The 114294-nt window shown below is 71.4% G+C and carries 98 protein-coding genes and 2 pseudogenes (1 of these 100 only partly in view); 53 read left to right on the top strand and 47 right to left on the bottom strand.

Annotated features, from left to right (window positions below):
* The 3 genes and pseudogenes from BLR04_RS16975 to BLR04_RS16985 form a co-directional block, all read left to right on the top strand.
* Nucleotides 1–301, top strand: a pseudogene (locus BLR04_RS16975) (IS110 family transposase); the annotation flags it as partial.
* 369 nt (nt 302–670) lie between these two features.
* Complete coding sequence (locus BLR04_RS16980) at nt 671–1714, top strand: LacI family DNA-binding transcriptional regulator (RefSeq protein ID WP_245740299.1); 1044 nt, start codon at nt 671–673, stop codon at nt 1712–1714.
* A gap of 81 nt (nt 1715–1795) precedes the next feature.
* Nucleotides 1796–3142 (top strand): PP2C family protein-serine/threonine phosphatase, encoded by a 1347-nt coding sequence (locus BLR04_RS16985; protein WP_090765607.1) that lies wholly within the window; start codon nt 1796–1798, stop codon nt 3140–3142.
* 53 nt (nt 3143–3195) lie between these two features.
* Here the strand turns inward: BLR04_RS16985 and BLR04_RS16990 are convergent, their stop codons facing one another.
* Both BLR04_RS16990 and BLR04_RS16995 read right to left on the bottom strand, forming a co-directional pair.
* Nucleotides 3196–3843: a response regulator gene (locus BLR04_RS16990; protein ID WP_218129016.1), complete on the bottom strand. Its 648-nt coding sequence runs from the start codon at nt 3841–3843 to the stop codon at nt 3196–3198.
* A 33-nt stretch (nt 3844–3876) separates the two neighbouring features.
* Complete coding sequence (locus BLR04_RS16995; RefSeq protein ID WP_090765610.1) at nt 3877–5091, bottom strand: sensor histidine kinase; 1215 nt, start codon at nt 5089–5091, stop codon at nt 3877–3879.
* A 205-nt stretch (nt 5092–5296) separates the two neighbouring features.
* Between BLR04_RS16995 and BLR04_RS17000 the strand changes: the two genes are divergently transcribed.
* Nucleotides 5297–6010 (top strand): ABC transporter ATP-binding protein, encoded by a 714-nt coding sequence (locus BLR04_RS17000; RefSeq protein WP_090765612.1) that lies wholly within the window; start codon nt 5297–5299, stop codon nt 6008–6010.
* A gap of 74 nt (nt 6011–6084) precedes the next feature.
* The gene (locus BLR04_RS17005) at nt 6085–6813 is read left to right on the top strand and encodes an ABC transporter permease subunit (RefSeq protein ID WP_090765614.1); all 729 of its coding nucleotides are present in this window, start codon (nt 6085–6087) and stop codon (nt 6811–6813) included.
* Nucleotides 6814–6836: 23 nt separating this feature from the next.
* Here the strand turns inward: BLR04_RS17005 and BLR04_RS17010 are convergent, their stop codons facing one another.
* From BLR04_RS17010 to BLR04_RS17035, 6 genes are all read right to left on the bottom strand, one after another.
* Nucleotides 6837–8855, bottom strand: coding sequence for a SpoIIE family protein phosphatase (locus BLR04_RS17010; protein WP_090765617.1), 2019 nt, complete (start codon nt 8853–8855; stop codon nt 6837–6839).
* A gap of 157 nt (nt 8856–9012) precedes the next feature.
* Nucleotides 9013–10707 carry a DUF2339 domain-containing protein gene (locus tag BLR04_RS17015; RefSeq protein ID WP_143022070.1) on the bottom strand — a complete coding sequence of 565 codons (1695 nt, stop codon included), beginning with the start codon at nt 10705–10707 and terminating at the stop codon, nt 9013–9015.
* A gap of 342 nt (nt 10708–11049) precedes the next feature.
* Entirely contained in the window at nt 11050–12522 is a 1473-nt protein-coding gene (locus tag BLR04_RS17020; RefSeq protein WP_090765623.1) for a cryptochrome/photolyase family protein, read from the bottom strand.
* Nucleotides 12523–12600: 78 nt separating this feature from the next.
* Complete coding sequence (locus BLR04_RS17025) at nt 12601–13485, bottom strand: RNA polymerase sigma-70 factor (protein WP_090765626.1); 885 nt, start codon at nt 13483–13485, stop codon at nt 12601–12603.
* Complete coding sequence (locus tag BLR04_RS17030; RefSeq protein ID WP_245740300.1) at nt 13482–14600, bottom strand: NAD(P)/FAD-dependent oxidoreductase; 1119 nt, start codon at nt 14598–14600, stop codon at nt 13482–13484. Before BLR04_RS17030 ends, BLR04_RS17025 begins: the two co-directional genes overlap by 4 nt.
* A 192-nt stretch (nt 14601–14792) precedes the next feature.
* Nucleotides 14793–15239, bottom strand: coding sequence for a MarR family winged helix-turn-helix transcriptional regulator (locus BLR04_RS17035; RefSeq protein WP_245740301.1), 447 nt, complete (start codon nt 15237–15239; stop codon nt 14793–14795).
* Nucleotides 15240–15367: 128 nt separating this feature from the next.
* On the opposite strand from BLR04_RS17035, the gene BLR04_RS17040 reads away from it, so the two are divergent.
* A complete protein-coding gene (locus BLR04_RS17040) occupies nt 15368–16783 on the top strand; it encodes a S28 family serine protease (protein ID WP_245740302.1) in 1416 nt (471 codons plus the stop codon).
* A 39-nt stretch (nt 16784–16822) separates the two neighbouring features.
* Here the strand turns inward: BLR04_RS17040 and BLR04_RS17045 are convergent, their stop codons facing one another.
* Nucleotides 16823–17575 carry an SDR family oxidoreductase gene (locus BLR04_RS17045; RefSeq protein ID WP_090765631.1) on the bottom strand — a complete coding sequence of 251 codons (753 nt, stop codon included), beginning with the start codon at nt 17573–17575 and terminating at the stop codon, nt 16823–16825.
* Between the two features lie 103 nt (nt 17576–17678).
* Between BLR04_RS17045 and BLR04_RS17050 the strand changes: the two genes are divergently transcribed.
* The 4 genes from BLR04_RS17050 (at nt 17679) to BLR04_RS17065 (ending at nt 22025) form a co-directional block, all read left to right on the top strand.
* Nucleotides 17679–18797 (top strand): methyltransferase, encoded by a 1119-nt coding sequence (locus BLR04_RS17050; RefSeq protein WP_218129017.1) that lies wholly within the window; start codon nt 17679–17681, stop codon nt 18795–18797.
* 240 nt (nt 18798–19037) lie between these two features.
* Nucleotides 19038–19616: a hypothetical protein gene (locus BLR04_RS42580; RefSeq protein ID WP_090765634.1), complete on the top strand. Its 579-nt coding sequence runs from the start codon at nt 19038–19040 to the stop codon at nt 19614–19616.
* 601 nt (nt 19617–20217) lie between these two features.
* Nucleotides 20218–21363, top strand: coding sequence for a sensor histidine kinase (locus BLR04_RS17060; protein ID WP_090765637.1), 1146 nt, complete (start codon nt 20218–20220; stop codon nt 21361–21363).
* Nucleotides 21360–22025 (top strand): response regulator transcription factor, encoded by a 666-nt coding sequence (locus BLR04_RS17065; protein ID WP_090765641.1) that lies wholly within the window; start codon nt 21360–21362, stop codon nt 22023–22025. The genes BLR04_RS17060 and BLR04_RS17065 overlap by 4 nt, the downstream gene beginning before the upstream one ends.
* Nucleotides 22026–22062: 37 nt before the next feature.
* Here the strand turns inward: BLR04_RS17065 and BLR04_RS17070 are convergent, their stop codons facing one another.
* From BLR04_RS17070 to BLR04_RS39720, 3 genes are all read right to left on the bottom strand, one after another.
* Nucleotides 22063–24378 carry a rhamnogalacturonan lyase gene (locus BLR04_RS17070; protein WP_090765644.1) on the bottom strand — a complete coding sequence of 772 codons (2316 nt, stop codon included), beginning with the start codon at nt 24376–24378 and terminating at the stop codon, nt 22063–22065.
* A gap of 1137 nt (nt 24379–25515) precedes the next feature.
* Nucleotides 25516–26472, bottom strand: coding sequence for an alpha/beta hydrolase (locus tag BLR04_RS17075; RefSeq protein WP_090765647.1), 957 nt, complete (start codon nt 26470–26472; stop codon nt 25516–25518).
* Nucleotides 26473–26658: 186 nt separating this feature from the next.
* Nucleotides 26659–27105 carry an MFS transporter gene (locus tag BLR04_RS39720; RefSeq protein ID WP_143022071.1) on the bottom strand — a complete coding sequence of 149 codons (447 nt, stop codon included), beginning with the start codon at nt 27103–27105 and terminating at the stop codon, nt 26659–26661.
* A gap of 6 nt (nt 27106–27111) precedes the next feature.
* Here BLR04_RS39720 and BLR04_RS17085 point away from each other — a divergent pair, with 6 nt between their 5' ends.
* Nucleotides 27112–28107, top strand: a complete 996-nt coding sequence (locus tag BLR04_RS17085; RefSeq protein ID WP_090765653.1) for a helix-turn-helix domain-containing protein — start codon at nt 27112–27114, stop codon at nt 28105–28107.
* 19 nt (nt 28108–28126) lie between these two features.
* On the opposite strand, the gene BLR04_RS17090 is transcribed toward BLR04_RS17085, so the two are convergent.
* The 5 genes from BLR04_RS17090 to BLR04_RS17110 all read right to left on the bottom strand — a co-directional run bounded on the left by BLR04_RS17090 (nt 28127) and on the right by BLR04_RS17110 (nt 32508).
* The gene (locus tag BLR04_RS17090; protein WP_090766103.1) at nt 28127–29215 is read right to left on the bottom strand and encodes a quinone oxidoreductase family protein; all 1089 of its coding nucleotides are present in this window, start codon (nt 29213–29215) and stop codon (nt 28127–28129) included.
* A gap of 32 nt (nt 29216–29247) precedes the next feature.
* The gene (locus tag BLR04_RS17095) at nt 29248–29607 is read right to left on the bottom strand and encodes a hypothetical protein (protein ID WP_090765656.1); all 360 of its coding nucleotides are present in this window, start codon (nt 29605–29607) and stop codon (nt 29248–29250) included.
* Nucleotides 29608–29674: 67 nt separating this feature from the next.
* Nucleotides 29675–30538 carry a DODA-type extradiol aromatic ring-opening family dioxygenase gene (locus BLR04_RS17100; RefSeq protein ID WP_090765658.1) on the bottom strand — a complete coding sequence of 288 codons (864 nt, stop codon included), beginning with the start codon at nt 30536–30538 and terminating at the stop codon, nt 29675–29677.
* Complete coding sequence (locus BLR04_RS17105) at nt 30531–31349, bottom strand: citryl-CoA lyase (protein ID WP_090765661.1); 819 nt, start codon at nt 31347–31349, stop codon at nt 30531–30533. The genes BLR04_RS17100 and BLR04_RS17105 overlap by 8 nt, the downstream gene beginning before the upstream one ends.
* Nucleotides 31342–32508, bottom strand: a complete 1167-nt coding sequence (locus tag BLR04_RS17110; protein WP_090765664.1) for a CaiB/BaiF CoA transferase family protein — start codon at nt 32506–32508, stop codon at nt 31342–31344. The genes BLR04_RS17105 and BLR04_RS17110 overlap by 8 nt, the downstream gene beginning before the upstream one ends.
* 158 nt (nt 32509–32666) lie before the next feature.
* Here BLR04_RS17110 and BLR04_RS17115 point away from each other — a divergent pair, with 158 nt between their 5' ends.
* From BLR04_RS17115 to BLR04_RS17135, 5 genes are all read left to right on the top strand, one after another.
* Nucleotides 32667–34115, top strand: coding sequence for an amidohydrolase family protein (locus tag BLR04_RS17115; RefSeq protein WP_090765667.1), 1449 nt, complete (start codon nt 32667–32669; stop codon nt 34113–34115).
* Between the two features lie 72 nt (nt 34116–34187).
* Nucleotides 34188–34988 carry an IclR family transcriptional regulator domain-containing protein gene (locus BLR04_RS17120; RefSeq protein ID WP_090766106.1) on the top strand — a complete coding sequence of 267 codons (801 nt, stop codon included), beginning with the start codon at nt 34188–34190 and terminating at the stop codon, nt 34986–34988.
* Between the two features lie 109 nt (nt 34989–35097).
* Nucleotides 35098–37140 (top strand): M14 family zinc carboxypeptidase, encoded by a 2043-nt coding sequence (locus BLR04_RS17125; RefSeq protein WP_090765670.1) that lies wholly within the window; start codon nt 35098–35100, stop codon nt 37138–37140.
* Nucleotides 37141–37170: 30 nt separating this feature from the next.
* The gene (locus BLR04_RS17130; RefSeq protein ID WP_090765672.1) at nt 37171–39759 is read left to right on the top strand and encodes a M14 family zinc carboxypeptidase; all 2589 of its coding nucleotides are present in this window, start codon (nt 37171–37173) and stop codon (nt 39757–39759) included.
* 110 nt (nt 39760–39869) lie between these two features.
* Nucleotides 39870–40370 carry a GNAT family N-acetyltransferase gene (locus BLR04_RS17135; RefSeq protein WP_090765676.1) on the top strand — a complete coding sequence of 167 codons (501 nt, stop codon included), beginning with the start codon at nt 39870–39872 and terminating at the stop codon, nt 40368–40370.
* Nucleotides 40371–40440: 70 nt separating this feature from the next.
* Here the strand turns inward: BLR04_RS17135 and fusA are convergent, their stop codons facing one another.
* Complete coding sequence (gene fusA, locus BLR04_RS17140) at nt 40441–42459, bottom strand: elongation factor G (protein WP_090765679.1); 2019 nt, start codon at nt 42457–42459, stop codon at nt 40441–40443.
* A gap of 529 nt (nt 42460–42988) precedes the next feature.
* On the opposite strand from fusA, the gene BLR04_RS17145 reads away from it, so the two are divergent.
* A complete protein-coding gene (locus tag BLR04_RS17145; protein WP_090765682.1) occupies nt 42989–43252 on the top strand; it encodes a WGxxGxxG family protein in 264 nt (87 codons plus the stop codon).
* Nucleotides 43253–43505: 253 nt separating this feature from the next.
* On the opposite strand, the gene BLR04_RS17150 is transcribed toward BLR04_RS17145, so the two are convergent.
* A complete protein-coding gene (locus BLR04_RS17150; RefSeq protein ID WP_090765685.1) occupies nt 43506–43988 on the bottom strand; it encodes a metallophosphoesterase family protein in 483 nt (160 codons plus the stop codon).
* Nucleotides 43989–44032: 44 nt separating this feature from the next.
* Here BLR04_RS17150 and BLR04_RS17155 point away from each other — a divergent pair, with 44 nt between their 5' ends.
* Nucleotides 44033–44590 carry a DUF6461 domain-containing protein gene (locus tag BLR04_RS17155; RefSeq protein WP_090765688.1) on the top strand — a complete coding sequence of 186 codons (558 nt, stop codon included), beginning with the start codon at nt 44033–44035 and terminating at the stop codon, nt 44588–44590.
* Here BLR04_RS17155 and BLR04_RS17160 read toward each other — a convergent pair.
* Nucleotides 44587–45102 carry a hypothetical protein gene (locus BLR04_RS17160; RefSeq protein ID WP_176903134.1) on the bottom strand — a complete coding sequence of 172 codons (516 nt, stop codon included), beginning with the start codon at nt 45100–45102 and terminating at the stop codon, nt 44587–44589. The two genes, BLR04_RS17155 and BLR04_RS17160, sit on opposite strands and share 4 nt — an antisense overlap.
* On the opposite strand from BLR04_RS17160, the gene BLR04_RS17165 reads away from it, so the two are divergent.
* A complete protein-coding gene (locus BLR04_RS17165) occupies nt 45089–45739 on the top strand; it encodes an MOSC domain-containing protein (RefSeq protein WP_090765696.1) in 651 nt (216 codons plus the stop codon). The genes BLR04_RS17160 and BLR04_RS17165 overlap by 14 nt on opposite strands.
* Nucleotides 45740–45805: 66 nt before the next feature.
* Here the strand turns inward: BLR04_RS17165 and BLR04_RS17170 are convergent, their stop codons facing one another.
* Nucleotides 45806–47041 (bottom strand): RNA polymerase sigma factor, encoded by a 1236-nt coding sequence (locus BLR04_RS17170; RefSeq protein ID WP_090765699.1) that lies wholly within the window; start codon nt 47039–47041, stop codon nt 45806–45808.
* Nucleotides 47038–47988 (bottom strand): DUF2332 domain-containing protein, encoded by a 951-nt coding sequence (locus tag BLR04_RS17175; RefSeq protein ID WP_090765702.1) that lies wholly within the window; start codon nt 47986–47988, stop codon nt 47038–47040. The genes BLR04_RS17170 and BLR04_RS17175 overlap by 4 nt, the downstream gene beginning before the upstream one ends.
* Before the next feature lie 156 nt (nt 47989–48144).
* On the opposite strand from BLR04_RS17175, the gene BLR04_RS17180 reads away from it, so the two are divergent.
* Complete coding sequence (locus BLR04_RS17180) at nt 48145–51480, top strand: S8 family serine peptidase (RefSeq protein WP_090765705.1); 3336 nt, start codon at nt 48145–48147, stop codon at nt 51478–51480.
* A gap of 60 nt (nt 51481–51540) precedes the next feature.
* Here the strand turns inward: BLR04_RS17180 and BLR04_RS17185 are convergent, their stop codons facing one another.
* A complete protein-coding gene (locus BLR04_RS17185) occupies nt 51541–52125 on the bottom strand; it encodes a nucleosidase (protein WP_176903135.1) in 585 nt (194 codons plus the stop codon).
* Between the two features lie 165 nt (nt 52126–52290).
* Between BLR04_RS17185 and fdhA the strand changes: the two genes are divergently transcribed.
* Nucleotides 52291–53514: a formaldehyde dehydrogenase, glutathione-independent gene (fdhA, locus tag BLR04_RS17190; RefSeq protein WP_090765711.1), complete on the top strand. Its 1224-nt coding sequence runs from the start codon at nt 52291–52293 to the stop codon at nt 53512–53514.
* A gap of 36 nt (nt 53515–53550) precedes the next feature.
* Here fdhA and BLR04_RS17195 read toward each other — a convergent pair whose 3' ends face one another.
* A complete protein-coding gene (locus BLR04_RS17195) occupies nt 53551–54324 on the bottom strand; it encodes a SigB/SigF/SigG family RNA polymerase sigma factor (RefSeq protein WP_090765713.1) in 774 nt (257 codons plus the stop codon).
* A 158-nt stretch (nt 54325–54482) separates the two neighbouring features.
* Nucleotides 54483–55892, bottom strand: a complete 1410-nt coding sequence (locus BLR04_RS17200; protein ID WP_090765716.1) for a sensor histidine kinase — start codon at nt 55890–55892, stop codon at nt 54483–54485.
* 254 nt (nt 55893–56146) lie between these two features.
* On the opposite strand from BLR04_RS17200, the gene BLR04_RS17205 reads away from it, so the two are divergent.
* The 3 genes from BLR04_RS17205 to BLR04_RS17215 are packed head-to-tail and all read left to right on the top strand — an operon-like array spanning nt 56147 to nt 58098.
* Complete coding sequence (locus BLR04_RS17205) at nt 56147–57292, top strand: winged helix DNA-binding domain-containing protein (protein ID WP_245740303.1); 1146 nt, start codon at nt 56147–56149, stop codon at nt 57290–57292.
* A gap of 48 nt (nt 57293–57340) precedes the next feature.
* Complete coding sequence (locus BLR04_RS17210) at nt 57341–57742, top strand: helix-turn-helix domain-containing protein (protein WP_090765720.1); 402 nt, start codon at nt 57341–57343, stop codon at nt 57740–57742.
* 2 nt (nt 57743–57744) lie between these two features.
* Nucleotides 57745–58098, top strand: coding sequence for a DUF4180 domain-containing protein (locus BLR04_RS17215; protein WP_090765722.1), 354 nt, complete (start codon nt 57745–57747; stop codon nt 58096–58098).
* Here the strand turns inward: BLR04_RS17215 and BLR04_RS17220 are convergent.
* Together BLR04_RS17220 and BLR04_RS17225 are read right to left on the bottom strand one after the other, a co-directional pair.
* A complete protein-coding gene (locus BLR04_RS17220) occupies nt 58085–58723 on the bottom strand; it encodes a GNAT family N-acetyltransferase (RefSeq protein ID WP_090765725.1) in 639 nt (212 codons plus the stop codon). The genes BLR04_RS17215 and BLR04_RS17220 overlap by 14 nt on opposite strands.
* Before the next feature lie 11 nt (nt 58724–58734).
* A complete protein-coding gene (locus tag BLR04_RS17225) occupies nt 58735–59502 on the bottom strand; it encodes a helix-turn-helix domain-containing protein (protein ID WP_090765728.1) in 768 nt (255 codons plus the stop codon).
* An 87-nt stretch (nt 59503–59589) separates the two neighbouring features.
* Between BLR04_RS17225 and BLR04_RS17230 the strand changes: the two genes are divergently transcribed.
* On the top strand, nt 59590–59976 hold the full coding sequence (locus BLR04_RS17230) for a nuclear transport factor 2 family protein (RefSeq protein ID WP_090765731.1): 387 nt from the start codon (nt 59590–59592) through the stop codon (nt 59974–59976).
* On the opposite strand, the gene BLR04_RS17235 is transcribed toward BLR04_RS17230, so the two are convergent.
* Entirely contained in the window at nt 59970–60821 is an 852-nt protein-coding gene (locus BLR04_RS17235; RefSeq protein WP_090765734.1) for a helix-turn-helix transcriptional regulator, read from the bottom strand. The two genes, BLR04_RS17230 and BLR04_RS17235, sit on opposite strands and share 7 nt — an antisense overlap.
* Nucleotides 60822–61122: 301 nt before the next feature.
* Between BLR04_RS17235 and BLR04_RS17240 the strand changes: the two genes are divergently transcribed.
* Nucleotides 61123–61908 (top strand): SDR family NAD(P)-dependent oxidoreductase, encoded by a 786-nt coding sequence (locus BLR04_RS17240; protein ID WP_090765737.1) that lies wholly within the window; start codon nt 61123–61125, stop codon nt 61906–61908.
* Between the two features lie 73 nt (nt 61909–61981).
* On the opposite strand, the gene BLR04_RS17245 is transcribed toward BLR04_RS17240, so the two are convergent.
* Entirely contained in the window at nt 61982–63013 is a 1032-nt protein-coding gene (locus BLR04_RS17245) for a LacI family DNA-binding transcriptional regulator (RefSeq protein ID WP_090765740.1), read from the bottom strand.
* Between the two features lie 115 nt (nt 63014–63128).
* Here BLR04_RS17245 and BLR04_RS17250 point away from each other — a divergent pair, with 115 nt between their 5' ends.
* Genes BLR04_RS17250 through BLR04_RS17265 form a run of 4 tightly spaced genes read left to right on the top strand, consistent with a single transcriptional unit; the run spans nt 63129 to nt 68142 of the window.
* Nucleotides 63129–64982: a glycoside hydrolase family 127 protein gene (locus BLR04_RS17250; protein ID WP_090765743.1), complete on the top strand. Its 1854-nt coding sequence runs from the start codon at nt 63129–63131 to the stop codon at nt 64980–64982.
* 12 nt (nt 64983–64994) lie between these two features.
* On the top strand, nt 64995–66362 hold the full coding sequence (locus BLR04_RS17255; RefSeq protein WP_218129018.1) for an extracellular solute-binding protein: 1368 nt from the start codon (nt 64995–64997) through the stop codon (nt 66360–66362).
* Complete coding sequence (locus BLR04_RS17260; protein WP_090765747.1) at nt 66362–67243, top strand: carbohydrate ABC transporter permease; 882 nt, start codon at nt 66362–66364, stop codon at nt 67241–67243. The genes BLR04_RS17255 and BLR04_RS17260 overlap by 1 nt, the downstream gene beginning before the upstream one ends.
* Nucleotides 67240–68142 carry a carbohydrate ABC transporter permease gene (locus BLR04_RS17265; protein WP_090765750.1) on the top strand — a complete coding sequence of 301 codons (903 nt, stop codon included), beginning with the start codon at nt 67240–67242 and terminating at the stop codon, nt 68140–68142. Before BLR04_RS17260 ends, BLR04_RS17265 begins: the two co-directional genes overlap by 4 nt.
* Nucleotides 68143–68190: 48 nt before the next feature.
* Here BLR04_RS17265 and BLR04_RS17270 read toward each other — a convergent pair whose 3' ends face one another.
* From BLR04_RS17270 to BLR04_RS17280, 3 genes are all read right to left on the bottom strand, one after another.
* The gene (locus BLR04_RS17270) at nt 68191–68877 is read right to left on the bottom strand and encodes an alpha/beta fold hydrolase (protein WP_090765753.1); all 687 of its coding nucleotides are present in this window, start codon (nt 68875–68877) and stop codon (nt 68191–68193) included.
* A 466-nt stretch (nt 68878–69343) separates the two neighbouring features.
* Nucleotides 69344–70096: an SDR family oxidoreductase gene (locus BLR04_RS17275; RefSeq protein WP_090765756.1), complete on the bottom strand. Its 753-nt coding sequence runs from the start codon at nt 70094–70096 to the stop codon at nt 69344–69346.
* Between the two features lie 15 nt (nt 70097–70111).
* On the bottom strand, nt 70112–70609 hold the full coding sequence (locus BLR04_RS17280) for a carboxymuconolactone decarboxylase family protein (protein WP_218129019.1): 498 nt from the start codon (nt 70607–70609) through the stop codon (nt 70112–70114).
* 190 nt (nt 70610–70799) lie between these two features.
* On the opposite strand from BLR04_RS17280, the gene BLR04_RS17285 reads away from it, so the two are divergent.
* The gene (locus BLR04_RS17285; RefSeq protein WP_090765759.1) at nt 70800–71729 is read left to right on the top strand and encodes an RNA polymerase sigma-70 factor; all 930 of its coding nucleotides are present in this window, start codon (nt 70800–70802) and stop codon (nt 71727–71729) included.
* 13 nt (nt 71730–71742) lie between these two features.
* Here BLR04_RS17285 and BLR04_RS17290 read toward each other — a convergent pair whose 3' ends face one another.
* Entirely contained in the window at nt 71743–72732 is a 990-nt protein-coding gene (locus BLR04_RS17290; protein WP_090765762.1) for a DsbA family protein, read from the bottom strand.
* Between the two features lie 75 nt (nt 72733–72807).
* Between BLR04_RS17290 and BLR04_RS17295 the strand changes: the two genes are divergently transcribed.
* The 5 genes from BLR04_RS17295 to BLR04_RS17315 all read left to right on the top strand — a co-directional run bounded on the left by BLR04_RS17295 (nt 72808) and on the right by BLR04_RS17315 (nt 77066).
* A complete protein-coding gene (locus BLR04_RS17295) occupies nt 72808–73389 on the top strand; it encodes a TetR/AcrR family transcriptional regulator (RefSeq protein ID WP_090765765.1) in 582 nt (193 codons plus the stop codon).
* A gap of 121 nt (nt 73390–73510) precedes the next feature.
* Nucleotides 73511–74491: a small ribosomal subunit Rsm22 family protein gene (locus BLR04_RS17300; protein WP_090765768.1), complete on the top strand. Its 981-nt coding sequence runs from the start codon at nt 73511–73513 to the stop codon at nt 74489–74491.
* Between the two features lie 96 nt (nt 74492–74587).
* Nucleotides 74588–75364: a polyprenyl diphosphate synthase gene (gene uppS / locus BLR04_RS17305; protein WP_090765770.1), complete on the top strand. Its 777-nt coding sequence runs from the start codon at nt 74588–74590 to the stop codon at nt 75362–75364.
* Between the two features lie 39 nt (nt 75365–75403).
* Entirely contained in the window at nt 75404–76174 is a 771-nt protein-coding gene (locus BLR04_RS17310; protein WP_090765775.1) for a GNAT family N-acetyltransferase, read from the top strand.
* Nucleotides 76175–76205: 31 nt separating this feature from the next.
* Complete coding sequence (locus tag BLR04_RS17315) at nt 76206–77066, top strand: pentapeptide repeat-containing protein (RefSeq protein ID WP_245740304.1); 861 nt, start codon at nt 76206–76208, stop codon at nt 77064–77066.
* A gap of 11 nt (nt 77067–77077) precedes the next feature.
* On the opposite strand, the gene BLR04_RS17320 is transcribed toward BLR04_RS17315, so the two are convergent.
* The 3 genes from BLR04_RS17320 to BLR04_RS17330 all read right to left on the bottom strand — a co-directional run bounded on the left by BLR04_RS17320 (nt 77078) and on the right by BLR04_RS17330 (nt 80501).
* Nucleotides 77078–77860, bottom strand: coding sequence for a hypothetical protein (locus BLR04_RS17320; RefSeq protein ID WP_143022072.1), 783 nt, complete (start codon nt 77858–77860; stop codon nt 77078–77080).
* Nucleotides 77861–77935: 75 nt separating this feature from the next.
* A complete protein-coding gene (locus tag BLR04_RS17325) occupies nt 77936–79153 on the bottom strand; it encodes a cytochrome d ubiquinol oxidase subunit II (RefSeq protein ID WP_090765781.1) in 1218 nt (405 codons plus the stop codon).
* On the bottom strand, nt 79146–80501 hold the full coding sequence (locus BLR04_RS17330; protein ID WP_218129020.1) for a cytochrome ubiquinol oxidase subunit I: 1356 nt from the start codon (nt 80499–80501) through the stop codon (nt 79146–79148). Before BLR04_RS17330 ends, BLR04_RS17325 begins: the two co-directional genes overlap by 8 nt.
* A 332-nt stretch (nt 80502–80833) precedes the next feature.
* Between BLR04_RS17330 and BLR04_RS17335 the strand changes: the two genes are divergently transcribed.
* Both BLR04_RS17335 and BLR04_RS17340 read left to right on the top strand, forming a co-directional pair.
* The gene (locus BLR04_RS17335; RefSeq protein WP_245740305.1) at nt 80834–82672 is read left to right on the top strand and encodes a DUF2075 domain-containing protein; all 1839 of its coding nucleotides are present in this window, start codon (nt 80834–80836) and stop codon (nt 82670–82672) included.
* Nucleotides 82673–82730: 58 nt separating this feature from the next.
* Entirely contained in the window at nt 82731–83165 is a 435-nt protein-coding gene (locus BLR04_RS17340; protein WP_090765788.1) for a hypothetical protein, read from the top strand.
* 147 nt (nt 83166–83312) lie between these two features.
* On the opposite strand, the gene BLR04_RS17345 is transcribed toward BLR04_RS17340, so the two are convergent.
* The 3 genes from BLR04_RS17345 to BLR04_RS17355 all read right to left on the bottom strand — a co-directional run bounded on the left by BLR04_RS17345 (nt 83313) and on the right by BLR04_RS17355 (nt 86411).
* Nucleotides 83313–84515: an FAD-dependent monooxygenase gene (locus BLR04_RS17345; protein ID WP_176903136.1), complete on the bottom strand. Its 1203-nt coding sequence runs from the start codon at nt 84513–84515 to the stop codon at nt 83313–83315.
* 119 nt (nt 84516–84634) lie between these two features.
* Entirely contained in the window at nt 84635–85282 is a 648-nt protein-coding gene (locus BLR04_RS17350; RefSeq protein WP_090765791.1) for a class I SAM-dependent methyltransferase, read from the bottom strand.
* A gap of 67 nt (nt 85283–85349) precedes the next feature.
* Nucleotides 85350–86411, bottom strand: coding sequence for a Glu/Leu/Phe/Val dehydrogenase dimerization domain-containing protein (locus tag BLR04_RS17355; RefSeq protein ID WP_176903137.1), 1062 nt, complete (start codon nt 86409–86411; stop codon nt 85350–85352).
* 242 nt (nt 86412–86653) lie between these two features.
* On the opposite strand from BLR04_RS17355, the gene BLR04_RS17360 reads away from it, so the two are divergent.
* Nucleotides 86654–87172, top strand: a complete 519-nt coding sequence (locus BLR04_RS17360; protein ID WP_090765796.1) for an FBP domain-containing protein — start codon at nt 86654–86656, stop codon at nt 87170–87172.
* A gap of 54 nt (nt 87173–87226) precedes the next feature.
* Here BLR04_RS17360 and BLR04_RS17365 read toward each other — a convergent pair whose 3' ends face one another.
* Complete coding sequence (locus tag BLR04_RS17365; RefSeq protein ID WP_090765801.1) at nt 87227–88327, bottom strand: TetR/AcrR family transcriptional regulator; 1101 nt, start codon at nt 88325–88327, stop codon at nt 87227–87229.
* Nucleotides 88328–88378: 51 nt separating this feature from the next.
* On the opposite strand from BLR04_RS17365, the gene BLR04_RS17370 reads away from it, so the two are divergent.
* Both BLR04_RS17370 and clpX read left to right on the top strand, forming a co-directional pair.
* Nucleotides 88379–89587, top strand: coding sequence for a cytochrome P450 family protein (locus BLR04_RS17370; protein ID WP_245740306.1), 1209 nt, complete (start codon nt 88379–88381; stop codon nt 89585–89587).
* Entirely contained in the window at nt 89584–90834 is a 1251-nt protein-coding gene (clpX, locus tag BLR04_RS17375) for an ATP-dependent Clp protease ATP-binding subunit ClpX (protein WP_090765806.1), read from the top strand. The genes BLR04_RS17370 and clpX overlap by 4 nt, the downstream gene beginning before the upstream one ends.
* 80 nt (nt 90835–90914) lie before the next feature.
* Here the strand turns inward: clpX and BLR04_RS17380 are convergent.
* A pseudogene (locus BLR04_RS17380) lies at nt 90915–91113 on the bottom strand (IS5/IS1182 family transposase); the annotation flags it as partial.
* Between the two features lie 772 nt (nt 91114–91885).
* On the opposite strand from BLR04_RS17380, the gene BLR04_RS39730 reads away from it, so the two are divergent.
* Nucleotides 91886–93421 carry a hypothetical protein gene (locus BLR04_RS39730; RefSeq protein ID WP_143022074.1) on the top strand — a complete coding sequence of 512 codons (1536 nt, stop codon included), beginning with the start codon at nt 91886–91888 and terminating at the stop codon, nt 93419–93421.
* A gap of 608 nt (nt 93422–94029) precedes the next feature.
* Entirely contained in the window at nt 94030–94689 is a 660-nt protein-coding gene (locus BLR04_RS17385) for a DUF6461 domain-containing protein (protein ID WP_090765808.1), read from the top strand.
* A 148-nt stretch (nt 94690–94837) separates the two neighbouring features.
* Here the strand turns inward: BLR04_RS17385 and BLR04_RS17390 are convergent, their stop codons facing one another.
* Both BLR04_RS17390 and BLR04_RS17395 read right to left on the bottom strand, forming a co-directional pair.
* Nucleotides 94838–95716: a PaaX family transcriptional regulator gene (locus BLR04_RS17390; RefSeq protein WP_245740307.1), complete on the bottom strand. Its 879-nt coding sequence runs from the start codon at nt 95714–95716 to the stop codon at nt 94838–94840.
* A gap of 65 nt (nt 95717–95781) precedes the next feature.
* Nucleotides 95782–96588 (bottom strand): fumarylacetoacetate hydrolase family protein, encoded by an 807-nt coding sequence (locus BLR04_RS17395; protein ID WP_090765811.1) that lies wholly within the window; start codon nt 96586–96588, stop codon nt 95782–95784.
* An 88-nt stretch (nt 96589–96676) separates the two neighbouring features.
* Between BLR04_RS17395 and BLR04_RS17400 the strand changes: the two genes are divergently transcribed.
* On the top strand, nt 96677–97087 hold the full coding sequence (locus tag BLR04_RS17400; RefSeq protein ID WP_090765814.1) for a RidA family protein: 411 nt from the start codon (nt 96677–96679) through the stop codon (nt 97085–97087).
* A gap of 38 nt (nt 97088–97125) precedes the next feature.
* On the opposite strand, the gene BLR04_RS17405 is transcribed toward BLR04_RS17400, so the two are convergent.
* Complete coding sequence (locus tag BLR04_RS17405) at nt 97126–99480, bottom strand: bifunctional salicylyl-CoA 5-hydroxylase/oxidoreductase (protein WP_090765817.1); 2355 nt, start codon at nt 99478–99480, stop codon at nt 97126–97128.
* 176 nt (nt 99481–99656) lie between these two features.
* Here BLR04_RS17405 and BLR04_RS17410 point away from each other — a divergent pair, with 176 nt between their 5' ends.
* The 6 genes from BLR04_RS17410 to BLR04_RS17435 all read left to right on the top strand — a co-directional run bounded on the left by BLR04_RS17410 (nt 99657) and on the right by BLR04_RS17435 (nt 104924).
* Nucleotides 99657–100139, top strand: coding sequence for a cupin domain-containing protein (locus tag BLR04_RS17410; protein WP_090765820.1), 483 nt, complete (start codon nt 99657–99659; stop codon nt 100137–100139).
* On the top strand, nt 100136–101035 hold the full coding sequence (locus BLR04_RS17415) for an acyl-CoA thioesterase (protein WP_090765823.1): 900 nt from the start codon (nt 100136–100138) through the stop codon (nt 101033–101035). Before BLR04_RS17410 ends, BLR04_RS17415 begins: the two co-directional genes overlap by 4 nt.
* A gap of 41 nt (nt 101036–101076) precedes the next feature.
* Nucleotides 101077–102711, top strand: a complete 1635-nt coding sequence (locus BLR04_RS17420; protein WP_090765826.1) for an AMP-binding protein — start codon at nt 101077–101079, stop codon at nt 102709–102711.
* A gap of 153 nt (nt 102712–102864) precedes the next feature.
* Nucleotides 102865–104019 (top strand): glycerophosphodiester phosphodiesterase, encoded by a 1155-nt coding sequence (locus BLR04_RS17425; protein WP_090765829.1) that lies wholly within the window; start codon nt 102865–102867, stop codon nt 104017–104019.
* 132 nt (nt 104020–104151) lie between these two features.
* On the top strand, nt 104152–104532 hold the full coding sequence (locus tag BLR04_RS17430; protein ID WP_342672283.1) for a MerR family transcriptional regulator: 381 nt from the start codon (nt 104152–104154) through the stop codon (nt 104530–104532).
* Nucleotides 104529–104924, top strand: a complete 396-nt coding sequence (locus BLR04_RS17435; RefSeq protein ID WP_090765836.1) for a carboxymuconolactone decarboxylase family protein — start codon at nt 104529–104531, stop codon at nt 104922–104924. Before BLR04_RS17430 ends, BLR04_RS17435 begins: the two co-directional genes overlap by 4 nt.
* On the opposite strand, the gene BLR04_RS17440 is transcribed toward BLR04_RS17435, so the two are convergent.
* Nucleotides 104914–106161: an MFS transporter gene (locus BLR04_RS17440; protein WP_090765839.1), complete on the bottom strand. Its 1248-nt coding sequence runs from the start codon at nt 106159–106161 to the stop codon at nt 104914–104916. The two genes, BLR04_RS17435 and BLR04_RS17440, sit on opposite strands and share 11 nt — an antisense overlap.
* Before the next feature lie 397 nt (nt 106162–106558).
* Nucleotides 106559–107038, bottom strand: coding sequence for an XdhC family protein (locus BLR04_RS17445; RefSeq protein ID WP_245740308.1), 480 nt, complete (start codon nt 107036–107038; stop codon nt 106559–106561).
* Between the two features lie 188 nt (nt 107039–107226).
* Between BLR04_RS17445 and BLR04_RS17450 the strand changes: the two genes are divergently transcribed.
* From BLR04_RS17450 to BLR04_RS17460, 3 genes are all read left to right on the top strand, one after another.
* A complete protein-coding gene (locus tag BLR04_RS17450; RefSeq protein WP_090765844.1) occupies nt 107227–109899 on the top strand; it encodes a hypothetical protein in 2673 nt (890 codons plus the stop codon).
* Between the two features lie 177 nt (nt 109900–110076).
* A complete protein-coding gene (locus BLR04_RS17455; protein WP_090765847.1) occupies nt 110077–110928 on the top strand; it encodes a putative protein N(5)-glutamine methyltransferase in 852 nt (283 codons plus the stop codon).
* 128 nt (nt 110929–111056) lie between these two features.
* Entirely contained in the window at nt 111057–112202 is a 1146-nt protein-coding gene (locus BLR04_RS17460) for an esterase-like activity of phytase family protein (protein WP_090765851.1), read from the top strand.
* A gap of 38 nt (nt 112203–112240) precedes the next feature.
* Here BLR04_RS17460 and BLR04_RS17465 read toward each other — a convergent pair whose 3' ends face one another.
* Nucleotides 112241–114294, bottom strand: the 3' portion of a protein-coding gene (locus BLR04_RS17465; protein WP_090765853.1) for a pyridoxamine 5'-phosphate oxidase family protein. It continues 850 nt past the right edge of the window; 2054 of the gene's 2904 nt are visible here — the last part of the coding sequence; its start codon lies off the right edge, out of view; it ends in the stop codon at nt 112241–112243.

Consider the following 114294-nt stretch of genomic DNA (forward strand, 5'->3'; position numbering starts at 1 on the left):
CTACGCCGGGACCTCCCCGATCACTCGCGCGTCGGGCAAGAAGAAGGTCGCCCTGGCCCGGTTCATCCACAACGACCGGCTCATCGACGCCCTGCTTACCCAGGCCTTCAGCGCACTGAGGCTCTCGCCCGGCGCGCGGGCCTACTACGACCGGCAACGAGCCCGCGGCTCCAGTCACAACGCCGCCCTGCGTCAGGTCGCCAACCGGCTCGTCGGCATCCTGCACGGATGCCTCAAAACCGACACCCTCTACGACGAGACGACCGCCTGGTCGCATCACGCAGAGTTCGTTGCGGCTTGACATCTACGCTCCTGGGATGTCTTTCACGTCCGCGCAATCCGGACCACCGCCGCGCCGAGCGGTCCGAGCGCCACCTCGCCCGCGCGCCCACCCGATGGCGTAATGCGGCCATACGTGCGATATCAACTTCTCCTGCCGCAAGAGGTCAGGGGCGCCGTGGAAATGGCGGAAAGTTTCCGGATAGGTTTCCGGATAAATCACGCTGACATTGCCGATCGCTTACGCTAGGCTCGCGCTCGCGGCCCTGTCGCCAATCTGGGCCTGCATGCCGGAAAGCGCAGAAAAGTTCCAGGTCTCATGTTCAGGTGATTTTCCGAAAAGTCGGCGTGCCGTCGCGACGGCGGACGCCACGGCGAACGGGAGGTCCTGGTGGGCCGAGCCACGCTGGCAGACGTCGCGGCGGCCGCCGGAGTGTCGGTGCCGACCGTCTCCAAGGTCCTGAGCGGGAAGAAGCACGTGTCGCCCACGACGCGCGACAAGGTCCTCGCGGCGGTCAGGGCCTCCGGCTACGAAGCCCCGCGCCCGCCGAGCACCCCCCGCGTCGGCCTGGTCGACCTGCTCATCGACGGCCTCGGCTCGCCGTGGGCCGAGGACCTCGTGAAAGGAGCGGAGAAGGCCGCGGCACGCTGGGGGTTCTCGCTCGTGGTCACCTCCTCCGCGCGCCCCGACTTCGACCTGTCCCGCTGGATCGGCATGGTGCGCCGGCGCACCACCGACGGCATCGTGCTCGTCCTGTCGCGGGCCGACCAGTGCGAGATCGAGGCCATCGAAGAGCTGCTGCACGTCCCGCTCGTGCTGCTCGACCCGGTGGGGCAGCGCGACCCGCGGCTGTCCACGGTCGGGGCCACCAACTGGCTGGGCGGCGTCATGGCCACCACCCACCTGCTCGAACTCGGCCACACCCGGATCGGCTTCATCGGCGGCCCGCTCGACACCCAGTGCACCCTCGACCGCTACGAGGGCTACCTCGCCGCCCACCGCACGTTCGGCGTCGACTCCGACCCCGCCCTCACCCGCTACGGCGACTTCCTCGTCGGCGGCGGCAAGCGGCTCGGCGCGGAGCTGCTCGACCGCGACGACCCGCCCACCGCGGTCTTCGCGGGCAACGACCTGCAGGCCGCGGGCATCTACCAGGCGGCCGCCGAACGGGGCGTGCGCGTGCCCGACGACCTGTCCGTCGTGGGGTTCGACGACTCGTCGCTGTGCGAGATGCTCTCGCCGCCGCTCACCACCGTCCGCCAGCCGCTCGACGACATGGCCAACGAGGCCGTACGGCTCCTGTCCGAGGCGTTGACCCACCCGGGGGGCTCGATCGGAACGCGCATCGAGCTCGCCACGACCCTCGTCGTCCGGGGCAGCGCCGCGCCACTCCGCGCCCGCGATGAAGGAAAAAAGCGAATAGCGGGGAAATAGCGTGCGTCCTTAGGAAATGGCGGTTCGCGGGGCCTATTCTGTGGCACGCGGTGATCCCGTCATGCCGGAGGACAAACATCGGTGGATCTCGGTTTCCTTATCAAGGACCCGCGCGGCCGGACCGAATTACGGCTCGGCGGCGCCACGACCCTGGAACAGCGCCTGGCGTTCCTCAACGACGCGAGCACGCGCATAGGCAGCACCCTCGACCTCGCCCAGACCTGCCGGGAGGTGCTCGACGTCGCCGTGCCGCGGTGCGCCGACGCCGGCGGCATCATGGTGCAGGAACGGCTCATCACCGAAGGCGAGTTCCCCGTCCGTCCCACCGACGGCACCGCGCTGGTCCGGCGGGTGGCCACCGCGGTCGCGGTCGAGAACCCCTTCGACTGGGACCGCGCGTTCCCCGTCGGCGAGGTCGCCGTCTACCCGCCGTACCTGCCGCAGGGCCAGGCCATGGCCACCGCCAGGACCGTTCTGGTCCAGCGGCTCGACCAGAACGTCGGCGACGAGAACGCCAGGGCGTTCGGCCGCGACGTCATCGCGAAGATCCTCACCGGCTGCTCCCTCCTCGTCGCGCCGCTGCTGGCACGCGGCAACGTGCTCGGCTTCTTCGTGCTCGTCCGCGAACCGTGCAGCGAGCCGTTCCGGAGCGCCGACGTGGCCCTGGTCGAGGAGCTCGCCGCCCGCACCGCGATCTGCATCGACAACGCCCGCCTGTACGCGCGCGAGCGGCGCACCGCCCTCGCCCTGCAGAGCAGCCTGCTGCCCGCCGCCCTCACGGCGCCGCCCGGGCTGGAGGTCGCCCACCGCTACCTCCCGGCCAGCGACCTGGCCGGGGTGGGCGGCGACTGGTTCGACGTGATCCCGCAGGCCCGGGAACGTACCACGCTCGTGGTCGGCGACGTCATGGGACACGGCGTGCGCGCCGCCGCCGCCATGGGCCAGCTGCGCACCGCCACCCAGACGCTGGCCAGCCTCGACCTCGACCCCGCCGAGCTGCTCTACCGGCTCGACCGGGTGGCCGAGCAGCTCCACCTGGAACAGATCGCGACCTGCCTGTGCGCCCGCTACGACCGGGCCGCCGGGACGGTGCAGATCGCCTGCGCCGGGCACCTGCCGCCCATGCTCGTCCACCCGCACGGGACCGTCGAGACGCTGCCCGTGGTGCCCGGCCCGCCGCTCGGCATCTCCTCGGAACGTTACGAGCTGTGCGAGTTCGCGCTGCCCGCGGGCGGGCTGCTGGTCCTCTACACCGACGGGCTGGTGGAGGGCCGGGAGTGGGACATCGACGAGGGGCTCGCCAAGCTGCGTGGCCTGCTCACCGGTCCACCGCTCGGGATCGAGCGCATCTGCGACGTGGTGATCCGCGCCCAGGCCACCCAGACCGAACGCGACGACATAGCCCTCCTCCTGGTCAAGGCCCTGTGACCGAGGCGGGCGCGCCCCCTGCCCGGCTCGTCCCGGACGGGAGCGCCGTCACGTCAGACGAGGCCGGCGTCGCGGACCTTCATGGCCACGTGGACCCGGTTGTCGGTGCCGAGCTTGGCGAAGATGCGGGAGATGTTGGCCTTGACGGTGGCCACGCTGACCGAAAGGGTGCGCGCGATCTCCGCGTTCGAGGCGCCTGTCGCCACCTCGACCGCGACCTCCCGCTCCCGCTCGGTGAGTGCGGAGAGCTCCCGCACGGCCTCGTCGCGGCGCGGGACGTGCCGGTCGGTCGCCGCGGCGATCACCTGACGGGCGACGGACGGCGACAGCACCGGCTCGCCCCGCACGACCGTCCGTACCGCCTCGATCATCTTGGCCGGCGGGGTGTCCTTCACCAGGAACCCGTGGGCGCCCGCCCGTAGCGCGCGCAACACCATGTCGTCGGCGTCGAACGTGGTCAGCACCAGGACGCGCGGCGCCGAAGGGCGGCCCAGCAGCAGCTCGGTGGTGACGAGGCCGTCCTGCTCGGGCATCCGCAGGTCCATCAGCACCACGTCGGGACGCAGCTCGCCGATCACCGCCATGGCCTCGCGTCCGTCGCCCGCCTCTCCTGCCAGGTCGAAGTCGGGCTCGCCGCCGAGGATGAGCCGCAGCCCCGTACGCACCATCGGATCGTCGTCCACGATCACGATCCTGATCACCGGCTCACCTCTCCCCACCCTCTGCTCGGCGCGTCAAGCTTCCCACGGCAGGCACGCCTCCAGGACGAACAGCCCGTCGTGTACGGCGTGCGCGAGGGTGCCGCCGACCAGCCGCGTCCGCTCGGCGAGCCCGACGAGCCCCTGCCGGCCGCCAGGGCCGGCGGCGCCCGGCAGCGCCGCGTTGCTGACCCGGATGCGCAGCCCGTCGCCCGGCCGCCCGGCCAGCTCCGCCCGCACCGGGACGCCGGGCGCGTGCTTGCGCGCGTTGGTGAGCGCCTCCTGCACGATCCGGTACGCGTGCCGTCCGGTCTGCGTCGGCAGCAGCTCTCTCGACCCGACGGTGTCGATCACGACGACGTGCTGCCCGGCCGTGCGGACCTCGTCGAACAGCGCGTCCAGCTGGGCCAGCGTCGGCTGCGGCGGCTTCAGGTCGTCGTCCTCGTGCCGCAGCGTGCCGAGGACCGCGCGCAGCTCCTCCAGGGACTGGTGGGCGTTCTGCTGGATCGCCAGCGCGACCTCGCGGGTCTCCCGCGGGCCGAGATCCTTCCGGTGCGCGAGCCCGCCCGCGAACATCGCCAGCAGCGACATCCGGTGCGCCAGGACGTCGTGCATCTCCTGCGCGATCTTCAGCCGTTCCTCCAGTTTGGCCTGCTCCACCCGCTGCACCTGGGCCGCCGCCTCGGCTTCCCGCCTCGCGTCCGCCAGCTCCCGTCGTCCGCCCAGATAGAGCCCGAACACGATCCCCGCGCCCAGCACCGCGGCCACCACCACTCCGTAGAACACGGCGGCCATGGCGGAAACCAGCAGCCAGGCCGACACGGTCGGCGCCAGCCAGGCCACCACGGCGATCGGCGCCACCTGCTGCCACCTGCGGTGCGTGGCGAGCGAGGTGAACGCCACGAGAGCCGGGCCCACGACGGTGAACGAGATCGCCGTCGGCAGCGCCGTGGCCAGCGCCACCTGCCACGGCCACCGGTGTCGCCACCGCAGCAGCACGAGCCCGGCGACGCCCAACGCCATGTCGGCGATCACCGACGGCAGCAGTCCGTTGATGACGGGCATGCTCTTGGGGGCGGAGATGACCAGGATCAGCCCCCCGACCAGAGCGAAGCAGAACAGCGGCAGAGCAGCCAACAGGTGACCGAGCACGCTCCCCAGCCGATCGCCCGCACCGTCGCGGGAGGCCTCGGCCGGCTCGCCGGCCGCGAGCGGGGGAGGAGGGCTCGCCGGGGGATGGACTTCACGCACGCGTCTCAGCCTAGGCACCGCGCGGCGTGACCGTCAGCGCCCCAGGGCGAGGGCGGCGCATCCTTCGGTCGAGGTCCGTTGTGGACCGGAGGCTACCCCGGGGCGACCGGGGTCAGCGGGAGAGCGCCGAGGTCTCGCCCTGCGGCGGGGATCGCTCGACCCCGGTCCGATGAGCCGAGGCCGCGTCCCGCGATGAACTTGCACCGTGATCGCATTCCACAACGTCAGCAAGACCTACCGAGGCGTGCGGGCCCTGGACGACGTGTCCTTCACGGTCCGGCCGGGGACCGTCACCGGTTTCCTCGGCCCCAACGGCGCCGGGAAGTCGACGGCGCTGCGCATCCTGGCCGGGCTCACCCGTCCCACCTCGGGCGCCGCCACGGTGCTCGGGCGTCCCTACGCGGAGCTTGAGCGCCCGGGTCACGACGTCGGCGTGATGATCGACGCGGGCGCGTTGCACCCCGGCCGCAGCGGGCGCGAGGTGCTCGTCCTGGGAGCCATGCTGCTCGGTCTGCCGCGCTCGCGCGCCGACGAGGTGCTGCACCTCGTCGGCCTCACCGGCAAGGAGGCGCGGCGAAGGGTCGGCACCTACTCGCTGGGCATGCGCCAGCGCCTGGGCATCGGGCACGCGCTGCTCGGCAGCCCGCGAGCGCTGGTGCTCGACGAACCGGCCAACGGCCTCGACCCGCACGGCATCCACTGGATGCGCGGGCTGCTGCGCGACCTGGCCGCCTCGGGCTGCGCGGTGCTGCTCAGCTCGCACCTGCTGCACGAGGTGGAGCAGGTCGCCGACCACCTGGTGCTGATCGGCCGGGGACGGGTGCTCGCCCAGGGCACCGCCGCGCAGCTCGCGCGGGGCCGCGGTCTCGAACAGACCTATCTCGACCTCACCGCCGACACGGAACGGAGCCACCTGTGACCGCCACCTCTTCTTCGGTCCCACCAGGCGCAGGGCCAGACGCAGGGCCAGGCGCGGAGCCGGGCTCGGGTGCGGTGGGGGCTCGGGGCGTCCCGTTCGCCAGGCTGCTGCGGGTCGAGTCGCGCAAGCTGTTCGACACGCGTGCCGGCCTCGTGCTGACCGCGGTTCTCGTCGTCCTGTCGCCCGCGCTCGTCGTCGCACGGTCCGTGGCGACCGGCGTGACCGGCTTCCTCACCCTGGCGGGGACCGCCGGGATCGCGCTCGGGATCCTGCTGCCCGTGCTCGGCGTCCTCACGATCACGGGGGAGTGGACCCACCGTACGGCGCTGACCACGTTCACGCTGGAGCCGCGACGGGGACGGGTGCTGGCGGCGAAGTGTCTGTCCACGCTGGCCGCGGCCGTGGTGGCCGGCGCGCTGTGCCTGGTGATCGCGGCGGTGGCGACAGCCGTCCACGGGGAGCAGGCCGACTGGGGGGTGACGCCTATGGCCCTGCTGGGCCGGCTCACGACGATGCTCATCCTCACGGCGCAGGGGCTGGCGATGGGTCTGTTGCTGCTGAACGCGCCGGCCGCGATCGTGATCTGCCTGGTGAGCCCCATGGTGTGGAGTCTCGTCGCGAACGTGAGCACGGTGGGGGAGACCTTGGCGGCCTGGCTCGACCTCGGCGTCACCACCGGCGCGCCGGCGAGCGGGGGCATGACGGGTGGCGAGGCCGCCCGCCTGGCCACGTCGGTGCTGGCGTGGATCGTGGTGCCCCTGGTCGTGGGCGCGGTCCGCGTCATCCGCGCCGACGTGCGCTGACGCTCACGTGACGGCGTGCCGTGTCAGCGGGTGCGGGCCATGAGGAGCGCGATGTCGTCCTCGGGGGGCAGCGTCCCGACCGCGGCGTCGATCACGCCGGTGCACAGGCGTCCCAGCGGAAGATCGGCTCCATCGCTCAGGATCGTGCGCAGGCGTTCCATGCCGACGTCGAGGTCCTCCCCGCGGCGCTGGATGAGCCCGTTGGTGTAGAGGGCGATCAGCGAGCCCGCCGGGAGGTCGAAGGTGGCGGTCTCGTACGAACCCATGCCGATGCCGACCGGTGGGCCGGTGGTCAGCTCGGGGAACGTGACGGCGCCGTCCGGGGTGGCGATCAAGGGGGGCGGATGGCCTGCCGTCGTCATGGCGCAGCTTCGGGTGGCGGGGTCGTACACCGCGTACAGGCAGGTCGCGCCCAGCGGGTGGAAGGGGATGTCGTTCTCGTCGAGATCCCGTCGGTCCAGGTCGTCGAACAGGTCGTCCAGGTGCGTGAGCAGCTCGTCGGGCTGCAGGTCCATGACGACGAGGGTGTTGATGGCGGTGCGCAGCTGTCCCATGATCGCCGCGGCGGGCACGCCGTGCCCCACCACGTCGCCCACGACCAGCGCGGTCCGGCCGCCGCTCAGCGGGATCGTGTCGTACCAGTCGCCGCCGACGCCTTCGCGGGCGCCGGCGGGACGGTACTGGTAGGCCAGGTCGAGTGAGTCGCCGCCGTGGAGCCTGCGCGGCAGCAGGTCGCGGTTCAGCGCGAACGCGGCGATGCGCTCGCGGGTGAAGCGGCGGGCGGTGTCGAGGCTGAGCGCCGCCTGGGCGACGAGGTCTTCGGCCAGCAGGAGGTCGTCCTCGTTGAACGGCGTCGGGTTCACCGTACGGGCGAAGACGGCGACGCCGAGGATCACGCCGCGCGCCCGGATCGGGATGAGCATCAGGCTGTGCATGCCGGTCTTGCGTACGACGAGCGCCCGGTCCGGGTCATGGTCGAGCCAGTTGCCCGGGGAGGTGTCCAGCTCGGGTTCGAAGTGCGGCCGTCCCGAGTACAGCACCTTGGTGTGGGGGGTCGACAGCGAGACGAAGAGCGGCTTGCCCGGCTGCCAGAGGCTCTCCGGCAGCTCGTCGTGGACGGAGGCCATGCCCACCCGCCGGAACGTGGCGGCGCGCGTCGCGGCCGGGCGCTGCAGCGGAAGAAGGTCGGACAGCACCGTCTCGTCGAGGTCGACCGTGACGAAGTCGGCCAGCGCCGGCATGGCGAACTCCGCGAGTTCCTGCGCGGTGTGCCGGATGTCGAGCGTGGTGCCGATCCGGGCGCTCGCGTCGCTGAGGAGGGCCACGCGCCGGCGCGCCTGGCTCTGCGTGATGTCGATGGCCATCGAGCACACGCCCACCGGATCACCGTCCGTGCCCTCGAGACGGAAGATCGAGACCGACAGGGTGCGATTTCCCAGCCCGTCCGCGGCGGGCCAGACCACCTCCGTGTCGGTCACCGGGACGCCGTGCGTGAGCACGGCCTGCAGCGCCCGCCTGGTCTGCTCGTCGCCGCGCGCGGGGGCGTTCTCCTGCGGCATGCCGGGACCGTACCGGAAGAGCGCCTGCACCTGCCGGGCCCTGTCGTTGCGCCACACGCAGCGCAGCTCGCGGTCCCAGATCCACGTCGCGATGGGGGACTGCCGGATGAGCACCTCCGCCACGGAGTCGGCCGCGCGTTCCGTGGACGTCGGCCGCACCATGAAGATCCAGGCGGGCTTGCCCTCCGCCGTGGTGAGCCGGCGGCCGTCGAGGTGCAGCACGATCGTGTGACCGTCACGGTGGCGGAACTCGGCCAGGCCCGACCACGCGTCGAGCCGGCCGTGGGTCCGCGCCCACGTCGCGAAACGCTGTGCTCCGTCGCCGGGCGACAGGAACGCGCTCGACCGGCCCACGACCTCGTCCGCGTGATACCCCAGGAGCTCTGTCGCACCTTGGGTCCAGCCGGTCACGGTCCCCTCGGCGTCGAGGACCGCGACCGCGGGGGCCGTCAGGAGTCGTGCGCTGCGCTCACCAGGAGCCATATCCCTTACATCCTCGGGTTGACTCCAATGAGTCAGAGTAGTACCAGAATACGGTAGGAATCGGACACAGATGAGCCGTCGGCCCCCGCTCGGTGCCGCGCATGGTCATAGTGGCGCGCGTCTGTCGCGGGGGCCTCTTCGCCTCCCGTCCGGAGGCTCACGGTTTCAGCTGGAGCCTCTTCCTCGACGCGCCCGGGAACACGACGACCAGGTGCTGCTCACCGGAGTCGTCGGCCCGCACGTAGACGCGGAGCCGGTAGCGGCCCTTCCCCCTGATCGCCAGGTTCGGCATCGGGGCGCCGGCGCCCACGTCTCCTCCGTCCATCTCCGGCACGGTCAGTTGTCCGCTGCGGCTCACGATGGGCACCTCGTTGACGTAGTCCCACCCGGCCACCCGCCGTGGCGGCGCGGCGCGGAACGCCTTCACCGTGAGGCACAGGTCACTGACGTCCTCGACGTGCCCGACGAGCACCGCGCTGCCGCCCACCCCGATCAGGGTGTCGTCGTCGTAGACCCGGTCCATCGCCAGCCCCGCTGCCTGCTCGGCTGCCTTGTCCCCGGGGTCCTGGACCAGGTAGCCGGGGTCGCCGTCCACGAACAGGAAGTAGTTGGCCGTGGCCTGGGCGACGCCCTTCGTCCGCGGCCACGGGTCGCGGCACCTCGCATTGGCCTCGGCGATGTAGGCGTCGTTCGCCGCCTTCTGCTCCTCGGCCGACCGCAGCAGCTCGGGACGGGTCGCCCCGACGACCTCAGGGCACACGTAGACGAGGTCCCACGGGTCCATGCCCGAGTCTGGCCGCTCGCTCCCGGCGCGGGTCAGGATCTCCCTCTCCTCCTCGCGATCCTTCGCCCGGCACAGCGCCCGCCCGTACGCGAGGACCGCCTGGTCGGGCAAGGTGTCCGGGAAGATGGGCGGGACGCCGGAGTATCTGATCCGCGCCTGGCACAGGAACGCGGCGTCGCGCTCGGAAGGTTTGAGGTCGCCGAAGTGGGGCTGGTCGTAGCAGGGCGGCGACGCGCCGGTGAAGCTGTGGTGCGCGCTCTGCTCCGGGTGGACCAGCGCGACGATCGGCAGCAGGGCGACGGCCGCCATCGCGACGCGGAGTTCGCGCCGCCGCGCGGGCGGCCGGTCCGCCGGGCCGATGTCGGTGGGCAGCTCGCGGGCGGTCGCCGCGAGCCACACCGCGGGGACGAGCCCCAACGCGTCCAGGGCGATCCCTTCCACGAGGCCGCCGCTGAAGAGCATGTCGGCGAGCGCGACGACCGAGATCATCAGCGCGAAAGAGCCCACGAACGCCCACCCGGCGACCAGCGTGCCTCGGCTCCACCGGCCGTCGCGCCGCTGCCCGACGACCGTGAGGACGATGGCCGCCGCCCCGCCCAGCGCCAGGACGAATCCCACGGCGTCGTTCGACCCGAGCTCCGGGAGGTCGAGTTCGTCGAGCAGCGCGTCGGCCATCCCGGCCAGTTCGAGCGCGAACATCGTCCCGGCCGTGGCGCGCAGCGCACGGGAGCGCCAGCGGATGACGAGCAGGAAGAGAACGTTGAGCGAGGTCCACAGCGCGAGATCGAATGCGGCGACCACCGTGTCGAGGAGCAGCGCCAATGGGTACCACAGGACGAGGTCGTACGCCACCGTCAGGTACAGCAGCCGGCGCAGCGCCTTCGTGCGGCGGTCCATGGGACCGGGCGCAGGGGCACGCAGGATCAACCACAGGAACGCGGCCTTGACCACGGCGGCCACGACCAACGCGACCGTCGTCGGGGTGTCGAACTCCTGATCCGTGAAGGGGAGCCCATAGGAAGGCGGCGACCACTCGACGGCCACCCAGAGCCAGGCGTCACCGATCACCAAACCGGCGATCGCCGCCGCAAGAATCAGACCTACTACTCCGATTCTGATATTTCGCCATAATCGACCTGAAGGCATGAGACGCGATCTTAGCGCGATGTCACTGTACGGTCGGACCTGGCGGAACGGGCGTGCCATAAAGCCCAGCCGGGCTTTTGTCGGACCCTCACCTGGGCGCTGGGCCCGATGCTGGTTCGCGCCGGCCGGCGGCTTTCGGAAGAGCGCACTCCAGGGCAGAACGGGCGGGCTCTTTGAAAGGATTCTCCGTGGGCACTGAACGATGATTTCCCGGGAAATGTCGGGACACGTGAAGGTCTGCAGTTCTGCAATAGTCGGATGCGCTCAGGGCGGGGTGCTTCCGCGGTCGCGCTCGCGGGCGCAGACCTCGTCGATGTCCGGCAGCCGGTGCAGGCTCTTGAGCTGCATGGCCATGCGCGGGTTGCCCTTGAGGCGGTCCTCGTTACGGGCGACGAACCACCAGTACCCCGCGGTGAACGGGCACGCCTCCGCACCCGTGCGCTCGGCCGGGCGGTAGGAACACCCGCCGCAGAAGTCGCTCATCCGGTTGATGTACGCGCCGCCCGCCGCGTACGGCTTCGTCGCGAGGGTGCCGCCGTCGGCGTGCTGGGACATGCCGACGACGTTGGGGATCATGACCCAGTCGTACCCGTCGACGAAGCAGCGGTGGAACCAGTCAGCCATGTCGCGGGGAAGGAAGCCGCGCTGGAGGGCGTAGTTGCCGAGCACCATCAGCCGCACGATGTGGTGGGTGAAACCGTGGTCGCGGACCTGTTCCAGCGCCCACGACAGGCACCGGGCCCGCACCGCCCCGGCGTCCAGCTCCCCGAACCACTCCGGCGGAGGGACGTCCGCGGCCAGGTGGTTGCTGTCACGGTAGGAGGGGCCGAGGTGCCAGTACAGGTGCCACATGTAGTCGCGCCAGCCGATGACCTGACGTACGTACCCCTCCACGCTCGCCAGCGGCGCCTTGCCCGCGTGATGGGCCGCCTCGGCCGCGCGTACGCACTCCATGGGGTCGAGCAGCCCGAGGTTGAGCGCGGCGGACAGCAGGCTGTGCGCCATCACCGGGTCGTCGGCGAGCATGGCGTCCTGGTGCGGGCCGAAGCACGGCAGCCGATGGGTGACGAAGTCGTCGAGGGCGGCGAGGGCCTCGGCCCTGGTCGCGGGGAAGGCGCGGGGCCCGTCACGGCCGACGAAGGCCACGTCCCCGTCGCGTTCCCACCGGGAGAGGTCGTCGCGGACCTCTTCGTCGATCTCGTCCTCCACCGGCCGCCAGGGGCGGGGTGCGTCCAGCCCGCCCGGGGGAGGAGGCTGCCGGTTCTCGGGGTCGAAGTTCCAGCGTCCGCCGACGGGATCGTCCCCGTCCATGAGGACGTCCAGCCGTCGCCTGGCGTCCCGGTAGAAGTCCTCCATCAGCAGGCGGCGGCGCCCGCGCCCGCTCGCCCACGCGGCGAAGTCCTCCTGGGTGGTGGTGAAGCCGCGCGGCTCCAGCACGGTGACGTCCGGCAGCCGGGCGACGAAGTCGGCGGCCGCGTAGGAGGTGGGACGGCACACCGTGAGCGGCTCGCGCACGCGGGCCAGCGCCTCGCCGTAGGTGTCGGCGCGGAGGAAGACGGCTTGCCCGCCGAGCTCGGCGGCGCGGTGCCGCAGCGCCGAGAGCACCAGGTGGGCCTTCTGGCGATGGAACCGTCTGCGGCGCAGGACGGCCCGCGACTCGATGAGCAGCACCGGCTGGTCGGCCGCGTCGAGGAAGTGCTCCCCGAGCTGGTCGGCGAAGGTCCAACGCCTGGCCATCGATCACTTCCCCGGTACGAGAGGTCCCGGACCACTACGTACCGTCCGGGAGGGTTCGGTATGCCTCCCATGACATGATCAGTGCGAGGTGACGGGGGTCTCGGCCGCGATGCGGGTGAGCTTGTCGGGGTTGCGGACGTAGTACAGGCCGGTGACGCGGGCGTCCTCCACGCGGAACGCCAGCACGCCGTCGATCTCGTCGTCCAGGCGCAGGATGAGCCCGGGGTTGCCGTTGAGCGTCGTCGGCTCACCGGTGACGACGCCGCCGGCCTTGACGACGATGCCGGCCATGTAGCGGAGCACCTTGTCGGCGCCGTCGATCGGCCGCAGCGCCGCGAGCTTGACGCCGCCGCCGTCGCTGACGAACACGACGTCCGGGGCCAGCACGTCGAGCAGCGCCCGCAGGTCCCCGGTCAGGAGCGCGCTCTGGAACGAACGCAGTACCGCCCGCGCCTCCTCGGGGGAGGCCGGTGTACGCGGCCGGCGGGCGTCGACGTGCCGGCGGGCGCGGTGGGCGATCTGGCGTGCGGCGGCAGCGCTCTTGCCGATCGCGGCCGCGATGTCGTCGTAGCCGATGTCGAAGACCTCGCGCAGCACGAAGACGGCGCGTTCTGTCGGTGAGAGCGTCTCGAGGATGAGCATGAGCGCCAGCGACAGGTTCTCGGCCAGCTCGACGTCCTCGGCCACGTCCGGCGTGGTGAGCAGGGGCTCGGGCAGCCAGGGGCCGACGTACGACTCCTTGCGCCGGTTGAGGGTGCGGAGCCGGTTGAGCGCCTGCCGGGTGGTGATCCGTACGAGGTAGGCGCGGTGGTCATGCACCTGGGCGAGATCGACCCTGACCCACCGCAGCCAGGTCTCCTGGAGGACGTCCTCGGCGTCCGCCGCCGACCCGAGCATCTCGTAGGCGACGGTGAACAGCAGGTTGCGGTGGGCGACGAAGGACTCGGTGGCGTGGTCGTTCATCGGGACGTGGCCTTGCGCGCCCCGGACGCCAGCTGGTCGATGGGGAGCCGGCAGGCGAGCTCCTTGACCTTGGCGCCCGCCCGGCCGCTGACGCGGAGCGCGTTCGGCCGGTCGTTCAGGTAGGCGATCTGCGCGACCGCCTCGTCCCGGCCGAGGCTGACGCACTGACCCGCGAACAGCAGCCGGACGGGGGAGGGCGTCCTTCCCGCGACGCGGCGCAGGATCGTGTTCGCGGCACCCGAACCCAGCTGCACGGCGGCCTGGCAGCTCATCCTGAAGGGCCGGTCGCTCATCGCCGCCGCGTCCCCGGCGGCCACGATGCGGACGTCGTCCAGGCTGGTCAGCGTCGCGTCGGTGAGCAGGCGGCCCTCGGCGTCGGTCCGCAGCCCGCTGCGGGCGGCCAGGTCAGGGACGCGGAACCCGGCGGTCCAGATCGTCAGCGCGCTGGGCAGCTCGCGGCCGTCGTCGAGCCGTACGGCGTCGGGGGTCACCTCCGCCACCCGCGCGCGGCGACCTTCGACGACGGTCACGCCGAGCGCGGCGAGCCTGCGGGCGACCGCGCGGCGGCCCCGGGCGTGCAGGTAGGGGCCGAGCTCGGCGCCGCAGACCAGGGTGACCGCGCGGCCCTGCTCCGCGAGCTCGGCGGCGGTCTCGATCCCGGTCGGGCCGCCCCCGACCACCGTCACCGGCGCCGTCGCGGGCGTCGCGGCCAGCGCCGGCCGGAGTCGCTCCGCGCCCTCCAGGTCCGACACGGAGTGAGCGAACTCCGCCGCTCCCGGCACGCCGGGATCTGCGGCGCCGCTGCCCACCGCGTAGACGAGGTAGTCGTACGCGAGCGTGCCGCCGCCCGCCAGCGTCACCGTGCGCTCGGCGGCGTCGATCCGGGTCACGGCGTCCACCACCAGCCGGACGGCACCGCCCAGGACCGCGCCGAAGCCCTCGACCGCGTCGTCGGAGCCGGTCACGAGCTGGTGCAGGCGGATCCGCTCGACGAAGTCGGGACGTCGGTTGACCAGGGTCACCGACACGCCGTCGTGCCGGGCCAGGCGGTTGGCCGCCATCACGCCTCCGTATCCGCCGCCGACCACGACCACCTCGACGTTGCCGCTCATCATGTCTCCCTCCGCGATGGACTCGGCATGGAGACACCGGCTGCTCGTCGGCTGTGACAGGCGGCGGGATGAGACGTAGCACACACCGGTTCCCGGCGCGTTGCTGATCTACAACGTAAAGGCGGTGGCCAGGTGTCGCTCACGGGGAGCGGTGGAGTCGGCGGCGGCCGGGTGTTGCCCTGGGGAGACGTGGCGTCAGCGGGGGCCGGCCGCGGCCGGTTCCGGGGTGGTCGCGGTGCGGAGCGCGGCCACGAGTGCCGCCAGGTCGTCGGTGGCTGCCTGGTCGAGGGCCGTGGTCAGGGTGTGTTCGTAGACGGGGGCGGCGCTCGCCTTGCGCTCCCTGCCCTCGTCCGTGATGACCGTGTAGACGCCGCGCCGGTCGTCGGCGCACATGTCGCGGCGGGTGAGGCCTGCGGCCTCCAGGCGTCCGACGAGGCGGGTGACCGAGCTCTGGTTGAGGCCCAGCAGGTCGGCCAGCTCCTGCATGCGCAGCTCGCCGCCCGCGGCCGAGGACAGGTGGCACAACGCGCGGTACTCCGACAGGCCGAGCCCGTGGTGCTGCAGCGCGGCCGCGAGCTCGTGCTCGACCCGGGCGTGCAGGCGTACGACGCCGTTCCAGAGTTCGTCGTCGATCATGGCCATCGCGCGGCATCCCCTTCCCGGTGTTGATCCAATCGTACATGCGTACGCAGAATCTGCTTGAACATGCAACCAACCATGATCGGTATACCGTCGAGCGGTACAGCACCCCCCTCCAAGGAGCAGCAACCGTGCGATCCCGGTTACTGGCCTGCCTGGCCGCCTCCATGACGGTCACGACGGCCCTCACTCTCCAAGCGCTTCCCGCCCACGCGAGCCCGGCCACCAGCCCGGCCGCGGTCGCGGTGCAGGACGACCTGCTCGACCGGCTCGCCGCCGTCCCCGGGCTCACCGTGGTGTCGGAGACCCAGCAGTCCGGCTACCGCTTCTTCGTTCTGTCCTACACCCAGCCGATCGACCACAAGAACCCCGGCAAGGGGACGTTCCAGCAGCGGTTCACCCTGCTGCACCGGTCGACCGAGGCGCCCGTCGTCCTCTACACCGGCGGGTACGGCCTCGCGGCGAACCCGGCGCCCTCGCGTACCGAGCCGACGCAGCTGGTCGACGGCAACCAGGTGTCCGTGGAGCACCGGTTCTTCCGGTCCTCGCGCCCCGAGCCCGCAGACTGGGACGACCTGACCATCTGGCAGGAGGCGTCCGACGAGCACCGCATCGTCCAGGCGCTCAAGACGATCTACTCGGGCAAGTGGATCCAGACGGGAGCCAGCAAGGGCGGCATGACGTCGGTCTACCACCGGCGCTTCTACCCCGACGACGTGGACGGCGTGGTGGCCTACGTCGCCCCGAACGACCGGGTGAACCCCCAGGACCACGCCTACGACCAGTTCTTCGCCCAGGTCGGCCCGAAGGACTGCCGTACCGCGGTGGAGGACGTGCAGCGTGAGGCGCTCAAGCGGCGCACGGCGATGGTGGCGCTGCTGGAGCAGGACGCCGCGCGCAACGGCTACACCTTCACGAGGACGCTCGGCAGCGCCGACCGGTCGTTCGAGATGACGGTCCTCGACACGGCGTGGGCGTACTGGCAGTACATGTCGGTGGCCGACTGCGCGTCCGTGCCGCAGAAGACCGCCACGGACGCCGAACTGTATGCCTGGATCGACGCCGTCACCTTCTTCGGCTTCTACACCGACCAGGGGCTCGACTACTACACGCCGTACTACTACCAGGCGGCCACCCAGCTCGGCTGGCCCGACCTGAGGTTCCCGCACCTGCGCGGGCTCACCCGCTACCCGGGCCTCTACCAGCCCAATTCCTCCATCCCGGCCGAGCTGCGCTCGCGGCACGACGCGCGGGCGATGCTGGACGTGGATCAGTGGGTGCGTACCCGGTCCGAGCGGATGATGTTCGTCTACGGCGAGAACGACCCGTGGAGCGCTGAGCGGTTCGCCCCGAGCCGACGTGACTCCTACCTGTACGTGGCGCCCGGAGCCAACCACGGGGCCAACATCGCGCGCCTGCCCGAGACGGAGCGCGCCGCGGCGACGGAGACGCTGCGGCGCTGGGCGGGGGTGTCGCCCGCACTGCGGACCGCGCAGGCGGCGGACCTCCCGCTCGACGACATGCTTCCCGACCGCCGGACGCGCTGAGGCGCTTCAGTGCCGGGCCGCGTGGTTGGCGCGGCCCGGTCAGCCCCGTCCGATGAACGGCATCGTGGTCGCCATGACGGTCATGAACTGGACGTTCGCGTCGAGCGGAAGCCCCGCCATGAACACGATGGCCTCCGCGGCCCGCCGTACGTCCATGGTCGGCTCGGGCGCGATCGAGCCGTCGGCCTGCGGGACGCCCCGGCTCATCGCCTCGGTCATGTCCGTCGCGGCGTTGCCGATGTCGATCTGCCCGCACGCGATGCCGTACGCGCGGCCTTCGAGCGAGATGGCCTTGGTCAGGCCGGTGATCGCGTGCTTGGTGGCCGTGTAGGCGGTGGCGTACGGGCGGGGCACGTGCGCCGACAGTGAGCCGTTGTTGATGATCCGTCCGCCGCGCGCCTTCATGTGGCGGAACGCCTCCTGGGCGCACAGGAACGCCCCGGTCAGGTTCGTCCGTACGACGTCGGACCACGCGTCGGGGGAGATCTCGTCGAACGGCACGGCAGGACCGAAGACGCCCGCGTTGTTGACGAGCACGTCCACCCCGCCGAAGCGCTCGGCGCACCGGGCGAACAGCTCGTGCACGGACGTGGGCTCGGTGACGTCGCACGGCGCGACGAGCACGCTGTCGTCCGTGCCGCCGGTGGCCCGCGCGGTCTCCTGGAGCGGCGCCGCCCGCCGCCCGGCCAGCACCACCCGGTAGCCCTCGCCGTGGAGGGCGAGCGCGGCGTGCCTGCCGATCCCCGACCCGGCTCCGGTGATCACCACGACCCGGCCGCTCTGTTCCTTCACCGCGTTGCCCTTCCCTCTCCGACACCGTCTGGGACGAGTAAACCAAGATCGGCGGTGTTGCCGCGTGGTACGTTCCGGGCAGGCAGGCTTCTTGGGAGGAGTCGTGACCGGAGACGCGCCGTCGGAGTGGGCGGCGGCATGGCAGGTGCTGGCCCCGGTGGCCGACCTGGTCACACCGATGGCGGTACGGGTCGCGGCGACGCTGGGGCTGGCCGATCTGATGGCCGGTGACGCCGTGCCCGTCGAGGAGCTGGCGAGCCGGTGCGGCGCCGACGCCGACGCGCTGGGCCGGATGCTGCGTCACCTGGTCTGCCACGGCGTGTTCGCGGAACCCGAGCCGGGCAGGTTCGCCGTCAACGGGCCGGCCGCGCTGCTGGCGTCCGGCCATCCCGCCGGGATGCGGGCGCGGCTCGACCTGGACGGCTTCGGCGGGCAGATGGACCTCGCCTTCGCCGGCCTGCTGCACACGGTGCGCACCGGGCGGCCGGCGTGGGATGAGGTCTTCGGCGCTCCGTTCTGGCGGCACCTCGCGGCGAACCAGGAGCTGAGCAGGTCCTTCGACGAGATCATGGCCGGTGGAGACGCCTACGTCGCCGACGCGGCCGAGGAGTACGACTGGTCAGGAGTGGGGCGGGTCGTCGACGTCGGCGGCGGGACCGGCGCCCTGCTCGCCGCGGTGCTCGGCGCCCACCCGTCCCTCAGGGCCACGCTCGTTGACCTGCCGGACACGGTGGAGCGGGGCCGGCGCCACCTCGCCGAACGTGGGCTGGACGCGCGGTGCGCGTTCTCCGGGCAGAGTTTCTTCGATCCGCTGCCCTCCGGGGGCGAGGTGTACGTGCTCGGGCGCGTGCTGCATGACTGGAGCGACGAGGACGCGGTGCGGATCCTGCGCCGGTGCGCCGAGGCGGCCGGGGGAGCGGGACGGGTGATCGTGATCGAGTCCCACGGCGGCAGCGACGACGACCCGGTCGCTTTCGCCGAGATGAGCCTGCGCATGCTGGTGCTCAGCGGCGGTCGCGAGCGGACCGTCGTCGACTACGCCGCCCTCGCGGCCGAGGCCGGGCTGGAGGTCGCCGGTGTCCGCGGTACGCCGCGCGGACACGTCCTGCTGGAGTGTGTCGCCCGGAGTCAGCTCGCCATCGGCCCGATGTGTCCTGGCTCACTTGATCACCCGGACGGCGGGATCGGCCTGTTCGGGGGGCGATGCGACCGGACGCTTTAAGGTGAATGCCCTGTTTATGGGGATACATTTGCCTTTGTCCGGTTTAGGGGCTACCGTAGTACCAGTTGCCCCGCAGGTGACCCGCTCCTTACCAAGGAAAGCGGCCCTCGGGGAGGGGGAACACGCCTCGTCGGTTCCTCCCGCGCTCCAACGTAGCGTCCGAACGGCAATGAGCCCGGCTACCGCGTCCCTGACGCGAGCGCGAAGTTCTTGGCCCCTAACAAAGGACTCGAATTCTTCATGTTTGCTCGCCTGCGTACCTTCACCATGCTCGCCGCCACCGCTGCGACGACCCTGACCATGGGGGCGACCGCGGCTCACGCTGCGGCCGGACAGGAGCAACAGGAGCAGAGGGTCATGCTCATGGGCTCGACCACCGCGTCCTACTTCTGGGACGACGCCTCGGGCCGCGCCGGCGACACGGGCTTGCCCGCCTGCGGCAAGCCCATGCAGAAGGGCTTGGCCGCCAGCCCCAGCTGGCCGCTCATGACCGAGGGCTACGTGATGTACAACGGCAAGAGGATGCCGTTCTTCGTCGGCGACCGTGGCCCCGGCGACCCGTCCAGCAGCGGCGTCATGCTCGACCTCGACGCCAAGACCTTCGCCGAGCTGACCGGCGGCCGGTTCAACGAGCAGACGCTCGGCGTGGACGGCGTCCAAGGCGAGGGCCACATCAAGATCCAGTACGTCATCACCAAGTGGGGTGACGGAAAGGGCAAGAAGAGCTACCCGGTGGCGTTCTCCACGGGTGCCTGGGCCCAGCGGGACAGCAGCCCCGTCCAGCCCGTCATGGTGAAGCTCCCGCTCCCCACCCGCTGACCCCTCCCTCCCCGCCCGGGAGTGCGCGCTGCGAGATCCCACTCACTCCCGCAGTCCCGGGAACCCCACCTCGCCAAGGGGGCCCCGGGGGAGACCTCGACCCTCACCTCCGCCTCTGAGGAGCTCCCACCTCACGAGGGGAGACCCCGAGGGGAGGCCCACTCCCCACCTTTGAGGAACCCCCGGATCTGGGAGTTCCCACCCTCGCAGGGGAGACTCCCGAGCCCCCACCTCGGCGGGCCGCACCTCGCGAGGAGGTCCCCGACCCCCGCCCCCGAGGGGCCCAGCCCCGTCTTCCCCTCACCCCCGAACCCCCGAGAGGGCGCCCCGGACACCGGGGCGCCCTCTTTGCTTTGCACGGCCCTGGCCTCGCCCGGAGGTGAGGCCTGACGTCTACTTCCTTCGGTGCAAGGCGTACACCGAACGGTGCAGGGTCAGGTGACGGTCAACGGACGACGCGCTCGCGCGCTGGCCCGGCCTAGCGTTTCTCGTCGAGCCAGTCGGATGCTTCCGCAGTCCCCGCCGTTTCGGGCGGAAGCCGAACACCGCGACGGCGACCACCCGAGTGACGCACCCGTCCCCTTCGAGAAAGGGCTTCCGCATGGCCGAGCTGCCCCCACGACGCGAACCCGCGACTGTCCGGCACTTCGCCCGGATCACCGATGTCGCGCTGGCCGCCCTCACCCTGGTCTTCTTCGTCGCAGCGGCCCTGGCCACCGGGGTGCACAACCCCTGGCAGGGCTCGATCCAGCTCGGGCTGGTGCTCGGAGCGCTGCTGGTGGTCAGGCGTCGCCGGCCGATGACCGTGCTGCTGCTGTCGATCGTCGGGATCTTCGTCTACCACCTCAGCGGACAGTGGTCTCCCGCCGGTTGGATCTGGCCGGCCGCGGTCGCCTACTTCACCGCCGCCACCACACCACGGGTGCGCTGGGTGGCCGCGATCGGCCTGGCCCAACTGGTCTACTCCGCGGTCGACGCCCGCTGGATCCTGGACACGAACCCGACCCGCTACCTGATCCACGTCCTGGGGGAGGGGCTGCTCCTGGCGGTCCTCGTCGCCGCGGGCCTCACGTACGCCGCCGCGACGCGCTGGCGTGAGCGGCTGCGCGAAGCCGACAGGCGTGCGCACGTGGCCGAGGAACGGCTGCGTGTCTCGCACGAGGTTCACGACGTCATCGCGCACACGCTGGCCGTTGTCGGGGTGCAGCTCAACGTCGCCGCCGACGCCCTCGAGGACGACCCGGCAGCGGCCGCCGCCGCGCTGCGCCTGGCGAAGGACATCAGGAACCGGGCGATGGCCGACCTCCGCTCCCTCATCACGGTCCTGCGCGACAGCCCTGCGGACACCGCACCCCAGGCGGACCTGGCCTCCCTGGACACACTCATCGCCGACACCCGCGCCGCCGGGCTCGAGGTCACCCTCGACGAGCGCGGCGACCGGGCGGCCGTCCCCGCCATGACCGCCATCGCCGTTCACCGCGTCGTCCAGGAGTCCTTCGCCAACACGCTCAAGCACGCAGGGGCGAGCAGAGCCGAGGTGACGATCGGCTACGGGCTCCGCTCGATCACCGTCGACATCACCGACAACGGCCGCGGCGTCCCAGGGGGCGATGTCACTGAAGGCCATGGACTGGCCGGCATGCGCGAGCGGGTGAACGCGCTCGGGGGCGCGCTCACCGCAGGGCCCGCCCCCGGCGGCGGCTTCGCGGTGCGGGCCGACATTCCTGTGGCAGGCTCGACGGCATGACGATCAAGGTGCTCCTCGCCGACGACCAGGCACTCGTACGGGCCGGCTTCCGCAGTTTGCTGGCCCGCTCCCGGGATATCACGGTCGTCGGCGAAGCCCAGGACGGCGAAGAAGCCGTACGGCTGGCCGCGAGCACCAATCCCGATGTGGTCCTCATGGACATCCGCATGCCGGGCACCGACGGGATCACCGCCACCCGCCGCATCCTCACCGACCCGAGCGCCCCGGGCTGTCGGGTCATCATCCTCACCACGTTCGACACCGACGAGCACGTCTTCGCCGCGCTACGCGCCGGCGCCAGTGGCTTCCTCACCAAAGAGGTCGAACCCGCCGAACTCCGCCGGGCGGTCGCCGTCGTCGCCGGAGGGGACGCGCTCCTGTCGCCCGGCGTGACGCGGCGCGTGATCGAGCAGTTCGCCCACCGGCAGGGCCTCATGCCCGGCGCCGGGCAGCGGCTCGCCGTCCTCACCTCCAGGGAACTGGAGACGGTCAGGCTCGTGGCGCTCGGACTTTCGAACAGCGAGATCGCCGAGCGCCTCGTCATCAGTCCGCTCACCGCCAAGACCCACATCACCAGGGCCATCGCCAAGCTGAACGTGCGCGACAGGGTTCAGCTGGTGATCCTGGCCTACGAGAGCGGCCTGATACGGCCCGGCGTGTGAAGGGGAGGGCCGCACCGAGCGGCCCTCCCCCGGGGTGTCACTTCAGGCGCGGGACGGGGACCTTCGACCAGTCGATGTCGGAGCCGAAGGAGAAGCTCGGGTACGCCGGCTGGTTGTAGGCGGTCTGCTGCCGGGCGATCTCGACGCGGTACTGCGGGTCGTGCATCAGCGTGTACAGCTTCCTGTCCGTCACCTCGGTGCTGAGGAAGACGCGGACCGCGGTGCTGTCGGCGGTGCGGACGAGCAGTTCCTCGCGCCAGTCGCCGAACACGTCGGCCACCAGGCCCGGGTTGCCCTTGGTGCCGTTGTTGGTCAGCGTCCCTTCGGCCGTGAGGAGCCGGCCGCGCTTCCAGTCGTCGACGGTCGGCGTCTGCGTGCCGGAGCCGTTCACGATCTGCGTGGTCATGTCGGCGCCCCAGCGGATGCTCATGTTCGTGCCGGGGGCGTCGCGTCCCAGGTACTCGCCGCGGGCCGACCACAGGCCCGCCTGCACCTGCTGGTCGGGCGGCATGGACGACCACGTCTCGACGCCACGGATGTCCGGGTCGATGTCGCCGACCATGCCGCGCCCGGTGTCGACGCCGCTGTAGCCGCCGTGGATCACCTCGCCGGTGGCCGCGTCGCGCAGCGCCCATCCGTACGGGGCCGACGCGGCGCCCTCGTGCACCGTCCAGATCTCCAGGCCGGGACGGTCAGGGTCGAAGTCGCCCACGTGCATGGCGTCGCCGTGGCCGAGGCGGACGTTCTGTCCCGGTACGCCGCTCTGCGGCGGGGCCTCGGCGAACGAGGAGTACAGCAGGTCGCCGTCGTCGTCGATGGTGGCGGCGCCGTAGACGATCTCCTGGCGGCCGTCGCCGTCCACGTCGGCCACGCTCATCGAGTGGAAGCCCTGCGTGGTGAGGTCGGCGTACTCGGGGTTCGAGCCGGCGCCGCCGTGCGGTGCGGCGTTGAACGGGTTCGCCATCGGGACGTGGCCGCTGTCGACGTACCAGACCTGCTTGAGCCGCCGGCCGTCCCAGTCGTAGGCGGCGAGCGTGGTGCGGGTGTAGTAGCCGCGGGCGAAGATCGCCGACGGGCGTCTGCCGTCGAGATAGGCGACCGAGGACAGGAAGCGGTCGACGCGGTTGGCCGGCTCGATCCTGGCCATCGCGTAGTCGCCCCACAGCAGGCCGTCGTCGCCGCGTCCCGGCTTGTAGTGGACGGTCTGCAGCTCCTTGCCGGTGGCGCCCTCGAACACCGACAGGTACTCGGGGCCGTCCACGACGAATCCGGCGAACTCCCGCAGCCGGTTGTTGGCGCTGCGGGACGGCGCGTACGTGTCGACGAAGTAGGTGGCGAGCGCGACGGCGTCGTTGTGGGAGAGCGGGTAGGAGTATCGCGGCTCGATGCCGAAGGCCTGCTCGAGCGTCGCCGGCCAGTGTCCGGCCCTGACCTCCGGGTGCTCGTGCCACCCCTCGAACATCTCGACGACGTGGTCGAAGTAGTCGTCGGCGCTCATCCGATAGTCGTCGCGGTGCGAGTAGCCGGCCTTGACGTCGTCGCGGGGCATCGTGATGTGACGCTCGGAGACGACCCGGCCGTCAGGGCCGTACTTGATGATCCTCGTTCCGGGCGCGGTCTTGAGCATCATCTCCGAACGGCCGTCGCCGTCGAAGTCGTAGACGAGGAACTGTGTGTAGTGGGCGCCGGAGCGGATGTTCACGCCCAGGTCGAGCCGCCAGCGCAGGGTGCCGTCCAGCTCGTACGTGTCGACGTAGGTGTTGCCGGTGTAGCCGCGCTGCGAGACGTCCTTGGAGTTGGACGGATCCCACTTGACGACGTACTCGTACTGGCCGTCGCCGTCCACGTCGCCCACGCTCAGGTCGTTGGCGGCGTACGTGTAGGACTCGCCCGCCGGGGTGACGCCGTCGGCGGGTTTGTGCAGCGGAAGATCATAAAACGATTTAATCCAAGGCGTGGTCGCGTCGCTGCGGCGGCCCTCCCGGCCCTTGACGACGGGGGCGACGCGGTACTCGGACGCCGGCGTCCCAGCGGGGTCGTGGACGTTGGTGCTGTCGGTGACCGTGGCGACGGGGCGGCCGTCGCGGTAGACGCGGAAGTCGGCGCCCGTCATGCCCGAGGCGCTGTGTCCGGACACCTCGTCGCCGAGGAGCCGCCAGCTCAGGAACACGCCGTCGCTGGTCGGGACGGCGACGAGGCCGCGGTCTAGGTGTTCGAGCCGGATGCCGGGCCCGGGGTGGCGGCCGGCTGCGCCCTTGCCGGCCGCGGCGGCGGGTAACGCGGCGAGCGGCAGGCACAGTAACGCGGTCAGGCCTGTGGCGATCGCGCGGCGGATGCTGTCTGGAGGTCTCATGCACGCTCCGCTGATTGAATCGATTCAATCTCATGCGGAGAATAAATGCGAATTGTGAGGTCTGTCAAGACCATCCGTCACGACCACGCCACCGCACGGGCCGGGGCGTGTCCGGGTGGCTGCGCCGCTCGCAACGGCGGCAAGGGGCGGGCGCTGCTCGGCGTGGCGGGCGACGCAAGGTGGGGCGTGCCTGTTCTGTCCGCGCCCACGGGTGCGGCCCGCACGCTCCTGGCCCGCCCTCACGAGACGTCACGCACGTCGCATCATCGGCCCGTTCCGGGGTGGGACGACCGGAGCGGTACGTCGCCGGCCTGAGGGATCCACCGTCATCGGAGCCGGCAGAGAGATGTGATCCCTTCTACGTTGTGGGCGTGACCGGGTTATGGGACAACGCCAGAAGACTCCGCAGAGCAGGAAGGGCGCTGCTTGCCGTCGCGGTCGCCCTCGCTGGCAGCGGGCTCGTGGCTGATCACTGCGGAGCAGTTCCCTGAACCACTCGTCATTGGCCCTGTATCGGCGGTGGCGGCAGTGTCGCCGGCGGTAGCTGCTGCCGCCGCCGCAGGAAAACGCACCTCCCGCGTCCGGCGGCGCGGACGTCAGGCACCCGCGAAGGCTTACGAAGAGGGCACTGCGCTGACCCGACGCGCGGTCAAGCCGGTCACCATCGCGCTGATCGCCACCTCGGGTGCGGCGGCCATCGCAGCAACCCTCTTTCCAGGAATTCATGCCTCAGATGGGGACCAGGCCGCACCGACGGTGGAGCCGACCAGGACGAGCACAGAGGACAGTGACCCCAGCACCACACGCTTGGACGGCAAGGCGCCTACGCCGGTGACCGTCACTGAGACCGTCACGGTCACGGCCACAGCGGACGCCGCACTCAAGGCGTTGCCTCCGACGACGACAACTGACGCGAGGGAGACGTCGAAGCCGCACGAGTGGGTCAGCTCCGTTGCCGGCCCCCTGGCAGTTGTCGTCGGGGCCGCGGGTGTCGTCGTCACAGGTCGCGCGTCCCGTCTCCGTCCAGCGTCTCCGCCCCGGCGGGCGCCCAGGGTCCGGCCGACGGGACGAAGGCGGCCTCGGCTCCAGGATCACAACGCTTCCGGCACACGAAGGTGAGCCCGCCTCACCAGGTGGCTACCGCGCGTCGGTGTTCAGGGCGGTGCCGAGGACGTGGATTGCCTGGGCGATGGCCGCCTCGGCGGCGGCGGTCGAGCGGACGGGGTTGAGCATCATGAAGTCGTGCAGGGTGCCGTTGTAGCGGACGCTGGTGGTCCGGACGCCGGCCGCGGTGAGCAGCCGGGCGTAGGCTTCGCCCTCGTCCCGCAGGACGTCGTTCTCGTCCACGATCACGAACGCGGGCGGCAGGCCCGCGAGGTCGTCCGGGGTGGCGCGCAGCGGCGAGGCGGTGATCTCGGCGCGCTGGGCCGGGTCGGTCGTGTAGGCGTCCCAGAACCAGGCCATGGCCCTGGCGGTCAGGTGCGGGCCGTCGGCGAACTCGCGGTAGCTGTCGGTGTCCTGGGCGGCGTCGGTGACGGGGTAGTACAGCGACTGGTGCACGAAGGTCACGTCAGCGCGCCGCTTGGCGAGGATGGCGAGCGCGGCCGTCATGTTGCCGCCCACCGAGTCGCCGGCGACCGCCATCCGTGAGGCGTCGAGGTGCTCCTCGGCGCCGTTGCTGGTGATCCATCGGGCGGTGGCGTAGGCCTGTTCGATCGCGACCGGGTAGCGGGCCTCGGGCGAGCGGTCGTACTCGACGAAGGCCACCGCGGCGCGCGCCCCCACGGCCAGTTCCCGGACCAGCCGGTCATGGGTGCCGGCGTTGCCGAGCACCCAGCCGCCGCCGTGGACGTACAGGACGACCGGTAGCGTGCCGGACGCGCCCGCGGGCTTGACGATCCGTACCCGGACGTCGCCGACCTCGGCGGGGACGGTGATCCACCTCTCGTCCACGTCGGGCATGGCGACGGGGGCGGCCTGCAGGTCGTCCAGCACCTTGCGGGCGCCCTCGGGCCCGAGCTCGTACAGGAAGGGTGGCTGGGCGGCCGCGGCGGCGAACTCCTGCGCCGCGGGCTCCAGGACGTGCTTGGTCATGCCGGGTTCTCCCGTTCCGATGTCGTCTCCGCGTCCGGACGGACTGCGACTGCGGCGTCATGCCGTCCGGGCTCGGTCGCCGACCGCTTTGTGCGGACGGGCCGCGGGTCGTGCCGGGCTGGTCCACGGGGTCGGCCCCTGAGGGTGGCTCTACCCCCCTGCCAGGAGTGATGCGTCGCGATGGGCTCAGGTCACTCCATCCTGCGAGCGTCCGGTGGGTCTGGTGAGTCGGTGGGTGTGCCGCATGGAGCGGGCCAGGAGCGGGATCATGCACAGGGCGGCGGTGTCGGCGGCGCGCAGACCGAACGCGGTGCCGACGACTCCGGCAACGGTCGAGCCGATCGGCAGCATGCCCCACGTCACCGTTCTGTGCACCGCGGTGGCGAGAGTGGTCATCTCGGGCGGGGCCGCGACGGATTCCGCACGGTGGCGGATCGCGAGGATGGTCAGCACACTGGCCACGTAGCTCGTGGCGTCCAGGAGCAGGGCTCTTGCCGCGCCGACCGTACCGATGATCAGGCCGGCCAGGCCCGGCCGACGCGGGCGATGGGGGTAGCGCGAACGACATGGAAGGATCCTCGGCCCGGCCCTGGGGACGCGGCCAGTGGCGCAAGTGACCACAGGCGCTAACATTCCGCCATGCTGCGACCCACACGGCGGGGGCCGACCGTTTCCGTGCTCGCCTACGACGGGATGTCGGTCTTCGAGATGGGCATCGTCACCGAGGTGTTCGGCCTGCCCAGGCCGGAGTTCGAGGTGCCCTGGTACGAGCTGACCGTGTGCGCCGAAGCGCCCGGCCCTGTGCGCATCGTCGGAGGGGCCAGCCTGCACACGCCCTACGGCCTCGACATCTTCGCCGCCGCCGAGACGGTCATCGTGCCCGGCGTGCCCGACGTCACCGCCGACCCCTCACCCGAGCTGGTCGCCGCACTGAACCGGGCCCACGAGCGGGGCGCGCGGATCATGTCCATCTGCTCGGGAGCGTTCGCGCTGGCCGGCGCGGGACTGCTGGACGGCCGCCCCGCCACCACCCATTGGCGTTACGCCGACCGTTTCCGTCAGCGTCACCCCGAGGTCGACCTCGACCCCGACGTCCTCTACATCGACGACGGGCCCCTGCTCACCAGCGCAGGCAGCGCGGCCGGGCTCGACCTGTGCCTGCACGTCGTCCGAAGCGACTACGGCCCCGCGATCGCCAACGCGGTCGCCCGGCGGCTGGTGATCCAGCCGCACCGCGACGGTGGTCAGGCGCAGTTCATCGAGGCTCCGCTGACCGCCGATCCGGCCGACGACCGCATCGCCCGCAGCATCGCGTGGGCCTTGGCCCACCTCACCGAGGTGATCACGGTCGAGACGCTGGCCGGCCAGGCGCACATGTCCACCCGTACCTATTTGCGGCACTTCACCCGCGCCACCGGCACGACCCCGATCCGGTGGCTGATCCATCAGCGGATACAGGCAAGCCTCGCGCTCCTCGAAACGACGGACACGCCGATCGAGAAGATCGCGAAGGCCGTGGGGTTCGACACGTCCGTCACCTACCGCCACCACTTCAACGCCATCATGCGAACGTCGCCGTCCGCGTACCGGAGCGCCTTTCACACGGGCGAAGCGGTTCCCGCGGGTCGGCCGTAGGACGGGACGCCGGGCGGGATCAGGTGGTCCGGAGGACGATGCGGCCGTTGGCGGTGCCGTTCGCCTGGCGGTTCCATGCCTCGGCGACCTCGGCCAGCGGCATCACCTCGTGGGTGACCGCGAGCCGGCCGGCGGACGACTGCTCCGCGATGTAGGTGATGGCCGCGGCCCGCTGTTCCCTGGTCACCGAGTTGTTGGTGTAGCCGAGGATCCGCAGGGAGCGGCTGCGGATCGTCGAGGAGTCGAGCGGGCTCGTCTCCGAGGCCGAGCTGCCCAGGTTGACCAGGCGGCCGCCGTCGCGCAGCGTCCTGGCCGCCGCCGCGGCCGGGACCCCGAAGAGCGGGTCGAGCACCAGGTCGGCGGGGCCGTCGCAGGCGTCCAGCAGCCGAGCCGCCAACTCGGCGACCTCGGCCGCGGTGTCCGCGGGCGTGCGGGCGAGCGACGCCCCCTCGGTGTCCGCGGGCGTGCGGGCGAGCGACGCCCCCTCGGCGTCCGCGGGCGTGCCGGGAAGTGACGCGCCTGCGGTCTCGTCCGGGGTGTCGTGGTGGTGGATGGGGACGACCGCGTCCGCGCCGGCGTGGTGGGCGCGTTTCCTGGCCGCCGCCGAGCGGGCCACCGCGATCACGCGGCGGGCGCCCGCCAGGCGGGCCAGCTGGATCGCGGCCTGACCGACCACGCCGCCCGCGCCGAGGACGATCACCTGTTCACCGGCGCGCAGCTCACCACGCCAGGTCAGCGCCAGGTACGCCGCCACCGCCGACAGACCGAGCGCGGCCACCGCGTACGGGTCCGCCCCGGCGGGCAGTTCCACCAGGTCGTCGGTACGGGCCAGGGCAGCCTCCGCCATGCTGCCGTCACCCGGGGCCATCCCGGCGGAGGTCGGGAACCACACCGGCCTGCCCGCGACGGTGCCGACGCCCTGGACGCCGGGCACGTACGGCAGGGCCGGCACCCCGAAGTACGAGGCGCCGCCCGCGCACAGCAGGTCCAGGGGGGTGACGGGCGCGGCGGTCACCCGTACGACCTCCCGTCCTGGCCCGGGTTCGGGCGCGGGACGGTCGGCGACGACGGGCGGCCGGGCGCAGGTCTCGATGAGTGCCGCCCGCATCACGTCACCTGACGGGCGCAGGAGCCCGGCCATCAGGTGGTGATGTCCGGGTACGGGAGGGCCATGTGCGACAGGCGCCGGGCGTACTCCAGCTGGAAGCCGAGCGGCGGGTGGTCGCGTTCGAACATGGCGATGAACAGCGTCAGCGTCAGGAACGGGTGCGCGCCCAGCTCGAACAGCTTCTGGTAGTCGTGGGAAGCCAGGGCCTCCCGCTCGACGTCCTCGAAGCGCAGCCACGTGGACGACTCGCCGCTGTGGCAGCCGAGGATGCGGTTGGCGTACTCCGACTCCCACCACTCCACGGTGGCGCGCGGCTCCTCGCGGTAGCGTTCGACCAGCTCGGGGTCGCGATCGACGGTGAACAGGAACTTGTTCAGCAGATACTTGCTCACGACTCCTCCTTCGTCGGATTCGCGAGCGACATGCTGCTGTGTTCGCTGGCTCGCTCGCGTCGCTCGCTCACGACCGGCCTCCCTCGGGGTACCAGGTGAAGTACGCCTCCATGGTGTGGAACAGGTCGTAGGTGTCGACGTAGTCGGCCTTGCGGCCCTCGCCGGCGACGCCCATCATCAGCATGAAGTCCATGAACCCGTGGGTGGCGTTGCCCGGCAGGTGCAGGCTGTCGAGGGTGACCTCCGACAGGCACCCTTCGATGTCGCCGGTCGAGATCCACTCCACGGCCTTGCGGTCGAACTCGGGGTCGGGCCCGTGCGGCCCGAACTGCCGGGGCCCGCCGAGTTCCAGCGACAGGTGGCCGGTGCCGATGATCGCGACCCGCCTGTCCGCCGGCCACGACTCGACGAGCTGCCGGATCGTACGGCCGAGCTGCACGAACCGTGAGGGCCGGGGCAGGGGAGGGGCGAAGATGTTGGTGTAGATCGGCACGATCGGCAGGTCGTTCTGCGGGCGCAGCGTGATGATCGGGCACGTGATCGAGTGGTCGATCCGCAGCTCGTTGGAGAATGCCAGGTCGAACCCGGCGTCGATGCCTTCGCGCAGGATGTACGCCGACAGGTCCTCCTGTCCGGTGAAGAACATCCGGGGCAGGCCGAACTCGCGTTCCTCGTTGGAGAAGTTCGCGTCGTAGAAGGGCGCCTTGCCGACCAGGAACTGCGGCATGTTGTCCAGCCACAGCTGGTGGAAGTGGTCGGAGCCGACCATGACGAGCACGTCGGGCCGGGCCCTGGCCAGCGTCTCGCGGAACGCCTCCACCTTGCGCACCCACTCGTCGGCGAACGGTGGGCGGTCCTCGCCGGTGGCGGTGCTGGCCCGGTAGTAGAAGGGATGGTGCGTGGATGCGATGACCGCCACCACTTCAGCCATGCGTGCCTCCGTCAGTGCCTGCGTCGGTGAACGGGACAGGCGGGATGGAACGGTTGTTGAGGTCGACCGACAGGAAGATCTCGTTGGCCACGGGACGGCGCAGCTCCTCGGCGAGCTGCCCGATCAGGCCCGCGGTCCTGGCGAGCAGCGCGAACCCGCGCAGCAGCTCCAGCGGCAGCCCCAGGTCGGCGAGCGCCGCCCCGCAGACGCCGGCTCCGTTCAGCGGCAGCGTACGTCCGAGGACGGCCGGGTGCACGCGGCCGATGGCGGCGAACAGCGACAGGTGCGGCCCGACCAGGCCCTCCTCGGCGGCGATCTCGAACAGCCGCGGCGTGCGCGGGTCGCCGTCCTTGTGCACGTGGTGGCCGAGCCCGGGGATGAGCTGCTTGGCCGCGCGCCGGGCGCGTACGGTCTCCAGGGCGAGCTCGTCCCAGTCGGCGTCGTCGCACGGCAGGGGGTCGCGTCCGGCCACCACGTCGTGCAGGAAGCGGCCGCAGTCCTCGGTGACGCCGAGGAAGCGGGAGCCGCCGCCGAGCAGCCCGGCGGCCAGCGCCCCCTGGACGGAGTCGGGCGCCGACAGGTACGTCAGCCGGGTGACGATCGCGGTCGGCGTGAACCCGTGGTCGGCCAGCGCGGCCAGCACGGCCTCGAACACGCGCACCTCGCCGGGAGCGGGGCGGCGCTGGGTCGCCAGCCAGAACGCCAGCTCACCGAAGCCGACCTCGCCCATCACGTCGGCGGCCAGGTCGCGGCCGAGCAGCGTGATCGTGTCGGGCGTGGACGCGCCCAGCGCGGTGGGGTAGTCAGGCATCGTCGCCTCCGTCGGTCAGCCAGGCGCGGAGTTCGGCGCCGTGCTCGTCGAGTCCAGGGGGCGGCAGGTGGTAGCCGGCGGGCGTCCCGGAGAAGCGGATGGGGTGCCGCGTGGTCGGTGTCGCCTTCTCGCCCTCGCCGACGACCACGATCGGGTCGAGCCCGAACCGCTCGGCCATGGCGAAGCCGCCGTCGATGGTGTTGATCGGCCCGCTCGGGATGCCGGCGTCGACGAGCAGCTCGAACCACTCCTGCGCGGGACGGGTGACGAGCCGCTCGACGAGGACGGGCCGCAGCTCCTCGCGGTTGGCGGTGCGGTCGGCGTTGCGGGCGAAGCGCGGGTCGTCGGCGACCTCGGGGATGCCGAGCACCTCGCACAGCTTGCGGAACTGCCCGTCGTTGGCGGCGGCCACGATCAGCTGGTGGTCGGCGGTCGGCAGCGGCTCGTACGGGAACACGCTCGGGTGCGCGTTGCCCATCCGGTACGGCACCACACCCCCCGCCACGTACGCCGAACTCTGGTTGACCAGGCCGGTCAGCGCCGACGACAGCAGATTGACCTCGACGTGCTGGCCCTGCCCTGTGGCGTCGCGGTGGCGCAGCGCGGCCAGGATGCCGATCACCGCGTGGTTGCCCGCCATCACGTCGAACACCGAGATGCCCGCCCGGTACGGCGGCCCGTCCGGCTCACCGGTCAGGCTCATGAGCCCCGACATGGCCTGCACCATGAGGTCGTAGCCGGGCACGCGGGCCCCGGCGCCGGAGCCGAACCCGCTGATGGAGGCGTACACGACGCCCGGGTTGAGCCCGCTGACGGCGTCGTAGTCGAGCCCGAACTTGGCCAGGCCGCCGGGGCGGAAGTTCTCCACCATCACGTCGGCGCGCCGCGCCAGCTCCCTGGCCACCTCCACGTCGCCGGGGTCGCGCAGGTCGAGCGCGATCGACCGCTTGCCGCGGTTGACCCCCAGGTAGTACGTGGACACCTCGCCCCGGGAGGGCGGCGTCCACGAGCGGGTGTCGTCGCCGTTACGGCCTTCCACCTTGACGACGTCGGCGCCGAGGTCGGCCAGCAACATCGTGGCGTACGGCCCGGCCAGAACCCGCGAGAAGTCTGCCACCAGCACGCCGGACAGCGGCCCTTCCGCCGCGGAGTCAGTCATCCAGCTCCATCCTCACGTCCGTCTAACGGACGTTCGTCCGCAAGTGTGATCCCAGCACGTTTCGCCACTTTCGTCAACCATCTTGACAGCGACTCACCTGCTCATCAGAGTGACTGTGACCGTACAGCGGACAACTGTTCGCAGCGAGGAGCGTGGCCATGAACGAGTTCGAGGCCGGCAGGCCCGTGGTGCTGCGCGGCGGCACCGTGCTGCCCATGGACGGGCCGCCCGGCGGTGCGCGCAGGGTGCTGGAACGCACCGACGTCCTCGTCGTCGGCGACCGGATCGCCGCCGTCGGCCCCGAGCTCGACGTGCCCGAGGGCACCGCCGAGATCGACGCGTCCGGCGGCATCGTGATGCCCGGCATGATCGACACCCACCGGCACATGTGGCAGACGGCGCTGCGCGGCTACGGCGCCGACTGGACGCTCACCCAGTACTTCGTCTGGTTCTACCTCGAGCACGGCAGGCTGTTCCGGCCCGAGGACGTGCACGCCGGCAACCTGCTGGGCGCGGTCGAGGCGCTGGAGGCCGGCGTCACCACCGTCGTCGACTGGTCGCACGGTCTGCAGACGGTCGAGCACGCCGACGCCGCGGCCGACGCGCTGCAGGCGGCCCCGGGCCGGTACGTCCTCGCGTACGGCAACATCCAGCAGCCGCCCGCCGAGTGGACGACCGCGCCCGAGTTCCGCGACTTCGTCCGCCGCCGCGTCACCGGCGACGACATGCTGGGCTTCCAGATCGCCTTCGACGTGCTCGGCGACCCGTCCTTCCCGGAACGGCCCGCGTTCGAGGTGGCCCGCGAGCTCGGCGTGCCGGTCACCACGCACGCCGGCGTGTGGGGCGCCACCGGCGACGACGGCATCCGGCTGATGCACGACCACGGCTTCATGGAGCCCGGCACGATCTACGTGCACGCCGCCTCACTGTCGGCCGACTCCTACCACCGCATCGCGGCCACCGGCGGCTTCGTCTCGGTGTCGACGGAGAGCGAGCAGAGCGCCGGCCAGGGCTACCCGCCCACGTGGGCGATCCGCGCGCACGGCATCCCGGTCTCGCTGTCGATGGACACCACCGTCTGGTGGAGCGGCGACCTGTTCTCCGCCATGCGCTCCACCCTGGGCGCCGACCGCTCGCGCGAGCACCTCGAGGCGCACGCCAAGGGCGAGACGGTCACCCACGGGGCGCTGCGCGCCGACCAGGTCGTGGAGTGGGCGACCAGGGGCGGCGCCCGCGCGCTCGGCCGCGACGATCTCGGCGTCGTCGAGGCCGGCAAGAAGGCCGACCTCGTGCTCATCAAGAACGACCGCTCGCCGGTGTCGTTCCCGCTGCTCAACCCGTACGGGCACGTGGCCTTCCAGGCGCAGCGCGGCGACGTGCACACCGTGCTGGTCGACGGACGGGTGGTCAAGCACGAGCACCGGCTGCTCGGCGTCGACCTCGCCGCGATCCGGGCCCAGGTCGACCGCACGGTCGAGCACCTGCGCGGCGCGATGGGGGAGGAGGCGTGGGCGAAGGGCATGAACCCCGACATCCCCACCACCGAGATCCTCGACAACCCCTACACCTACACCGACTACCGCAGCGACTCCACCCACCGCGCCTGACCGCCCCGGCCGCTGTGCGGACGGGCGACCGTCTAGAGTCGGACGGACGGATCCGAACGAGTGAGGGTGTTCATGGCACGTGGTGAGACCGGTCCCGACTTCATCGAGGCGCTGGCCCGTGGTCTCGACGTCATCAGGGCCTTCCGGCCGGCCCGCCCGGTCATGTCGCTGACCGAGGTGGCCGCCGCGACCGGCCTGGCCCGCCCGACGGCCCGCCGCATCCTGCTCACCCTCCAGGAGCTCGGTTACGCCCGCCCCGAGCAGGGCGGCTTCGCGCTCACGCCGCGCGTCCTCGAACTGGGCGTGTCGTACGTGCGCTCGATGGGCCTGTGGGACGTCGCCCGTCCCCATCTGGAACGGCTCGTCGCCCAGACCAACGAGTCGTCGTCGATCGCGCAGCTCGACGGCTCCGACATCGTCTACGTCGCGCGGGTCGCCGTACCCAAGATCGTGGCGCTGTCGGTGCAGGTCGGCACCCGCTTCCCGGCGTTGCAGACGTCGCTCGGCAAGGTGCTGCTGGCGGCGCTGCCGCCGGGTGAGGCCGAACGGGTGCTGGCAGAGCCGAGCCGTTCCGGCATCGAGCCGCGCTGGCGTCCCGACGTCAAGGAGCGCGAGGCCGAGCTGCGCTCGGTGCGGGCCAGGGGGTGGGCGATCACCGACGAGCAGCTCGCCCTCGGCATAAGGTCGGTGGCCGCGCCGCTGCGCGACGGGCTCGGCAACGTCGTCGCGGCCGTGAACGTCAACGCCCACGCGGCGGAGACGTCCCTCGACAAGCTGCTCGAGGAGCACCTGCCGCTGCTGCTGCAGACGGCGAGCGCGATCAGCGCCGACTTCGCCCTGTACGAGGCGGTCCCCCAGGTCACCGCCTCCTGACTCCCGCCAACAGCCCTCCGCGCCGCCGGCGGCGCGGAGGCTTGGGTCTTGCCCGTGAAAGCTTTGTCTGCTTTCAATGATCTTCTGACGAAGATCCGGGAGGGTCCGAATGCGTGGTTTACGGGCGTCCGCTGTCGCCCTGATGCTCCTTGTCACGACGTTCGTGGGCGCGCAGCCGTCCACATCGGCCGTCGCCGGTCCGACCGACCCCGAGCCGGCCTCGCTGGTCACGCTCTCGGTTCCGGACATCGCCGCGATGGACCGGCTGGTGGCTGCCGGCGCCGACCTCACCGAGCGCGTCCGTCCCCAGGCCGACGGCAGCATCCAGGTGGACGCGGTCGTCACCCCGAGCCAGCTCGAGGCCCTGCGCCCGCTCGGCGCGACGCTCGCCTCCGAGGCCCCCGCCCCGGCCGCCACGCGGGCCAAGGGCAAGGGCGGCGGCGCCAAGGACCAGGTCGTCATCGAGCGGGCCGTCTGGTTCAAGTCCCGCGACGGCTACTTCCTGTCGGTCGAGGCGTCCAGCAGCGCCGCGCAGGCGGCCACGCTCACCGTCACCTGGCGCGGCAAGAAGCACAGCACCGGCCAGGCCGAGATGGTCGCGTACGTGGACGCCGGCGCCTACCTCGGGCACCAGCTGAGCACCCCCGTGCCGGCGGACCAGCAGCCGCAGTCCGTCACCGTCACCTCCGCCGACGGCGGCAAGGCCGACGCCAAGGTCAAGCCGTGGCCCGACGGCGACCGGCCCGACAAGCGAGACCGCGGCTACCAGACGGACTTCATCACCCAGTACATGACGCCGGCCCAGCTCAACGAGCGGATCAAGGCGCTGCACCGGCAGTTCCCCAAGCTCACCGACCTCATCACGCTGCCGTACAAGACGAACGGCTACCGCCGGCACGCCCAGGCCGTGCTCGGCGCCCCGCCCGCCGCGGCCGTGGTCGTCACCTCGAACGCCTACGGCTCCGAGGGCGGCAACGACCTGAGCGTCGAGCTCGTCGACCCCGGCACGGCAGCCGGCCCGCTGCGGGTCTCCCTCGACGGCAAGCTGATCACCGTGAGTCTCGCCACGGACGACTCCGGCGCCGTCGTCAGCACCGCCGCGCAGGTCGCCGCCGCCGTCAACGCGACCCCCGGCCTACCCGTCAAGGCGAGCGTCTACCGGACCGACCCGGGCGCGGGCGTCATGGCCCCGGTGCCCGCCACGCAGCTCGACGACTTCCTGAGCGCCCCCGCCGACGTCTCCCGCGAGCCCGCCGAGGTGCTCGCGCTGCGGGTCGGCGTGCACCGCGACGGCTCGCGCACCGGCGTGCTCGCCTACGCGCAGGAGCACGCCCGCGAGTGGGTGACGCCGTTGGTGTCCATCGAGGCCGCCGAGCGGCTGCTGCGCAACTACGCCACCGACAAGGCCACCCGCCGCCTGCTGGAGCGCAGCGACGTCTTCATCGTCCCCGTCGTCAACCCCGACGGCGCCAACTACAGCTTCTACGACTACAACTCCCAGCGGAAGAACATGACGAACCACTGCCCGCCCGCGCAGTCCGACCCGGCGCTGCGCAACCAGTGGGGCGTGGACGTCAACCGCAACTACGCCGCCGGTTCCGTCCACGACGGCTACGTCGGCGGTTCGACCAACTGTCAGAGCGGCACGTACGGCGGCCCCGCCGAGCACTCAGAGCCGGAGAGCCGCAACGTCATGTGGCTGGCCGAGCGCTACAGCAACATCAAGTTCGCCATGAACATCCACAGCTACGGCGGCTACTTCATGTGGCCCCCCGGCGCCTATCAGGCCGACGGCCGCGTCTCGCTGCCCCGGCCCACGGCCAAGGAGGAGAAGTTCTTCCTCGACTCGGCCCGCACGATCGAGGAGGCGATCGTCGCCGAGCGCGGCACGGTCATCTGGCCGCAGCAGACCGGCCCGGTGACGGACGTGCTGTACTCCGCGGCCGGCAACTCCGCCGACGAGCTCTGGTACGACCACGGCATCTACGGGTGGGACTTCGAGGTCGGCGCCGACCTGTGGAACCCCGAGACCCGCAGGTGGGAGGGCGTGGGCTTCCAGCCGCCGTTCGAGGAGGGACACCAGGAGGCGATGGAGTTCGCCGCCGGTCTCATCTCGCTCATCGGCATCGCCGCCGACCACCGCGATCGCTGATCTCCCGTGACATCCAGCTGGAGGACTTCCTTGCGCTTACGCACCGCGCTCCTCGGCGTGGCCGTCTCGGCCGCGCTGCTGGTCGCCCCGCAGACCGCGGTGGCCGACCCCGCCGACCCGCAGCCCCCGGCCGTACGCGAGTTCGGCAACGGCCCGGAGCGGAACGAGGTCGCGGCCGGTGTGCCCGAGCAGGCCGGCACGCTGCGCGCCGCTCCCGAGACGGAGCGGCGGCCCGAGCAGCCGCCGCACGCCGGGCCGTCGCGCGAGCAGGGCTACCCGCGCCAGACGCGGCTCCCCGAGCCCGCGGAGAACCCGGCCGACGCGTCGATCAAACTCGGGCTGATGCCGTACCACGGCATCGCGCCCAAGCTGAACGAGCTGCAGAAGCGCAGCAACCGCGTCAGCGTCGAGATCTTCGGGCGCACGCACCAGGGCCGCGACATGTACCTCGTCACCGTCACCGCCCCCGAGAGCCCGGGGCAGGCGCGTGAGCAGGCCCGCATGCGCGACCGCATCGAGCACGACCCCGCCGGCGCCGCCCGCGACCGGGGCCTCGCCAAGCGGTACAAGGCGCCCCTGTACGTCAACGCCAACATCCACGGCAACGAGTGGGAGGGCACCGACGCCGTCCTGCGCACCGTCGAGGAGCTCTCCACCAGCAAGGACCCGGCTGTGACCGCCCTGCTGGCGAAGACGCGGCTTTACTTCAACGTCACCGCCAACCCCGACGGCCGCGTGCTCGGCCAGCGCCCGAACGGCGCCGGGTTCGACCTGAACCGCGACTTCATCACCGCCTCGCAGCCCGAGACGCAGGCCATGCGGCAGCTGATGATCGACGCGCAGCCGGTCACCATGATCGACCTGCACGGTTACGTCAACGGCACGCTCATCGAGCCGACCACGCCGCCGCACGGCGCCAACTACGAGTACGACCTGTTCATCAAGAACACCTACGCCAACGGCCTCGGGATGGAGGCCGCCGTCAACGGCCTCGGCTACACGTTCGACAAGGACGGTGTGCGCCCGGCGCAGATCCCGTTCCGGGACGACCCCGAGGGCTGGGACGACTGGCCGCCGATCTTCACCCCGCAGTACGCGCCCTTCCACGGCGCCGTGGCCTCCCACACCGTGGAGATCCCGCTGCGGGTCAACAACGCCGACTACAACAACCTGCCGGTCGAGGAGTTGCGCCGCCGCTCGGCGATCAACACCGACGTGGCCGCCGCCGCGATCCGGGCGACGTACGCGTTCGTGCAGTCGCGGCACGACCAGCTCATCGCCGACCAGATCGAGGTGTTCCGGCGCGGGTCCAAGGGCGAACCGGCCAAGGAGGTGCCGGTCGGCATCGTCCCCGGCTTCGGCCCCGAGGACGTCTACACGACGACCTACCCCCGCGCGTACGTCATCCCGGCGGGCGCCGGGCAGCGTTCGGCCACCGCCGCCGCGCGCCTGGTCGACCACCTGATCGCCAATGACGTCGAGGTCGGACGGGCCGAGCGCGCGTTCCGCGTCGGCCGCACGACCTACCCCCAGGGCTCGTACGTCGTCGACATGCGCCAGCCCAAGCGCGGCCTGGCCAACGTCATGCTGGAGCAGGGCGCGGACATCTCGCCCCGCGTCGACGCCATGTACGACATCTCCGGCTGGAGCCACGCCCTGCTGTGGGGCGCGACCGTGCAGCCCGTCGACTCGGCGCCCGCGCACGCCAAGCCGGTCAAGGCCGCGGCCCCGACCGGGGCCGTGCCGCACGGGTGGAGCGCGCTCGCGCTGCAGGTGGGTGACGCCAAGGAGGTCATGGCGCTCAACGACCTGCTCGCCGACGGCGTCGCGGTCAAGTGGGGCGAGAACGGCACCGCGATCGTGCCCGCCTCTGAGCGCGACGCCGCCCGCCGGGTCGCCGACCGCTACGGCGTCGCCTTCACCCAGGCAGGCAAGAGCGGCGGCACCGCGCTCACCCAGGTGCGCATCGCCGCCGCTGCGTCCGCCGACGAGCTGTTCACACTGCGCGAGATGGGCTTCTCCGTGACGCCCGTCTCGACCCAGGTGCTCAACGACGGATTCGACTGGGACGGCACCGACGTCCTGTACGTCTCCAGCGGCCTCAGCCACGCCGGGCTCACCCCGGAGGCCAGGACGGCGCTCGACGCCTTCCTGACCACGGGCGGCGTGGTCACCCGGGGCAGCACCGGCGTCACGTTCAACGCCGCCGCCGGCCTGCTCACCGTGACCGGGGTGGCCGGTCGCAGCGACGCCAACGGCGTCGTCCGGACCGTCTCCTCCGACGGGCCGGTCGGCGCCGGATCGCCCGAGCACTCGTTCGTGTACTCGCCGCGCTGGTTCACCGGCCTCGGCCCCGAGGTCAGGGTCGAGCAGGCGTACGCCACCGACGGGCCGCTCGTCGCGGGTCACTGGCGCGCGGACGCGAACGGCGTGGGCGGCCCCGAGTCGGCGCGCGGCCAGGCGGCCGTCGTCAGCGGCCGTGACGAGCGCGGCGCGGCCGTGGTGATGTTCGGCACCGAACCGATGTTCCGCAACCACCCGAAGGGACTCTTCTCCCAGGTGGCCAGGGCGCTGTACTGGACGTCCTCCGTCACGGGGGCGGCCGTCACGACGCCGTAGCCACAGGGCGGCCGGCGGGCTGTGTGGGCCCGCCGGCCCGCCCTGGTAGAATGATCATGATTTGTGAGCCTTCCGGCCGGGACACCGCGTCCCCCCGGAAGGCTTTTTTTATGTTTTCTATCGACATATCCGTACGTCCTGCCCTGGCCGCCGACCGAGCCGCCGTCGAGCGGCTGTGGCTGATGTTCCGTCACGACATGTCGGAGTTCCAGGGCCAGTTGCCGGGCCCCGACGCCACCTTCAGAAGCGAACGCCTGGAGTCGGCGTTCGCCGACCCCGGCTGGGCGGCGTACCTCGTGACGAGCGCCGACCGGCCCGCCGGGTTCGCGTTCGTACGCGGCCTCGACGGCCCGCTCCGCGTCCTCAACAGCTTCTTCGTGGTACGCGGGGCCCGCCGCGCGGGTGTCGGCCTGCGCGCCGCCCGCGATGTCGTCGCCCGCCACCCCGGCCCCTGGGAGATCGCCTTCCAGGACGCCAACCCGGGAGCGGTCGCCTTCTGGCGCCGAGTGGCCACGGAGCTCGCCGGCACCACCTGGACCGAGGAACGCCGACCCGTACCCCACCTCCCCGAGGCACCCCCCGACGTCTGGATCTCCTTCACCACGGGCTGACCTCAAGCCGACCACGCCGGGCCGGGGCAGCCCCATGGTGGGGCCGCCCCGGCGACTTGGCCGTCCCTGGTCAGCGGGCGGGGGCGTAGCCGGCCGGGCGGGTGGTGAACGTGCCGCGGCCCTGCGTACGGCTGCGCAGCCGGGTCGCGTACCCGAACACCTCGGCCAGCGGCACCACCGCGGTGATCACGACCGCGCCGGCCCGGCCCTGCGAACCGGAGACGCGCCCGCGCCGGGCGGTCAGGTCGCCCAGCACCCCGCCGGCCATGTCGTCCGGCACGGTGACCGTGACCTCCACGACCGGCTCCAGCAGCCGCATCTCACAGGCCCGCAGCGCCTCGCGCAGCGCCAGCCGCCCCGCCGTGCGGAACGCCAGGTCCGACGAGTCCTTGCTGTGCGTGGCCCCGTCGGTCAGCGTGACCCGCACACCCGTCACCGGATGCCCGCCGAGCGGCCCCGCGGCGAGCGCGTCACGGCAGCCGGCCTCGACCGCCCGCACGTACTCGCGCGGCACCCGCCCGCCGGTCACCGTCGAGGCGAACGCGAACGCGCCCTCCTCGAACGGCTCGACGTCGATCACCACGTGGGCGAACTGGCCGGCGCCGCCGTCCTGCTTGACGTGCCGGTACAGCAGCCCGCGCACCCCGCGCACCACCGTCTCCCGGTAGGCCACCTGCGGCCGGCCGACGTTCACCTCGAGCCGGTGGTCGCGGCGGAGCTTCTCCGCGGCCACCTCCAGGTGCAGCTCGCCCATGCCCGACAGCACCGTCTGCCCGGTCTCGGCGTCGGAGCGCACGGCCAGCGACGGGTCCTCCTCGGCCAGCCGCGCCAGCGCCGCCGCCAGCCGGTCGGCGTCGATGCTCCGCCGCGGCTCGACGGCCACCGACACCACCGGCTCGGTCGCCCCCGGCGGTTCCAGCAGCACCGGCGCGCCGGGCGCGCACAGCGTCGTGCCCGTACGCGCCGCCTTCGGCCCGACGAGCGCGACGATGTCGCCGGCGAACGCCCGCTCCACCTCGGTGTGCCGGTCGGCCTGCACGCGCAGGATCCGGCCGATCCGCTCGGTGCGGCCCGTGCCCGCGTCCAGCATCGTGTCGCCCTTCCGTAACGTCCCCGAGTAGACCCGCACGTACGTCAGCCGTCCCGTCGCCGTGGCGCTCACCTTGAACGCCAGCGCCGCCGCCGGCGCGTCAGGGTCGGCGGGGCGCACCTCGCCGCCCTGCCCCCGCACCGCCGGGACGTCCAGCGGCGAGGGCAGGTACCGGACGACGGCGTCCAGCAGCGGTTCGACACCGCGGTCGCGGTACGCCGAGCCGCACAGCACCACCACGGCCTCGCCCGTACGGGTGAGGTCGCGCAGCGCCGCCAGCAGCGTCGCCTCGGAGACCGACGGCTCGGCGCAGAACTCCTCCAGCGCGCCCGCGTGCAGCTCGGACACGGACTCCTCCAGCCGCCGGCGTCGCCGCCGGGCCTCGTCCAGCAGATCGTCCGGCACCGGGACGGAGGCGTAGCCGCCCGTGCCGTCCCACACCAGCGCGCGCATCGCGAGGAGGTCGACCACGCCGGTGAAGCCGTCCTCACGGCCGATCGGCAGCTGCACGACCAGCGGTGCCGGGTGCAGCCGCCGCCGGATCGACTCCACCGCCGCGTCGAGGTCGGCGCCCGCGCGGTCGAGCTTGTTGACGAACGCCACGCGCGGCACGCCGTACCGGTCGGCCCGCCGCCACACCGCCTCGCTCTGCGGCTCGACCCCGGCGACGCCGTCGAACACCGCGATCGCGCCGTCGAGCACCCGCAGCGAGCGTTCGACCTCGTCGGAGAAGTCGACGTGGCCGGGGGTGTCGATGAGGTTGACGCGGTGTCCGTCCCAGTCGCAGCTCACCGCGGCCGCGAAGATGGTGATGCCACGTTCGCGCTCCTGCTGGTCGAAGTCGGTGACGGTGGTGCCGTCGTGCACCTCGCCGCGCTTGTGGGTGGCTCCGGCGAGGTAGAGCATCCGCTCGGTGACGGTCGTCTTGCCGGCGTCGACGTGAGCGAGGATGCCGATGTTGCGGACGGTGGCCAGGGGGTTGGAGATACGGGCACGCACGGTCGTGAACCCTTCCGGGGTGGTTTTCTCACGGGGACGGCGCGATCAAGCCCCAGGCGAGGGCGAGAAGAAGCAGAAAGGGGCGTCCTCGTCAGGGCGTCACCCAGTGACGGCCGCGCAGCCGGCACCGGGGCGTCCGAGACACCAGGATCACCTCGAAACGCGAGGGGAGGACGACGGCAAGGCTGCTGTGACGCACGGCCGGCTCCTCTCTCTACTCGCGGACGGCAGCGAGTGTAGTGACAGCCGTGCCGCGAGGGGAAGCGATTTTCCGCGCGGCACCGTCTGAACGTCACCACGCATGTCCGCCCCCGGCACGCGATACGGCGCCCGAGCGGGGCTCGTCGAGGCGCGGGTAGGCACGGGCCTGGGCGTGCGGTGGCCGGGAGAAGGCGTTTGATCCCTCGCGACGAAGGTAGGTGGCAACCTAGCAGGGGAAATGGAGATCGCCCCGCTATCGGGAGCCTTCACCAGGAAGGCGTGTGAAAGGCGGTCTCCGCGGTGGAGACCGCCGGATCGGGGGAACCCAATGCGCAAGACCCTGACAGGACTGGGCCTCGCGTTCTTTCTGACGCTAGGGCCGGCAGCAGCCGCGACGGCCGAGACACCGGCCGATCCCGTCGCGCAGAGCCAGGTAACACCCGCACCGCAGCAGAAGGAAGAAGGCGGCGGCAACGCCGGCCTCTGGGGCCTGCTGGGCCTGCTCGGCCTGCTGGGCCTGGCCGGGATGCGCAAGCAGCGTAGCCAGGTCGGAACCGCCGAACACGTCTCACCCCGAGGCCCGCGCCCGTAGCGGGGCCGCCCCCGGCCCGTGCGGGCCGGGGTGACACCCGAAGTGGTGCGGCTGTCCGAAGGCCGGCCGTGCCACCCAGCCGGTACGCCGTCGCATCGTAGCGACGGCGTACGCGGCTCTCGACCTCCACACACCTCCAGCCGGTGGGTCCACGCCCGCTGACGGGCCGGGACGCACCATGAGGCGCCCGACGGCAGCTGGCCGCCGGGTCTTACGCATGGGAAGGCCCGGGAACGACGCGCGGCCCGCGTACTCAGGTGACGGGAACGATGTCGGCCCGGGTCAGGACGCCGTCGTCGATGGTGAGCACGCCCACCGTGCCGTGCGGCTGGCGGCGGCGGTCGGTGGGGGAGCCCGGGTTGAAGATCCGCAGGCACTCGCCCGACTCGTCGAGCGGGATGTGCGAGTGACCGAAGACCACCAGGTCGGCGTCCGGGAAGCGGCGCCGCATGCGAGCAAGCCGCCCCTTCGCCGGGCCGCTGTCGTGGATCATGCCGATCCGCAGGCCGTCGAGGGTCAGCTCCAGGGTCTCCGGCGCGACGACGTCGGGGCCGTCGTTGTTCCCCTTGACCACGTGCAAAGGCGCGTACGCGGCCAGTTCCTCCAGCACGGACGGCACGCAGACGTCACCCGCGTGCAGCACGACATCGGCGCCCCGCAACTGCTCGGCGACCCGCGGCGGACACGACCGCCACCGCCGGGGCGCATGCGTGTCCGACAGAACGACAACCCTCACCCCGTCCCCCTGCCCACCCACCGCGGGGGATGTACCGTGCTGGGATGTCACCTCCCGACATCGCCCACCACCGCGGGCTCGTCGCCCGATGGATGCGCGATCCGGCCTGCGTCACCTGGTGTTCCGCCCTCGACGTCGCGCAGGCCGCCCGCTGCTTCGGAGCGGACCCGGGCGCTGGGGTCCCGATGACGTTCACGGACGCGGAGTTCGAGCACTACGACGAAGGCCGGGAGTGCGTCGTGATCGGCTCACTCGACGGCTGGACCCTCGCCATCGAACCCAACGGAGGCGAAGCCCGTTCCTCCGGCGTCCTGGCGGCTCTCTCCAGGGGCGGCCGCGCGCTCAGCCTCTATTGGAACGGCCCGGTACACGTCGAGTTGAACTACGCCGTGCAAGGGCGGTTCGTCGCCGAAGTGCCCAGGTCGCCCGTCGCCGACTGGCCTGCCGCCATCCGTGACGTGGTCGCTCCGCACCTCTCCGGCATGACGTTCCCGCCTGACGACCGGTGGAGAACCGACGCCTTCACTCTCGCCGCCCGCCTCAGCGGAACCCAGCTGACCGACCGGTGGCTGGAGACCGAACACCTGCGCTTCGTCATCTAGCGCTGGAGTGCCAGGTAGGTCCACGAGATGTCCTGGCGCCCGTGTGGATCGACGCGTTCGGCCAGATGGATCAGGTCCAGGCCATGCGTGCGAGCCAGGGCGATCGTCTCCGCCGCGGAGACAGGGAACATGCGGCGGCCGATCGGGACAGGACCGTGACGAAGGGAGAGGATCACTCGCCCACCGGTGTCGAGCAGGCTGACCATGGCGGGCATCGCCGCCGCCCGCTGCTGCTCGTCCAGGTGCATCCAGACCGCGGTCAACGGGATGAGATCGAAGCGTCGCCCCTCTTCGCGCAGTCCCGCCAGGTCCGGCAACGTGTCATCGACCCACTCCAGATCCTGGTCGGCATGGAGCCGCTGACTGGTGTGGTCGTTGTGCCAGATGGCGGCGGTGAGTGCGTGAACGCGCTGCAGGATGCGGACGGCCACGCCGCAGACACGGCAATGGCGGAAAAACGTGTCGCCCGAACGGGCAACGATCCGTACCGTCGCGATTATGAAGCTGCTCACGGTCAATATCGGTCGCCCCCGCCCCGATCCGGGGAAGGGGCTGAGTTTGACGGGCATCGACAAGCGGCCCGTTGACGGTCCGGTCGCCGTCGCCGCCCCCGGCCCCAAGGGCACCGGCGCGGTCGGCCTCGCCGGTGATCGGGTCTATGACGTGAAGCACCACGGTGGCTTTGACCAGGCCGTCTACGCGTATGCCCGCGAGGATCTCGACGGGTGGGAGGCCGAACTGGGCAGGACGCTCGCGAACGGGGTCTTCGGCGAGAACCTCACGACCCTGGGCCTGGACGTCAACGGCGCCCTGATCGGTGAGCGCTGGCGGATCGGGCCTGATGTCGTCCTGGAGGTGTCGTGCGCGCGTATCCCGTGTGCCACCTTTCAGGGCTGGCTGGAGCGTGAGGGCTGGATCAAGCAGTTCACGCAGGCCGCACGGCCGGGCGCGTATCTGCGCGTGATCGAGCCTGGCGAGATTCGCGCCGCTGACCCGGTCGCGGTCGTGCACCGTCCCGACCATGAGGTGACCGTCGCGCTCGTCTTCCGGGCGATGACCTTGGAACCGCAGCTGCTGCCGCGGCTGCTGATCGCCGACGCGCTGCCAGAAGCGGAAAAGGAACGAGCCCGCCGGCGCACCACCGCATAGCCAGTCATCCGCGCACCGACCGCCTACGACCACTGGATCCCTGGGAATCGATCATCCAGGCGAGTGTCAGGACAGGCGGGCGGCGCGGTCCTCCAGGTGGCGGCGTTCCGGGAGGCTGGTGGTCTGACGGGCGGCCTGCTGGTAGGCGGCGAGAGCGGCCGGGGCGTCGCCTGCCATCTCCAGGAGGTGGGCGCGGACGGAGAGGAGCCGGTGGTGGCCGGTCAGGCGGGCGTCGGCGGTGAGGGTGTCGAGGAGGTCGATGCCCGCTCGCGGGCCGTGCACCATGGCCACCGCCACCGCCTGGTTGAGGCGGACGACCGGGTTGTCCTCGATCGCCGCCAGCACGTCGTACAGGGCCAGGATCTGGGGCCAGTCGGTCTCGGCCGCGGTCGGCGCCTCGTCGTGCACGGCCGCGATGGCGGCCTGGAGCTGGTAGGGGCCGGCCGCCGAGGTGGCCAGGGCCTCGCTGACCAGCGCGACGCCCTCGGCGACGAGGTCGCGGTCCCAGAGCGTGCGGTCCTGCTCGGCGAGCGGGATCAACCGCCCGTCGGCGTCGGCACGGGCGGCCCGGCGCGCCTCGGTGAGCAGCATGAGGGCCAGCAGGCCCGCGGCCTCGCCGTCGCCGGGCAGCAGCCGGCGCACGGCGCGGGCCAGCCTGATCGCCTCGCGGGTCAGCTCGGGCCGGTGCAGCTCGGGCCCGGACGTGGCGGTGTAGCCCTCGTTGAAGATCAGGTACAGGACGTGCAGCACCACCCGCAGCCGTTCGGCCCGCTCGCCCTCCGGCGGCGGCGCGAACCGCGCGCCGGTCGCCTTGACGCGCTGCTTGGCCCGGCTGATCCGCTGCGCCATCGTCGCCTCGGGCACCAGGAACGCCCGGGCGATCTGCGCCGTCGTCAGCCCGCCGACGGCCCGCAGCGTGAGTGCGAGCTGCGACGGCTGCGACAGCGCAGGATGGCAGCACAGGAACAGCAGGGTCAGCGTGTCGTCGTGGTCGTCGGTCGAGACGTCGCCGGGCGCCGGCGCGACGTGGGCGTCGGCGGGCTCGCGGACCGCTACGGTCTCCTCCCGACGGCGGCGCGCGTGCTCGCTGCGCACCTGGTCGACGAGCCTGCGGGAGGCGACGGTGACCAGCCAGGCGCGCGGGTTGCCGGGCAGGCCGTCGCGCGGCCACTGCACGGCCGCGTCGAGCAGCGCCTCCTGGACGGCGTCCTCGCACGTGTCGAACTGGTCGTAGCGGCGCACGAGCGTGCCGAGGACCTGTGGCGCGAGTTCGCGCAGCAGGCCGTCGAAGTCCGTGGTCACCGGCTCATACTAGGGCCGAACCAGAGGAGTTCCTGGCCGTGCTGCCTGGTCCAGGCGAGCGGCCTGCCGTCGAGGGCGAGCACCTGGTGGAGCACCTCGCCCGGCGGCTCCGGCGTCCCGGCGTGGGGCAGCACGGCGGGGGCCTCGTTCGCGACCCAGTGGCCGGGCAGGTCGCGTACGAGCTGGACGAACGCCGTCCGGCGGGGCGGCGGCACGTGGTACAGCACCGAGCTGTGGAACACCACGAGCGTCGCGCCGGGCGGGGCCTGCGCGGCCAGCGCGGGCAGGTCGTCCACGAGGTCGCCGCGCACCAGCAGCGGCGGGTCGGCCGCCGCGACGGCGGCCGCCGCCCGCAGCCGGGCGCGGCGGTGGGCGTGCTCGGGCCAGATGAGCGCGTCCAGCCAGGCGAGGTCGGCCGGGTTCCGTACGTCGAGCGGGTTGAGGTCGAGCCCGGCCCGCCAGGCCACGCGCGGCACGGTCGCCGGCGGTTCCAGGCCGGTGAGTGCGCAGTCGAGGACGGGCTCGCCGCTGCCCACCACGTGGCCGTCGTAGCGGTAGGCGTACCGGTCGGGGTAGAGGCACAGGCCCGCGGAGGCGCCCACCTCCAGCAGCGCGAGGGGCTGCGGCAGCGCGGTGAGCACGGGCAGCAGGACGGCGCAGCGCCCGGCCTCGTTCGTCTGCGTGACCCGGACCCGCATCTCCGCCTCGATCGCGGGCCAGTTCGCGAGGACGTACGCGTGGAAGGCGGCCGGGTCGTCCACCGGACCGCCGAGCAGCCGGACGACGCCGAACAGCAGGTTCGGCTGCCGTTTGGCCGGGGGCAGCCGCTCCAGCAGGGCCGGCAGCTCGGCGTCCTCGGAGACCGCGAACGCCAGCCGCTCGTAGGCCGGTGACACGCCGTGCGCCTCCCGCGCGGCGAACTCGGCGTACGTCGAAGCCGTCGTCATACCAGGACCCGTACCCGGACGGGCGAGTTGTCCGCAATGCGATGGTGATCAACTCATGAGCCGTTTGAGACGCAACTAGCCCTGATGTTTAAGACGTCCGAAATAGGGTGCTCCTCTGCCGCGCACCCGCGGCGTACCGACAACGCAGGGAGCCAGATGCTCAACAAGACGCGGCGGGGGCTGACCGCCCTCACCGTCACCGCCACGGTGCTGACCGCCTTACCGGCGAACCCCGCGACTGCCGCACCGGGCGCCGCGGCCGGAGGCACGCACACCGTCACGCTGCTGACGGGTGACGTGGTGACCGTCAGGGCGACCGGTGCCACGTGTCCCACCGTCTCCGTCGAACCGGCCGAGCCGAACGCGGTGATCCGCCAGAGCTGCGGCCCCGACGGGCACGTGCGGGTCATCCCCGCTCGCGTGGCCTCGCAGGTGGGCACCATGTTCGACCCCGCCCTGTTCGACGTCACCACGCTGATCGCCGAAGGCTACGACGACGCGAGCGCGACCGAGCTGCCCGTCATCGTGAAGCCCGCCGCCGACCGGCGGGTGGCGGCGCTCGGCGGCGACGTCCGGCAGCTGCCGAGCATCGGCTCGGTCGCCGGCAGCGTCCCCAAGAAGAACGCGGACGTCGCCCGCCAGGCCACGCAGTCGCTGCTCGCGAACGCCGAGAAGGTCTGGCTCGACCGCAAGGCCCACGCGACCGCGCTCACGGTTCAGCAGCAGCCGCCCACCCGTTCCGACCTCGACCGGAACCTGGAGCAGATCGCCGCCCCGCAGGCGTGGAAGGCCGGCTACACCGGCAAGGGCGCGCGGGTGGCGGTGCTCGACAGCGGCGCCGACTTCTCGCACCCCGACCTGGCCGGGAAGGTGGTGGACCACGCCGACTTCATCACCGAGGGCGGCGACGCCGTCGACCAGCACGGCCACGGCACCCACGTGGCCACCACCATCGCCGGCACCGGAGCGGCCGCGCGCGGCGAGCGCCGCGGCGTCGCCCCGGACGCGGACCTGCTCGTCGGCAGGGTCCTCGACGAGAACGGCAGCGGCCTGGACTCGCAGATCATCGCGGGCATGGAGTGGGCCGCCGCGCGGGCCGACGTCGTCAACATGAGCCTCGGCGGCTCGGAGGCCAGCGACGGCACCGACCCGCTGTCGCTCGCCGTGGACGCGCTGACCGAGCAGACCGGCGCGCTGTTCGTCATCGCCGCGGGCAACTCCGGCGGCGCCATCTCGTGGCCCGCCGCCGCCTCCCGTGCCCTGACGGTGGGCGCCGTCGACGGCTCCGACAAGCTAGCCGACTTCTCCAGCCGCGGCCCGATCACCGGCACCCGGGCCGCCAAGCCCGAGCTGGTCGCGCCCGGCGTCGACATCGTCGCAGGCCGGGCGGCAGGGACCACCCTGGGCGACCCGATCGACGACCGCTACACCGTGTCGTCCGGCACCTCGATGGCCGCCCCGCACGTGGCCGGCGCCGCCGCGCTGCTCGTCCAGCGGCACCCCGACTGGACCGGCGACCGGCTCAAGGCAGCGCTGGTCGGCGCCGCCGACCCGCTGCCCGGCACGGACCCGTACGCCACGGGCGCCGGCCGGCTCGACGCGGTCCGCGCCCTGTCGGGGCCGGTCAGCGACCAGCCGGTGGTCGCGCTCGGCACGTTCGGACACCCGCAGAGCGGGACCAGCGAGGCGAAGCTGAGCTGGACCGGCGAGCAGACCCCGGCGACCGTCAACCTCGACCTCGACGTCACCATCGCCGACCACAACGGCACGCCGGCGCCGCGCCGCGCCGCCTCGCTGTCGGCGACCCGGGTGCGGCTGAAGCGCGGCGTCCCCGCGGGTGCCACCCTGCGTCTCGACCGCGCGGCCTTCGCCGAGCGGCCCGGCCTGTACGCCGCCACCGTCACCGCCAGGACCCCCAGCGGCAAGCTCGTCGCCACCACCCCGGTGACGTTCTGGGTCGAGCCACGCAGTCACGACCTGACGGTGCACACCGTCGAGCAGCCGCTGATCTCGCCCGCGGCCGACGCCTGGGTCAGCGTGCTGGTGACCAACCTCGACGACCCGATGACGGCCGCGACGGGCGCATTCAGCGTTCCCGGCGAGACCGTCGAGCTGCGCGTTCCTGACGGCCGGTACGCGGTGACCGCCGCGTACTCGTCCTACGACCCCGAGACTGCCCGCCAGACCGGCGCGCTCGTCGGCGACACCGACGTCAGCATCACCGCCGACCAGGAGATCACGCTGGACACCGCGCAGGCCAAGCCGGTGACCGCGACGGTCGACGGGGTGGACACGAGGACGACCACGGTCGATCTCACCGTGCTGCAGACCTCCGGCAACGGGCTGACCTGGTTCGAGAAGGTCTCCGGGTGGGGTGAGGAGGCCACCGTGTCGGTGAGCCGGCTGGAGCGCCCGGGCATCGGCGAGGTCAAGGCGTTCGCGTCGTTCGCGCTGGAGTCGCCGCAGGGCAAGGCCGAGCCGTACCTGTACAACCTGGCGCACGAGTACCGCGACGGCGTCCCGGCCGACCCCACGTACCGGGTGAGCAGGCGTGAGCAGGGCGAGCTCGCCAGGATCGACGAGCGGTTCCACCAGATGGACCTGGACACCATGGTCACGTCGCTGCGACGCTACGGCTACACCCGCGACGGCTGGTACCTGACCCAGCACCGCACCTACGAGCTGACGGGCAACCGCACCGACTACCTGTCGCCCGGGTTCCTCTGGCAGGACGAGGGCATCTACGGCGGCCTGCTCGCGCAGGAGGGCGCCCGCGAGTACGCGCCCGGCAGCCGTCAGGTCAAGACGTGGGCGCGGCAGCCGCTGCACTCCGACTGGTACGACGACCCGGTGGGAGCCGAGTACGTCTGCGCCGCCCCGCCGTCGCGTACCCGCGGCAACCTGCACGTCGACCTCGTCATGCTCACTGACCGCCACCAGCGGAACGACTGCCTGGCGGCCGGCACGATCGGCGTCAAGCGCAAGCTGGCGCTCTACCGTGACGGGCAGCTGCTGGAGGAGCGGGACGCCTCGCGGGCCGACTTCAGCGTTCCTGAGCGGGCCGCCGACTACCGGCTGACCTTCGACGTCGACACGAGCCTGCTGCTGCCCGTCTCGACCCAGGTCTCCACCTCGTGGACCTTCCGGTCCGCCGGGCCGTCCGGCACGAAGCGCGTCCCGCTGCCGCTGCTGTCGGTCGACTACGCGCTGCCCCTGGACGCCGCCAACCACCCGACCGGCGGGTCGGCGGAGTTCGACGTCCGGCAGGCGAACGGCGTGCCCGCCCAGCGCGTCACCTCGTTCGAGGTGTGGACGTCGACCGACGACGGCGCGAACTGGCGTGCGGCCAAGGTCGTGCGGAGCGGTGACGGCTACCGGGCCGACCTGCCCGCGACCGCGGCCGGTCAGGCCGTCTCGCTGCGGGTGAAGGCCGCCGCCGACGGCGGCAGCGGCATCGAGCAGACGGTCATCCGCGCCTACCGCGCGGGCTGACCTCCCGCCTGACGAGGCCCCGGCCGGTTCTCCGGCCGGGGCCTTCGTCGTCGCCCGTGGTCAGGCGTAGCCGTGGACGTTGCCCGCGGCCCACGCCGCGAGGACGCGCGAGCACGCGGCGACGGACTCCCGCCACGACCTGGCGGCCCCCTCGCCGGCGTCGTCGCTGACGTGCTTGACGATGCGCAACGGCACGCCGGCCCGCTGCGCCACCGACGCGAGTGCGTACCCCTCCATGTCGACCAGGTCGGCCCGCTCGGCCAGCCGGGCGCGGGAGAGCTCGTCGGAGACGAAGGAGTCGCCGGTGGCCAGGGTCGCGCCGCCGTCGTCGGCGAGCGTCAGGGGGGCGCCGACGAACTCGCCGGTCAGGCTTTGCAGGACGGAGCCGTCCAGGTCGTGTTGGAGGACCGTGCCGACGACGTGGGTGCCGGTCCAGCCGGGACGCAGCGCCCCCGCCGTGCCGAGGTTGACGACGCCCGACGGGAGCGGGCCGCGGGCGAGCGCGGTGGCCAGCGCGGAGGCGGCGTTGACCTTGCCCATGCCGGTCAGCAGCACGGGCAGGGACGTGTCGAGGTGCTGGGCTTCCTCCTTGACCGCCAGGACGAGCAGGGGACGGTCACTGGTGATGCGTCCGGTGAGTTGCATGAGGAGCACAGTACGCACAACCCAGCAAATACCGATATTTGACGGTATTGATGCCCAGTAGTGGCAAATAGTGCACCAAGGTCAAAAACCTCTACAGGGGTACAATCAGTACAGGAGCATGAGCAGTCCATCGGTGCGGACGAACGTACGAGGGAAGGGTGTGTCATGCCGGAAAACAGGGGTGTCGTCTACGAGGGCGCGGGCAAGGTGGAGGTCCGCGAGGTCGGGTACCCCGACTTCGAGCTCAAGGACGGACCGGGCGTCAACCCGGCCAACGTGGGACGCAAACTTCCCCACGCCGCGATCATCAAGACGGTCGCCACCAACATCTGCGGAAGCGACCAGCACATGGTCCGCGGACGCACCACAGCCCCGCACGGGCTCGTCCTCGGTCACGAGATCACCGGCGAGGTCATCGAGACCGGCTCCGACGTGGAGTTCGTCAAGACCGGCGACCTGGTGTCCGTGCCGTTCAACATCGCCTGCGGACGCTGCCGTAACTGCAAGGAGCGCAAGACCGGGATCTGCGAGAACGTCAACCCCGACCGGCCCGGCTCGGCGTACGGGTACGTCGACATGGGAGGCTGGGTCGGCGGGCAGGCCGACTTCGCGCTGGTGCCCTACGCCGACTGGAACCTGCTGAAGTTCCCCGACAAGGACCAGGCCATGGAGAAGATCCTCGACCTGGCCATGCTCGCGGACATCTTCCCGACCGGCTACCACGGCTGCGTGACGGCGGGAGTGCAGCCCGGCTCCACCGTGTACATCGCCGGCGCGGGCCCGGTCGGGCTGGCCGCGGCCGCCTCGGCCCTGCTGCTCGGCGCCGCCGTGGTCATCGTGGGCGACCTCAACAAGGACCGCCTCCAGCAGGCCCGCAGCTTCGGCTGCGAGACGGTCGACGTGTCTCAGGGCGACCCCGCCGACCAGATCGAGCAGATCCTCGGCGTGCCCGAGGTCGACTGCGCCGTGGACGCCGTCGGGTTCGAGGCGCGCGGCCACGGGCGCGAGGCGGCCGAGGAGCACCCGGCGACCGTGCTCAACTCGCTCATGGGCCTGACCAGGGCGGGCGGCGCGCTCGGCATCCCCGGCCTGTACGTGACCGGCGACCCGGGGGCGAGCGACGAGGCCGCCCAGCGCGGCTCGCTGTCGCTGCAACTCGGGCTCGGCTGGGCCAAGTCGCTGTCGTTCACCACCGGCCAGTGCCCGGTCATGAAGTACAACCGCCAGCTGATGATGGCGATCCTGTACGACCGGGTGCAGATAGCCAAGGCCGTCAACGCCACGCCGATCCCGCTCGAGATGGCCCCGCAGGGCTACCACGAGTTCGACGAGGGGGCCGCGCGCAAGTACGTGCTCGACCCCCACGGCATGCTCACCAAGTCGGCCTGACGTGTGGCCGAGCTGTCCGGGTGGCCGGCGATCCGGTCACTCGGACAGGGCCGTCCGCAGCTTGGTCAGCACGGCCCGCAGGATCCGGGACACGTGCATCTGCGAGATGCCGAACTCCTTGGCGATCTCCGACTGCGTCATGTTGCCGTAGAAGCGCATCAGCAGGATGTTGCGCTCCCTGGCCGGCAGGGCGTCGATCAACGGCTTGACCGCGTGCCGGTCGAGCATGGTGTTCAGCGTCTCGTCCTGCGCGGGCAGGAAGTCGCTCAGCTCGGCCGCGTCGTCGTCGCCGGTGCTGACGGGCGCGTCCAGCGACAGCGCGGAGTAGGCCGTGGACGCCTCCAGGGCGAGCAGCACCTCCTCCTCGGAGATGTTCAGCCTGGTGGCCAGCTCGGCGACCGTGGGGGAGTGGCCGAGGGTCTGGGTGAGCTCGGCGGTGGCCTTGTTGAGCTCGATGCGGCGCTCCTGGTACACCCTGGGCACCCGCACGGCCCACGTACGGTCGCGGAAGTGCCGCTTGACCTCGCCCATCATGGTGATCATGGCGTAGCCCCTGAACTCGTGGCCGAGACTGGGGTCGTAGCCGTTGACGGCCTTCATCAGCCCCACGTAGGCCGCCTGGCGCAGATCCTCCATCGGCTCGCCGCGGTAGCGGTAGCGGCGGGTCACCTCGGCCACCAGCCCGTCGTGCATCTCCACCAGCCGTTCGCGGATGCGCTCCGCCTGGAGGTCGGAGATCCCGGGGTCGGACAGGTCGGCGAGGAGTTCCTCGGCGGTGAGCTGCTCGAGTTCGACGGTAAGGACGGACATTGCTGCTCCCCTTAAGGTGCCAGCGGCCTCCGCCCAAAAAGAAAAAGCCCAGGCAGAGGCACACGTGTGATGCGCGTGTTCAGAAGCCCTCTGCTGGACTTCAAAACCAAGCTTACCCCCGCTTCCGGGAAACCCACCCGAAAAAAGTCACAAAAAGGTTACGGCGCCCTGGACACCCCGGCCCCGGGCTCCGGCCGGGCGCCGACCCGGTCGGCCTTGCGCGAGGCCAGCGGGACCCGCAGGACGAACCGGGCGCCCCGGGGCGAGTCCTCGATCGTCAGCGAGCCGTCGTGCGACTGCGCGATGGCGCGCGAAATCGCCAGACCGAGGCCGCTGCCCTGCGGGTCGCGCCGGCGCGCCTCGTCCAGGCGGACGAACGGCTGGAACACCTGCTCGCGGTCCTGCTCGGGGATGCCGCTGCCGTCGTCGTTGACGGCGACGACCGCCTGCCCGCCCGAGCGCGCCACGCTCACCTCGACCAGCGACTCGGCGTGCCGCTCCGCGTTGGCCAGCAGGTTCGTCAGCACCTCGCGCAGCTGCACGGCGTTGCCCATCACCAGCACGTCCTCCTCGGCGGACAACCGGACCGGGAGCTGCCAGCCCCGCGTGCGCACCTCCTCGCGCACCAGGTCGGTCAGGCTCACCCGCTGCCGGTGGCTCGGCGACGACCGGACGCGGGCCAGGACCAGCATCTCCTCGATGATCGCGTGGCAGCGTTCGGCCGCGGTGAGAGCGCCGGTGATGGCCTCGTGCGGGTCCATGTCGCGGTACATCAGCGCCTCTTCCAGCTGGGCGCGCATCCCGGTCAGCGGCGTCCGCAGCTCGTGCGACACCATCGAACTGAACCGGCGCTGCTGCTCCACCGCGGCCTGCAGCCGCCCGAGCGTCTCGTTGACGGTACGCGCCAGCCTGGCCACCGGGTCCTGGCCAGGGGGCTCCGGCACGCGCAGGCTGAGGTCGCTCACCGTGACCTCGGCCATCCTGCGCCGCATGGCCTCCACGGGCCGCAGCGCCATCCTGACCAGCACCCACGCCGCCCCGAACATGAGCACGCCCGCCGCGAGGACGCCCACGGTCAGGTACAGCTCCAGCTGGTGGGTCCGCAGGACCTCCGGCTGCTCCTGGCCCGCGTACACGACGTGCGGCGCGCCGTTCCACAGCAGCCGCTCCTCGTGCGGGGACGGCCGGAGCGCCGTGAGCATGAGGCACCGGGAGTCGGAGCAGCGCGTGAGCTGCTGGATCCGGTTGTCGGGCGGCGGCCAGTAGGTGCTCATGGCCGGGAGATGCGCGGCGGTCCTGCTGGCGGCGACGACCTGGCCGGAGGAGTCGACCAGCTGCAGCAGCACGCCCTTCGAGGCGATGACCGCGGGCGGGGTCCGGCTCTCGGTCATCGTGCCCACCCATTCGGTGGCGGCGCGCTGGGTCTCCTCGTACGTGCTCCGCTCGACGGCCATCCGGATCAGCAGATCCGCGGCGACGGCGACCATGCCGAGGACGAGCATCGCGAAGGCGCCGGCGGCCAGTGAGAGCGTCGCCTGCACGGAGAGCCGGTTGGTGAGGAATGACACGCGTTCAGCTCCCCCGCATCCCGCTGGGCGGGGCCTTCGAGGAACGACCGCGGCCGGCCCGTGTCATCGCTGCCACCTCCCGCCGCTGACGTGACCCCGGCCCGACGGAGAGGCCACGACGGAGAACCAACCCTTCGTGTTCCTCGCCGTTCATGTGCAATAACCCGTCACCGGGTCAAAGCCATTTGACCCGGTGACAAAGGGGCGTCAGCCGCACTTTGCGGAAGCCGGCCGTCCGCGATCTCTCCTAGCGTGTGCCCGAGAGCAAGGAGGAGGACGCGGTGATCGAACTGTCGTGGTCGCAGGTCAGCGCCAGGCGGCTGGAACGCGCGAGGCTGCTGGTTCCCTGGCAGGACGTGGACGGGCTCGGGGGAGTCGTGGCGGCCATGTGCGGGGCGCACGCCCAGATCATGTCGGCCGCCGAGGCGTCCGTCGGGCTGCGGGCGCGCGTCACCCGCTCGCACGTCCGCGACGCCCTGTGGACCTCCCGCAGCCTGGTCAAGACGTACGGCCCGCGCGGCACCGTGCACCTGCTGCCCACCGCCGACCTGCCCCGGTGGGCCGGCGCCCTGGCGTCGATCCCGCACACCGGATCCGGCTCCGTACGGCTGACGCCCGAGCAGACCGCGCGGATCGTGGCGGCCGTCCGCGACGCGGTCCAGGAGCGCCCGCTGACGATCGACGAGCTGGACGCGGCCGTCGTGGCCGCCATCGGCCCGTGGGCCGGCGACCTGGTCATGCCCGCGTTCGGTGGCTGGTGGCCGCGCTGGCGCCAGGCGATGGGGGCCGCCGCGCACCGCGGCGCGTTTGTTTTCGGGCCGCCGCGCGGCCGCAAGGTCACCTACGCCGCCGCCCCGATGGCGGGCCCGGCAGCGGACGGCCTCGCCTGGCTCGTCCGGAGCTACCTCACCGCGTACGGGCCCGCGACGCCCGCGCAGTTCGCCCAGTGGGCGGGCGGCCGGCCGCGCTGGGCCGCCGAGGCGTTCTCCCAGGTGGAGCTGGAGGAGGTGCGGCTCGAGGGGCAGTCGGCGTGGGTGCTCGCGGGCGACACAGGGACGCCAGATGAGCGGCCGCGGGGCGTGCTGCTGCTGCCGTACTTCGACGCGTACGTGGTGGCCGGGCGACCGCGTGAGCTGCTGTACCCGGGGGCGGCGGCGCGGCGGGCGTTGAGCGGCGGGCAGGCGGGCAACTTCCCGGTCGTCCTGGTGGACGGCGAGGTGGCGGGCGTGTGGCACGCGCGCAGGGCCGGCTCCCGGATCGACCTGACCGTCGAGCTGCTGCGCGACCTCACTCCCGCCCAGTCGCGCGGGCTCGAGGAGCAGGCGGAGAGATTCGGGACGGTGACGGAGGCCAAGCCGCGCCTGACTCTCGGGCCGGTCACCGTGGGCCCGCACGCCTGACCCTTCATGGTGTATCACTCCCTTTCATGCTCCATAATGGGGAGCGATATGGAGCAATACACCGTTGAGCAGGCTGCGGCCGTGCTGGGTCTGCACGTGAAGACCGTGCGCAACTACGTACGCGACGGCCGGCTGCCCGCCGTACGGGTCGGCAAGCGCTACCGCATCGCGAAAGACGACCTCGCGGCCCTCGCCGGGATGCCGCCGGACGAGGCGATCGCGCCGCGCAGGGCCGAGGTGTCGTGCATCGTGCAGGTCGACGGCCTGTCCAGGCCGGAGCTCGACCGCGTCAGCACGATGGTTCTGGGCGCGCTGTCCGGCCGGCCGAGCGGGCTGCGCGTCGAGTTCGTCTACGACGAGGAACGCGCCCACCTGAAGATCATCGTGCTGGGCGGCCTCGAGGAGAGCGCCCAGGTACTTCGCGTCATCGACGCCCTGGTGAAGGAGTGAGCATGGACATCCCCGGCGTACTCGTGTGCGACCCGCACGGCGAGCCTCTGCGCGAGGGCCGGCACGCGCTCGACCTCATCGGCGACGCGTGGGGCGCCGGCGCCACCTGGGTGGCCGTGCCCGCCGAGCGGCTGCACGACGACTTCTTCACCCTCAGCAGCGGGGTGGCGGGGGAGTTCGTCCAGAAGTTCGCCAACTACCGGCTCGGGCTGGCGGTCGTGGGTGACATCTCCCGCCACACCGCCACCGGCTCCGCGCTGCGCGCCTGGGTGGCCGAGGCCGACCGCGGCAAGCAGCTGTGGTTCGTCCGCGACCTGGACGAACTGGCCGCGCGCCTGCCGGTCAGCCAGGGGTGAACGAGGTGAACAGGACCTCGGCCCCCACCGGGACGTACCCAGCCGCCAGGAACGTGCGGACGCTGGCCGCGTTGCCCGGCGCGACCTGCGCCCAGATCGGTCCGGGGGCCAGATGGCGGGCCGACTCGACGAGCAGCCTGCCGAGACCCCGCCCTCGGTGCGCCGGTTCGACCTCGACGGCCACCTCCCAGCGCCCGGCCACACCGCGTCCGACGGTGACCAGGCCGCCCTCGACGGCCCACACGCGCACCGCGTCGCGGTACTGGAAGGCGCGCGCCACCCGCGCGTGCGCGCTGCCCGCGATCTCGCGCAGCGGCAGCGGCGGAGCGCCCGTGGCGGGCGGGGCGACGGCGAGCATGTCGATGCTGCCGACCTGACGGCCCGTACGCTCGGCCAGGGCCTGCAGGAACGGCGGCGACAGGGGAGCGTTCAGGTCGCCCGCGGGAATCCGGTCAAGGACCCAGGACGCCTCGACGTCGGCGAACACCACGTGGTGCGCGGTGAAGGCGAACACCCCGAGGTCGCGCGGCGACGGCTGGGCGAGCAGCGTCAGACCGCCGTCGGCGGCGGGCGGCCGCCCCGCCTGCACGCCGGCGAGCAATTCCGCTAACGAACCTGTGAACATGTCCCCGAACCTTATCGGTCCATGTCCGTGAAGTAGGCGCCGGTCTGGGCGTCCATCGGGTAGTACGACTCGATCGCGATCTCGTCCAGGGTGATGTCCAGCGGGGTGCCGAACGTGGTGGTGGTCGAGAACAGCCGCAGTTCCCGTTCGCCGAACCGGAAGATCATCGGGGTGGCGATCTCGGACTCGATCGGCTGATCGGCCTCCTCGGAGCCCTCCGCCAGCAGTTCCTCGTACAGCGCGGTGAGCTCGGGGTCGGGGGCCGTGGCGAGCTGACGCCCGATCCTGGTCCGCAGCAGCGACCGCACGTCGGCGAGATTGACGATGTGCGGCGCGAGACCCCGCGGGTCCAGCCCGACCCGCACCATGTTGACCGGCGGTCGCAGCAGATCGGGAGCGACATTCGTGAGGAACCGGTCGATGGCGCGGTTGGTCATCACGATGTTCCACCGGCGGTCGATGACCAGCGCCGGATACGGCTCGTGCGCCCGCAACACCCTCGCGACCGCGTTCCAGGCCGCCTGCAACGCCGCCCCGCCGAGCGGCCGCTCGGCGTAGCGGGGCGCGAAGCCGGCGGCCAGCAGCAGCCGGTTGCGTTCCCGCAACGGCACGTCGAGCTGGTCGGCGAGCCGCACGATCATCTCGGCGCTCGGGTTGGACTTGCCCGTCTCCACCAGGCTGACGTGCCGGGCCGAGACGTCGGCGGCGATCGCCAGGTCGAGCTGGCTGAGCCGGCGGCGCTGCCGCCAGTGCCGTAACAGTTCCCCGACCGTGTGCATGCCCGCCGATGCTACTCGCCGTGCAGGGGGACGCAATGACATGCGATTTCATCGACAGCCCACGCGGGCCGCGGCGACACTGCTCCCGTGACCGACAACAAGAGCATCGTCCAGCAGGCACTGACGGCACTCGTGGCGACCGGCGACGTCGACGCGCTCGCGCCGTTGCTGCGCGACGACTTCGTGCATCACCGTCCCGACTCGACCTCGGCATCCAAGGCGGAATGGCTCGCCGCCGTGCGCGCCGCGCTCGTCCCGCTCGCCGGCATGCACGTGGAGATCCAGCATCTGTTGGCCGACGGCGACCACGTCGTGATGCACTCGCGCCGCCGACTGCCCGGCGGCACGGCCGAGATCGCGGTCGTGGACGTCTGGCGCCTCGACGACGGGCTGATCGCCGAGGCGTGGGAGATCATCGAACCGGTGTCCCGGGCAGCCGCCAACCTGACGTGGTGGGAACCCGCCGATCACTGAAGCGGCGCATACGCGTCGGGGCCCAGGACGCTCAACAGGGCCAGGGCCTCGGCGCCGGGGGATCCCGGTGGCGCGGTGTAGAGGACGAGGTGCTGGTCGCGGTCGGTGAGCGCGAGCGCGTCGCAGTCGACGGTGACCTCGCCGACGACCGGATGGTGGAACGTCTTGGTGAGCATGGGCGCGGCCTGCACGTCGTGCCGCTCCCACAGCCGGGCGAAGTCGGGGCTCGCCCCGCGCAGTTCTTCGACGAGGCCGGTCACGGCGGGGTCGGAGGGGTAGCGGGCGAGGGTCGAGTGCAGTCTCATGACGACGTGGTGCCGGAACTCGGTCGCGTCGGAGATTCCGTACAGCTCGGCGCCCGGGCGTGGCCGGTCGAGGAACACCCGGCGCGCGAGATTGCGGTCCTTCGGCGCGAGCACGCCGAAGTCCTCCATGAGGGCGGCCGTGAGGTCGTTCCACGCGAGCACCTCGAACGTGGCGGAGGTCACGAAGGCGGCGGTCTGCGGCAGCCGCTCGATGAGCGCGAGGATGCTCGGACGCACATCACGCCGGTGCAACCCGGTACGCCTCGGCGCCGTGCCCGCGAGCAGGTGGAGGTGGTCGGACTCGGCGTCCGTGAGCCGCAGCGCGCCCGCGATCCCGGCGAGGACCTCGCCCGACGGCCGTGGCGCGCGGCCCTGTTCGAGCCGGACGTAGTACTCCGTGGAGATGTGCGCGAGGACGGCCACCTCCTCGCGGCGAAGCCCCGGCGTCCGGCGGCGCGGTCCCGAGGGGAGGCCGACGTCCTCCGGCCGGAGCCGTTCGCGACGGCTGCGGAGGAACGCCCCGAGTTCCTGCTTGTCCATCAGATCCTCCCGAGGGGACCGTCGCCTTGAGGCGACGGGGGAATCGGGAGCGGGAGGGCCGTCAAGGCCCGAGCGTGTAGTGACAGAACCTCGGAAATTGTCGCCACCTCCGGATACGATTGCTTTCGTGCTTTCGGGCATCGGTCAGGGCTTGGCCGTCGTCTCCCGCGCAAGCGGGGCGAGAAGCCGCTCTCTTCAGGGAGCGGAGGAGTCACAACCTCAGTCTGCATGCCGCGCGGCGGTGGATCCTGGTACTGCCTGTGCCTGCATCCGGACCGGGCACCGGGCGGACACTTCCGGCATGACCAACGACATCGGTTTCACCCCCATCGGCCTGCTCACCGGCAAGGTCGTGCTCATCACCGGAGCCAGCCGCGGCATCGGCGCGGCCGCCGCCCGGCTCTTCGCGCGGGAGGGCGCGTCCGTCGTGCTCGCCGCCCGCGGCGTCGACGCGCTCCAGAAGATCGTCGCCGAGATCCGCGCCGACGGCGGCGTCGCCGACGCCGTCCCCCTCGACCTGGCCGACCGCGCGAGCATCCGCGCCGCCGTCGACCACGTGGAGAAGCTGCACGGACGGCTCGACGGGGCCTTCAACAACGGCGCGGCCGGCCAGCGGCGGCCCGGCCCGCTCGACACCACGGCCGACGAGGACATCGACGAGCAGTTCACGGTGAACTTCCGCGCGCACTGGACCGCCATGACCGCCGAGGCCGAGCTCATGCGGCGCACCGGCGGCGGGGCCATCGTCAACACCTCCAGCATCGGCAGCCGCCGCGCGAACCCGGCCCTGCCCGCGTACGGCGCCATGAAGCGGGCGCTCAACAGCATCACCGAGACCGCCGCGGTGAGCTGGGCACGTGACGGCATCCGGGTGAACGGCATCACCCCCGGCGGAACCGTCACGGAGATGATGGACGCGTGGGAGGCGGCGACTCCCGGCATCATCGAGCGAGCCAAGGCATCGATCCCGCTGGGGCGGATGGCCGAGCCCCGCGAGGTCGCCGAGGCGGCCGCGTGGCTGCTCAGCGACCGGGCCTCGATGGTGACCGGCGCCATCGTCCCGGTGGACGGCGGCGCCGGCGCCTGAGAGGAGAGCCCGGGCCGTGGCACGGAGGTGTCGCGGCTCAGTCCGGGAAAAGCTTTTCTCTACTGAGAGCCGGTCACGAGGTGCCACGGCGGGTGGACTCGCGGAGCACCAGGCCGGCCGGGACGATCGTGACGCCGCCGGGCGCCGGGTCGCCCGCGATCGCGTCCAGCAGGTGGCGGGCCGCCAGGCGGCCGATCTCGCCGAGGTTCATGTCGACGGTCGTCAGCGGCGGCCGGCAGCCCAGCGCCATCGGCTCCCAGTTGTCGAACCCCACCAGCGCCACGTCCTCCGGCACCCGCCGTCCCCGCTCGCGCAGCGTCTCGGCCACCCCCCGCGCGATCTGGTCGCTGCCGCAGAAGACGGCGTCCACGTCGGGCGACTCGTGCAGCAGCACGTCGGCCCCCTGCCGGCCCCACTCCTCGCTCCACTGCCCGTAAAGGATCTCGCCGGCCGGCGCGAGCCCGGCCGAGCCCAGGGCGGTGGTCATGCCCTGGGCTCGGCGGCGGGCCGCCTCGAAACTCTGCGGGCCCGTGACGTGCCCGATGCGGGTGCGGCCCGTCGCCATGAGGTGGCGCGCGGCCAGCGCGCCGCCGCCCTCGTCGTCCGGGATGATCGACACGTCGGAGTCGTCGGCGGACTGCGTCATCGCGTACACGACCGGGACGGGCAGGTCGCGGCCGATGCCCGGCCGGGGCTCCGTGCGCCGCCCGGTCACGATGATGCCCTCGACGCGCCTGGCCAGCAGGCGTTCGACGTAGTGGCGCTCCCTGATCGGGTCGTCGCGGGTGTCGCACATGAAGACGGAGATCTGCCCGGCGTCCAGCGCGTCCTCTGCGCCCAGCATCACCGGGATGCTGAAGCGGCCGAAGCTGTCGGAGGTGACCAGGCCCACCGTGTACGTGCGCCCGGCGAGCAGGCCCTGGGCGAACGGGTTGGGCCGGAAGCCGAGCCGCTCGGCGGCGGCGAGCACCCGGTCGCGGGTCTCGACGCGCATCCGTCCGCGCCCGTTGAGCGCCTTGGAGGCGGTGCCGATCGACACCTCGGCGGCCGCCGCGACGTCTCTGATTGTGACGGCTCTCGTTGTCCCGTCGGAAGGGCTGGCCAACCGATTCCCCTTTCGCGGTCACACATGACGGTCCCTTGACCTGTGATGTATCACACCTTACTCTCCGGGTGAGAAAACCTATTCCCCGAGTTTCCCACGGAGTCTAAGGAGCTCGATGCACCAAAGTCCCGTCGACCCGTCCGGCCGGGCAGTGTGGCGGCCGGTCGGCATTCGCGACGTCGACATCACCGGTGGTCCCTTCGCCCGCTGGCAGCGGATCAACCACGAGGCCAGCATCCCGCTGGGCATGGAGCAGATGGAACGCTCGGGCGCGCTGCCCAACCTCCGCAGGGCCGGGGGAGAGGGCGAGGGGCCGTTCCAGGGCTACCGGTTCCAGGACTCCGACCTCTACAAGCAGCTGGAGGCGCTCTCCTGGGAGCACGTCCGCGCCCCGGAGAGCGAGTACGCGCGGTTCGCCGACGAGGCGGCGGCCGTGTTGAGGAAGGCCCAGCGGGCGGATGGCTACCTCAACTCGCACTACCAGGTCGTCAAGCCGGACAAGATCTGGGCCGAGCTCGAGTACAGCCACGAGATGTACTGCGCGGGCCACCTGTTCCAGGCGGCGGTGGCCGCCGCCCGCGCCGGGATCGGGCCGGGCGTCGTGGAGGTCGCCCGCCGCCTCGCCGACCACCTGGTCGAGGTGTTCCTGACCGGCGGGAACGACGGCATCGACGGCCATGCGGAGGTCGAGACCGCCCTGGTCGAGCTCTACCGGCTGACCGGCGAGCGCTCCTACCTCGACCTGGCCGCCAAGCTGATCGACAACCGCGGCAAGGGCCTCGTCAAGGACAGCGGCATGGGCATGCTCTACGCCCAGGACCACCTGCCCGTGCGCGAGGCAGGCACCGCCGTCGGGCACGCCGTGCGCCAGCTCTACCTGGAGGCCGGCGTCGTCGACGTCTACCTGGAGACCGGCGACGAGTCGCTGCTGGAGTGCTCGCTGCGTCGCTGGGAGGACATGGTCGCCACCAAGACGTACATCACGGGCGGCCACGGCTCGCGCCACGACGGCGAGGCGTTCGGCGAGCGGTACGAGCTGCCCCCCGACCGCGCCTACAGCGAGAGCTGCGCCGCCATCGCGAGCATCCACTGGAACTGGCGGCTGCTGCTGGCGACCGGCCACGGCCGGCACGCCGACCTCATCGAGCGCACGCTCCACAACGCCTTCGCCGCCTCCACCTCGGCCGACGGCCTGCGCTTCTTCTACGTCAACCCGTTGCAGCGCCGCGACGACCTCGTCGAGGACGCCTACCTCGGGCGGCGCAGGGAGTGGTTCGCGTGTGCCTGCTGCCCGCCGAACATCATGCGCCTGGTCGCCTCGCTCGGCTCGTACGTGGCGACCACCGGCGACGGGAGCCTTCAGCTGCACCAGTACATGCCGGGAACCGTAGCCGGGAAGGTGCGCGTCGAGACCGACTACCCGTGGGACGGCCTCGTCCGGATCACGGTGGAGGAGGCGGGGGAGTGGGAGCTCGCCCTGCGTATCCCCGCGTGGAGCGAGACCACGTACGTCGACGACAGCCCGGCAGAAGCCGACCCCGACGGATATTTCCGTATCCGTCGTGATTGGCAGGCCGGCGACACGGTCGAGCTGCGGCTGGACATGACGCCCAGGCTCAGCTACCCGCACCACGCCATCGACGCCGTCCGCGGTTGCGTGGCGCTGGAGCGCGGCCCGCTCGTCTACTGCTTCGAGCAGGCCGACCAGCCCGAAGGCGTGGACGTGGCCGAGCTCGCCCTCGACCCGAGGGCCCCGCTGCGGGTCAAGCCCGTGGCCGACCTCGGGGGAGCCGGCCGCACCGTACTGATCGAGACCGACGCCGTCGCCGTGCACCAGCCGCGCGGCGGCCTGCCGTACACCACGAAACCCCTGGCGACCAGCACCGCCGTGACCGCGACCGCCGTCCCCTACTACCAGTGGGACAACCGCGACGGCGGCGCGATGCGGGTCTGGATCCCCCTCGCGTAAGGAATGACGCGGATGAGAAGACGCGACCTGTTCAAGCTCGGCGGGCTGGCCGCCCTCGGCGCCTCGACGGCGGCCTGCGGCGGTTCCGGCTCGGGCTCCGGCGGTGACGTGGAGCTCCAGTTCATGTACTGGGGTTCGACGTTCGAGAAGGCGGCCGTCGAGCGGATGCTCAAGCAGTACGAGCAGAAGCACCCCGGCGTGCGGGTCAAGCCGCTCTACACGCCCGACGAGTACGACGTGAAGCTCAACACCCTGGTGGCCAGCAACCGGCTGCCGGACGTCGGCTACGTGCCGCTGGCGATGTCATTCCGGCTGGGCGAGCAGGGCAAGCTCGTCAACCTGCACCCCTATTTAAAGAAATATCCGCAACTGGCCGGATATCTGCCGGACGCGTACCTGTGGACCGGCCAGGACAACCTGCACGGCGTCGCCACGGCCAACGAGATCGAGCTGCTCTGGTACAGCAAGTCCGCCCTCGCGGCGGCGGGCGTCGCGCCGCCGCCCGCCGACGCCGCCTCCGCGTGGACGTGGGACCAGCTCGTCGAGACCGCCTACAAGCTGACCGTCGACCAGAACGGCAAGCACCCCGACGAGCCGGGCTTCGACCCCAAGCAGGTCAGGCAGTTCGGCATCTCCAGCAGCATCACCTACGGCGCCGCCTGGTACGGCTTCCTGCGCAGCAACGGCGTCGACTTCGCCGACGAGGCCGGCAAGAAGTGCCTGCTGGACACGCCCGAGGCCGTCGAGGTGTTCCAGAACCTGCAGGACCTGATCTACAAGCACCGCGTCGCCCCAGGGCCGGGCCAGCTCGCCGCGACGGGGGACGACGTGCCCGGCACGAACATCCTGCTCAAGACCAAGCGGGTGGCGATGGTGGTCGACGGCCACTGGAGCCTGCTCGACATGAACGAGAGCAAGGTCGACTACGGCATCGGCGTGCTGCCCAAGTACGCCGAGCCGTACACCTCCACCCAGGTGGCGGGGGCGTCGGCGGTGTTCGCGGGCGGCAAGCACGAGCAGGAGGCGGTCGAGCTGTTCGCCTTCCACAACGACCCGCGCTACGTCGACCTGTTCGCCAATGGCCTGTGGATGCCGCAGGAGAAGAAGTACTACGAGGACCAGGCGGCCGTCGACTCCTGGACCAAGAACGACCTGCACCCGCCGGAGTTCCGTACCGCCGTCGTCGACTACGCCCGCGACCACGGCGTGCCCGTGTTCGGCAACCGCGTCAAGAACATGTCCTCCATCTCCAGCGACGTGCTGACCCCTGCCCTGCAGGAGATCGAGACCGGTAAGCGCCCGGCCGGCGAGATCCTCAAGGCGGCCGCACCCAAGATCTCCAGCATGCTCCAGGGCTGGCAGCACACCCAGGACGTCTGATGCGCCGTCTCGAAACGCGCTGGGGCATCCTGATGGCGCTGCCCGCCATCCTCGGGTTCGTCATCTTCACCATCGGGCCCATGGTGGCCTCGGCGTGGTTCAGTCTGACCGACTGGACGATCGGCGGTTCGCCGTCCTTCGTCGGCCTGGACAACTACACCGCGATGGCGCACGACGAGCTGTTCTGGAAGTCGCTCGGCACCACCACCTACTACACGCTCGGCGCGGTCCCGCTCGTGCTGATCGTCAGCTTCGCCGTGGCCATGCTGCTCAACGAGAAGGTACGCGGCCTGGCAGTCTGGCGGACGATCTTCTATCTGCCGACGCTGGTGCCGGCCATCGCGAACGTCGTGCTCTGGATCTGGATCTTCAATCCGGACTTCGGCCTGCTCAACTCCCTGCTGCGGCAGGGCGGCCTGCCCGGCTCCCAGTGGATCTACGCCGAGTCGACCGCCGTCCCCTCGCTGATCATCATGAGCACCTGGGGCTTCGGCAACACCATGGTGATCTTCCTGGCCGGGTTGCAGGGCGTGCCGAGGCACCTGTACGAGGCCGTCTCCATCGACGGCGGCGGTGCGTGGCGGCGCTTCTGGCACGTCACGCTGCCGATGATGACGCCGACCATCTTCTACAACTTGGTGGTCGGCGTCGTGGGCACCTTCCAGGTGTTCAACCAGGCGTACGTCATGACCGAGGGAGGCCCCAACCACGCCACCCTCTTCTACGTCTACTACCTGTTCCGCAAGGCGTTCACCGAGAGCGAGATGGGTTACGCCAGCGCCCTCGCCTGGACCCTGTTCATGATCATCATGGTGGTGACGTTCCTGATCTTCAGGAACGCCCGCCGCTGGGTCTACTACGAGATGGCAGGCGCGCGATGACCGCCGTGGCGACCCCCGACAAGACCGCCCGGCGTGGCGTGGCCCCCACCCAGGGGCTGCGCCGGCCGCGCAGGTACGGCCGCGTCCTGCTGTACGTCGCGCTGCTCGCCGGGTCGATCCCGACCCTGCTGCCGTTCGTCTGGCTGGTGCGCAGCGCGCTCATGCAGGACGCGCAGATGTTCGTCTCGCCCCCGGAGTGGCTGCCCTCGCCGTTCCAGTGGTCGAACTTCTCCGAGGCGCTGACCAGCCAGCCCTTCGGCCGCTACTTCCTCAACACGCTGGTGATCGCCGTCATCAGCGTGCTCGGCACCGTGCTGACCTGCTCGGTGGCCGCGTTCAGCTTCTCGCGGCTGCGCTGGCGCGGGCGCAACGTCGTCTTCGCGCTGCTGCTGAGCGGCGTGATGCTGCCGTACGCGGTGACGCTCATCCCGACGTTCGTGATGTGGCAGCAGCTCGACGCGATCGACACCATCGCGCCGCTCACGGTGCCCAGCTGGTTCGCCGGTGCGGGCGGGGGAGTGTTCAACATCTTCCTGCTGCGGCAGTTCTTCCTGACCATCCCGTTCGAGCTGGACGAGGCCGCGTACATCGACGGGGCCTCGCCGTGGCGGGTGTTCTGGACGATCGTCATGCCGCTGTCCAAGCCGGCGATCATCGTGGTGACCATCTTCACGTTCATCGGCACCTGGAACGACTTCCTGGGGCCGCTGCTCTACCTGCAGAGCGAGGAGAACTACACGCTGTCGCTGGGGCTGGCGTCGTTCCAGAGCATGTACCTCACCCAGTGGGGCTACCTCATGGCCGCGTCGGCGGCGGTGATCGCGCCCATCGTCGCGCTCTTCTTCTTCCTGCAGCGCTACTTCATCGAGGGGGTCACGCTGACCGGCATCAAGAACTGACCGCCAGGGTCTTGCGCAGCACCTCGGCGAACTCGGCCGTGCGGTCCATCAGATCCTCCCGAGGGGACCGTCGCCTTGAGGCGACGGGGGAATCGGGAGCGGGAGGGCCGTCAAGGCCCGAGCGTGCAGTGACAGAACCTCGGAAATTGTCGCCACCTCCGGATACGATTGCTTTCGTGCTTTCGGGCATCGGTCAGGGCTTGGCCGTCGTCTCCCGCGCAAGCGGGGCGAGAAGCCGCTCTCTTCAGGGAGCGGAGGAGTCACGAACCTGCCGAACGCCGCCTCCAGCCCGTCGCGGTGGAACGTCTCGACGACGTCGTCCACGGCGGCGCGGTGGGCGGCGGCGTCCGGCAGCAACTCCTGCACGGGCGGCTCGTGCGCGACGAGCGTGCGCACCCTGCGGGGGTGGCGGGCGACGAGCGCGAGCCCGGTCACCGCGCCGCCGCTGCTGCCGAACACGTCGGCGTCCTCGGCGCCCAGGTCGTCGAGGATCGCCGCCAGGTCGTCGGCGCGCAGCTCAGGGGTGGAGTCCTGGCCGGGGTCGTCCAGGACGCTGCCGGAGATGCCGCGCGGATCGTGCGTCACGACCGTGTAGCCGTCCGCGAGCGCGTCGGCGAGCGGGACGAAGTGCATCCCGGCCATCGGCGCGCCGGTCAGTACCAGCAGCGGCCCGGATCCGCGCACGTCGTAACGCAGCCGTACGCCGGGACGGGTGAGGTGGCGGGTGGTGGGCATGGGACGAGTCCTTCCTGTGGTCTTCCCGGGTGAGGACTCCCGCGGAGCGGAGAACTCATCGGTCCCGTACCCGTTCACCACGTCACCCGCAGCGCGTGCACGCCGTACACGAGGCTGGAGGGCCGGAACTCCACCTGCTCGTCCGGGCCGGCCGGCGCGAGGCCGGGAGCGCCGCAGCAGGGTAGGGAAGGCGATGCGCATCCCCATCCGCGCCAGTGGCGCCCCCGAGGCAGGCGCAACCGCGTGTGCTCGGGCGGGCCGAATCCGATCAGCTACCCGGCCTGCGTCGTGGACAGCTCGCCGGCGTTCATGTGCCCGGCCCCACGGGACGGTGTCAGGGCGCTGCTGAACCGGGCCGCCTGTGCAGTGGCAAATCCGGCGCTTTCGTCATCATCTGTCCGTTCCTCCGGTGATCGTCAGGAAAGCCCTTGTTCTCGGGAAGCCCGAGAACAAGGGCGATAACGGGTCAGGGCTGGGTGGTGAGCCATTCCTGGAAGGTGGGGCCGGCGAGCTTGGCGTGCGGGCCGGGCAGGAACCCGCCCGCGGCGGCGATCTCGGCGTCGGGCATGCCGGACCCGTCGACCTCGACGACCTTGACGCCCCGGCGGGCGCCCAGCAGCTGGGCCGCCTCGGACATGCTCTCCTTGCGGGGTCCGGCGATCTCGGGGATCGGGGTTGTCGGGACGGCGGGGGCGGTGGCCAGGTCGACCAGTTCCTCGGCCACGGTGCGGCAGGCCACGAGCTGGGTCGGCAGCGCCGGGACGTAGGCGACGTCGCCCTCCTGCCAGTCCAGGAGCTGGCCGACGAACTCGTGGAACTGCGCGGCCCGCAGGACGCGGACGGGGAGCGGGCCGGACAGGAGGACCTCTTCGTGCACCTTCTTGGCGGCGACGAACCCCGCGGTGGCCTTGTCGGCGCCGATGATGGACGCCACGGCGATCCGGGCGACCCCCGCCTTCCGGCCGGCCTCGTGCAGGTTGCGGGCCGACGTACGGAAGAACTCCGTCGCGGCGTCCTCGTCGGAGGAGGGCCACGAGGCGACGTCGATGATGACCTCGGCCCCGGTGAGGGCCTCGGCGAGGCCCGCACCGGTGATGACGTCCACCCCGGTGGCGCGCGACATCGGCACGACCCGGTGTCCCCGCTCGGTCAGGACGTCGACGACGTGGCGGCCCAGCCGCCCGGTGGCTCCCGCGACCGCGAACGTGGTGATGCTCATGGCGGTGTGCCTTTCTTACGCGGTGTAGTTCTGGCCCGGGGGCATGCCGGGGATGGGCTTGGCGATCAGTGCGGCGGGGGTGAAGAAGCCGATGTGGGCGATCGCCATGACGAGCGACCACATCGCCTGGTCGTCGTAGTGCGCCGACGCCCTGGCGTACAGCTCGTCGGGGACGCGCTCGCCTGACGGGTTCGGGGTGAGGACCGCCTCCACCATCTCCAGCGCGATCCGTTCTGCGTCGGTGAAGCAGGCGGCGTCCCACCAGGTGGCCACGGCGGTGATGCGCTCCTCCGATTCCCCGAGATCGCGGAGGATGCCGGTCTCCCTGACGGTGAAGTACGTGGTGCCGAGGAGCTGTCCGGCGCGCAGCTGGAGCAGGTGGATGGTGGTCTGCGGAATCGCGCTGTTCTGGAGGGCTTTGTGCAGCCCTTGGCCGACTTCCGTCAGCTCGGGGAGGAAGGGGAGGGGGTTGGGCATGCGCGATCGCCGGCCGGTCGTCGGAAGCGTGGACATGGGAAGAGTTCCCTCTCGTTCGTCGTGGTGCCGTCGTGCGGCGTCCTGACGACCACGAGACGTCGGCGCCCCGGAACCCGTAACGGCGCGGACATGTGACATGGGTCACCTGTCGCAGGTGTTACGAAGCGGCGGATACTCGCGTCTTGTGCGTGTGGCAGAGCGGAGAACGAACAGGCAGGAGCGGGGCATGACCGAGCGGACCGAACGAGGAGCGGACCCGGCCAAGTCGCTCGATCGTGCCGACCCCGCCACCCGGGCGTTCGTCGCCCACCGCAACCTGCTGTTCACCGTCGCCTACGAGATGCTCGGCTCGGCCGCCGACGCCGAGGACGTCCTGCAGGAGACGTGGCTGCGCTGGGTGGACGTCGACCTCGGCACCGTACGGGAGGAGCGCGCCTACCTGGTGCGGATCGTCACCCGGCAGGCGCTCGACCGGCTGCGCGCGCTCGCCCGGCGCAAGGAGTCCTACGTCGGGCCGTGGCTGCCCGAGCCGTTGCTCACCGCGCCCGACGTGGCCGAGGACGTCGAGCTGGCCGAGAGCGTCTCGATGGCGATGCTGCTGGTGCTGGAGACGCTGCAGCCGACCGAGCGGGCGGTGTTCGTGCTGCGCGAGGTGTTCGCCCTGGACTACGAGGAGATCGCCGAAGCCGTCGACAAGAGCCCGAACGCGGTCCGGCAGATCGCCTACCGGGCACGGGCCCATGTCGCCGCCCGCCGTCCCCGTGGCGTCGCCTCCCCTGCCGAGACCCGAGCCGTGCTCCAGGCCTTCCAGCGAGCGGTCGAAACCGGCGAGCTGCAGAGCCTGCTCGACGTCCTCGCGCCGGACGTCGTCGCGCTGAGCGACGGCGGCGGAGTCAGGCACGCCCTGCTGCAGCCCGTCGTGGGGATCGACAACGTGGCCCGCCTGCTGGCCGCCGGCTGGTGGAGACGTGAAGCCGAACGGTCGGTCGAGCTGGTGCAGATCAACGGCGGCCCCGGACTGCTCGTCCGGGTCGCCGGGGAGATCGACGGAGTGATGGCGGTACGCGTGGAGCACGGCTATGTCACCGGCGCCTACCACGTACGCAACCCCGAGAAGCTGTCACGTGTGGAGCGGGAGACCGCCGTGACCCGCTGAACGGCGCCTGCCCCTACGGCGTGTAGTCGGGCGTCATGGCGGCGGCCATGGCGAGGTGGACGGCGGCCTCCTCATGGCGGCCCTGACGCTGCAGCGTACGGCCCAGCAGGTGGCGGGCGTAGGAGTCGTCGGGCGACTCGGCCACCAGCGACTCCAGGGCGGCGCGCGCCCGGTTGAGCTGCGCCGACCCGAAGTACGCCCGCGCGGCCAGCAGGCGCACGCCCCGGTCGTCGCCGTGCTCGTCCATCAGCGGCCGCAGCAGCGTGAGCGCGCCGAGCGGGTCGCGCTGGTCGAGCAGCGACTCGGCGTGGCGCAGCCGCTCGACCTCGGCGGGCAACCGGCGCGGGGTGTGCCGGCTCGCGTCCTCCAGGAACTCCCTGATCACCTCCGGGGGCTGGGCGCCCTCGAGGGCGAGGCCGTTCGCCACGATCGTCGGGGACGTGCGCACGCCCTTGGCCTTGCCGGTGAGAAGCAGCTCGCGCACCAGCTCCGCGCCCGGCCGGGGCGCGGGCGCGTCGAAGCGCGCCGCGGCGGCGAGGCCGGCCTCTTCGGCGATGCCGGCCAGCACGGACGGGTCGCCGATGTCGCGGACTTCGACGAAGTGCGCGTTCAGCACCCGCTCCACCACGCGGTCCTGCAGCTCGGCGCCGCCCTGCTCGTACGCCAGCGCGATCAGCCGGTGCGCCTCCAGCGTGTTGGGCCGCCACTCGGCGCCCCACTGCGGGCCGAGCCCTTCTGCGGCGGCCTCCTCGGCCACCCGGGCCCGGTTGTCGGCGTTGGAGAGGCCGGGCGGCGTGCAGGCGCGCAGCGCGTCCTCGGCGATGGGGTCGCTCAGCGTCCGCTCGAGCGGCTCGGCGTGAGCGGGGGCCATGGGGTCGCGCTGGAACGGCCGCCACACGACGGTGACCGGCTCGCCCTGCCAGGCGGCGAGGGCCTTCTCCATGCGCTTCTTGCCGATGTGGGCCCACCCGCAGACGACGTCCGCCCAGATCTCGATCAGCATGACCCGTACATTAGACGACATATGTCGATTAGTCAACATATGTCGTCTAAGCGATGGCTGTCGTATAGTGGCGAGGTGAATCCGGATGATCCGCGAGCGCGGCGCACCCGTGCCCGGCTCAGGGCCGCCGCGCTCGACCTGGCCGCGCGGCAGGAAGTCGCCTCCATCACCGTGTCGGCGCTGGCCAAGCGCGCCGAGGTGAACCGCGCCACCGTCTACCTGCACTATCCCGACGTCGACGCCCTGGTGACCGACGCCATGGACGACGCCGTGGCCGCCGTGGCGCGGGCCGCCGCCCTGTGTCCTCTCGACGCGCCCCGCGACCGCGCGCCCGAGCCGCTGGTCGAGCTGTTCACGCACGTGGCGGGCACCGCCGGTCTGTACGCGCGCATGTTCGGCCCGCAGGGCAGCGCCCGCTTCTGCGCCCGCCTGCGCGAACGCCTCACCGCCGAGCTCGCCGAGCGCTTCGCCGGCGGGCGGCGTCCCCGGGGCTGGGACGACGTGCCGGTCGACGTGCACGCCGCCTACCTGGCCGGGGCCCTCGTCGGCGTCGTCGCGCACTGGGTGTCGGGCGACCGGCAGAGCGAGCCGCAGCAGGCGGCACTGTCCTTCTGGCGCCTCTTCCGTACCAGCTGCGGCCCCGCAGGGGACGCCTGACCACCGCCCCGCGCCGGCCGGGAGGTGCGACGAGGCGCGGGTGGGTGTGCGCGGGGGTGGGGTGGGGCTTGATACTGTCGCGTGTCGGCCTCGTCCCGTCTCGTTCCCGGTGGATCCCGTCATGCTTCCCGAAGATCTCAGAGCCGCACTCGACCAGGCCCTCGCCCGCTTCTCGCCGCCGGAGCTCGCCGAGGCGACGGCCCGGCTCACCGAGCGCTACCGGACCGGCGCCTCCACCGGCACCTCCACCGGGGGCAACCACCTGCGCTCGCGCGCCGACGTCGCCGCCTACGCCGCGTACCGGATGCCCGCCACGTACGCCGCCGCCACCACGGCGCTGCGGCAGGCGGCCGCGCTGAGCCCAGGGTTCACGCCACGCAGCCAGCTCGATGTCGGCGGCGGCACCGGCGCGGCGATCTGGGCGGCCACCGAGGTGTGGCCGTCGGTCGAGAAGGTCACCGTCATCGAGCACGACGCGGACGTCATCGACCTCGGCAGGCGACTGGCCCGCCGCTCGCCGGCACTCGCAGAGACGACGTGGCGGCGGGCGTCGATCGCTGCCGGCCTCGACCGTCCCGCCGCCGACCTCGTCACCATGTCGTACGCGCTGGGCGAGCTCCCGCGGACCGAGCAGGCGCAGGTCGTCAGGTGGCTGGCGGCGGACGCCGCCATGGTGGTGATCATCGAGCCCGGCACTCCGGTGGGCTACGCCGCGATCGCCGCCGCCCGCGAGACGCTGACCGCCGCGGGGCTGTCCGTGCTCGCGCCCTGTCCCCACGACGGCCGCTGCCCGATCGAGCCAGGACGCGACTGGTGCCACTTCTCCGTACGCCTGCCCCGCAGCTCCCTGCACCGCAGGGTCAAGTCGGGAACGCTGAGCTTCGAGGACGAGAAGTTCTCCTACGTGGCCGCCGCCACGACGGCGGCCCCGCGCCCGGCCGCCCGCGTCCTGCGGCATCCGCAGAAACGCAAGGGCGTGGTCTCCCTGCGCCTGTGCGGCGACGACGGCGGGATCGCCGACGTGATCGTCTCCAAGCGGCAGGGCGACCTCTACCGCGCGGCCCGCGACGCGGAATGGGGCGACGGCTGGCCGCCACGGTGAGGTGACGGTCCGTCACCGACCACCACGAGATCACGCAACTGGGCACCGGAAATCAGGAAAGATCAGATTCCGGTGCCGCCCTCACGTCATCCTGTCATGGTGCACACCGACCTCCTACACTCCCTATACGCGCGGCGGCTGCGCCGCCAGGTCATGGCCGGGCCGCTGCCCCGCCACGTCGGCCTGATCGCAGACGGGAACCGGCGCTGGGCCAAGCGGATGGGCCTGGCCAACCCGAGCATGGGCCACAAGTACGGCGCCGAGCACATCGAGCACGTGCTGTCATGGTGCGAGCACCTGGGCGTCAGCCACGTGACCGTGTTCCTGTGCTCGACGGAGAACCTCCAGCATCGCGACGACGAGGAGGTGGCCTTCCTGCTGCGGACGATCGAGCAGATGGTCGCCGACCAGTTCGACCGGCCGGACTCCCGCTGGCAGGTCCACGTGGCCGGCATGCTCGACCTGCTGCCCGACACCACGGCGCGGGCGCTGAAGAGCGCGGTCGAGGCCACCCGCACCTGCGCCACCGGTTTCCACCTCACGCTCGCCATCGGCTACGGCGGCCGCCAGGAGGTCGTGGAGGCGCTGCGCGAGCTGCTGTACGAGCGGGCCGAGTCCGGTCAGTCGATGACGGACCTCGCCGCGTCGCTGACCGCCGACGACATCACCCGCCACCTCTACACGGCCGGGCAGCCGAACCCCGACCTCGTGATCCGCACCAGCGGCGAGCACCGCATGTCGAACTTCCTGCTGTGGCAGTCGGCCTACTCGGAGCTGTACTTCTGCGAGGCGTACTGGCCGGCGTTCCGCGAGATCGACTTCCTGCGGGCGCTGCGGAGCTTCGCGGCGCGGCAGCGGCGGTACGGCGGATAAGCATTTGCCGTGATGTCCGGCTGCTGGTGAGATGTCCGGATGCGTCACGATGAAGTGTTGGCCCTGTTCGACCGCGAACTACGCCGTGGGATCACTCCCGACGGCCCGGATGCCACAGTGGAGCAGGCCGGGGACGTGGTCCGCCACGTCGGCCCAGAGCACGGGTGGAACGGTGTCGTCTGGTCCGGCCTCGACGCCGCCCGCGCGGACGCGGCGATCGCCGAGCAGGTGCGCCACTTCGGTGCGCTCGGACGTCCCTTCGAATGGAAGCTGTACGACCACGACGAGCCGGCGGACCTCGGCCGGCGGCTGCTGGCCGCCGGCTTCGTCCCTGAACCGCCCGAGACCCTCATGGTGGCCGAGGCCGCCCGCGTGGCAGGCGAGGTCGCCCTCCCCGAGGGCGTCCGCCTCGCCCCGGTGACCGGGCCCGACGACGTCGAGCAGGTCGCCCACGTGCACGAGCTCGCCTTCGGCCCGGCCGCCCGCGACCGCATCAGGGAGCGCCTGCCCGAGCAGCTCGCCGCCGGCTCCGTCGTCGCCGTCCTCGCACTCGCGGGCGACGCCGCGATCAGCGCCGCCCGCATGGACCTGCACCCAGGCACCCGTTTCGCGAGCCTGTGGGGCGGCGGCACCGCGCCGGAGTGGCGGGGACGGGGCATCTACCGGGCGCTCGTGGCCTACCGGGCACGTGAGGCGATCGCCCGGGGGTTCGACTACCTGCAGGTGGACGCCTCCGACATGAGCCGTCCCATACTGGAGAGGCTCGGCTTCGCGCGGCTGGCCGTGACGACGCCGTACGTCCATCCGTGACATGACCGCCGACACCATGGGGGAAAGACCGTTGCCTACGACCGACCAGCGCCGTCTCGCGCTCCTGGCCGACTGCGGGAGCTGCTTCGGGCTGTGCTGCGTCGCCCTGCCGTTCGCCGCCTCGTCCGACTTCGCCGTCGACAAGGACGCCGGGCAGCCGTGCCGCAACCTCCAGGACGACTTCCGCTGCGCCATCCACGCCCGGCTGCGGCCGAGCGGCTTCGCCGGGTGCACCGTCTACGACTGCTTCGGAGCCGGGCAGAAGGTCTCCCAGGTCACGTTCGAGGGGCACAGCTGGCGCGAGCGTCCGGAGACGGCGCGGCGGATGTACGCCGTCTTCCCCGTCATGCGGCAGCTCCACGAGCTGCTGTGGTACCTGGCGGAGGCGCTGACGCTGGAGGCCGCCGGCGAGATCCGTCCCGCGCTGGCCGAGGCGTTCGACAGGACCGAGCAGCTGACCCGGCAGAGCGCCGAGTCGCTGGAGCAGCTCGACGTGGCGGCCCACCGGGCCGAGGTCAACATGTTGCTGCTGCGGACGAGCGAGCTGGTGCGGGCCGGGCTCGGCGGCACGGGGCGCAGGGGCGCCGACCTGGTCGGCGCCCGGTTGCGCGGCGCGAACCTGCGCGGCGCCGACCTGCGGGGGGCCTACCTGATCGGGGCCGACCTGCGGGGCGCCGACCTGCGCCGGGCCGACCTCATCGGGGCCGACCTGCGCGGGGCCGACCTGTCAGGCGCGGACCTCAGCACCGCCGTCTTCCTCACCCAGTTCCAGGTGAACTCCGCCGGCGGTGACGGCGCCACCCGCCTGCCCGCAGCCCTGACCCGCCCCACCCACTGGGCGGACGCGCCCACGGCCGCCCGCCGCCGTCCCACGGGCCGCCGCCGGCGCTGAGCCGGGCCGCGCTACGCGGACGCCGGTCCTGAATCACCCGACGGTGGCCGGGGACGTTCGGCGGACGCCCACAGGTGCTCGAACTGCTGCACCCAGTAGGTGAACCAGCGTTCGTGCCGCTCGCGCCGGAGGTCGAGGTGCATGCGGGAGAACGTCGACAGGTGGCCGGCCCCGTGCAGCTCGACGATGGCCCGGCCGTGCCAGGTTTCTGGGTCGAGGAGCACCAGGCTGAACCCCGGGTTATATGGATATAGGCGATATTCCATATTTCCGGAGACCTGCCAGCCGCTCATCCGCCGCAGCCGCTCGATCGTCGTGGCCAACGCCGTCGGCAGGCTCTGCACCTGGCCGTCCGACTCGTCCAGATGGCGGCTCGCGATGGTGATCGCCTCCGACCCGCCGGGGTCGAGCACGACCACCCGTACGGTGGCCTTCTCGTGCCGCAGGACGGACTCGCGCAGGGTCTCGCAGGTGAGCGGCGACAACAGGTTGGCGGCCGACGGCGCGAAGATCCGCACGTCACGGACGCCGTCGAAGAGGCTCGCCACGGGAGCGCCGTCGAAGCGCGAGCGATCCCCGAGCAGCTCGTGGCCGCCCCGCGGCCGCTCGGGCTGGGTGGCGCGGTAGAGCAGCACGCCGAGCCCGGCCAGCACGGCCGCCCACTTGGCGTCCTCCGGCAGCACGTCGCTGAGCGCGGAGACGGCGGCGAAGACGAGCAGCAGCAGGGCGACCACGTACGACTCGATGTACCTGCGCGCTCGGAGATCGGCCGTGACACGCCGCAAGAACCTCATCGCCACCACCCGCGGTTCGCCTGGCTTCATTCTCGCCGATCTCCGCCGTCGCGGCGCGGGCCACCGGCGATTCGGTCAGGTCTCGCTGTCCGATTCCACCGCCACGAGCGCGAAGGTCGCCACCGCGCAGGCCAGCAGGCAGACGACGCCGAGGCCGAGGACCAGGCCGGGATCGGCCAGGACGGCCAAGCCCCCGCCGATGACCAGCATGGCGGCCGCGAATCCCTCGAGCAGGCGGCGTCGCGTCTTGTGGGGGAGGGCGGGCGGGGACGGTACGCCCACGTCGGCGGCGGCGCCGTGGTCGAGCATGCCCCGCAGGAACAGCCGGAACAGCAGGACGAGCGAGGGCAACAGCACGATCGCCCCGCCCGCGACGGCGACGATGACCGCGAGCAGCGTCGACCTGCCCGCTGCGGCCTGCTCGACGGTGAGCCCAGGCAGCAGGAGCGGGCTCTGGGCCAGCGCCCAGCCCGCGACGATCGCCGCGACGGCGAGCGCCGCCGAGGCGCGGGCCAGGCCGAAGCGTTCGCGCCAGACCAGCATCAGGGTCGCGACCCCGGCCGCGCCCGAGATGGCGACCATGACGTTGCCGCCGCCGCTGGTGAGGCCCGCGAACAGCGACGGCGCGTCGAACCGTACGACGATGAGCCCGGCCAGCGCGAACGCGCCCGCGCAGCAGCCCGCCACGAGGGCACGGGTGCGGAAGTCGCGCTCCAGGGCCCAGGAACCCACCCGGCGCGCGTCGGCGGCGAGGTAGACGGCCGCGAGGTAGCCACCGGCCGCGACCGCGAGCCCGCCGATGAGGATCGACGTCGGGTTCAACCAGCTGGTCACCAGGTCGCCCGCCGCGTTGCCGACCGGCACGCGACCGGAGGCGATGCCGCCCGCGACCGTGCCCAGGGCGAACGGCGTCAGCATGGAGGAGACGGCGAACAGGTACTCGATCGCCCGCTCGCCGACGGCGCCTTCGATCTGCCCGCGCAGCGCGTACGCGAAGCCGCGCAGGATGATGCCCACCGCCGCGACGAACAGCGGCACCGCCAGCGTCGACGTGATCGAGCCGAAGGCCACAGGGTACGCCGTCCAGCACACGACCAGCACGAAGATCAGCCACACGTGGTTGGCCTCCCACACCGGTCCCATCGCGTGCCGCGCGTGATGCCGGATGGCGCTGTGCCCCGCCTCGCCGCGACCGGCGAACAGCGTCCAGAGCCCCGCGCCGAAGTCCGCCCCGGCCAGCACCGTGTACGCGGCCAGACCGGCGAGGATGAACACCATCGGGATCTCAGCCATCGCGGTCCACCTCGATCGGCAGCCGGCTGAAGCGGTGCAGCAGCCACCCGACACCGCCGGCGAGCCCCAGGTAGACCGCGATCAGCGTGCCGTACCCGATCGGTATCCCGGACGCGCCGGTGACCGCCTGGCTGGTCCGCATGATCCCGTACACGATCCAGGGCTGGCGTCCGACCTCCGTGGTCACCCAGCCGCAGATGAGCGCCACGACCGACAGCGGACCCGCCACCACGACCGCGCGGTAGAACCACGGCGAGCCGGGCAGCCGTCTGTGGCGCAACCGGACGTAGAGGTAGACGACGCTGAGCAGCGCGAGCAGCATCCCGATGCCCACCATGCTCTGGAAGGCCAGCCGTACGACGTTCACCGGCGGCTGGTCCTCCACCGGCACCGTGTCGAGGCCCGCGACCGTCGCGTCCGGGTCGTGGAAGGCCAGCAGCGACAGCAGGCGCGGGATCTCGACGCCGTACACGACGTCGCGGCCGTCGTACCAGCCGAGCAGGTGCTCGGGCGCGCCGCGGGTCGTGCGGGCCAGCCCCTCGAGCGCGGCCAGCTTCACCGGCTGGTGGTGCGCCACCTCGCGCGCCGCCCAGTCGCCGATGAACACCTGCAGCGGCGCGGCCACCGCCGCCGCCGACAACGCCACCGTCAGCGCCGTACGCCGGTACCGGTCGCGGCGGCCGCGCAGGAACCCCCACGCGTACGGGACGGCGAGCAGGAACCCCGCGACGACGAACCCGGCGACGTACATGTGGACGAACTCGTGCCAGAAGTAGCCGTTCCCGAACAGCGCCGACCACGGGCGAGCGTCGACCGCGCGGCCGTCCTGCGTCGTGAACCCGGTGGGGTGGTTCATCCACCCGTTCACGGAGATCACGAACAGCGACCCCATGACGCCCGCGAGTGCCACGGGAATGCCCGCGAGGAAGTGCAGTCGCGGGCGCAGCCGGTCCCACCCGTAGACGTAGATCGCGATGAAGATCGCCTCGATGAAGAACGAGAACCCCTCCAGCGTGAACCCCAGCCCGAACACGTTGCCGTAGCGGGCCATGAACTCCGGCCACAGCAGCCCCAGCTCGAAGCTGAGGATCGTCCCGGTCACCACGCCGATGGCGAACAGCCCCAGCATCACCTTCGACCAACGCCTGGCGAGCGTACGGAACAGCGGGTCGCCGGTCCGCAGGTGACGCCACTCGCAGAACAGGACCATCGCCGGGAAGGCGATCCCGAAGCACACGAGCGGGATGTGCACGGCCAGCGACAACGCCTGCATCTGCCGCGCCTGGAACAGGTAACCCGGATCGACCGGCGCGACCGCACCGCCGAGAGCCGCGATCGTCACGCTCACGCCGTCCTCACCTCACCACCTGACCGCCCGGACGGCCGTACCCCTCATTCAGACACCCCACGACCAGCTGAATGACGAAAACCCCCGACATGGAGCAAGTAACCGGATCAATACTATGAGTAACCTTTCGCCGCACACCGCAAGGCTCGCCGGACCAACACGCGTCTGGAGCGACCGGGATCAAGGTAATCTGCTGGGCGTATCGGTGATGCGGCCCGACGGGCTTCCGCCTCGGTAGCGGACACGCCCCCATACCGCACGAGTCTTTCGTGCTGCCTGGGGGTACATCCGTGGCCGTCTTCCGGCATTCGGCGGAAAGCCTGGTCCAGCTGGTGTCTGAGTCGGTGCCCGAACGGGTCCTCAGCGAGGTGATCGCCGAGAACTTACGGGCGACCCAGGGCATCAACCCGGGCAAGGGAGAACGCAGGTCCTGGGACCGAAGCATCCCCATCCTGGCGCGCGACCTGGTCGAAGCGGGCCTCGGCGGCGTCGAGATGCTCATCGAGTACCAACTGCCGCTGACCAGCAAGCGGGCCGACGTCATCCTCGCCGGACGCGACCGGCGGACGGGGGCTGACTCGTACCTGATCGTCGAGCTCAAGCAGTGGAGCCAGGCGGAGCTGTACGAGGACGACGCTGATCTCGTCCTGGTGCCGGGCATGGGTGACCGGCCCAAGCTTCACCCCGTGCTGCAGGTGCGCGGCTACTGCGACTACCTGGCCGACTTCGTCGGAGCGCTGGACCAGCACCGGGGCGCGGTCCGTGGGGTGGCCTACCTGCACAACGCCGGCGACCTGGACATCCACCACCTCTACGACCGCGTCGAGGACGAACGTACCCGGCTCTTCAGCAAGACGCGACGCGGCGAGTTCGTCGACTACCTCAAGGCGCAGTTCGCGCCCGAGCCGGGAGCCGCAGCGGCCGACCGCCTGCTCTCCAGCTCCATCCGGCCGTCCAAGCAGCTGCTCAGGGCCGCGGCCGGGGAGATCAAGAACCGTGACCAGTTCGTCCTGCTGGCCGAGCAGCGCCTTGCCTTCGAGATGGTCCTGCACGCGGTGGAGAAGGCCCGTGCCGGCAACTCCAAGCAGGTCGTGATCATCACCGGCGGGCCAGGCTCCGGCAAGAGCGTCATCGCGCTGTCCCTGCTCGGCGAGCTGTCCGACCGTGGGTACTCAGCCCTGCACGCCACCGGTTCACGCTCCTTCACCGAGACGATGCGGCGGGTCGTCGCCAAGGGGTCGAGCCGGATGAAGGCCATGTTCAAGTACTTCAACAACTTCATGACCGCGAGGCCCAACGATCTGGATGTCCTCATCTGCGACGAGGCACATCGTATTCGCGAGACCTCGGAGAACAGGTTCACCAAGGCTGACCGGCGGACGGGCCGGCCACAGGTGGACGAGCTCATCAACGCGGCGAGGGTACCGGTCTTCCTGCTGGACGAGCATCAGGTCGTACGGCCGGGGGAGATGGGGCGCGTCGCCGACATCACCGCCCATGCCCGCTCTCTCGGCCTTGCCGTGCACCAGGTCGATCTGGACGCCCAGTTCCGCTGCGGCGGCAGCCGGGCGTACGAGGAATGGGTGCTGCGCCTGCTGGGCCTGGACGGCGGCGGTCCGGAGGTGTGGAAGGGCGACGACCACTTCGCCGTCTCCCTCGCCGAGTCTCCGTACGAGCTGGAGGCCCTGTTGCAGGCCAGGCTCGCGGCCGGGTACTCGGCGCGGATCACCGCCGGCTTCTGCTGGCCATGGAGCAGCCCGAACGGCGACAGCCTGGTCGCCGACGTCCGGATCGGCGACTGGGCGCGACCGTGGAACGTCAAGGGCGACAGGGCCGTGGGGGACGCGCCGGCCAGTGCCTTGTGGGCCTCGTCGCCCGGCGGCTTCGAACAGGTGGGGTGCGTCTACACGGCGCAGGGCTTCGAGTACGACTGGAACGGCGTCATCCTCGGGCCCGATCTCGTCCACCGCGACGGCAGGCTGGTCACTGTGCGCAGCGCCAGTAAGGATCCCGCGCTGATGCGGAAAGGCGTCAGCGACGAACAGGCGGACCAGTTGATTCGCAACACCTACAAGGTGCTGCTGACCCGCGGCATGATGGGCACCGCCGTGTACTCGGTCGATCCTGAGACGCAGCAGTTCCTCGCGGGACTGCTGGAGACGGGTGCGTGAGCGACGGCTGGTCGGAAACTGGATTGCTGGGATCTGTGGGTGATGTCAACATTCCCGGATGAGCGAACAGGAACTGCAGCAGATCGAGGCGAACGTTCGGTTCGCCCTTGACCAGCTCGGGCCGTTGAGCGATGTGGAGTTCGGGCTCAACGAAGAGTCCGTCGAGTGGGTCGAGGGGTTCATCGAGCGTCAGCGTTGCCGGCCTGACTTCGATCTGGAGCAGGCCAGCGGGCTGGTGGGCGTGCTCGGCTCGTTCCTCGGGGCGTGCATCGCCTCCGCCACGGGCGGCAGGTGGCACAAGCTGGACCAGGACAGAGGGTGGGGCGTGCTCCTCCCGGACGGCAGCACGGTCTTCCCCGTCACGAAAGTGCGTAAGCAGTTCCGTGACGGCCTCGAGGGTGGCGAGACGATCACCAGTTTGTACCAGGTCGCGGTCGAGTTCGTCGCCACGGGGAAGTTGCAGGCGGCGAGAAAAGGTTCGACCGACCAGTGATTTCCACCCATGCGAAAGTGCCTGCGAAGGCGACGGTGATCCTTCAGGGCCACGGTCCGCCTGGCGCTCAAGGTGATCGATCGCATGGTGCTGCAGGTCTGGTGCTGGGGTCCTTCCGGCAGCGAGGGAGGAGCGGACGGCGTGAGATCAGCTGCGGCGGGCGTGCAGGGTGCGGGCGAGCTTGGGGCCTAGCCAGCGCTTGAACGCGCGCAGCGACTCCAGGCTGCCCGCCGCCTGGTCGAGCCGGTAGTACAGGCGCGGCGGCACGTGCGGGAGCAGCGGCGAGTGCCGCTGGCCGAGCAGCGCGAACATCTGCGCCGGCGGCAGGTCGACGTAGCGGGGCAGGTTCTCGTACCACTGGGCGCTGTAGCGGGCGGCGCTCTGCAGCGACAGGATCTCCGCCCTGCGCTCCCGTCCGTACGCGGTGAGGGCGTCGTCGAGGCGGGCGTGCTCGTGCAGCGTACGGGCCAGGGTGATGGCGTCCTCCAGGGCGAGTGTGGTGCCGGCGCCGATGGAGTAGTGCGTGGTGTGCGCCGCGTCGCCGATCAGCACGAGGTTGTCGCGGTGCCAGGTCCGGTTGGTCAGCGTACGGAAGTTGAGCCACTGCGCGGCGCCGTCGCTCGTCGAGCGGCCGATCAGCGGGTGGCCGTCGAGCGGTTCGGCGAACAGCCGCTCCAGCAGGGCGAGACCGTCCGACTCGGATGCCCGGTCGAGGCCGAGGCCCGTCCAGGTCTCCGGGGAGCACTCGATGACGCACGTGCTGTGCCCGTCGCTGAACCCGTAGCCGTAGCACCAGATCCAGCCGTGCGCGGTCTCCACGAAGGCGAAGGTGAACGAGTCGAAGACCTTGGTCGTGCCGAGCCAGATGTACTTGTTGCGGCCGTGCGTGATCCGGGTGCCGAAGTGGTCGACGTGGTCGCGCCGCAGCACGCTGTTCACCCCGTCGCCGGCCACGACCAGGTCGGTGTCGGGCAGGTTGCTGCGGCCGGCGATTCCGTTGCGGTACTCCAGGCGTACACCGAGGGACGCCGCCCGCACGCCGAGGATCTGCAGCAGCCGCCGCCGGCCGATGCCGTGCCCCTGGTCGCCGGGGTGGACCGTGGTGGCGCCGCGGATGTGCGCGACGCCGTCGCTCCACCGGACCGACTCCTCGCTGATCGCCCTGGCCGACTCCGGGTCACCGGCCCGGAGTTTGTCGAGCAGCCCGCCCCAATAGGTCACCCCCCAGCCGTACGTCGCCCCGGCCGGGTTCCGCTCGTACACGGTGATGTCATGGGACGGGTCCCGCAGCTTCATCAGGATGGAGAAGTACAGGCTGGCGGGTCCGCCGCCGACGCAGGCGACCTTCACAGGAACTCCCGGTTGATGACCTCAGGCACATGATCGGCTACTGATGGTAGTCGATCGAGGTCATCCTCCCGGGTGATCCGACACGCGTGGTCCGTCCGGATGTGCAGGTCAGCGGTGCTCTATGACGTCCGGACGCGGCGCATCAGCAGGTGGCCACGGCGGAACCGTTCGTCCTCCAGCGGTTCGCGCAGCATCCGGGCCACCTCGACGAACTCCTCCCCGCGGGCCAGGTCGGCCAGGGCATCGATCGGCCACCGATAGGCCGTGGTGACCCTGTGGTCGAACGGCTGCACCGGATCGCCTTCCGACTCGAAGAAGCCGAGCAGGAGGTGGCCGCCCGGGGCGATCACCCGGCGGAACTCGGCGAAGTACGGCGGCAGCTCCGACGGCGGCACGTGGATCAGGGAGTACCAGGAGAGCAGGCCGCCCAGCTCGCCGTCGGCCATGTCCATGGCGGTCATCGAGCCGAGTTCGAAACGCAGGCCGGGATGCTCCCGGCGGGCGATGTCGATCAGCGCGGGGGACAGGTCGATGCCGAAGGCGTCCAGCCCGAGATCGCGCAGGTGCGCCGTCATGTGCCCGGGACCGCAGCCCGCCTCGGCGACGGGCCGCGGCCCGTCGGTCCGTACGAGTTCGGCGAACACGGCGAGGATCGCACGATCGACGGGCAGGCGGTCGAGCGAGCCACGGGTGAAGTCCGTGTACAGCTGGGCGACGGCGTCGTAGGCGGCCGCCGTCTCGGTCAGGTAGGGGGAGGTTTCGGCCATGGCGGACGACTGTAGCTCATCGGGTGGCGGAGGTGATCGGTCATCGCGCCGGCTTGCCCACCGGCCCCTACCGCGTCGGCTCGGGTGCGAGGGGCGGGCCGTCGGGGAGGCCGCCCACGTCGCGCCAGGTCGCCAGGAAGTCCTCCGCCACGGCGCACGAGCCCGCGTACGGGCCGTCGGGATGTTCCAGCGCCAGGGCGGTCAGCTGGGTGACGCGTTCCTCGACCAGGGCGCGCGCCGACACCGCGTCGGAGATCCTGCGTGACTGTTCGGCCACGTAGCCGATCGTGGCGCCGGCGCCGCAGACGAAGTCGGCCAGCGTCATCACGCCTCGCTCCCGAAGCACGCGCAGCCCGTCCGCCGTGTACGGCACGTTCGCCGCCGGGGCGACCACGCGGGCGCGTACCGAAGCGGTGCGCGAGGCGCTCAGGGTGCCGGTCCGCGCGCCGGGCACCAGCACGTCGGCCGCCACCTCGTACAGCGCCGCGGCCGGCAGCACCGGCAGGCCGAGCCGGCTCACGCAGGCGTCGCCGTGCTCGGCGCGCAGCTCTTCGAGCGCGGCGACGTCCAGCCCGGAGGGGTCGGTCACGCAGCCGTGCAGGGTCGACAGGGCGACGACGCGCGCGCCCCGCAGCACGGCCTCCCGCGCGACGGCGCCACCGACCTTGCCGAAGCCCTCCACCGCGATCGTCCGCCCGTCCAGGCCGCCGAGCGCGGTCTCCGCGGCGGCGACCACCCCCAGGCCGGTCACCACGGTGTCGACCAGTTCCCCGCCGACCTCCTGGTGCATCACCGAGTCGGTACGGTAACCGGGCAGCGGAGCGAAGTCCTGCGTCCGCGTGCCGAGGTCCGAGGACGTGAGGAAGACGCCCTCCTTGACCAGCGGAGTGATCTCCGCGCAGTAGCGGGCCACGGTGTCCGCGCGGTGCTCGGCGTCGGCCCGCAGCACCGCTTTGGCGCCGCCGATCCGCTCGCCGAGCACGGCCAGCTTGTACGTCATCGCCCGCGCCAGCAGCCCGGCCTCGCCGGGGGTGACGTCGGGGGCGAGGCGCGTGCCGCCCGCGCTCGTCGGGCAGTCCAGGTCGAAGGCGATGTGCCCCTCCACCGAGGCGAGTTCGACGATCCTCATGTGCGCACTCCTCATGTCCGCCGGCCATGTGATGACCACGCCTGCCGACCAATCTCGACGCGAACCGGCCACGTGTCCATGGCGGAACCGTCGAGAAACATGGTTGCCTTCGCAAACCTAGGCGTCCTAGGTTTGGACCTAGTATCCCTAGGATTGGGGAGCGCGCCCGTGGCTACGGAGCCGGCCGCCTCGCCGCGCACGGGCCCCATGTCCCCCCACCACCCCGTACCAGAGGAAGAAGCATGAATCCGATCACCGAGCGCGACATCCGTGGTTCCTTCGTCAACTGCTCGAAGGGCGAGGCGCGCAGGCTCGGCCTCCCGCGTGACCTGGCCCGCACGCCCTGGCCCGACCTCGACTTCCTCGGCTGGCGCGATCCGGGGGCGCCCGAACGCGCCTACCTGGTGGCCGAGCGCGACGGCGGCCTCGTCGGCGTCTCCCTCCGTCCCGCCCAGGACGTCCGCAGGAGCTTCACCAAGTCCACCCTGTGCTCGGTGTGCGTGACCCAGCACCCCGGCACCGGCGTCGCCCTGTTCGCCGCGCCCCGGGTCGGCGCCGCCGGACGTCAGGGCAACACGGTGGGCGTGTACATGTGCTCCGACCTGGCGTGTTCCCTCTACGTGCGCGGCAGGCGACAGGCCGAGCCGGGCGAACGGTTCGAGTCGCTCACCGTCGAGGATCGCGTCGCGCGCGCGGTCGCCAACCTGGACGCCTTCCTGGACCGGGTCCTCGACGACACCCTGGCCGGCGCTCCGCTGTAGCAGGCGACGCCCACCAGGGTCCGAACTCCGGGGGCCTGGCCTGAGCGTCGCTCGTCACCTGGACGCCTCACCGTCCTCAGGCGGCTCCACCGTCCTGGAGGCGGCGGCGTGGCAGGCGCCGAAGCCCTCCGCACGCAGCACCGACCTGCCCGACACGACCCGGACGGCCACCTCCGTCATGTCGCCGCTCTCGGGCACACCGGCGGCCGCCGCCATCGCCCCCGACTCGTCGTAGACCACCCGCAGTCGTGGCCAGGCCGGGCGGGGGAACGCCTGCCGCAGGCAGGTGGCCGTCGCGGCCACCACCAGCCGGGCCAGCGGGAACAGTTCGTCAGGGCTGCCCGTCACCACAACGACCGTGATCTCGGTGCCGGGAGGCGCGGCGCGCACGGCCTCCTCCGCGGCCGACAGCCGATGCAGCCCCAGCACCGCCACGACCCCGTCGCGGGTCGGGCGCGCGGGCTCGCCGGTGACCGCGTCGACAGCCTCGGGAGGCGTCCATGGCTCGTCGGTCGCGCGTACGTCCGGAATCATGGGCGCGACGAACCAGGGGTCGCCCGCGTCGAGGTCGGCGAGCCCCTCGCACACGCGGATGACGTCGAACGGGTCGACGAACCCCGGCGCCGCGGCGGCGAGCTGCCCGGCTCCCTGCAGCACGGTCAGCGCGGCCTCGGCGATCCGCACCAGACGCCCGCCGGGTTCCCTGGGCGGGCGCAGCTTCTCCAGGGCGAGCCCCAGCAGCACCGCGTTGAGCTTCATGAGCTGCGCGTACGGCTTCTGGGTGAGCTCGTCGGCGAGGATCTCGGGGATCACGTCGACGCCGAGCCGGCTGGGCGCGCGCCCGTCCTCGGTGGCGAGCGGCAGCCGGGTCACCCACGCGCGCGCCACCTCGCGCAGCGCCTCGCGTACGGTGAGCGCCGGTTCGGCGGGCGGGTTTACCGGGGCGCGCTCGGCCAGGTCGGCCAGCACGGCGAAGTAGAGCGCCCGCTTGCTCGGGAAGTTGGAGTAGACCGCCCCGCGCGTGAGCTCGGCGCGGTCGGCGATGACGTCGATCTTGGCGTCACGGAATCCGCTCCTGGCGAACTCGTCCCTGGCCGCCGCCAGGACCTTCGCGCGGTTCCGCTCCTGTGCCTCCGCCCTGCTGAGCCGGGCCATCGTCCTCCTCGTTGCCGTGCGGGTGAAATCCAGGATACCGTCAACATTCAAATGATGAGATCATCCGAAATTACGGAGCAGGCCATGGGCGACGTCCCCGAGATCGACCTGACCGACCCGGCGGTGCTGGGAGACCTGCCCGCGGCGTACGCGCGGGCCCGGGAGCAGTCGCCCGTGGCGCGGCTGGTGGCGCCCGGGTTCGGCCCGTTCTGGGCGGTGACGCGGCACGAGGAGGCGCGCGCGACGCTGGCCGACCCGCGCCTGGAGATCAACGAGAGCAGCTTCATGCGTCCCGACGTGCCGGAGCACTGCCTGCGCTACATGCGCACGATGTCCGAGATGAACGGCGCCGAGCACGCCCGCCTGCGCAGGCTCGTGGCGCCCGCGTTCACCCCGCGCCGGGCCGCCGCGTTCGCGCCCCGCATCGAGGCGATCGTCGACCGCCTCCTCGACGAGCTCCCGGACGGGGACTCCGTCGACCTGCTCGCGCACTTCGCGCGCCCGCTGCCGATGGAGGTGATCTGCGAGCTCGTCGGCATCCCCGCCGAGGACCGTCCGCGCTGGCGCGAGTACGGCGCCGCCGTCGCCGCCGGCCACGGCGACGGGTTCCGCGACGCCATCCCGGCGATCATGGAGGGCGCCCGGGCCGCCGTCGAGAAGGCCAGGTCAGAGCCGGGCGACGACCTGATCTCCAGCCTGCTCGGCCTCATGGAGGAGGACGGCGACCGCCTCTCCGACGACGAGCTCGTCACCCTCGTCTGGCATCTCGTCCTGGCCGGGCAGACGCCCACGAACCTCATCGCCAACGCCGTCGTCACCCTGTTCGCCCATCCCGGGCAGCTCGCCGCGCTGCGCGCCGACCCCGGGCTCATGCCGCGCGCCGTCGAGGAGCTCCTGCGCTGGTGCGCCCCCGCGCTGCTCACCGTCCCGCGCTTCCCGCGCGAGGACGTCGAGATCGGCGGCGTGACCATCCCGCCCGGTCAGCCCGTGACCGTCACGACGGCGGGGGCCAACCGCGACCCGCGGGTGTTCGCCGACCCCGACACGTTCGACATCACCCGGGAACCGGCGCCGCACCTGGGGTTCGGGCACGGGCCGCACTTCTGCGTGGGTGCGTCGCTGGCGCGCGTCGAGACAGGGGTGGCGCTCGGCGCGCTGCTGCGCCGGTTCCCCGGCCTCGCGCCGGCGGGGGAGACGCCGTACCTGCCCGACCCAGGGACGCTGCGGGTGGCGTCCCTGCCCGTCACGCTGCGGTCATGAGCGCCAGGCACGGCGAGCCGCGCTGCTCGTTCTGCGACAAGGCCCAGGACGAGGTGCGCCGGCTCATCGCGGGGCCGGCGTCCGTCTGCATCTGCGACGAGTGCGTGGCGGTGTGCAAGGAACTCATGGCCGAGGAGGACGCGGCCGCGCCCCGCCCGGCCGCCGACCTCCCGCGGCCGCGCGAGATCCACGCCTTCCTCGACCAGTACGTGATCGGCCAGGACGAGGCCAAGCGCGCGCTGTCGGTGGCCGTCCACAACCACTACAAGCGCGTCCGCCGTCCGGTGAAGGAGGACGATCCCGTCGAGCTGGGCAAGTCCAACATCCTGCTCGTCGGGCCGACCGGCAGCGGCAAGACGTACCTGGTGCGGACGCTCGCCCGGCTGCTCGACGTGCCGTTCGCGGTCGCCGACGCCACCGCGCTCACCGAGGCAGGGTACGTCGGCGAGGACGTCGAGACCATGCTGCTCGGGCTCGTCCGGGCGGCCGGCGGCGACCTCGCGAAGGCCGGGACCGGCATCGTCTACATCGACGAGATCGACAAGATCGCTCGCAAGGGCCGCGACCACCCGTCCGTCACCCGTGACGTCTCAGGCGAGGGCGTGCAGCAGGCGCTGCTGAAAATCCTCGAGGGCACCGTCGCCAACGTCGCGCCGCAGGGCGGCAGGAAGCAGCCGAACCAGGAGTTCCTCCAGTTCGACACGACCAACGTGCTGTTCATCGCGGGTGGCGCGTTCGCCGGGCTGGAGGAGATCGTCGAGCGGCGGGTGGCGCACCGGGGAGCGGGCTTCGGGGCCACGCTCGGCTCACGGGACGGCGACCTGCCGGCGCACGTCATGCCGCAGGACCTGCTGGCGTACGGGCTGATCCCCGAGTTCGTCGGCCGCCTGCCGGTCGTGGCGGCGCTGCGTCCGCTCGACCGGGACGCGCTCGTCCGCATCCTCACCGAGCCGCGCAACGCGCTGACCGAGCAGTACCGCAGGCTGCTGGAGCTCGACGGCGTGGAGCTGGTCTTCGAGCAGGACGCGGTGGCGGCCGTCGCCGAGCAGGCACTGCTGCGCCGCACGGGCGCGCGGGCCGCCCGCGCGATCCTGGAGGAGGTGCTGCGCGACGTCATGTACGAGATCCCGGGCCGCGACGACGTGTCCCGCGTCGTGATCACCCGCCGCACGGTACTCGACAACGTCAACCCCACCCTCGTCCCCCGCGCCCACCCCGGCCCGTCCCACCACGAGAAGTCGGCCTAGATCGTGGACGCGAAGTTCGCTGATCATCTGCGGGCACAGCGAAGCGCGTCCAAGATCGGTTTGTGAAGACTGAGCTCATCTCATCCTCGGGCGACTTCGTAGTTCTGCAGGACGGCGATGGCCTTGCACAGGTGCCCGGTCTTGAGCGGGCAGCAGCGGAGCTTGCGCAGGATGCGCCAGGTCTTGAGCTGGGCGACCCGGACCGCGCAGACGGGCGTGTGATCGGTTGGCCCGCTTCTGTGGCTCGGGCTTGTTCTTGCCCTTGTACGGCGTGATGACCGGGCCGGTGATCAACCCGTTTACCAGGAGCTCTGCCACGTCATCAGGCCAACGCCCCACCCGCGATCATGCGGTGATCAGCCCCCGCCAGCGGCGGATGAAAAGGGGTCACTCTCTATGGCCATAAACCAAACGACAGCAGAGCTGGCGAACGACCAGGCGCGGGCATTCCGGCAAGGTTCGCAAGGCGCGGACGGGTCAGGCTCCGGCTTCTCGAACGCTGCGACCGCGTTCGCCGCTTATGGCCGTGGCTCCCGCCTTCAGATGGCTTTCGAGGTACGGCATGATCGCTGTGGCCGTCCTGCGATGACGAGCAGCCGGCATCCTTGGCAGGAGGCCTATACCTGATGTTTCGAAGTACCTCGATCGAAGCCATTGCCAGAGCGGTGGACGCTATTTAGCATTCGGCTGAATGCGTTCGTGTGAGACCCTGGCGAGGGATGGAGCGGTCAGTGTTGGTGGAGCCTTCAGAAGAAGCTAGGGAGCCGCTCTTTGCTCACCCTAACAGGAACAGGGAAGAGAAGCAGTCACGATTTGTGCTCAGGGCGGTGACACGATATCTGAGCGCCGCCGCTTATCTCGACGGGAAGTTTCGAGAGCAGGTTCTGGAGGAACTACTCACAGATCCCCATCGAGCAGTGGCTCGGTCCCTGGACGGTTGGATATTGAGCCGGTCCTACGACACTGCTTACGCGCACGGCGGATTATGGCCGTTCGGGACCTTCTCCTCGCGATCGCCCTGGTCGGCGGTCTAATGCTTGAGCCGCTATCCGTGGTGCTGCTGCTGGTGCTCTTTCTACTTGTTACGCCGCCCGTGCCGAAGCTGATCAGGAAGTTATCCAACGGAAAGCGCATGGGAGCTTACATCGTGGCCGTAGCTGCTCTTGTTGTGATTATCGCCTGGTCTGTACTGCAAGTTGGGGAAAGTGTTGGGCTTGCTGTGGATCTGCACGGCACGGTGTGGAGAGCTGTTGAAACGGGAGGTGTGATATTCGGCGCCGGGGCTAGCGTCTACGGCGTGCTCTCCGTGGCCGTGTTGGTTGCGTTCCGCATAGTCCTCGTACGAACTATCAGTTGGCACCTGCGGGCGGGTAAGTCAGTGCGACTTCCTAAAGTCTATGGTCGGCGCGCTCGCCGGCGGATTCTGTACTTGTCTGCAGCGCAACATGGAAATATCACGCTTTATTCCACGAAGAGCGAATCGGGCGATGACGATGACGATTATGCTCGCCAATTTATTCGATCGCCTTTCAATATGCTCCCGGACGACCCGGCTTTCCTTGGGGCGGGACCGGTTGCGCGTGTTTGGTCGATAAGTGCAGAGCTGGATCGCCAAGGAGGAGAAGGACGCGTCGAGGAGCCTATAGATATTGATCCGGTCGAGCTGCATGCCTTCGTCACGAAACGCTTGGAAAGTATGCGCGATCAAGTCAGGAACGAATCGGAAAGTATTCGCGGCCTGACTACTCACCACCACGTGATCGCTCGAGGACTGATCGCTAGACCCGGTGCTTCAAGTCGTGAGAGCAAGTCGCAGTCCCTTGTGGACCAGCGCTGCTGGCTACCTTATTCAGTGGCGTCTGATGAAGCCGTGAACGCGCTCATTCGCCACCCACAGGCAGGACTTCGCCACTATCGATTGGTCATGGTCGGTTCAGAGCGAGGTGGTGTCACCGATGCGACCGGCCGCCAGATCGCCGCCGAGGAGGACCAAGAGGTGGTGATCTCTGCATTCATCCACTTGGCGGTAGAAGGTCGGATGCTTTATACCGAATTCGTGTCGACCGTGCTCCCGCCTGTCCGACCAGAGTTCCATGTTGTCGATCAGATGCCGAGAGGGCCGCTGGCCTATATCGTCAAGATTCCGGTTACGCCGCTGCGCTCTTTCTTTGGGGTTTTGTTAGGAGCTCCGGTACGGTTTATATCAGTTCTTTTGGGTGGTTTGAATTTTCATGCGATTGTGCATGTTCCCCGCTTTCAGGTCATGTATGACTACGGCGCCCACAAGAGCGTCCGGGAGCTTGGTGCGCACGATGAGCTTTCCTTCACCCAGCGATTGGATGCATTCAAGTACACCAAAATCATTAGCCAGAGATTGACCGAGGCTGTAGTCGACTTCCTTCAGTGTAAAGGTGTGAACACGGAGAGCTTCCGCCAGCAGGCTTCCTCAATCATCACTACCACGTCTATCAATATTTATGACAGCCAGTTCGGTGACCAGGTAGCGATCGGAAATGCCGGGCCAGTGAATCAGAGCTCCGCACGACCTCAAAGTCCATCAGGAGGGCAAAGTGGCGCAGGAACCTAAGCGTGACGCAGGAATTAATATCTCCGGCAGTAGCTTCGGGAACCAGACGGCGATCGGGAACCAGGGGCCGGTTGTCCAGTCAGGCCACCTCGCTCAGCACCCCGCACAGCAGGCGGTGGATCGACTCGTCCGTCTTGTGATCAAGCATGAGGAAGAACTTCCCCCCGCAGAAGCCAGGCTGGTTCGCCGAGATGCTGAGGAGGTGCAGGCAGAACTCCGAGAGGCGAATCCCGACACCGGAAGGATTCAGGATGCCTTGCGGCGTATCAGCAACCGTGCAGCGACCGTCCTCCCTGTAGCGGGAGGAGCCGCAGAGGTTCTTGGCCTCTTCTTGTCGTGATCAACGAATCGTCGGCGGCGAAAGTAATCACCGTGCGGCAAAATCGGTGGCTCGTGCAGTCGTCAGGGTCGCTTCAAACGGAGTGAATCATAACCCCTTTTCATCCGCCGCTGGCGGGTGCTGATCACAGCATGATCGCGGGTGGGGCGTTCGCCTGATGACGTGGCAGAGCTCCTGGTAGACGTTGATCACCACAATCCATCCGTCACCACCAGAAGCTTTAGATTCAGCCGCGATTCTGTCGGTGCGGCTTGCCACCATGGCCCGCATGACGACAGATCCCTTGGCCCCGTTCCTGTGGCTCGACGTGCCCGAGATCACGGGCGGCGGCATCCTGGGTGTGATCTACAGCGTGGCCTTCTTCCGCGGGCTCGACCCGGCCGAGGTGGTGCGCCGCTTCAGCCGTGGCGACGACTCCGGCGTCGAGTCCGGCTACGAGGTCCTCGACGAAAAGGCCCTCGACTTCGTCGAGGAGACGGACGGCGGGAGCGGCGGCGGCCACGTGGGCGTCTTCCGGGTCGGCGAGTGGTCGGTGGCCGTCGAGCCCCGGGGCTGGATGGCCACCGACCATGAGGTTCTGGGGGAGCTGTCGAAGGGCTGTGAGGTGGTGGCGGTCACTCGCCACGACTACGCCGCCGAACACTCCTTCGAGTACGCCGTCGACGGCACGATCGTCACCGGCTACCTGTTGGGGCACCCGTACCACCGTGGCGGCGCCGACCCCGACCAGTTCAACGGGTTCATGCGCGAGCTGGGCATGGGGCTCGACGTGCCCACTGACAAGGCGGCGTGGGACGCCTCGTGGGAGGCCAACTGGCCCAACTCCGTGGCGAGGGCTTTCGCCCTGGCGGCGAAGGTGACCGGAGTGCCGTTCACACCCGACCTGCTCGACCGCCCGATGCTCGTGGGCACGATGGCGGAATGGTGACCGGCTCCACCGGAGACCTCTCCCGGCCGGGCCTTACATGGCGGGGCTTTCGCACGGCCGGACCTCCGCACGTGACCAGGTCTCCGCACGGCCGGGCCTCCGTAGGTGCTCTGCCTCTGCACGCGGCCGAGCCCCGCGCGCGGCCCGGTCAGGTGCCGCGTAGGGCTGACTCGGCGAAGTGGTGGGCGGGTTTGGCGAGGCGTTCGTGGAGTTCGAAGAAGATGTCGGCGGCGCGTACGCCGTTCCAGTCGTCGGGGAGCACCTCCAGGGGCAGCCCCGGGTCGGAGTAGGGGAGGCGGCGCCAGTCGGTCAGGGCGGCGACGTAGTCGGTGAACGCCTGGGCGGGGTCGATGCTGTCGCGGGCGCGGTAGCCCTCCAGGATCGGCTCGTAGCGGTCGAGGAACTCCTGGTGGAGCGCCTGGAGGCGGGTCAGGTCCCACCAGGCGGCGACCTGCTCGGCGACGTCGGCGTAGGCGACGTGCCGCACCTCGAAGAGGTTGACGTACGTGCTCAGGCCGTGGCGTTCCAGGGCGTCGTGCGTCTCGTCGAGCAGGTGGGCGGGGGCGATCCAGACGCCGGCGGCGACCGTCCCGAACCCGAGCCACGACAGCCGCGAGCGCAGCTGGTGCCGCTTGTCGCGCTCGGTCTCCGGCACGCTGAAGACGGCCAGCAGCCAGCCCTCGTCGGTGGTGGCCCGCCGTCGCTCGAAGATGCGCCGGTCGCCTTCGCGCAGGATCTGGTACGCCTCCTCCGACAGCGCGTAGCCCGCGACGCCGTCCGCCTTGGCCGAGGTCAGCAGGCCGCGGCGCTTGAGACGGAAGATCGCCGACCGCACCGAGGGCGCGTCCACCCCGCACTGGGCGAGCATCCGGATGAGCGCCGCGATGCTCATCCAGCCGCCGCCCTCGCGGGCGTAGAGCCCGTACACGGTGACGATGAGCGCGCGCGGCTGCCGGCCGCGTCCGGTGAGGTCGTCCTCGTCCGCCATGCCGTGCACCCCTCCGTGCTCGTGCGCGCCCGATGACACGCGGTCACCCGAAATCAGCCGCCGTCATGATAGCCAGAGATCTTCACATCCCGGCTCGCGGCAGCTCAGGCGAGCAGGCGCACACGGTTGCGCAGCACGCCGATGCCGTCGATCTCGGTCTCGACGAGGTCGCCGTCGGCGAGGAAGCGCGGCGGGTCCATGGCCATGCCGACGCCGCCGGGCGTGCCGGTGAGGACGAGGTCGCCCGGCCGCAGCAAGGTGAAGGTGGAGATGTAGGAGAGCAGCGCCGCGCAGTCGAAGACCAGCGTACGGGTGTCGGCGCTCTGGACGACCTCGCCGTTGACGCGGCAGCTGATCGCGACGCCCGCGGCGGGGTCGAGCTCGTCGGGCGTCACCACGACCGGGCCGACCGGCGTGGTGCGGTCCCACGCCTTGCCCTGGAACCACTGCAGCGTGCGGCGCTGCCAGTCGCGTACGGAGATGTCGTTGGCGACGGTGTAACCGGCGATGGCGGCGCTCGCCTCGTCGCGGCCGGCCCGGTGGATCGGGCGGCCGACGACGACGGCGAGCTCGGCCTCCCAGTCGAGGGCCACGTCGTCCGGCGCGACGATGTCGTCGTCGGGCCCGATCAGCGTGTCGGCGTACTTGGCGAACAGCGTCGGGTGCGTGGGCAGGTCGCGGCCGGTCTCGGTGATGTGGTCGGCGTAGTTGAGCCCGCAGCAGACCACCTTGCCCGGCGACGGCAGCGGGTTGACCGGACGCCAGCCGGTCAGCGGCTCGCCCGGCTCGGCGTCCTGGCCCGACTGCAGCCAGGCGCCCACGTCAGGGGCGGGCAGGCGTCGCCAGAGGCCGTCCACGAGGACCGCGGCGGTGCTCGTGCCCTCTCCCCTGGACATGGTGGACAGCTTCATCAGCGACTCCTCGGCAGGCTCGAATGTATCGTATTTTTCACGATCGTCAGATATTGTCAATATGCTAAGAAGTCGAGAGGAGCTCCCCATGAAGCCCGTCGCCGTCAACCCCGCGAGCCTGCCCAAGCCCAGCGGCTACTCGCACGGCACGCTGCACGGCAACACGCTCTACCTGGGCGGCCAGACCGCGCTGGACGCCGACATGCGCATCGTCGAGGGCGGCATCGTCGAGCAGTTCCGCCAGGCGTTCGGCAACGTGCTGACCACGTTGCGCGAAGCCGGGGGAGAGCCGGACGACCTGGTCAGCATCACCATCTACCTGACCGACGTCGAGGACTACCAGGCGCACGGCAAGGAGATCGGCGCGGTGTGGCGGGAGCTCGCGGGGCCGGTCTACCCGGCGATGGCGGGCATCGGGTGCACGCGGCTCTGGCAGCCCGAGGCCATGATCGAGATCATGGGCACCGCCGTGATCCCGCCGGAGCGGCTGAAGGTCTGACGAAGAAGGGGCGGACGCGAGTCCGCCCCTTCTTGCGGTCACGGCCGCCAGCGCACGTGACGGCTGGTGGGCTCGCCCTCGCGGATCAGCTGCAGGCGCGGCTTCGGGCCGTCGGTGCGTCCCGTCTGCGGCTTGCGCCGGCCGGCGCGCCACGGGTCGGGCCAGATCGATCCCGGGCCGTCGTACGACTGCTCGGCGGCGGCGTGCAGCGTCCAGTTCGGGTCGTAGAGGTGGACCCGGCCCAGCGCGCACAGGTCGGCGCGCCCGGCGAGCAGGATCGAGTTGACGTCGTCGTACGACGAGATCACGCCGACCGCGATCGTCGGGATGCCGGCCAGGTTACGGATCCTGTCGGCGTACGGGGTCTGGTAGGAGCGGCCGAAGGCCGGCTTCTCCAGCGGGCTGACCTGGCCGGTCGAGACGTCGATCGCGGCGGCGCCGGCGCCGGCGAAGGCACGGGCGATCTCGACCGCGTCGTCGGCGGTGACGCCGTCCTCCATCCAGTCGGTGGCCGAGATCCGTACGGTGAGGGGCTTGTGCGCGGGCCAGGCCGCGCGGATCGCCGCGAAGACCTCGAGGGGGTAGCGCAGGCGGTTGCGCAGGCTGCCGCCGTAGATGTCCGTGCGGTGGTTGCTGATCGGGGAGATGAACGACGACAGCAGGTAGCCGTGCGCGCAGTGCAGCTCCAGCAGGTCGAAGCCGGCGTCGTCGGCGTTGCGCGCCGCCTCGACGAACTGCTCCTTGATGAGCTCCATCTCGTCCGGGGTGAGCTCGCGCGGCGTCTGGTTGACCCCTTCCCGGTACGGCAGGGCGGACGGCGCGACGAGCTCCCAATTGCCGTCGGGGAGCGGCCGGTCGATGCCCTCCCACATCAGGCGGGTCGAGCCCTTGCGGCCGGAGTGGCCCAGCTGGATGCCGATCTTCGCCTGGCTCTCGCGGTGCACGAAGTCGGTGACCCGGCGCCAGGCGGCGGTCTGCTCGCGGTTCCAGATGCCGGCGCAGCCGGGGGTGATGCGGCCGGTCTCCGACACGCACACCATCTCGGTCATGACCAGCCCGGCGCCGCCCAGCGCCTTCCCGCCCAGATGCACGAGGTGGAAGTCGTCGGGGAGGCCGTCGACCGCCCGGTACATGTCCATCGCCGACACCACGACCCGGTTGGCGAGGTCGAGCTCGCCGAGCCGGAACGGGTGGAACATCGGCGGCGTCGCGGGCCCGTCGCCGTCGCGGGCCGGCTGCTGACCGGCGAACCAGGCGTCGACGCGGGCGACGAACTCGGGGTCGCGCAGCTTGAGGTTGTCGTAGGTGACGCGGCGGCTGCGCGTCATGATGTTGAACGCGAACTGCTCGGGGGCCTGGCCGACGTACTGGCCGAGGTTCTCGAACCACTCCAGGCTCGCCTGCGCCGCGCGCTGCGTGGACAGCACGACGGACTTGCGTTCGCTCTCGTACGCGGTGAGCGCCTCGTCCAACGTGGGCCGTTCGTGCAGGCAGGCGGCCAGGCTGAGCGCGTCCTCCATGGCCAGCTTGGTGCCCGAGCCGATGGAGAAGTGGGCGGTGTGGGCGGCGTCGCCGAGCAGGACGATGTTCTCGTGCCGCCAGCTGTCGTTGCGGACGGTCGTGAAGCTGATCCACTTGCTGTTGTTGGCGAGCAGCGAGGAGTCGCCGAGCTCGGCGGCGAACAGCTCCTTCACCCGCTCGATCGACCGCTCGTCGGACTCGCCGGGGGCGAGGGGCCCGGCCAGGGAGTCGAAGCCGGCCCTGCGCCAGACGTCCTCGTGCATCTCGGCGATGAAGGTGCTGCCGTGGGCGTCGAAGGGGTAGCCGTGCCCCTGCATCACACCGTACGGGGTCTCGAGGACGTAGAACTTGAAGGCGTCGAACACCTTGTCGGTGCCGAGCCACATGTACCTGCAGGAGCGCTGCTCCAGGGTCGGCCGGAAGGAGTCGGCGTACTTCGCGCGCACGGCCGAGTTGAGCCCGTCGGCCGCGACCACGAGGTCGTGGGTGGCGGCGAGCTGCGCCACGTCGGGCGCCTCGGCGCGGAAGTGCACCGTGACGCCGAGGTCGCGGCAGCGCTGCTGGAGGATCTCCAGCAGACGCCTGCGGCTCAGCGCGGCGAAGCCGTGACCGCCGCTGGTGAGCACCTGTCCGCGATAGTGGACGTCGATGTCGTCCCAGCGGGCGAACTCCGCCTCCATCAGGCGGTGGACGGCGGGGTCGGCGTGCTCGATGCCGCCGAGGGTCTCGTCGGAGAACACCACCCCGAATCCGAAGGTGTCGTCGTGGGCGTTGCGCTCCCAGACGGTGATGTCGTGCTCGGGGCCCAGTTGCTTGGCCAGGACCGAGAAGTACAGCCCGCCGGGGCCGCCTCCGATGACCGCGATCCGCACGCCGTCCTCCTCCTGTCATGATGAAACCGGCCTCAAAGTATCGCGCATATCGAACGATCGTCAACGAAGCGTAATGACATCCAGCCTATTGACATACTGTGACGGTCGTGAAAAATACGAGACATTCCATGGCGGGGTCACGCTCGCCCGAGTCCCGACCGAAACGGAGCCGACCCGTGGAGCCCGACTTCAGCAAGTACCGCCTCGAGGGCGACAACTCGATGTATCGACTGCCCAGCGGTCTGGTCGCTCCGGTCGTGACCCGCGGCGGCGGCGAGAGCGCGAACACCGCCGACTCCGGCGGCGCGCTCCGGGTCGCGGGGGTCAGCATCCAGCACACCCCGGCCACCAGGCTGTGGTTCGGCAAGGTGAGCAACGAACCCGGCTTCCGCTCGGTGTCCCACCACCACGGCGAGGCCGAGACCGGCGGCTACGTCCTGTCCGGCCGGGCGCGCATCTACTTCGGCGAGAAGTTCGAGGACTACGTCGACATGGAGGAGGGCGACTGGGTGTTCGTGCCGCCGTTCATGCCGCACGTCGAGTGCAACCTGTCGCGCAGCAAGCCCCTGGTGTGGATGACCACCCGCACCCCCGAGAACATCGTGGTCAACCTGCCCGACGTCGCCGACGCCGACCTGCGCGACTGGCTCGACCGATGACGGCCCGGCCGACCTCTGAGGTCTTCACGGCGGCGGTCACCCTGACGCCCGCCGAGCCCGAGCACTTCGACCTCGCCTTCACCGCCACCACACAGCCCTGCCCGTGGCCGAAGGCGTACGGCGGCGACCTGGTCGCCCAGGCGGCGGCGGCCGCGATGCGGTCGGTGGCCGACGGCAAGACGCTGCACTCGATGCACAGCTACTTCATGCGCCCGGCCGACATCGGCGCGGACGTGCGGTACGAGGTGGAGCTCCTGCGCGACGGCCGCGGCTACAGCAGCCGCCAGGTACGCGCCTACCAGCACGGCAAGCCGGTCTACGTCTGCCTCGCGAGCTTCGCCGCAGGGGAGCCGGGCGCGAGCTTCGCCGCGGAACCGGCCGACCTCTTCCCCGATCCCGAGGAGCTGCCCAGCTCGGCGGCGTACCTCGACGGGCGCGAAGGCGGCACGATGACCGAGGAGTCGAAGGGCTACTGGTCGACGGGCCGCGGCTTCGACATGCGGCACGTGCCCGGCCCGGTCTACCTCACCGTCGAGGGCAAGCAGCTGCCGCACCAGGCGGTGTGGATCAAGCCGTTCGACCCCCTGCGCAGCGTCGAGGGGCTCAGCGACGCGCAGCGCGACCAGGCCGCGCTCGCCTACGTCTGCGACTACACGATCCTGGAGCCGGTGCTCCGCGTGCTGGGCCTGCCCTGGGCCGAACCCGGGCTGGTCACCGCCAGCCTCGACCACGCGATGTGGTTCCACCGTCCCGGCCCGGTCGGCGACTGGCTGCTGTACGTCCAGGAGGCCGTCGCCGCCGACACCGGCCGCGGTCTCGGCACCGGCCGTTTCTTCACCCGCGACCACCGTCACCTGGCCACCGTCGTCCAGGAGGGCCTGATCCGCACCACCTGATCCGCCGCACCCCCTCGGCGGTTCCCGGAAGGACTTCTGCGTTGTCCCCTTCAGCCTCAGCGCACGTCGACACGTTCACGCGCGACCACCTGCCCGCGGCGCGGCTCTGGCCCACCCTCGAGTTCACCACCCCTGAGCTGCGGTACCCGACCCACCTCAACGCCGCCACGGAGCTCATCGACGTCGCCGTCGCCACCTACGGCGCCGACCGGCCCGCCCTGCGCACCCCCTTCGGGGAGACCTGGACGTACGGCGAGCTGCGCCGGCGCGCCAACCAGGTCGCCCAGGTGCTGACCGAGGACCTCGGCCTGGTGCCGGGGCAGCGGGTGATGCTGCGCTCGCCCAACAACCCCTGGACCGTCGCCGCGTGGCTCGGCGTGCTGAAGGCCGGCGGCGTCGTCGTCACCACGATGGCCGCCCTGCGCGCCCGCGAGCTCACCCCGATCGCCGAGCGGACGCTGCCCTCGATCGCGCTGGTCGACCACCGCTTCGCCGACGAGATGCGCGCTGTCCGCGACGCCGCGCTGCCGTCGCTGACGATCGTCGAGTACGGCGGCACGACCCCCGGCGACCTCGTCGCCAGGGCCGCCGCCAAGTCCGGCGAGTTCACCGACGTGCGCACGGCCGCCGACGACGTGGCGCTGCTCGGACCGACCTCCGGCAGCACAGGCGTGCCGAAGATCACCATGCACTTCCACCGCGACATCCTGTCCATCGACAACACCTTCGGCCGTCACGTGCTGAAGCTGGCCCAGGACGACGTGGTCGCCTGCTCGGCCCCCTTCGCCTTCACCTTCGGCCTCGGCATGCTCGTCGTCTTCCCGCTGCGGGCCGGCGCCTGCGTCCTGCTGACCGAGGCGGCCACGCCGTTGCAGCTCGCCGAGATCGTCGAACGCGAAGGCGTGACCGTGCTCGCCACGGCGCCCACGGCGTACAAGGCGATCCTGCGCGAGGGCGCCGAACACCGGCTCGCCGGGCTGCGGACCGGCGTGTCGGCCGGCGAGCACCTGCCGCGCGAGACGTGGGAGCGGTTACGTGACGGGCTCGGTCTCAGGGTCGTGGACGGCATCGGCGCCACCGAGATGCTGCACATCTTCATCTCCGCGGCCGGCGACGAGATCCGTCCCGGCGCCACGGGCAGGCCGGTGCCGGGATACCGGGCCGCGATCCTCGACGTGGACGGCTCCGAGCTCGGCCCCGGCCGGCCCGGACTGCTGGGCGTCATCGGCCCGGTCGGCTGCCGCTACCTCGACGACGCGCGCCAGCGGAACTACGTGCTGGGCGGCTGGAACATCACGGGCGACGTCTTCACCAGGGACGAGGACGGCTACTTCCACTACCAGTCGCGTACCGACAACATGATCGTCTCGTCGGGGTACAACATCGGCGGCCCCGAGGTGGAGGCGGCCATCGACACCCACCCCGACGTGGTCGAGTCGGGCGTCGTCGGCCGGCCCGACCCGGAACGCGGCTCGGTCGTCTGCGCCTTCGTGGTCCTGCGCCCGGGTGTAACCGGCGACGATGCCAAGGTGAAAGAGATCCAGGAGCACGTCAAGCGGGTTCTGGCGCCGTACAAGTATCCGCGCGACGTCCGCTTCTGCGACTCGCTGCCCCGCAACGTGAGCGGCAAGCTGCAGCACTTCAGACTGCGCGAGCTCGTCCAGGAACCGTCGTGACGTGTGGGCTGGGGTGACGCCCGCGCGGTGCGGGCGTCACCCAGGCTTCGCCTGACGATCAACTGGTGTACGTGTACCAGTAGTCCCTTTAGGTCACTCTTGTCCGTTGTTCTCGTGGTCAAAGACCACACCTATTAGGGAGAAAACGGGCACATGCGTACACGGCACAAGGTCGCGGCGATCGCGGCGCTCGCCGCCGCTCTGACGGCGCAGGGAACGGCCTCGGCGGACGCCGCCCACGGCCACCACCCGAAGCCGGCACTGGACCTGCAGGCGCACCGCGGCGGCATCGGGCTGACCGCGGAGTCCACGATCCCCGCCTTCGCCAGGGCGCTCGAGCTCGGCGTCACCACCCTGGAGCTGGACTCCCAGATCACCGAGGACGGCAAGGTCGTCGTCACCCACGACCGCCGCATCGACGGCCGTAAGTGCAAGGACACCGCGCCCGCCTTCCGTGACGACCCCGAGTACCCGTACGCGGGCAAGCTGATCCACGAGCTCACCCTCAAGCAGATCAGGACGATGGACTGCGGCTCCCAGACGCTCCCTGAGTTCCCCGGGCAGCAGGCCGCACCCGGCGCCCGGATGGCGCTGCTGAGCGAGGTCTTCGACCTGGTCAAGCGCTACCACGCCAAAGACGTCATGATGAACGTCGAGACCAAGGTCGAGGCGGGCGCGCCGAGCGAGACCGCGCCGCGCGAGCAGTTCGTCCAGGCGGTCGCCAACGAGATCCGCAAGGCGGGCATGCTCGACCAGGTCACCATCCAGAGCTTCGACTGGGGCGCACTCATGCGGATGCACGAGATCGAGCCCAGGCTGCCGCTGGTCGCGCTGACCAACCCGCAGTACGACGGAGTGCCGGGCACCGAGGTGTGGCTCGGCGGGCTGAACCTGGCCGACTTCGGCGGCGACCCGCTGAAGGCCGTCAAGTCCTTCGGCGCGACCGCGTTCTCCCCGACGCCGGGCACCCCGGAGGGCGCCGGCGTGAACGACGCCGGCTACCGTCCGTACGTCACCAAGCAGCTCGTGGACGAGGCGCACAGCCTGGGCATCAAGGTCATCCCGTGGACGGCCGACGACGCGGCGACGATGAACGCCATGATCGACGCCGGCGTGGACGGCATCATCACCAACTACCCGGACGTGCTCCGCAAGGTCATGGCCGACCGCGGCTACGCCCTCCCCAAGCCGTACACCCTCAAGGGCAACGACCACGGGAACGGTCACGGGAACGGTCACGGGAACGGTCACGGGAACGGTCACGGGAACGGTCACGGGAACGGTCACGGGAACGGTCACGGCCGCTGATCGCCGGCTGTCGGAATCCTCGCGAGGGGGAGGGGCGCTTCCAGCACGCGCCGACTGGCACTCCACCGAGAACCGTCCGGGTTTGCGGTGGAGTGCACTCCAACTTCTAGAGTTCTCCGCATGGCCAGCGCAATGCCGCTACCTGCGGCAACACTCACCATCACCGAAGTGGCGGAACGCACGGGACTCTCGCGCGACACCCTGCGCTACTACGAGAAGGCCGGGCTGATCGACGCCGTCGGCAGGTCCGCCTCAGGACGGCGCCGCTATGCCGCCGCCGACCTGGACTGGATCGACTTCGCGCTGCGGCTGCGCGACACCGGCATGTCGATCGCCGACATGCAGCGCTTCGCGGAGCTGCGGCGCGGCGGCGACTCCACCACGGCCGAGCGGCTGGCCATGTTGCGCGAGCACCGTGCCGCCCTCACCCGGCGGATCCGTGACCTGGAGGCGAACGGCCGCGCGCTGGACGACAAGATCGACCACTACGAGGGTCTGCTGGAGGACTCATGAACCACGACGACACGTACGCCCAGGGGCTGGAGACGCTGCGCCGGATCGACGGCGAGGCCGGCCAGAGGGTCGTCGACTCCCTGGCCGACATCTCGCCCGCGCTCGCCGAGCAGATCGTCTCCTGGGCCTTCGGCACGATGTACTCCCGCGAGGAACTGCCCCCGCGCGACCGGCAGCTGGTCACCCTGGGCGCGCTCACCGCGTTGGGCGGCTGCGAACCCCAGCTCGACGTGCACGTCAACGCCGCGCTGAACGTCGGGCTCACCCCGACCGAGGTGACCGAGGCGCTGCTGCACACCGCCGTCTACTGCGGCATCCCGCGGTCGTTGAACGCGATGTTCGTCGCGAAGAAGGTCTTCGCCGAACGCGGGCTGCTGCCGGTCACTTCCTGACGACCATCTTCGACGGGTCGACCAGGAGCAGCCCGGCGATGCCGACGGCCGGCAGGAGGGTGAGCTGCCACAGGCCGGCGCCGTCCCAGCCGAGCGAGCCCACCAGGCGGGCGAACAGCAGCCCCGAGAAGGCGGCGGCCACGTAGTAGGTGAGGATGAACAGCCCGGCGCCGCGTCCGACGTGCTCCGGGCGGACGGCGCGCTGCATGGCGGTCGAGCAGTTCGTGAACAGGAACCCGCTGGCGAACGTCCCCATGAGGAAGGACAGCAGGTACTGCTCCGACGGCGTCGTGGAGACCCGGTACATCAGGTACGCGGTCACGGCGGTCGCCGCCATGGCGAGCATCAGCAGGCGGGCCTGGTTCATCCGGTCGCCGAGCCAGCCGGCCGGCAGGGCCATCATGGCGCCGAGTCCGCCCATGGACACCGCGAAGGCCGCCTGGTCGGGGGCGAAGCCGAGCGCCTCGCGCAGGAACGTGGGGTAGAGCCCGAGGTAGCCGTAGAACACCAGCCCGGACACCGCGCAGGCGATCCCGACGCCGAGCGTGTTGCGGTTGTACGGGGACGCCGGCACGTGCTCGTACGACACCGCGCCGGGCGCGCCGCCGGTGCCGGTGACGGCTTCGGTCATGGTGCGCGACACGGTGGCCGCGATGATCAGGCTCATGACCAGGCCCGCGGCGGCGAACACGAAGAACGGCGCCCGCCACGTCCCCCAGCCGGTGGCGAGTTCGGAGCCGACGAGCGGGCCGAGGAAGACGCCGAGGCCGAACGCCACACCGACGACACCCGCGGCCAGCGCGCGCCGGTGGAAGAAGAACGCGCCGATCACCGCGTACAGGGCGGTGGCCTGGACGCCCTCGCCGATCCCGGACACCAGCCGGTAGGCGCTCATGTCCGCGAACCCGACGGCCAGGGGGATCGCGAGGGTGCCGAGGGAGTACACGAGCACGCTGACGAGGATGATCGCCTTGCGGGAGAGCCGGTCGGCCAGGTAGCCGGCCGGCGGCCCGGCGAGCGCGAGACCAAGGGTGAACCCGGTGGCGAGCAGTCCGCCCTGTTCGAGGGAGAAGCCCAGCTCGGTACGGATCTCGGGCAGCAGCGGGTAGAAGATCTGCCGGTCCATCGCGTTCAGCATGTACGAGGCGCACAGGACCGCGAAGCCGATCGCGATCGAGGTCTTGGTGAGCGTCGTGGGGGAGGTCTCGCCCGGGGACTGCCCGGTGGTGCTGCTCATTCAGCGCTCCTCTGTGCTGGAGGGGGGTGCGCCCAGCCGCGCCGCGCGTGCGCTCAGCCACGCCGCGCGTTCGGAGGCCGGGCCGCCGGCACGGGACCGCCGCACTATGGCGGACATTCGTCCGTACAGCGGTCGCTAGCGGGCTGGCCTCAGCATGATCCGCGCTCGCACGCGTGTCAAGAGTCCGATGTGCGAGGAATGAAACCAGTTTCGGACAGGTGTCCGCACGTTGTACCGCAGGGTCGGTCGCACCCGAGCGAGGGAGGTCGCCCATGTCAGCAGGGCGCGCGGGGCCGAGCCCGGGCAGCAGCCCGTACGCCGTCAGCGGGAGGGCCGTCCGTGCGGGAGAAGGTCGTGCTGGGCATGCGTGCGGACCCGTCCGCACGCATGCCGGTGCTCAGAAGGCGAAGCCGCCGGGACGGTCGTTGCGGTCGGCGATCAGCCCGGCCAGGGTGGCGAGGGCGATCTCGGCAGGGGTGCGCGAGCCGATGTTGAGGCCGATCGGCCGGTGCACCCTGGCGATCTCCTCCGGCGGCACGCCGAGCTCCGTCAGCGCCTGGACGTGCGGGCCGGTGTGCCGCGGGCTGCCCATGATGCCGATCCACCGGGCCGGCGACTTGAGCAGGTCGCGCAGGACCGGCCCGATCTCGTCACGGTGGTGGTCGGTGAGCACCACGTCGCACGTGGCGTCCACGTGGCCGCCGACCTCGGACACCGTCGTGAACCCGCCGGGACGGCGTCCGGGATCGGGCTCCATGAGCATCGTGCGGTACCCGAGCTCGGCCCCGAACCTCAGCAGGACCTCCGCCACCGGCGATGCGAAGACCGCCACCAGGGTGCGCGCCGCCTCCGGCGCGGGCCCTGTGCCATGGGCCACCTCACATGCCGGATCTTCTTCGTGGCTGTGCGTCATATCCGCACTCTGACATCCCCGGGCCGCGCACGGCCAGACAACGTGGCGCCCCGGCCGCGCACGGACGGATTGTCGGAGCCCGTCGTTAGGGTTCCGGCCATGATCAGCTGTTCGTGGCGGGCGTGCCCGGCCGTGACCTGTGAGGTGCCGGTGTGAATCCCTGGCAGGAGGTCCTCGAGCGCATCGAGGCGCGAGACGACGACGGCCTGGCGACGTTCCTCGACGGGCTGAACGACCTGGGCCGGCGGGCGGTCGCACTGCAGCTCCCCGGCCACCTGAGCGAGGAGTTACGCGGCGGGGTCCGGATCCGCTGGGAGATCGAGGAGCTGGCGCCCGGGTACCGCATGGCCGGAGCTGCCTGCTTCGCCGGCGCGCAGCAGGTGGCGACCTGGCTCAACCGCAGAGAGCTGCGCCGCGTGCGCGAGCCCGAGCGTGACGCCGAGCGCATCGTGTCCCTGCTGCGGCGCCGTCCTCTGGAATGGCGGCGCGACCTCGCCGTCCGGCTCGCCGACCGGCTGAGGCCGCCGGCCGGCCGGACGTGGCGGCGCATGGGGGGCGTGCCCAACTGGCACCTGGCCGCCGCGCTGATCCCCGAGACGGGCGTCGAGCCACCCGACGGCGACGCGTTCGTCGTCGGTTGGCTCTGGCGGGTGGCGTTGCGGCGCGACGGGGGTGGCCCGGGTCTCGACGGCGATCCCCTGCTCGGCTCGATGTTGCCGCGCCTGTTCCAGTCGCAGGGCGTGGGCGAGCCGCTGCTCCTGCGGGAGCGCTGGAACGGCGGCGGCCTCGTCGCCGACCTGGCCGGGCTCACCGGCGAGGGCCGGGTGCCGCGCCGTACGGTGCTCGACGGCTGCGCGACCAGGTTCCTCACCGGCGGCTCGGCCGATGAGATCACCCCGTTCGTCCGGCTCTGGCAGCTGCTGCGGCCAGAGCCGGAGGAGATCCCGGTCCTCGACTTCGTCCGGTTGCTGCCGTCCGCCGTCCCGCCGCTGGCCCAGCTCGCGCTGGACGAGCTGCGGCGGGCCGACGGCGCGGGCCTGCTCGACGACGAGCTGTTCGCCGAGGCCGTGGGGTCGCTGGCGTACCGTCCGGAGAAGAAGCTGCTCCAGGCCGCGGTGCAGTGGCTGGCGCGCACACCCGCGCCGAGGAGCGCCGGTGCGGTCGCGGCGCTGGCGCCGCTGTTCGACCTGGACAGCCCCGCGCTGCGTGAGCGCGCGGTGCGGCTCGCGGTCAGGCTCGCCCCGCACGCCGACGACGCCGGTCGCGCCGCGATCCGTGAGGCGGCGAGCCGGCTCTCCGCCGACCTGCGCGAGCGCGTGGCCGCAGGGTACGGCGCCGTCGCCGCGCAGGAGACCGGCCGGCCGGTGGCGGCCGTCCTGTCCGCGCCCGCGCTGCCCGCCCTCCCGAGGCAGCCTGGGTCGCCGGCCGAGCTGGTCGCCGAGATCCGGGCGCTCACCTGGCCGGAGGACCCGTCGCGGTGCGAGCTCCTTCTCGGCAGGCTGGTCGAGCTGGCCCACCACGACCGCGACGGCGTGATCGCGGCGCTGCGGCCGTGGTGGAAGGAGACCCGGCGGCAGGGCGGCCCCTACCACGACGTGTTCGACCGCAGCGCCCAGGAGGCTGGGGTGTCCATCCTGCTGGCCCGCTGCGCGCTGGCGCTCGTGGCGCCCGAGGAGAGCCGGAAGATCGAGACCGGCTCGTACGTCACCTCCCAGGAGTGGCCGCCGCAGGCGTTCGTCCGGCGCCGCTACGAGGAGGTGATCGCCCTCCTCGAACGCGGGGAGACGACACCCGTGCTGCTCGCCACGCCGACCTCGCCCACCGGCCACGTCGACGCCGGGACGCTGGTGGAGCGGATGGAGCTGCTGGGCGAAACAGAACCGCTGGAGACCGACTTCCGGCAGGCGCTGCTGCGGCTGCCCCGGCAGTTCGATCGCGAGCTGCTCGTCCGGGCGAAGCAGCTGCCGTCGCGGGCGGGCCGTGAGCTGGCCGCCTGGATGCGTGACGGCGGGTGGCCCGACCCCGACGCCGACTGCCGGCTGCGGGAGGTCGAGCCGAGCCACGACGCGGGGTGCCGCGGGCTGCGGTGCGATGGCGTGTCCGTGCTGCGGTGCGATGCCGTGTCCGACGAGAGGTCCTACGTGCTGCGGGTCGAGGTCGTGCCGCCCGAGGGCCTGCCCGCGTGGCTTGCGGAGCTGTGGACGGCCGAGCCGCAGGTGCCCTATCTGTCCCACCCGGGTAACGCCCTGTGGTGGCCGTGGGTCCTGCCGTCGCACCGGGAGATCGTGGCCACCTGGCTCGTACGCTGCCGGCCCTGGCTGGCCCGCTCCTACGACTTCACCCCGGAGGCGCTGGCGACGCTGGCCCATGGCGACGGTCCTGTGGGGGCCGCCACGGCGTTCACGCTCGCCGGCGGGCTGGCCCGCCGCCGCGACGCGCAGCGCGCGCAGGCGGCCGACGCGGCGCTCACGCTGGCGGCGTGCGGGCAGTTCCCGGCCGCCGAGCTCGGCTGGGTACTCGCCGACCTGATCCGGCACGAGTATGTCCCGCTCAAGGCGATCACCGACGCGCTCGGCGACCTGGCGGCGGCCGGCGCCCACGCGGAGGTGTGGCGGACCCTCGCCGTCGCGCTTCCTTCCCTGCTGCCCGGCCCGGGTGAGCGGGCGCGCGCCGGACTGGGCGGGCTGCTGGGGGTCGCCGCGCACGCCGCCGAGCTCGCGGGTGCGAAGGGCGAGGTCCCCGGGCTGGCCGAGCTGGCCGCCCGCAAGGGCACGAGCCTCCTCCGCCAGGAGGCCGGACACCTGTACGAGAACATCACCCCATGACGCCGACCGGGCTCCGGTACGACCTCACTCATGATGGCGACCGGGCTCCGGGACGGCCTCACCGGATGAGCCGTCCTCGGGGTGGTGTACCGTTTGCCCGCCCGGACGGGAGACGCCCGCGCGAATCCAGGCCGAACCGTCATCAGGTGAGGCGCCGTCGTCCCGTGGGAGGTCCCCATGTCGTCACCCTCCGTCGAGATCGTCACCCGGTTGCGCGCGGCCGGGTGCGTCTTCGCCGAGGACGAGGCCGCGCTGCTCGTCGGCGCCGCCTCCACGTCCGACGGCCTGGCCGCCATGGTCGAGCGGCGCGCCGCCGGTGAGCCCTTGGAGCACGTGGTCGGCTGGGCCGAGTTCTGCGGGTTGCGGGTGGTCGTCGAGCCGGGCGTGTTCGTGCCGCGCCCGCGTACCGCTTTCCTCATCGAGCAGGCCGTCGCGTTGGCGCGGCGGGCCGGCCGCACTCCGGTGCTGCTCGACCTGTGCTGCGGCACGGGCGCGATGGCCGCGGCCATCGCCGCGGAGCTGAGCGGAGTCACGGGTGGGGTCTCGGGCGGAGTCACGGGTGGGGTCTTGGGTGGGGCCTCCGGTGAGGTCTCGGGTGGGGTCGAGGTGCATGCCGCCGACCTCGACCCGGCCGCCGTGCGCTGTGCCCGCCGCAACCTGCCCGGCGGGCACGTCCACGAGGGCGACCTGTACGAGGCGCTGCCCCGCGACCTGCGCGGCCGGGTGGACCTCCTCGTCGTCAGCCCGCCGTACGTGCCGTCGGCGTCGATCGGGCTGCTGCCCCCTGAGGCGCGGCTGCACGAGCCGATGGTGGCGCTCGACGGAGGCGGCGACGGCCTCGACGTCGCACGACGGGTGATCGAGGGCGCGCCCGGCTGGCTCGCCCCCGGCGGTCACCTGCTGGTCGAGACGAGTGAACGGCAGGCGCAGGCCGCCGCCGACGCCATGACCCGCGCCGGGCTCGCCGCCCGGGTCACCGGCTCGGACGAACTCGACGCCACCGCGGTCATCGGCACGGCGCGCGCCTGACGTTTTCGCGGGCGCGCTCAGGAATTCGCCCTTTTTGCAGTACGGCTCGCTGGTGTTCTCGTTCGTGGACTTTCCCGGGAGGGCCGCGCTTTCATGTGCTCCGTCAATTTCCCGAGACGGAGGAACGAATGGCTCGTACGCGCACATTCCTGCACATCGCCGTCGCATGCTCGGTGGCGGTCGCCCTCGCCCCACCCGCGGCGGCCGCCCCCCGGAGCGAGCCGCTGCGGATCACCCGCTTCCTCGGCGAGCAGCGCATCCCCCACCTGACCAGGTTCGCGGGCACGGTCGTCGGCGGGCTGTCGGGGATCGACCGCGACCCCCGCAGCGGCACCTGGTACTTCGTCTCCGACGACCGCAACCGCTACAACCCCGCCCGCTTCTACACCGGCCGCCTCGACTTCAACCGCGCGACGGGCGCCTTCACCGGCGTACGCGTCACCGGCGTCACGACCCTCACCCGCGCCGACGGCACGCCGTACCCCGGGTACGGACTGCCCGGCTCGGCCGACCCCGAGTCGATCAGGTACGACCGATGGAGCGGACGGCTGCTGTGGGGCGACGAAGGAGACCGCCCGGACGCCGCGAACCCCGCCATTCCGATTTCCCAGGCCGCCGTCCGCGGCATGGACCTTCAAGGACGGCATGTTCGTACATTTCCGCTGCCGTCGAATTTGCGGCTGACGAATACGGAAAGCGGGCCGCGGCGCAATGTCGGATTCGAGGGGCTCGCCGTCACCGCCCGGTCCATCACCGCCGTGACCGAAGGCCCGCGCTACGAGGACGGCCCCGTCCCGACCGCCGAGGCGGGCGCGGTGGCCCGGCTGACCGTCTGGCGGCGCGAGGGCCAGGTGCGCGGTCAGTACGCCTACCCGCTCGACCCGCTGCCCGCCGCGCCCATCCCGCCGACCGGACATGCCGACAGCGGCGTGTCGGAGCTCCTCGCCATCGACGAGCACCGCTACCTGGCGCTGGAACGTTCCTGGATCGAAGGCGTGAACTACCGCGTGAAGCTGTACGAGATCGACCTGCGCAGCGCGACGAACATCCTCGCCAGGCACTCCCTGGACCACGGCGCGGCCTACCGTCCGGTCACCAAGCGCCTCGTCAGCGACCTCGGCGAGTTCCGTCCTCCGGTGCAGAACCTGGAGGGCATGGCGTGGGGGCCGCGCCTGGCCACGGGCGAGTGCACGCTCGTGATCGGCGCCGACGACAACTTCGACGCGCGGGAGACGACGCAGTTCATGGCCTTCGGCGTACGCGGCTGCCGCTGAGCGCGGTCACCGCGCCACGGACGCGGCGTCGGTGGTCCTCAGACGCCGTGGATGCGGCGGCCGGTGATCTGGTGGGGGGCGATGCGGACGTAGAGCCGGCGCTCGCCGCCCGCCCACGGCGTCACGTCCGCGCCGGCCAGCTCCTCGGCCTCCTCGGGCGGCACGTGGTGCGCCGGGCCGTGCACCATGACGCTCCACCCCTCCCGCCGGGCCTCGTCGAGCCGATCGACCTCGAACCCGATCTTGATGTCGACGCCCTCCGACCCGCTCCGCAGTTCGGTGTCCATCGGGCCGCCCGCGGCGGTGCGGAAGACGATGTTGCCTTCGTGCATCGTGTAGTTGACCGGCAGTACGGTCGGCCCCAGCGGGCCGTCGAACGCCACCCGTCCGATGCCGCCCGGCGCGATCAGCCGCAGGCACTCGTCCTCCTCCAGCCGCTCCAGCGTCGGGTGCGCCATCGCAGGGCCGCGCCCCGGCGGCCGGTCGTGGCCGGCGCCCAGCAGCTCGGACACGGTGGTACGAAGGGCGTCGGCCAGCCGGTAGAGGGTCCCCGTGTCGGGGTTGTCGGCGTTCTCCTCCAGGTACGTCAGATAGCCCGGCGACAGGTTCGCGTGCTCGGCGACCTGCTCGCGGGTCATGCCGAGACGCTTGCGGTGGTGGATGATGCGCCGCCCGAGATCACCGGTGCCAGGCATGATCGGTTCCCCTCGTGTGCAGGTACGTCGCGGGACGCCGTTGATCCGGGCCTCGCGATGGTCGGCGTCGATGAACAGCCGGCGTCCCCGGTAGTGGATCGGCAGCGACAGCAGGCCGAGCCGGTCGGGCACGTCCGGATCCAGGAACAGCCCCTCTGGACGCAGCTCCAGCCCGAGGTAGCAGCGCTGCAACAGGTCGAGCGAGCCGCCCATGGCGCCCAGGTGGATGCCCTCGGCGGTGGTGCCGCCCTGGACGTCCTCGACGTCGCCGGCCAGGGCCTCGGTGAGGAACCGCCACGACCGGGGACGGTTGGAGCGGCTCAGCACCCACGCGTGCACGACGGCGCTCAGCGTCGAACCGTGGCTGGTGCGTTCCAGGTAGTACGCGATCGTCCGGGGGATCAGGCCGGGCGCGACCGGGTAGCCGAGCCGTTCGAGCAGCGCGACCAGCTCGCCCCCGGACAGCAGGTAGCACAGCATGAGCGTGTCGGCCTGCTTGGACGCCTTGTAACGGTTGACGTCGTCGCCCTCGGCCTCGAGGGCGCGGTCGAGGCGGCGCACGCCGCGGTAGCGGTCCCAGTCGAGCTCCAGCAGGTCGGCGTACCCGGTGAACTGGCTGATGACGCCGTCGTGGAAGTCGACCCGCAGGCGGCGGCTGACGTCGTCCCAGTGCGTCAGCTCGTCCGGGGGAGGGGCGAGGTGCGGGACGAGCCGCGCGGTGTCGAGAGCGCGCAGCATGAGCCACGCCGTCATGACGTTGGTGTAGGCGTTGTTGGCCAGCCCGGGTTCGGCCGCCCCCGGGTAGGCGTCGTGGTACTCGTCCGGGCCCATGACCCCGCGGATCTCGTAGCGGCCGGCCACGGGCTCGGCCAGCGAGGCGAAGAAGCGCGCGATGTCGAGCAGCAGCTCGGCGCACCACGTCGGCAGGGAGCCGGTGGCCAGGTGGTGCTGCCAGACGTTGTAGGCGACGGCCAGGCCGACGTGCCGCTGCAGCCGCGAGTTGTCGGGCACCCAGCGTCCCGACATCGGGTTGAGGTGCAGCGTCTGGGTCTCCTCGCGGCCGTCGCTGCCGCTCTGCCACGGGAACATCGCGCCCGCGTACCCGGCCTGCGCGGCGGCGTCCCTGGCCTCGGGCAGCCGCCGCCACCGGTAGCGCAGCAGCCCGCGCGCGATCTCGGGGAAGCGCAGGTCGAGCCAGGGCAGCACGAACAGCTCGTCCCAGAACACATGCCCCCGGTACGCCTCCCCGTGCAGGCCGCGCGCGGGCACCCCGACGTCGAGGTCGGCGGTGTGCGGCGACAGCGTCTGCAGCAGGTGGAAGACGTGCAGGTGGACGAGCCGCGACAGCTCGGGGCCGTCCACGTCGAGACGGGCCTGCCGCCACAGCCGTTCCCAGG

It is taken from the genome of Nonomuraea maritima, assembly GCF_900100395.1.
GTDB lineage: Bacteria > Actinomycetota > Actinomycetes > Streptosporangiales > Streptosporangiaceae > Nonomuraea > Nonomuraea maritima.

What these genes read in the sequence shown, in the direction of transcription:
- BLR04_RS17115 (WP_090765667.1), top strand. Translation starts at nt 32,667, where the DNA reads ATGAACGAGTTCGAGGCCGGCAGGCCCGTGGTGCTGCGCGGCGGCACC.
- BLR04_RS17100 (WP_090765658.1), bottom strand. Translation starts at nt 30,538, where the DNA reads ATGGCTGAAGTGGTGGCGGTCATCGCATCCACGCACCATCCCTTCTAC.
- BLR04_RS17030 (WP_245740300.1), bottom strand. Translation starts at nt 14,600, where the DNA reads ATGATGAGCGGCAACGTCGAGGTGGTCGTGGTCGGCGGCGGATACGGA.
- BLR04_RS17340 (WP_090765788.1), top strand. Translation starts at nt 82,731, where the DNA reads ATGAGCGAACAGGAACTGCAGCAGATCGAGGCGAACGTTCGGTTCGCC.
- BLR04_RS17010 (WP_090765617.1), bottom strand. Translation starts at nt 8,855, where the DNA reads ATGGCTCCTGGTGAGCGCAGCGCACGACTCCTGACGGCCCCCGCGGTC.
- BLR04_RS17455 (WP_090765847.1), top strand. Translation starts at nt 110,077, where the DNA reads ATGTCGTCACCCTCCGTCGAGATCGTCACCCGGTTGCGCGCGGCCGGG.
- BLR04_RS17430 (WP_342672283.1), top strand. Translation starts at nt 104,152, where the DNA reads ATGCCGCTACCTGCGGCAACACTCACCATCACCGAAGTGGCGGAACGC.
- BLR04_RS17440 (WP_090765839.1), bottom strand. Translation starts at nt 106,161, where the DNA reads ATGAGCAGCACCACCGGGCAGTCCCCGGGCGAGACCTCCCCCACGACG.
- BLR04_RS17105 (WP_090765661.1), bottom strand. Translation starts at nt 31,349, where the DNA reads ATGCCTGACTACCCCACCGCGCTGGGCGCGTCCACGCCCGACACGATC.
- BLR04_RS17310 (WP_090765775.1), top strand. Translation starts at nt 75,404, where the DNA reads ATGCGTCACGATGAAGTGTTGGCCCTGTTCGACCGCGAACTACGCCGT.
- fdhA (WP_090765711.1), top strand. Translation starts at nt 52,291, where the DNA reads ATGCCGGAAAACAGGGGTGTCGTCTACGAGGGCGCGGGCAAGGTGGAG.
- BLR04_RS17180 (WP_090765705.1), top strand. Translation starts at nt 48,145, where the DNA reads ATGCTCAACAAGACGCGGCGGGGGCTGACCGCCCTCACCGTCACCGCC.
- BLR04_RS17065 (WP_090765641.1), top strand. Translation starts at nt 21,360, where the DNA reads ATGACGATCAAGGTGCTCCTCGCCGACGACCAGGCACTCGTACGGGCC.
- BLR04_RS17020 (WP_090765623.1), bottom strand. Translation starts at nt 12,522, where the DNA reads ATGGCCAGGCGTTGGACCTTCGCCGACCAGCTCGGGGAGCACTTCCTC.
- BLR04_RS17035 (WP_245740301.1), bottom strand. Translation starts at nt 15,239, where the DNA reads ATGGCCATGATCGACGACGAACTCTGGAACGGCGTCGTACGCCTGCAC.
- BLR04_RS17210 (WP_090765720.1), top strand. Translation starts at nt 57,341, where the DNA reads ATGGAGCAATACACCGTTGAGCAGGCTGCGGCCGTGCTGGGTCTGCAC.
- BLR04_RS17415 (WP_090765823.1), top strand. Translation starts at nt 100,136, where the DNA reads ATGACGGCCCGGCCGACCTCTGAGGTCTTCACGGCGGCGGTCACCCTG.
- BLR04_RS17135 (WP_090765676.1), top strand. Translation starts at nt 39,870, where the DNA reads ATGTTTTCTATCGACATATCCGTACGTCCTGCCCTGGCCGCCGACCGA.
- BLR04_RS17220 (WP_090765725.1), bottom strand. Translation starts at nt 58,723, where the DNA reads ATGTTCACAGGTTCGTTAGCGGAATTGCTCGCCGGCGTGCAGGCGGGG.
- BLR04_RS17355 (WP_176903137.1), bottom strand. Translation starts at nt 86,411, where the DNA reads ATGAGGATCGTCGAACTCGCCTCGGTGGAGGGGCACATCGCCTTCGAC.
- clpX (WP_090765806.1), top strand. Translation starts at nt 89,584, where the DNA reads ATGAGCGCCAGGCACGGCGAGCCGCGCTGCTCGTTCTGCGACAAGGCC.
- BLR04_RS42580 (WP_090765634.1), top strand. Translation starts at nt 19,038, where the DNA reads ATGTTTGCTCGCCTGCGTACCTTCACCATGCTCGCCGCCACCGCTGCG.
- BLR04_RS17260 (WP_090765747.1), top strand. Translation starts at nt 66,362, where the DNA reads ATGCGCCGTCTCGAAACGCGCTGGGGCATCCTGATGGCGCTGCCCGCC.
- BLR04_RS17365 (WP_090765801.1), bottom strand. Translation starts at nt 88,327, where the DNA reads ATGGCCCGGCTCAGCAGGGCGGAGGCACAGGAGCGGAACCGCGCGAAG.
- BLR04_RS17110 (WP_090765664.1), bottom strand. Translation starts at nt 32,508, where the DNA reads ATGACTGACTCCGCGGCGGAAGGGCCGCTGTCCGGCGTGCTGGTGGCA.
- BLR04_RS17090 (WP_090766103.1), bottom strand. Translation starts at nt 29,215, where the DNA reads ATGCGGGCGGCACTCATCGAGACCTGCGCCCGGCCGCCCGTCGTCGCC.
- BLR04_RS17075 (WP_090765647.1), bottom strand. Translation starts at nt 26,472, where the DNA reads ATGACCAAGCACGTCCTGGAGCCCGCGGCGCAGGAGTTCGCCGCCGCG.
- BLR04_RS17395 (WP_090765811.1), bottom strand. Translation starts at nt 96,588, where the DNA reads ATGAAGCTGTCCACCATGTCCAGGGGAGAGGGCACGAGCACCGCCGCG.
- BLR04_RS17325 (WP_090765781.1), bottom strand. Translation starts at nt 79,153, where the DNA reads ATGGCTGAGATCCCGATGGTGTTCATCCTCGCCGGTCTGGCCGCGTAC.
- BLR04_RS17195 (WP_090765713.1), bottom strand. Translation starts at nt 54,324, where the DNA reads ATGTCCGTCCTTACCGTCGAACTCGAGCAGCTCACCGCCGAGGAACTC.
- BLR04_RS17290 (WP_090765762.1), bottom strand. Translation starts at nt 72,732, where the DNA reads ATGCTGATCGAGATCTGGGCGGACGTCGTCTGCGGGTGGGCCCACATC.
- BLR04_RS17270 (WP_090765753.1), bottom strand. Translation starts at nt 68,877, where the DNA reads ATGCCCACCACCCGCCACCTCACCCGTCCCGGCGTACGGCTGCGTTAC.
- BLR04_RS17250 (WP_090765743.1), top strand. Translation starts at nt 63,129, where the DNA reads ATGCACCAAAGTCCCGTCGACCCGTCCGGCCGGGCAGTGTGGCGGCCG.
- BLR04_RS17165 (WP_090765696.1), top strand. Translation starts at nt 45,089, where the DNA reads ATGAAGCTGCTCACGGTCAATATCGGTCGCCCCCGCCCCGATCCGGGG.
- BLR04_RS17070 (WP_090765644.1), bottom strand. Translation starts at nt 24,378, where the DNA reads ATGAGACCTCCAGACAGCATCCGCCGCGCGATCGCCACAGGCCTGACC.
- BLR04_RS17320 (WP_143022072.1), bottom strand. Translation starts at nt 77,860, where the DNA reads ATGAGGTTCTTGCGGCGTGTCACGGCCGATCTCCGAGCGCGCAGGTAC.
- BLR04_RS17350 (WP_090765791.1), bottom strand. Translation starts at nt 85,282, where the DNA reads ATGGCCGAAACCTCCCCCTACCTGACCGAGACGGCGGCCGCCTACGAC.
- BLR04_RS17255 (WP_218129018.1), top strand. Translation starts at nt 64,995, where the DNA reads ATGAGAAGACGCGACCTGTTCAAGCTCGGCGGGCTGGCCGCCCTCGGC.
- BLR04_RS17360 (WP_090765796.1), top strand. Translation starts at nt 86,654, where the DNA reads ATGAATCCGATCACCGAGCGCGACATCCGTGGTTCCTTCGTCAACTGC.
- BLR04_RS17225 (WP_090765728.1), bottom strand. Translation starts at nt 59,502, where the DNA reads ATGCACACGGTCGGGGAACTGTTACGGCACTGGCGGCAGCGCCGCCGG.
- BLR04_RS17280 (WP_218129019.1), bottom strand. Translation starts at nt 70,609, where the DNA reads ATGTCCACGCTTCCGACGACCGGCCGGCGATCGCGCATGCCCAACCCC.
- BLR04_RS17145 (WP_090765682.1), top strand. Translation starts at nt 42,989, where the DNA reads ATGCGCAAGACCCTGACAGGACTGGGCCTCGCGTTCTTTCTGACGCTA.
- BLR04_RS17125 (WP_090765670.1), top strand. Translation starts at nt 35,098, where the DNA reads ATGCGTGGTTTACGGGCGTCCGCTGTCGCCCTGATGCTCCTTGTCACG.
- BLR04_RS17300 (WP_090765768.1), top strand. Translation starts at nt 73,511, where the DNA reads ATGCTTCCCGAAGATCTCAGAGCCGCACTCGACCAGGCCCTCGCCCGC.
- BLR04_RS17155 (WP_090765688.1), top strand. Translation starts at nt 44,033, where the DNA reads ATGTCACCTCCCGACATCGCCCACCACCGCGGGCTCGTCGCCCGATGG.
- BLR04_RS17435 (WP_090765836.1), top strand. Translation starts at nt 104,529, where the DNA reads ATGAACCACGACGACACGTACGCCCAGGGGCTGGAGACGCTGCGCCGG.
- BLR04_RS17400 (WP_090765814.1), top strand. Translation starts at nt 96,677, where the DNA reads ATGAAGCCCGTCGCCGTCAACCCCGCGAGCCTGCCCAAGCCCAGCGGC.
- BLR04_RS17275 (WP_090765756.1), bottom strand. Translation starts at nt 70,096, where the DNA reads ATGAGCATCACCACGTTCGCGGTCGCGGGAGCCACCGGGCGGCTGGGC.
- BLR04_RS39720 (WP_143022071.1), bottom strand. Translation starts at nt 27,105, where the DNA reads ATGTTAGCGCCTGTGGTCACTTGCGCCACTGGCCGCGTCCCCAGGGCC.
- BLR04_RS17240 (WP_090765737.1), top strand. Translation starts at nt 61,123, where the DNA reads ATGACCAACGACATCGGTTTCACCCCCATCGGCCTGCTCACCGGCAAG.
- BLR04_RS17175 (WP_090765702.1), bottom strand. Translation starts at nt 47,988, where the DNA reads ATGACGACGGCTTCGACGTACGCCGAGTTCGCCGCGCGGGAGGCGCAC.
- BLR04_RS17370 (WP_245740306.1), top strand. Translation starts at nt 88,379, where the DNA reads ATGATGAGATCATCCGAAATTACGGAGCAGGCCATGGGCGACGTCCCC.
- BLR04_RS17285 (WP_090765759.1), top strand. Translation starts at nt 70,800, where the DNA reads ATGACCGAGCGGACCGAACGAGGAGCGGACCCGGCCAAGTCGCTCGAT.
- BLR04_RS17425 (WP_090765829.1), top strand. Translation starts at nt 102,865, where the DNA reads ATGCGTACACGGCACAAGGTCGCGGCGATCGCGGCGCTCGCCGCCGCT.
- BLR04_RS17235 (WP_090765734.1), bottom strand. Translation starts at nt 60,821, where the DNA reads ATGGACAAGCAGGAACTCGGGGCGTTCCTCCGCAGCCGTCGCGAACGG.
- BLR04_RS17385 (WP_090765808.1), top strand. Translation starts at nt 94,030, where the DNA reads ATGACGACAGATCCCTTGGCCCCGTTCCTGTGGCTCGACGTGCCCGAG.
- BLR04_RS17120 (WP_090766106.1), top strand. Translation starts at nt 34,188, where the DNA reads ATGGCACGTGGTGAGACCGGTCCCGACTTCATCGAGGCGCTGGCCCGT.
- BLR04_RS17085 (WP_090765653.1), top strand. Translation starts at nt 27,112, where the DNA reads ATGCTGCGACCCACACGGCGGGGGCCGACCGTTTCCGTGCTCGCCTAC.
- BLR04_RS17215 (WP_090765722.1), top strand. Translation starts at nt 57,745, where the DNA reads ATGGACATCCCCGGCGTACTCGTGTGCGACCCGCACGGCGAGCCTCTG.
- uppS (WP_090765770.1), top strand. Translation starts at nt 74,588, where the DNA reads ATGGTGCACACCGACCTCCTACACTCCCTATACGCGCGGCGGCTGCGC.
- BLR04_RS17265 (WP_090765750.1), top strand. Translation starts at nt 67,240, where the DNA reads ATGACCGCCGTGGCGACCCCCGACAAGACCGCCCGGCGTGGCGTGGCC.
- BLR04_RS17025 (WP_090765626.1), bottom strand. Translation starts at nt 13,485, where the DNA reads ATGAACGACCACGCCACCGAGTCCTTCGTCGCCCACCGCAACCTGCTG.
- BLR04_RS17060 (WP_090765637.1), top strand. Translation starts at nt 20,218, where the DNA reads ATGGCCGAGCTGCCCCCACGACGCGAACCCGCGACTGTCCGGCACTTC.
- BLR04_RS17460 (WP_090765851.1), top strand. Translation starts at nt 111,057, where the DNA reads ATGGCTCGTACGCGCACATTCCTGCACATCGCCGTCGCATGCTCGGTG.
- BLR04_RS17185 (WP_176903135.1), bottom strand. Translation starts at nt 52,125, where the DNA reads ATGCAACTCACCGGACGCATCACCAGTGACCGTCCCCTGCTCGTCCTG.